The organism is Streptomyces plumbidurans (assembly GCF_019857225.1).
GTDB classification, from domain to species: domain Bacteria; phylum Actinomycetota; class Actinomycetes; order Streptomycetales; family Streptomycetaceae; genus Streptomyces; species Streptomyces plumbidurans.
In genome coordinates, this window is sequence record NZ_JAFJSY010000054.1 from 1 (window position 1) to 82,617 (window position 82,617).

Genomic DNA, 82,617 nt, shown 5'->3' on the forward strand with positions numbered 1-82,617 from the left:
ATCCGTACGAGGTGGTGCACGTTCGCTTGTACGCCGACAGCCCTCGTCGTCGCCGGCGACAAGGACGCCTCCCCTCACCTCACAGTTCGCGGCCCCGATTGGCACGCCGACCCTTACCACCTGGCCCCCTCGCCCAAGACGCTGCTCACTCTTTTCGATGCGGAGCACGGGCTGGGCGGGGTCTCTGGCTACGACGTCGCCGAAACAACAGACGAAAGCCCCGAACGAGTGGCTGCGGTCCAGCACCTCACCTGCGCCTACCTCCGCACGGCCCTCCATCCCGGCGACTCGGCGTGGGAGACGGCGCGGAACGCATTGGCGGCAAGTGGGAATCCACTTGGGCAGGTTGAGGACAAGTAGCTGTTGCCGCTCGCGGCGTCACTCCCGCCGCTGTCGGTGCCGACCTGAGTGCCGATCTGCGTGCCGGTTTGCGTGCTGATCTGCGTGGCGAACAGACCGAACGGGCCGGTGTCAGTGGCTTCTGCGATCGTGTGGGTCGTGGATGAACTCGTGGAACGCGTCGACGTTCAGGACCGTGTGCTGGGGGTGATCAGTCGAAGGGAAGCCGTCCGGGAGGGCTGGCTGCACCGAGTTGCCGTAGTGGTGTGCCGTGATGGGCAAGGCCGCTTTCTCGTCCATCGGCGTGCCGAGCAGCTGTCTCGTTTCCCAGGGCACTACGAACTCGGAATCGGGGGCGCCGCCGTAGTCGGCGAGAGCTACGAGGAGGCAGCTGCTCGCGAGCTCAGCGAGGAGCTGGGAACGCACGCGGCCGTTCGGTTTCGGTTCAAGTTCCTCAACCGGGGTGGGCTCAGCCCTCATTGGCTTGCGGTGTGTGATGCCGTACTCCCGGAGATCGTCGCCCCCGACTCGGATGAGGTGGCCTGGCACACGTGGTTGACCGAGTCCGAGTTGCGGCGAACTCTGCAGCAGTGGACTTTCACACCGGACAGCTACGAGATTGCCGATCGTACCTCGCCTGCCGTGGCTGAACCGGTGCCTTTGCAGAAGCAGTTGTCTGAGCTGAGTGAGAGGGACGTTCGGGGAAGAGGTGCTGGATGAGCGTGATGTGGGCGGCGACGTCACTGGAGTCGGGGCTGTTCCATCCGGTGGAGAGGCGTTCAGAGCTCAAGGATCTGTCGGACCGCTTCAATGACCTGCGTGCCGTTGGTCAGGGGTACGTTGAGGTTCGATCGCCGACCAGCGAGTTCCCTGTGCTGAGCCTGGCCTTCCGAGATGATCACGCGGTCGTCCATCTGATGAGCGACACCGAGCGGATGTCTCTGCTCGTAGGCGACGGCACCGTGTCCTCGAGTGCCGAGGTCGAAGTTCCGATCATGAACGACCTCGCCGCGTTCACGGGTGACTTTGTCCTGGATGTCGATCGGGCGTGGGGTCTGCTTCACGACTTCACCCGGGTTTGGGTGGCCAGTCCCCTGGGTGAGTGGCGTGCGTTGTAGCGGGAAGCGCTGCCAAGCCGGGTCGCTGTCGGTCCTGCCGGACCAGGGCGCCTCAGCAAGATCGTGTTACGAACCTCAGGGGCCGGCCCATAGGCCAAGACGTTGGAGCCTACGCTGACGGCTCCGCTCCAGGATGGCCGTGAGGCTGTAAGGCAACCGACCAGCCGGCCGGCCGCTTCCGAGTGCCTAGGGAGCAGACCCCTGGGTACATGCACCACGCCGGCGGGTGGCGGCGGCGTACCTGGGGAGGTCAGCGCCGCCACCCGCCGCCCTCCGTGACACGCGTGGCGTCTTAGCCGTGGGGAGCATTCGCACGTCGTCACTGATGGGTTCTCATCCCGGAGTGACGCGGCCGCGCCACGAGCCGGACTCGTCGCCGCACGATTCGATGAACTCCTTGAAGCGCCGCATGTCGCCCTTGACCCGGCGGTCCAGCATGCCGAGCATGTCGGCGGCCTTTTCCGCTGGTCCGCTCGACTCGACGTCCATGACGAGCTCCACGCGTGTGTGGAGGTCGTCCAGGCTCTGGAAGCGGACCATGCCCATTTGTTTGGTGTCGCCGCCGACCGTGCGCCAGGCGATCCTATCGTCCGCGAGCTGGTCCACGATCTCGGTGTCGAACTCGCGGCGCACGCCGCCGATCTTGGTGGTCCAGTGGTCATGGGTGTCGTCGAGCTGAGTCACCTCTTCGACGCCGTCCATGAAGTTGGGGAACTCCGCGAACTGCGTCCACTGGTTGTAGGCGGTACGGACGGGCACTGCCACCTCGACCGCTTCCTTCACTGTGCTCATGGAAACGCCTCCTTCGGATATCAACGGGCCCTGCCAGCGCTCGTCGTGCTGATCACGGGCAGGCGGGGCGGGTACCCCTCGATCGAGCCCGGTACCGCCGCCGGCCTGTGTCCCTCGTCATGGCAGGGGGGTGCCGCCGGTGGCGTTGAGGATCTCCGCCGTGATGAAGCTCGCCCGTGGCGAGGCGAGGAAGACGTAGGCGGGTGCCATCTCGGCGGGCTGAGCAGGCCGCCCGAGCGGGGACTGCTTTCCGAACTCGGCCGTGTCGGGCAACGTCGCCGGGATCAACGGCGTCCATACCGGCCCGGGCGCCACGGCGTTGACGCGCACGCCGTCACCGGCCACCATCTGCGCGAGCCCCTGTGTGAAGGTCACGATGGCGCCCTTGGTCATCGCGTAGTCCAGCAGGTGCGGGCTGGGCTTGTAGGCCTGCACGGACGTGGAGTTGATGATGGAGCCGCCTGCGGGAATGTGCGGCAAAGCCATCTTGCACAGCCAGAACATGCCGTACAGGTTCGTGCGTACGACACGGTCGAACTGCTCTGTGGAGATGGCCTGGATGCCGTCCGGCTGCGACATCTGATAGGCGGCGTTGTTGACGAGGACGTCGATGCGTCCGAACTCGTCGACGGCGCGTTCGACCAGTTGCCGGCACGCGTCCTCCGTGCGGATGTCGCAGGGCACGGCGACCGCCCTGCGCCCTGCGGCCTCGACGAGGGCGATCGTCTCCTCCGCGTCCTTGTCCTCGTCCGGCAGGTGGCTGAACAGCACGTCGGCGCCCTCGCGGGCGTAGGCGAGCGCGACGGCCCGGCCGATGCCGGAGTCACCGCCGGTCACCACCGTCTTGCGGTCCTTGAGGAGGCCACTGCCTTCGTAGGAGTCCTCGCCGTGATCCGGCGGAGGGTCCATGGGTCCGGTCCAGCCCGGGTGTTGCTGGTCCTGGGCGGGGAATTCGGGGCGGGGATGCTTGCGGGTGGGGTCCTCGGTCATGTGTGCTCGCCTCCTTCGTCCTTGCTGGCGCAATGGGACGCGCAGGGCACTGTGCTGCTGCCGTCAGGCGTCCAGGACGCGGGTGGCCAGCCGGCGTTCGACGAAACCGGTGGGGTGGGCGCCGAAGGCGAAGTCGGGCGCCGGGCGCGGCAGCACGTAGGGCGGGTTGCCGATCACCAGGGCGGTGCTCCCGCGCGTGCCGCGGCACGCGCCTCGCCGCGCTCAGCCGATGCGTACCCTCATGACTCGACCCGCTCCCTCATGCGGTGCGGATGCGCCGGGTACACGCCCAGGATCCGCACCTCGCTGGAGAAGAAGCGCAACTCCTGTAGGGCGAGGGCCACATGAGGCTGATCCGGATGCCCTTCGATCTCCACGTAGAAACAACTCGGGTTGAACCCGGCGCCCAACTGATAGCTCTCGATCTTCGTGAGGTTCACCGCACTGCTCGCGAAACCGCCCAGGGCCTTGTACAGAGCGCTGGGAATGTTGCGTACGGCGAAGAAGAGACTCGTCATCGTCGGTGCGTTCGTGACCGGCGCGAAATCGGCCTCGCGGGACAGCACCACGAAGCGTGTGGTGTTGTCGGGATCGTCCTCGACGCCCGAGCGCAGCACGGTCAGCCCGTATTGCCGGGCCGCGGCGGGTGGAGCGAGCGCCGCGTGCCGTACGTCGCCCAGCTCCGCCACCTCGCGGGCGGCACCGGCGGTGTCGTCGGAAACGAGCGTGCGCCAGCCGCCCTCCCGCAGGACCTTGCGGCACTGTCCCAGTGCGTGCACATGGCTGCGTACGCACTCGACATCGGCCTGCGACGCCCCCGGTACGGCCATGAGGTCGAAGTGGATGGCGAGGAAGTACTCGCCGATGACGAACAGGCCCGACTCCGGCAGCAGATGGTGTACGTCCGCCACCCGGCCGGCGGCGGTGTTGTCAACCGGAATCACCGCCAGATCGGCGGTGCCGAGCGTCACCGCGTCCAGTGCCTGCTCGAAACTCGTGCACGGCAGCTCCGTGCTGCCGGGAAACAGGTCCTGCGTGGCCGCCGCCGAATTCGAGCCGAACTCACCCTGATACGCGACGGTAACCATCGATCAACACCGTTCCCTGAGCAAGCCGGCCCCTCCGCCGGCGAGGAGGCTCCACTTTAGATCGCGGGCACGCGACGGCCGCGGGACTGTCCACGAACAGAGACGACCAAGACGTACCGGTATGGGCAGCGCGAGCTGTTCCTCTTGCGTGCTGTCGGGCGGCGCGCGCGGTTTCAGGGCGCTGTGAGGGAGTCGAGTTGTGCGGCGAGGTCGGGGTGGGTGGCGGTCAGGTGCGGGCGGGCTTCGTTGAGGGGGCCGATGAGCTCGGCCGGGTCGTCGCGGGCCAGGGCTGCGTGGAGCCGGGTGAGCGGGACACGGGCCGTGCTGGGCAGGTCGGTGAGGGCGGTGATCTGGCCGGCGATGCGGCGCAGGTCGGCTGCGTTGTGGCGGGCCCAGGTGGCGGTGGTGCGTTCGGCGGCGCGGCGATCGCGGGTGGCCCGGACGCGCTGTTCGCCGGTGGTTCCGGCCGGGCCGGGACGGCCGCGCAGATAGCGGCGTTCGGCGGCCTGGCGACTGGCGACGCCGAGCGGGCGGGCGAGGTCGGCCCAGCTGGCTCCCGCCTCGCGTGCGGTTTCGATCAGGCCGGTTTCCCATCCGGCGAGCTGCTCGCGGACCTGCCGCAGCAGCATCAGCGAGGCCAGCGCCTGCTCGGGCCCGGGACCGGGGGTGTCCGGCAGGTTCTTGGACTCCTGCCGGGCGTCGCGCAGGGCATCGTCAATGGCGTTCAGGGCCGCCGCAGCGGCAAGGAACGACGCCGGGGCGTGGGCATCGGTGCTTGTCGTGGACGGCTGGTCGGCTGCGGGCATGGGGTCCTCCCTCGTGTTGTCGTCGCATGGACGACATCATGTTTGTCATCCATTGGATGACATGTTACAACGGTGTCAGTGAGCGCATTGGCAGCAACTGCCCGAACCTTGTGGAGGTGTTTTCACGATGTTGATGCGCACTGACCCCTTCCGTGAGCTGGACCGGCTGGCACAGCAGCTGATGGGTCCGGGCACCTGGTCGAGGCCGTCGGCGATGCCGATGGATGCCTACCGCGAGGGCGACGCGTACGTGGTGGCCTTCGACCTTCCCGGCGTCACCGCGGACGCGATCGACATCGACGTCGAGCGGAACATGCTCACCGTCAAGGCCGAGCGGCGGCCGGTGGCGACGGCCGACGACGTGAAGATGGAGCTGTCCGAGCGGCCGCTGGGCGTCTTCTCCCGCCAGCTCGTGCTCGCCGACACCCTCGACACCGAGCGCATCCAGGCCGACTACGAAGCGGGCGTGCTCACCCTGCGCATCCCGATCGTCGAGCGCGCCAAGCCCCGCAAGATCGCCATCGGCACCGGTTCCGGCCGCAAGGAAATCTCCGGCTGATACGGCCGTACGTGCGCGGAGGGCGGACAACGGATCTCCTCCCTCGCCCCGCCCTCCGCACCCTCGTGTGCAGCCCGAAGAAGACGGGGCGGTCGTGGCGGTCGTGCGGTGGGTTGCGTTCATCGGTCACGCCGGCGAATGCGGTCGGGACCTGCCGTACCTGGATCCGGCCCAGCTCCCCGCAGCCCCGCAACCGGCTCTTCGGCTGCCCCAGCCCATCCGATCACTTCACTCCTCACCCGGTGCCCGGGCACCGGCTACAGCAAGAAAGGCAACCACTCCCGTGATCACCGACCCGCATGCACCGTCCCAGCAGTCGTACGGGCAGTCGTACGGGACGGCCTACGAGCAGATGCTGGAGAAAGTCCGTTACGAGGGCGCCTATCCCACCCGCGAGAGGGCCGAGGAAGCCGTCCGTCTGGTCCTTGCGGGACTGGGGCGCCAGGTGACCGGCGACGAACGCGTCGACCTGGCGCGCTGCCTGCCCGTGGAGGCCGCGCGCGTGCTGACCACGCAGATCCCCGACACGCAGCCGCTGACCGGCTGGGCCTTCGTCAAGGACCTCGCCACCCGCGCCGGCGCCTCCCTGGCCACCACCCGCTGGGACACCGGCTCCGTCTTCTGCGCCGTCGCCGCCTACGCCGGCCCCGACCTGATCACCCGTATCCTGCGCCAACTCCCTTCCGGCTACGCCCTGCTGTTCGGCCGCGCCGAACTCACCCCGGCAGCGTAAGCGGGTGGCGGCGCGTCGCTACGGGTGGCCGAGCGGGCGACGGCCCCGCACCAGGCGTGCGGGTCGGTGCGGCTCTGGCGATGCAGGTAGGGAAGGCCCGGCGCCTTTGCGGCGCCGGGCCTGTCGTGCATCGCAGCGGGTTCGCGGGGGAGGGCCTTCGTCCCTGGGCGGCTGCCCGGGGCGGCAGACTCCAGGCGGCAGACCCCACCCTGATCACGACCCCTGTATCCGACGCACGATCAGATGCGTGTCTGACGACTTGTGATGTGGCTGCTCGGTCCGGCCGGAGCGCTGTGGGTTTGTACGGCGCCGGCCAGGTGGGCGGCGAGGGGCTCGGGCAGGGGGGTGTGACCGTCGGCGCTGTGCAGCAGGGCTTCGGCTATCCGGTGCAGTTTGGTGTTGCTGTGCTGGGAGGTGGTCACCAGTACCTGCCAGGCCTGCTCGGGGGTGAGGTGGAAAGACGCCATGAGCATGCCTCTGGCCAGGTCGATGGGCGCGCGGGTCTGCATGGCGCGGTGCAGTTGTGCGTTCTCCCGGGTGAGGCTGGCGTGGGACGGCTCGGCGGGTTCGGTCGACGGATGAGATCGCGCCGAGTTCGCCGCGTGTGCTGCGCAGAGTGTGTGCCGTGTGGCCGGGGCGGGCAGCGCTGGTGTCCGGGCCGTGGCCGCCTGTGTGGGGACCGGGCGGTTGTCGGCTCCGGCGTGCTCCGGGGTGAAGAGGGGGAGGGTGCCGGTGAGGGTGAGCAGGCGTTGCACGGCGCGGCTGGTGGCGCGCAGGATGACCTGCTTGCCTGCCAGGCGGGCGCGGGAACGCACGTCCAGCAGGACGTTGAGGGCGGAGCAGTCGCAGAAGCCGACGTCGGCGAGGTCCAGTTCCAAGCCGCCGGCGGCGCGGTCGAGGGCCTTGTTGAGCGTCTGCTGCAGGAGCGGATCGCTGTCCAGGTCCAGTTCGCCGCGGACGGTCACCACGAACCGGTCCCCGGCGGCATCGACGTGCAGCGTCATCGATGTCGATGAGTGCTCGGCTGCGGTGGGGCAGGCAGGGCGGGCCCTGTCCCCCGGAGGGGTGGGCGGGTGAGGACACATCGTCGCTCCCGGCGCGGTCGGCTTTCGGCTACCCCAGCATCACTCCGTCGGCGTTTCACGTCAACAAACACATGAAAAATTGTTCGTCTTTTTGAATGCGTGAATCGGAAGCCCTATGCTGGGGCGATGGATCGAGTGCCGGAATCGCATGCAGGTTGGACCTTCCTGACCAACCACTCCCGGGTCCTGGCGGCCATCGCCGAGGACCACACCACCCGTGTCCGCGACATCGCCGCGCGCTGCCGACTCACCGAGCGGGCCGTGCAGAAGATCATCGCCGACCTGGAACAGGGCGGATACCTCACCCATAGCAGGGAAGGCCGCTCGAACGTGTACCGCATCGCCCAGGACAGAGTGCTGCGCCATCCCGCCGATGTGCCGGCCACCGTCTCGGAACTGCTCAAGGTGCTCATGCGGCACGAGGCCGGGCAGCCCACGGGCGACCTCGTGGAGCAGGAAGACCACTGACCCGCCAGGGAGGAGCGTCGGCCTGGGCCGACCGCGCGGCGATACGGGCGGCGGGCGGGACCGGGAGGAGGGGGTTCTTCGAAACAGGTCCGCCCCCGCAGCCGGCCCCCCGACGAGATGGCATGCTTGAGGCTGACGGATCCGGGTAACCGCTCTGGCAACTCGACCCGGACCAGGCCGAGTTGGGGCGGCGGTCGCCACCGGTCCAGTCGGCGGGTCCCGGCGGCGACCGCCGGCTCCTCCATCAACGACGCAGGAGGCCGTGGGGGAGGGGGAGGACGTGGGGGAGGGCTGGGACGTGGGGGAGGGCTGGGAGCCGTGCGGCCCCCAGCCCTCCCCGACGGACTACGACGCGGTCAGCAGGTCGCCGACGCCGGCAACCCGCCGTACTGGTCCCCCTTGAGGTAGACCGCGCTGACGTAACCCTCCGCCAGACGGACCCAGACGTCGTTGGTGTAGCCGTTGTCCTTGATCGTCTGCCCGTGCTTCCAGCAGGACGCCCCGCGCACCTCGTCGGCCGCCACGTGGCCGGTGATGGAGTACGCGGTGGACGGTCCCGAGCGTACGTTGACGTTCTCGTACGCGGTGACGGCGTACGGCAGCCCGGCGGCCGCCGCTTGGGCCCCCGCCGCCCCGCCCAGGAGCAGACCTGCGGTGATGGCACCCGCGCCGGCGGTGGCGAGCACCTTCGTCTTCAGTCCCATGCCGATGGTTCCTTCCCCGTTGTTGGATGGTGTCCGGTCAGTTCGGTCAGTCGTGATGGTGGCCGGTCGTGATGATGGCCTGTCGGCCGGTCGGAGCAGCGGCACGTCAGCAGGGTTGCGGGATGCCGTTGCCGATGTACTCGGTCAGCGGGTCCGTCTCGCTGTAGATGTCGGTGTCCTTCATGTATCCCCACTGCCCGTTGTCCGCCTCCGTGTACTCCCACCGGTACGGGTGCGGGCCGCCGACGTAGGCGCCGCTGTCGGTGCGGCATTCGAACCAGCTCGGGTTCGAGTACATCGTGCCGACTGGATGGCTCGTGTTGGGCTCGGCGTACACCGTGGCTCCGACGACGTTGTTGCAGTACATGTGCTGGCCGCCGTCGCCCCACCAGCAGGGATTGGCCGCTTGCGCGGTGCCGGTGGAGAGGGTGGCCAGCGCAGCCAGGGACAGTCCGGTGGTGACGAGTGCCGAGATCCTGCGCGCGGATGCCCGCATGGTGTTCCCCCTGTGACGTGTCGGTACGGTCACGCCGCGCGAATGCGAAGCATGCCGCATCCCGCGCACACGTATCGACTGGTCGGAGTGTGGTGGTCGCGACTCAGCCTGCACGACACGCTCAACTGGCGCACGCCGCTTCGGACTCAGCCGAAAGACCTGGGTGTCGCTCACCGAAGCCTTGACATTGGCAAGGTGCAGGCAGGGGATACGGGATTCAGGGTCGCGCAGGGCTGCTACGCCCGCTGAGCCCGGCCGCCGGCGCCACCCTCGAGAACGGTCCGGCCCAGCGGGGTCGGCATGTGCCACACCGTGTTGGCGGTCCGGTGGCTGGCGACGAAGCCGGCCCGTCGCAGTACGGAGGCGTGTTCGCTGACCGACGCGGGCGAAATCCGAAGACGGCGGACGAGATCTCGGCCGGTGACACCCTCGGCACTCCCAATCTCCTGCAGAACAGCGGCGCGTGTGGCGCCGAGCAGCTGAGCCAAGGAGCCACTGTCAGCCGTGTCCGACGCCGGCACCAGCCGCTGCAGGCCGCGGTTGGCGGGATAGACCAGCACGGGATCCAGACCCGAGTCGTGCAGCGCGATGGGGCGCGCCCAGCAGAAGTACGAAGGCACCAGCAGTAACCCACGCCCGCCGAGGCGCAATTCGCGGCGTACGGGATACGCCACCGACAGCACTGGCGGCTCCCAGCGGATCTGCGGATGCAGCCTGCTCAGCATCCGCTCCACACCACCGTCGATCAGGTCGGCCACCCGGGCTGCACGCTCGGCCGTGACCACGGTTTGGATGAGGTCCCAGACCGGCGACAGTGCACGCTGGTAGTAACGGAACATCGCGTTGCCCACGCGCCGCAGGGCCGTGGTGTCACCGTCGGCCAGAGGGCGCATCCAGCCCGCTGGGCCGCCTTGCGCGGCCAGGAGCCCGAGATCCGCGCGCAACCGGCCGCGAGCAGTGCCCTGCACGGTGTCCACGAGGGAATCGATGTCGTGGTCGGCCGCCGGAGTCAGGAAGTCTGGGGAATAGCCCCTCGGCGGGGCAAGACGCAGCAACAGCCCAGCCGAAGGGTCCAGCATGCGCCGTGTTCTGTCGCGCCACGGTCCGAAGACGCCGTGGTCGGCCCGCCCGCGCAGGGCGTGCAGACTCAGCAGCATCTCCCAGGCAGGCACCGGCGCAGCGGCGAAGCGGACGCGCCCGATGTCCTCGCTTGCGAAATGAATTCGCAGCATTCTTACTCCCCCGAAGAACGTGCGGTCTCGGAAAGTGACGCCGGGGGCGGGCGGGTTGGTTCATCGCTGGGTGGAGGTGGCTTGAACTCGTGGCTCGCAGGGCACGCACCGTCGCTCGCAACGACCCGACCTCCTCCAGCAGCCGACGTGCGAGTTGAGTAGCGTGACGGCATGAGATCACGCGGGGGGAAGCTCGCCGTCGTCGCGAGCATGGTGGCCGGCGCGGCCCTGGCACTGGTCGGTTGCGGCACGATCAAGGCAGGGGACACCGGCACGGACGGTGCGAGCGCGGCAGCGGTCGGGTTCAAGAGCTACGCGGGCGCCGTGGACTACCCAGCGGTGACCGGCCCGCACGACAAGGGGTACGTGGCGCCCCGTGAGGGTCTGCGCCAGCTGGTGCCGCTGGGCGACTGCGTCCTGGGAGAGGGGACGTTCGCCAACGGGTACCACTATGTGAACGTCAACTGGACTGGTTCCAAAGGCTGTACGAAGCTGTCGATCACTCCCAAGCCGGGCGCGGACGACGAGAGCGACGTGCCGTATTCCATGCGCACCGGCTGGCTCGGTGGCGGTCTGCCGGGCGACGTGGTGGTGCCGTGGGGCGACGGTTCGCTGATCGGTGTCGGAGTCGCGTTGACCCGCCGGACGCCGGACGGCGAACAGGTCCGGCTCGCCACGCTGCCGCTGACGTTCAACACCCACCCCGAGCAGGAGACCGCGGACGACGCCTCGGTGAACACCGCGGTGAAGGTCGGCTCGCGCCTGCTCATCGGTGGCGGCCAGACCGTGAACCAGGTGGAGACTCCGTACGTGTTCGCGTCCGACGACGCGGGCACCACCGTACGTAGCGTGCCGCTGCCGACGATCAACGGTGGCCAACCAGCAACACCCGTAGGCGACTTCGGTGTCCACGGCAAGGAGATCGTCGCCTTCGGCGCGGCAGCGACCAACGCCTACGACTTCCACTCCTCGGGCACGATACCGTTCTGGCGCAGCGCGGACGGCGGCGCGCACTGGACGTCCGGCGAAGTCACCCGGACACCTCCCGGCACACAGGTGAGCCGCGTCCTGTACGCGTCGGGCCACTGGTTCGCCGTGGGCGGCCGGGCCAAGGCCGGCGCCTTCTACGATTCCCTCCCGCTGGTTCTCACCAGCCGGGACGGCACCCATTGGACCCGGATGGACACATCGGCCATGGGCACCGGCGAGATCACGGCCGCGACCGTCGACTCCGCGGGCCGCCTGGTCCTGGTCGGCTCCGCCGCGCGCCCCAAGTCCAAGCCCGACTCCCGCACAGTGTGGTGCGCTTCCGTCTGGGTCGGCAATGGGACGCCGACGGGCTTCAAGCGTGGCAGCCTCGGCTGCAGCGAGGACCCCCCGACAACGGCGGTCACTCTCGCGGACGGGCGCGTGTTGATCGCCGGCAACCGGGACCTGTGGCTCTCGCGGGAACCGGGTTCGAGGTCGGGGCCGAGTGCGGGGCCGGGGCGCGGCGACAAGTCCTGATCTTGTCTCGCGGCGGGCGGACGACCGGCAGGCGAGCGCGGCAATGGTCAAGGCTGCGCCATGTGTTGCCTGTGGTTGAGAGGGCTGGAGCCACCGGACGTACCAAGGGAGCAAGTAGAGCGACGCTCCCGGCGAAGGGAAATCTGGTGATTCCGCAGCGCATTGTCCTCGCCTCGGTCGTGGGGCTTGCCTCCGCCTTTGTCTTGGGGGCGTGTGGCTCCTCGAACGACATGGCGTCGGGCACAGGCCCCAGCAGTACTGCCCCGGTCGACACGGCGACATCGAATGCCGCGGCCCCCGCCTCGCCGACCGGCGCCGGGACGTCCGGGAGCGGAGACCTGTCCACGGCCACCATGCTGGTGGCCAGGGCGGCGAACGGAACGGGCAGCGTGGTCACCGACGACAAGGGGATGACGCTCTACCGCTACGACAAGGACCAAGCCACGCCGTCCAAGTGGACATGCTCCGGTGCGTGTACGAAGACCTGGCTGCCCGTCATACTGCAGGATTCAACACAGTCGATACAGGCCAAGAGGATTGCGAAGGGCCTCATCGGCACGGTCCACCGCAACGGCATGAAGCAACTCACCCTCGCCGGCTGGCCGCTGTACCGGTACATCGGCGACACGGCGGCCGGACAGATGAACGGCCAGGGCAAGGACGATCAGTGGTACGCCGTCACCCCGTCCGGCCAGAAGGCCGCTGCGACGGGCTGACGGCGCCGCCTGATCACCGCCGGTAGGCGGTGGCGCGGCCTTCGACATGGCAACACCCGTCACGTACTGGGTACTTGCTGTGTCCGCCCTGCGCTGCCGATCCTCGCGGCGCAAGACGTCCCTGGCATCGTCGGCGTGCGCCGGGCTGCCGTTCGACGGTCAGTCGGCAGTTGCTCGCCGGCATCTCGGTCCGGCAGGAACGGTCCAATGAGATCAAGGACTTCCAGGACCGGTTCCGCTTGAACGGAAGTTCAAATACCTGAGCGAACACCCACGCCCCGAGGACCGAAACAGGCAGCGTCACCATGAGCGTGAACCAGAATGTAGGCAGCCCCGGCGAAACGAAGTGAGGGGCGATGCGCCGAATGACGATCATGACGATCGGCAGATGGATGAGGTAAAGGCTGTACGAAATATTGCCGAGGCCGTGAATGGAACGCGTGCTCAGCAGCCATATGAGAAGTCGCGGCCTTCCTGTCGCAACCGAGGCAAGCAGCATCGTCATGGCGGGAGCAACAGCAAGGTCCACCCAGAAGTAGTGGTTCACTGTCCATACAGACCCCTTAGCGGCGACGAGAACCAGGACGGGTAGCGCGGCCGCGGCGGCAAACCAATGCCAAGGCAGGCGCTGAATCCTGTCTGCCGCGACGACAATTCCCGCACCCGCCATACCGGCGACGAACACCGGGGCCAGATGCGGGGTAAGCCAAGTGTTGCCTTCTACGGGAGTCCCCTGCGCTGCCATCGATCCGCCTGCAACCACGACGATCGCCACGCCGGCAACCAGGACCGTTGCGCCGAGACGCCGTAGAGCAAACAGGAGCAGCGGGAACACGAGATAGAGCCCCGCTTCTACGCTGATCGACCAGAACGCACCGTTCGGAGTCGGCGCGGTGAACATGTCCTGGATGACGAGACCGTACACCAGGAGGGTTTTTTCGGTAGGCGGCCCGTAGCGTGATGCCTGCACCACAAACCGGGCAATGAGCAAACTCATCGCCAGTGCCGCCCAGTACGGGGGCAGGATGCGCCATGCGCGTCGACGCAGGAACTCCTTGATGCCACCGATTTGCCAGCCGTTACGTGCTGGGGACATCGCCAGGGAGAAGCCGGAAAGAACCAGGAAGAAGACGACGGCGATACGCCCGAACATCAGCTCTTTGAGCCATGGGGGAGCCGAGCTGTGCGGGTAACCAGGAAAGGCCAACAACCAGCAATGGAACAAAACCACGTACATTGCCGCCAGGCCCCGAAGACCATCAAGCCCTTTCACGTGCTGCCGAACGGGCACTTCGCGCTTCCTGCTCTCGTGCCTCGCTTGGATGGGTAAGTGGGGGGCGCTGTCGACGGAACGGCTCGCATTCGCTTTGATTGTTCGGCCCTTTCTCTCAGCGCCGTGCCTGTCGCACACCGCTGACACCCTCGGCGATCGCTTCCTTGGTGGTGCACCGGGCGACACAGTGCCACCCATGGTGACGATACGTAGCGCCGGACCAGGGTGTTCAACGGATGAGCGCCGAGCGACTGCCACCTACTCGCGCGGGACGAGGTCGGGGTGGCAGGGCACGATCACTGTCTCGGCGCCGGCTGCTCGTGCGTGTTCGACTGCCACGCTGATTACCGTCCGGGCGAGGGTGTGCTGTCTGTCGACTCGTACTAGTCCGAGGACGTTGGACCCGAAGGGGTCGGGCGGTCCTTGGCTGAGTGCGGTTTGGTCATTGGAAGAACCAGTGCCCGCTGCATGGACCAGTTGGAGGTGGGCGCCACCGTCGTCGACCGTACGCTCCGCGGCAGTTGTGGAGGTGGGGCCAAACACGTAACGCAGGCAGTGCAGGCCACTGGACTGGACCGTTCCGTCGGCTTGGGCGCCCAGGCGGCGTAGGACCGCGATCGAGGCTTCGTTGCCGGGCAGGACGAATGCGTAGACGGCGGGGAGTGACAGGCGACGAAACGCCAGGTCCTGGCATGCGCGGCCTGCTTCGCCGGCGATTCCACGGCCCTGGGCGCGTGGGTGCAGGGCGAAGCCGAGGTCGACGCCGAAACGGGGCCGATTTCGCAGTCCCACCTGGCTGAGAAACGCATGTGTTGAGGCATCCCTGACCGCGAAGTCGCCATACCCGTGTCTGGTCGAGTGGGCAACCTGATCGTCGCACATGGCCTCGGCCGCAGACCGGCTGTCCGCTCAGCCGGTCGCCAGCCATCGCATGACGCTTTCCTGACTCACCACAGCTTCGAAGAGGTCTTCGCTGTCGTCCCGGCGTATCGGCTCCATCAGCAGCCTCCGGGTACGCAGAACGGGTCCGCCTAACGGGGCCACTCAACAACTCCTCTCGACCAGCAGGCGTATGTCGGGGGCTACGGCTACGTGTGGGGTCAGGGGTGGAAGCGCCAGCGGCCTTCGGAGAGGACGTTCAGCGTGCCGTCCTTGATGTGGATGGCGGTGTCGTCGTCGATGAAGTAGATGGGGAAGTCGGCGCGGGCGGCGATGCGGTCGGCCCAGGCGTCGTCCCGTTCGGGGAAGTCCGGCGAGCCGAGGTGGGGTTTGAGGTACCAGTCGAAGAGGCCGAGCGGCGGCTCCAGGGTGGTCGCGCCGAGCACATGGAGGTCAGGGGTGTCTCCGATGACGTCGGCGGAGTGCGCGGTGAGATGACGGCTGAAGATCATTGATCCGGCGCTGACACCCACATAGACCCGCTCCTCCAGCGCTTCGAGGAGGCCGTCGGCCAGGTTGTTGCCCGTGATGCTGCGGGCGAGATGGTAGTGGTTGCCGCCCTCGACGTAGACGACGTCGGCGTTCAGTAGCCGGTCGAGCACCAACTGGCGCGGCAGGCCGTTGAGTTCCAGGATGTCGAACTGGCGCCAGCCGAGGCGGTGCAGCCTGTTCATGTGTTCCACGACCCATCCGTGGTCGCCGGGCTCGGCGAGTGATGCGGTGGGCACGTACACGACGTTCGCAGATCCGAACGGCTTTCCCAGCATGTCCCGCAGCGCATCGAGCAAGGTCTCGTTGCGCAGGCCGCTGGACGTCAGCAGAAGGTTCATCGGGCGAGCCAAGCATGGAGTGCGAGCGCGCGCAACGAAGATCAGGGCTTCGTCTGCCGGAGTGCAGGGCCGCTTGGGAGGGGCGGCCCCGGACGTGTCACCGCGGTACCCAGTGGCAGCGCGCCCGGCGCGGGCAGTGGGCCGGGTCAGCTGGACGCTTCCGCCCGTTCCCGGTGATCGCCCGCTGTGTCCGGGAGGGCGTTGTCGATCAGGACGGCGGCGATCGCGGCGGCGGTGGGGAAGGCGTCGGCGTTGAGGACCCGGGTGCGGGCGGCGGCGCCGTCGATGAGCAGTGCGAGCTGCTCGCCGAGCTGTTCGGGGTCGGTGGCGCCGGCCTCGCGGGCGGTGTCGGCGAGCCGGGCAGCGACGGCCTTCTTGTAGTCGTGGGCGTACTGGGATGCGGGGTGCTGGGGGTCGTGGAGTTCGACGCTGGCGGCGATGTAGGGGCACAGAGGGGTGGTGGGGGGAACGTCGAAGGCGGCGAGGAGCCGTTCGCGGGGGGCTAGATCGGTGCGGTCGAACACGTTGGACAGGACGGAAGGGTCGAACCGGCGCAGGTACTCGGCGACGAGCTCGTCCTTGTTGGTGAAGTGCTGGTAGGCGGTGCGCTTGGACACCTGTGCGGCCGCGCACAGCTGGTCCATGCCGGTGCGGTTGATGCCCTGCTCGCGAAACAGCTGCTGAGACGCGCTGAGGATGCGCTCGCGGGCGCCGCGGCCGCGGCGCCGACCCGTGGGGCCCTTCTCCAGATCCGTCATAGGTCGATCGTACCGCAGTCGGGTAACGGCCGGTGTACATAGTTTGCGCGTCGGCCGCCCAGCCCGTACCGTAAGCACACAGGGCGGTGTACTTAACGTCCTCGCCCCAGGTACGTACGGCATAACCGACTCAAGGAAATGACCATGGGAAAGCTCGAAGGCAAGGTCGCGGTCATCACGGGCGCCACCGACGGCATGGCGCTGGCCGGCGCGAAACTCTTCGTCGAGGAGGGGGCGCACGTCTTTATCACCGGCCGCCGCAAGGACGCCCTTGACCAGGCCGTACAGCAGATCGGCCGCAATGTCACCGGCGTCCAGGGCGACGCCGCCGACCTGGACGACCTGGACCGTCTGTTCGACACCGTCAAGCGGGAGAAGGGAAGCCTCGACGTGCTGTGGGCCAGCGCCGGCGGCGGCGAGCCCGCCCCGCTCGGCGAGATCACCGAGGCCCAGTTCGACACGTGGTTCGGGCTCAATGCCCGCGGCACCCTGTTCACCGTCCAGAAGGCCCTCCCGCTCTTCAATGACGGCGGCTCCATCCTCATGACCGGCTCCAACGCGTCCCTCGGCGCCTTTCCCGGCTGGAGCGTCTACGCCGGCAGCAAGGCCGTCCAGCAGGCATGGGCCCGGGTCTGGCTCAACGAGCTCAAGGACCGCCGCATCCGCGTCAACGTCCTGACGCCGGGTCAGGTCGCCACCGCCAAGCAGGAAGAACTCTTCGACGAGGACACCATGCGGCAGTTCGAGTCCCTCATCCCCCGCGGAAAGATGGGCCGCCCGGACGAGATCGCCACCGCCGCCCTCTTCCTCGCCTCCGACGACTCCAGCTACCTCAACGGCCAGGAACTCGTCGTCGACGGCGGCACCACCGCCATCTGAAACACCCAACTGGCAACCAAGGAGGGACACTTCATGAGCAGCATCAGCATCAGCATCATCGGCACCGGGAACATGGCCCGCACCATCGGCGCGCGGGCGATAGCGGGCGGCAACACCGTCGAGGTCATGGGCCGGGATGAGTCCAAGGCCACCGACCTGGCCAAGGCTCTCGGCGACGGCGCCACAACGGGGGAGTGGGGCACCGCCCCGGCCGGGGACATCGTCATCCTGGCCCTGTTGTACGACGGTGTCGTGCCGACCGTCACCCAGTACGGAGACGCTCTCGCGGGCAAGGCCATCGTCGACATCAGCAACCCCTTCAATGCCACGTTCGACGGGCTGGCCCACAGCGAGGAGACCTCTATCGCGCAGCGAGTCGCCAAGGTGGCCCCCGCCGGCGCCCACGTGGTGAAGGCGTTCAACACCATCTTCCGCCACGTCCTGGAGAAGGGACGGCCCGACGTCTTCATCGCCGGCGACAACGCGCAGGCCAAGGCCGACGTGAAGGCATTCATCAAGACCCTCGGCATGCGCCCACTGGACGTCGGCGCCCTGAACATGGCGCACTGGCTGGAGGGAGCGGGCGTGGTCACGGTTGGCCTCGCCAACCACGGAGTGGGGAACCTGGACTTCGCCCTCAGCATCACTGAACTGCCTGCCTGAGGGGTCGGTTGACGAGCCATCAAGAGCCTGGCTTCGGATCTGACGTTCGCCGCGGCACCAAGGCAATGGAAAGCCGGCAGCGTGAAGCTGCGAGACGGTCCGGCCCCCCGGGGATCGACAGCTCGACTTTCTCCACACCGAGCGCCAACTCCCTGCCGCAGGCGGCCATTTAGGGCGGCACCTGGCCGCATGGCGTGCACGAGGCCGGGCCGAGGACAAGCTGCACATGGGGCTGGACAAATTGCGATCGCAGAACCAGCTGGAGGTCATTTGAGCGAACGGGACATGGCGCGGCGTCTGTCTTGTCTGAATCTTCAGTGCTCCGCGTATGGCTGGGGCCGTGCCGGCACCGGCACGGCCCCAGCCATACGCATCAATGGCGCGTCAGCGCGGCCCCCCCCCCCGTACTGGCAGAGCTGGAGCTACGACGCCACGGGCGCCCGCCCCCAGCAGGTGGACCACGCCCCGTCGGGTGACACCTCCCACGACACGACCGCCACCTACACGCCGTACGACGCGGGCAAGGGACCGGCCCACGCCGTGGCCCAGGTGGACAAGGTGACACCGGGCGACCCCGCGTCCAACACCACCAACGCCTACACCTACGACGAGGACGGCAACGCCCTCACCCGCACTACCCGAGCCAGCACCGAGACCCTCCACTACGCCGACGAGAGCAACCTCTCCGAACTGTCCTCGGCAGGCTCCGCCGACGACACCAGTAGGAGATCACCCGCAAGAAGGACGCCACCAGCGCCGACGGAGTCCGTTGCATCTCCGTCGCCGGCGAGATCGTGGCCACGCACTCCTCCGACGGCAAGTTCACCTACCTGATTCCCGACCGCCAGGGCACCGGCACTCTGGCGATCGACTCCCAGACCCAGCAGGTGGTGCGCCGCCAGTACAAGCCCTTCGGCGAAGCGCGAGACCCGTCCGAAACCTGGACCGCGGTCCTCTGCTCGACACGGGTTCGCCGCAGTCCTGGAACGCCTACGACTACGCAGACGACACCCCGGTCACCACTCCCGACCCCTCCGGAAGCTGTGCGGAAGCCGACTGTGACACCCCCAACTGCCCCAACCGCACACCCACCGACACCAACCCGCACGCGCCGGCCCTGACCGACTACGCCGGCTCGGGCAGCACCGTCAACAACACCAAGGCGTACGGCAAGCAGTACAAGGCAGAGATCAGCACCAGCGCATCCGACACCCGGGTGCAGGAGCGCGCCCTCGAGCGGCAGAAGGCCACCGCCGATGCCGCCGTCGCCGCTGCCAAGAAGCAGGCATCAGGCTTCAAACACCGCCTACTCAGCCTCGTTGCAGACGTCATCGGCCTGACTGACGCCTACAACTGCTTCACCAAGGGCGACGTCATGGGCTGCATCAACACCGCCCTGACCGCCGTCCCTTGGGGCAAGATCTTCAAGGCCGTGAAGGTGGGCGTAGAAGCTTTCAAGGTCTGGCGCTCCCTGGACCGTGCCTACACCGCGGTCAAGGACGCGGAAGAGGCAGCGAAGGTAGCCGAGGACGCCGTCGCATCTGAACGCCTTTTTGCGGAGGCGGGCAAGGCGGAGAGCGCTGGGGCCGACGCGGCTGAAGACGCCGCTGGCTGCGTGGCCCACAGCTTCATACCCGGAACGGCGGTACGCCTGGCCAACGGTTCTTCCAGACCGATCAGCAAGGTCAAGGTCGGCGATACCGTCCTGGCCACGGACCCGCAGACGGGCGTCACCGCGCCGGAAAAAGTCCAGCGTGTCATCGTCACCAGGACGGACAAGGACTTCACGACTCTGGCATTGGACACGGTCCCCGTACGTGGGCCGCCGCACAAGACCCACAGCGACGAATCCACATCCCACACCCTCACCACCACTTGGCACCACCCCTTCTGGGACGCAACGCGCCACCGCTGGACCGACGCCCACGACCTCACCGCCGGTACAAAACTCCGCACCGAGACCGGCACAACGGTGACGGTGACGAAGGTTCACAACTTTCACCAGCACCAGACCACCTACGACCTCACGGTCGGGGACCTCCACACGTACTATGTGTTGGCGGGAGCCACTCCGGTCCTGGTTCACAATTGCGGAGAAGGAACGGCCACGGTCTACTTGGACCCGGTGGAAAAGCACGCGACCGTGAAGGTTGAGACAGCGGATGAGGCGCTGCATACCGAACAAGTAGGCGTCCCCGGTACGGATGCAGTGCCCGCGATTCGCACGGAGCCGCACGCGCCCACTACGATCAGGGTGCGGATTCCATTGCCAAACCCGGGAGGCGCTCTAGCCTTCCAGGAAGTGACTTTGGGGAGGAATCTTGGGCGCTACAACGTCGACAGTCGAAGTTGTGTTACGTACCGTGCTGAAGTTCTACGCGCAGGAGGGGTCACAGATCTCCCGGATATGTCGTCATCCATTGAGCTGACGAAGTACTTGATCCGGCGACACAATGCCGGGTGACAGGGGAAGATGATGTCAGTACCTGAAGAGTGGGCATGGCTGGAAGAGATGCCCGAGGGATGGCCAACCCCGGCGGAAATCACCGGTCCAACAGCAGTGCCAGCCACGAACCTGGTCCTTCTGATGTTGAGTAGCGAGATGCTCGGCAACGATCTGGTGGAACTAGTTGGTGAATTCATCGCCGAGGACGCCAGGTTCAACAGTTGGATTGGTGCGGAAGGAAAGCATGAGCTATCTATGCGTCAAGTAGCTGAATGTTCCGCACTGCTCCGGGAGTGTACAAAATCGATTTACGAGGCGTGGCACGACTTCTCTCTGGTGTATGAGAGGGCGCAGCGGGCAGCGGGTTCGTCTTTGCCTGAAAGGCGTGCACTGTTCGTCAATCTCAAATCTGCATCCGAGAAGTTGCGCAATGCGAGAATGAAGTGAGATTGCTCGCGTGGTGCATCAAATCCGGCAGGTTTGCATGGCGGCTGATTCGGCCTAGCTCTAGCGTCATCCATTGGCGCTCCAGCGGAATAGAGGGGCCTCGCGAGAGTCGATTCTGGCGAGGCCCCTCGGGCGTTTGACGGCAACGCTGACGGCAACGTCAGCGGACGACGGCTGCGGCGGGTGGGTCGCCAAGGTCGTCGTCGGTCGCATCGAGTGCGTTGCCGAGGGCGTTGATGGCTTGGCGTTGGAGGCGGAGGCGTACGTGGGCGTAGACGCCGGCGGTGACGCCGATGTGGGCGTGACCCAACAACTCCTTGATCACGACGAGGTCGACGCCCTGTTCCAGAAGCAGGGTGGCGGTCGAGTGCCGTAGGTCGTGGAACCGGATGCGGCGGAGCCCGGCCCGGTTGAGGAGTCTGCTGAAGCTGCGGGTGAGGTTGGCGGGTTCGAGAGGGCTGCCGGTGGGGGTGGTGAACACGAGGCCGTTGTCCGACCAGTCCATTCCCGCGGCCCGGCGTGCTTCCTCCTGTTGTTCCCGGTGAATCTTCAGCGAGTCGATGCATTCGGTGGGGAGGACTATGCGACGTTCGGATGCGCGGGTCTTGGTTTGCAGGACGGTCAGTCCGCCGGTGCGGGTGTGCTGGAGGGAACGGTGGATGGCGGCGGTTCCCGTGTTGAGGTCGAGGTCGTCCCAGTGCAGCCCGAGAAGTTCGCCCTTGCGGAGCCCCGTGCGCAGGGCGAGTTCGTACAGGGCGTGGAGCCGGTCGCTGCTGGCCGCGTGGAGGAACTGACGGGCCTCGCTCGCGGTGAACGGCTTGAAGCGCCGGGGGCGGGGTGCCGGGCTCTTGACATTTCGGGCGACGTTACGAGGAAGGTCGTCTTCGCGGACGGCGTGTTCCAGGGCGGACTTGAGGACCGAGTGGACGTAGGTCACGGTCAGCGGGGAGAGCCGCTTGTTGCAGCACTGGCCGATGGCGCAGCAGGAGCGCCGGTCGGTGTCGCGTCCCTGGGTGTAGCACTGGCAGGTGACGCGGAGGCGGTCGAGGAAGGTGCGGACGTCGCGGGCGGTGAGCCGGGCAAGCTTCTTTGCCCCGAGCCCGGGGGTGAGATGGAGGCGGACGCAGGCGGCGTAGCGGGTGTGGGTGTTCTCCCGCACCTGGTGGACGGCGACGCCGTTCAGCCAGTACGTCAGGTACGCGCTGACGGTGTTGTCGGCCGCCGCGACGGGCAGGCCAAGGTTGCTGGCGGCTATCTTCTCGGTGAGCTTGGCGAGGGCTTCCTTGCGGGTGGTGCCGTAGACGCGGATGCGCTTGCGGGTGTTGCCGGGGGCGAGGACGTACCCGGCGGCTTCCCAGCGGCCGTCCTTGCGCTGGTAGACAGTTCCGTCACCGTTGGCGCGGGTACGCCGGGAGGCGGGGGTGTCTCGGGGCGCGGTCATCAGGCGGCGGCTTCCTGTTCTGGCGGGTGCGGATGAAGTCGGTGAGGGCGTGGGCGGGGATGCGTCGGGAGCGGCCGAGGGTGATTGAGGCGAGCTGGCGGGTGCGGAGCAGGTCGTAGACGGCGGAGCGGCCGAGTTGGAGGCGGGCCATGCTGGGGAACCGTCAGCAGGTCCAGCGCTGGCTCTGTCTCCGGGTGGAGGACCGTGGGTGGGGGGCGAGGTCATCAGCAGCCCCCTTCGGCGATGAACCGGCGTTCCAGCTCTCTGCGGTGCCAGACGGCGGCGGCCAGGAGCACGGCGCCGGAGCTGTAGCCCGAGCCGAGGTAGGTCCAGTGGCCGACGACGAGGGTGGTGTCCGGGTCGTGCTCGTGTTCGTCGCCGAACACGGTCAGCAGGTCACCGCCGCCGCCAACCGCTCTGCCATCGGCAAACTCGTCACCTCGGTGACCGACGGGTCGCAGGTCGCCGGCGCGACCAGTCCGTTCGGTACGAACGCCGTCAGCAAGGACAAGTCGACTGCGTACGTCACCGTCACCTACAAGGTCGCGAGCGACGATCTCACGGACGCCAGCAAGACGGATCTGACCAAGGCGGTTGAGCAGGCCCGGGACGCGGGCCTGACCGTCGAGGTCGGCGGCTCAGCGCTGGAGACCGATTCGGGGGACGGCCTGGGAGAGGTACTGGGCGTTCTCGTCGCCGCCGTGGTGCTGCTGATCACCTTCGGTTCGCTCGCCGCCGCCGGACTGCCGCTGCTCACCGCCATCCTCGGCGTCTGCGTCAGCCTGGCCGGGATCACCGCCGTGAGTAGTGCCTTCGGATTCTCGTCCACGGTCGGTGAGTTGGCGATGATGCTCGGCCTCGCCGTCGGCATCGACTACTCCCTGTTCGTGGTCTCCCGTTACCGTGAAGAGCGGTCCAAGGGACACCAGCCGCAGGAGGCTGCCGCCCTGGCCGCGGGCACGGCCGGGAGTGCGGTCGTCTTCGCCGGGCTCACCGTTGTCATCGCTCTACTGGGCCTCTCCGTCATCGGCGTCCCGATGCTCACCAAGATGGGTATCGGCTCGGCAGGCGCCGTAGTGGTCGGAGTCCTTGTCGCCCTGACTGCGGTGCCGGCGCTCCTGGGCTTCTGGCCCAATGCGGTACTCGCGCGCCGTGACCGCAAGGGCGTACGCCCCGCCCGGTTCAAGCTGTTCAGCCGCATCGGCAGGACCAGGACGAGCGGCACAAGTGCCAAGGAACCCACGGGTGTTCGCTGGGCGCGGTTCGTGGGTGCGTCGGCCGGTGCCGGTCCTGCTCCTGTCGGTGATCGGCCTCGGCGCGCTCGCGGTGCCGTCGCTGGACCTGCGAATGGGCATGCCCGGTGACGAGGCCAAGTCGACGTCCACCACGGAGCGCCGCGCCTACGACGACCTCGCCCAAGGTTTCGGACCGAGCTTCAACGGCCCATTGACAGTGGTCGTGGACGCCAGGCACGCCGATGATCCGAAGGCGGCCGTGTCGGCGGTCTCCGCAAAACTGGCCGCTACAAAGGGAGTTGTCTCCGTCTCACCGGCACGGTTCAACGAGGCGAAAGACACGGCAGTGATCTCCGCCGTACCGTCGACCGCGCCCACCAGCCGGCAGACGCAGGACCTGGTGCACACCATCCGCAGCGAGCGCGGCGCGGTCGAATCGGCCACCGGCGCCGACTTCAAGGTCACCGGCACCACCGCCCTGAACATCGACGTGGGCCAGAAGATGCAGGACGCCCTCATCCCCTACCTCGCGGTCGTCGTCGGTCTCGCCTTCGTCCTCCTGATGCTGGTCTTCCGCTCGATCGTGGTACCGCTCAAGGCTGCGCTCGGCTTCCTGCTCTCGGTCGGCGCAGCGCTCGGCGCCATCGTCACGGTCTTCCAACAGGGCCACGGCGCCGGCTTCTTCGGCGTCGACGAAACCGGTCCGATCATGAGCACCATGCCCTTCTTCCTGGTGGGCATCGTCTTCGGACTCGCCATGGACTACCAGGTCTTCCTGGTCTCCCGGATCCGCGAGGCGCACATCCACGTGCAGAGGCCCGGCCAGGCCGTCGTCAACGGCTTCCGGCACAGTGCCCTGGTGGTGGCGGCCGCAGCGCTGATCATGATGGCGGTGTTCGGCGGGTTCATGACGGGCGGCGAATCCATGGTCAAGATGGTCGGCCTCGGGTTGGCCAGTGCCGTCTTCTTCGACGCCTTCGCCGTCCGTATGGCATTCGTGCCCGCGGTCCTTGCGCTGCTCGGCAAGCGGCCGCTCACCCTCGGCCTGGGAAGGAGTCTGTTCGCTCATGTCTGCCTCACTCACCGTCATCGATGCTCATGTCGTGCTGGGGTTTTCGAGGGGCCACCGCCCGGATACGTTTCACGGGGTGTCCGTCTCGCCTCCGGTGACCGCGAGGACCTCTCCCGTGATGAAGCTGGAGTCCGCGTCTGACGCCAGGAACACGTAGGCCGGGGCGATCTCCTCCGGTTGCGCCGGCCGGCTGATCGGGGTCTCGCTGCAGACCTGGGCCAGATCCTCGGGCGGCATGTGCCGGTCGGCGGCATTCAGAAGGGTCCACGTCGGGCCGGGCGCCACGACGTTGGCCCGCACTCCCCGCTCCGCCAGGTGCGGGGCGATGGACTTGGTGAAGGCGACCAGAGCGGCCTTGGAGGCCGCGTAGTCGATCATGGTGGTGCTGCCCTTGAGGGCTTCCTCCGTGGCCGTGGCGATGATCGCGTCGCCTCGTCCAGGTGGGGGAGGGCGGCCATGACCAGATGGAAGTAGGCATAGGCGTTCGTCTTGAACGTCCGGTCCCAGTCCTCGGCCGTCAACTGCTCCAGGCGCAGCTTGCTGTTGAGGTAGGTGGCGTTGCTGACCAGGATGTTCAACGCGCCGAGCTCCTCGACAGTGCGCTCTACGACCTCCCGGCAGAATTGCGCCTCGCACAGATCGCCGGGCGCAGGAGGCACCTGCGGCCCTGCTCCTCGACGACCTGCCGGGTCTCCTCGGACTCGGACTGCTCACCGGGGAGGTAGACGACTGCCACGTCGGCGCCTTCCCGCGCGTAGGGCAGGGCCACGGCCCTGCCGATGCCGGAGTCCCCTCCGGTGATGAGCGCCACCTTGCCGGTGAGCTTGTCCGGCGCCCGGTAGCGCTCCGCCCGGTACCGCGGCCTGGGATCCATGTAGGACTCCAGCCCCGGCGGGTCCTGCTTCTGCTCCGAGAGGGGCGGAGTGGGCTCCGAGGAGACCAGCGGAGGGGCGCCGGACTGGTCCTGTTCCTGGTCCTGCATTGTGGCTCCCTGAACGGGGCTTCGAGATACGACCATGACGGGCGCCGGGTGCCCTGGCTCGGCGAGGGAAAAACGGGAACGGGCGGCAGGGCAGGGTGTGAGCCGGCTCTGGTGACCCGCACATCAGGCGGCGTGGTCGACCGCCTCGGCCGCGGAACTCCGGCGTCGACGACGGGCCCGGGCCCGTCCGGTGGCGGTGTGCCAGCCCACCCCCACCAACCTGCGTGGCCAGGTCGCCCGGGGCGACAGGAGGCCAGTCCGGCGACGGAGCCAAGCGCTGCCGCGGCCGTTGCGTCGCCCGGCAGACCTTTGCCATCCCGCTGTATCGAATGTGATCTATCCTCAGCCCTTCACAGCCGGAAGAGGGGGATCAGACATGGAGTATCGGATCGGCGACGAGGTGATCGTCTCCTGTGAGCCGGTGAGCGCGCGGGTCGTTTCTGTGAATGTGACCCATATCCGTCTCCACTGGCCCTGTGGAGAGATCGACAACTCGACGCAATTTCGCTGGGACGGCACATTCCAGATCCCATGGGGCAGCTCAAGCAGCGAGTGGGTGCCGTATCGCATTGAGCCGCCACCTTCTGCCCTTTGTGGAGGAGACGTGTGCACCGTGTCGATCCCTCCCACTCGACTCTGCGTGGGGCATTACGAGGAGTACGACCCTCCCCGCAACCTCGGTTGGACTCCGGCCCCCACCGCCGGTATCTATGTCGTGCCTCCGGAGAGCTTCGACGTGGAGGAGGTGGACGAGACCACAGGGTGCATGCTTTACCTCGGCGGAGCCGAGCCCCATCGAGTGGAACCTGTCCAGGACTGAGCGGACGCGATGATGGCCGCTGACCAGCACGTCCGCGAGCTGTAACGGCGACTGGTCGCTGCCGTTGGCCGCGAAGACTGCCATGCAGAGGAAGGGCAGAAGAGATGAGCGTCGAAGAGCCCCGCAACTCGGTCGGTTCAGCCGAAGCGGAGGAGTTGCGTGCGCGGCTCGTCGAGCAGGCCGGCGCTCTGCGTCGGCGGCTCGACGAACGGGCGCTCAAGGAGGAGGAGTTGCGAGGCGACTGCCTCCTCGACGCGGCGGATGTCAGCTCGGCGACCGAGGCGCTGCGGCAGCACCAGGCGGACACGGAGAACGACCGCAGGCTCCTGGCGCGCGTCGAGAGCGCACTCGACCGGCTGGAGAACGGCGGGTTCGGGTACTGCGTGCGCTGCGGTACGGAGATCGACCCCGAACGTCTGCAGGCGCTTCCGCACATCGAGCACTGCCTGCGCTGCCAGACAGACCTGGAGAAGTCTCAGTCCGCCTCGCGTTGACCCACAGGCGTTCCGGCCGAGGGGAGTTCTACTCCTTGACGAACCAAATCGCCCCCTCGGCAGGTAGTTGGCCGCTCACCGCCGTCGAGCAGACGCGGCCCGAGGTCCAGGAGTGCTCCGTGTTCCAGGCGCCAGCCAGGTGTTGGGGGTGCTGCTGAAACCCAGCGCCTGGCGCGGCGGATGCTGCTGGCGCACTGCGCCTGCGCCTGCGCCCGCGGCCCGTGCCGGGCTCGGCGACCGGGTCCAACGCACCGCTGCCACGCGGAACGGCCCGCCCCCTGGAGAGAGGCGGGCCGTCTCGCGTCCGTCAGTGCGTGCAGACGAAGCTGGACGCACTGTCGGGGTTGCCGGTGCGGTACCTGGGCCACTCCGGGTATGCGCACAGCGGGCGGGTGCGGTGATGGGTGGTGTCGGTGACCGTGGGATGCGCGGGCGCCTGCCCCTTCTCCACCCAGTGCTCGAGTGCCGTCAGGGAGTCCCAGCCGGCGGCGAAGGCCGGGGTGCCGAAGTTCGCGTGGTTCGCGCCCGGCACGACGTAGTACCGCATGAAGGTACGGGTCTTCCCGGCGCCCAGCAGGTCACGCACCCGCCGGTAGTAGTCGCTCGTCGAGCGGGGGGAGACCAATTCGTCCGCGGCGCCGTGGAGCAGGATCAGCTTGCCGCCCGCGCGGGCGAACGGGCGCAGATCCGTGTTGTTGCGGTCCTCGATCGTCGACAGCCGGCTGATGCGGTCGAGCCAGGCGCCGGGATGGAGCGGGTCGATGTCGAGGGAGTTGTGGTGCGGGTCGCGGGTCAGGAAGTACTTGACCCATTGATCCCAGTACTGCATGCCGTAACCGCTCGTCAGGGGCATGGGGTTGGCCGGTGCCGTGTCACCGAATCCGAGGAACGGCGTCCTCATGTCGGAACCCGACAGGAACGGGAAGCCCGGGTACTCGGTCTCGCCGCTGGCGACCCGGTACGGCCACCTGAAGGGGGACGACATGGCGATCACGGAGCTGATCTGAGGGTCCGACAGACAGGTGGGACCGGTGTCGGCGCCGCGTGGGCAGCGCAGGACGTGAGGGTCGAAGTGGCAGCCGCTCGGGTTCGAGACGACGTTGTCCTTGACGCCGTCCAGAGGGTCGCACGCCTTGATGACGCTGTCGTACAGGAGTGTCTGTTTCTCGGGTCCGGGGAAGGCGCCGGGGCGGGACAGGATCTGGGTCAGGTGTCCCAGGTACAGGACCTCGCTGAGGTTGTTCCAGGCGGGATAGGCGGAGATCACTCCGTCGAACGCCTTCGGCCAGCGTTGTGCGACGACGAGGGCTTCGCGGCCGCCGGTCGAACCTCCCGCGAAGTAGGCCTCGTCGGGATGCGTGCCGTAGGCGTTCCGGATGAGGAACAGGCTTGCGTCGCGTGTCTTCTTGAGGGCGTCACCGGCGGCGAAGTTGTTCAGGGCCTCGTCGTTCATGCCGAACGATCCGTCGAGGCTGGGCAGGGAGATCGGGCTCTCCTGGTGGCCGGAGTCGCTGGCGAAGGTCGCGTAGTGCCGGGCCAGTGGGGCGGGTTGGGCCGCGGGACCGAACGGCACGTTCTCCGTGAGGTCGGGGATGGTGCCGTCGTAGCCGCCGCCACCGAACATCATCGCCTTGCGGTTCCAGCCGTAGGGCAGGTCGACGCGCATCTTGATGTCCGGCGCGGACGGGTCGACGGGCGTGATGTCGGCGTCGACCTGGCAGTACTGGACCGTCACGCCGCTGACCGCGCTCGTCATGAGCGCTGTCGACGTGACCCGGCCGCCGGTCGTGGGCAGGCTCATCGCCGAGGCCGGGATCCGCATGCCGTCCAGCGCGGCACATCGCGGCACGGTCGGCGAGGGGTCGGCCGACGCGGTGGCGGGCCCGGCGCCGAGCAGCCGGATCGCGCACGCCACCACGACCGCGACCGCCGGCACGGCACGCCGTCGAAGCCTCGTGCCTCTCGCTGTTGATCTCTTCACGTCGGCCACTCCTTAGCTGTAGAGGTGGGCGCCCGGGACGGCGTGCGGGTCGGCGCGTACTTCGGCGGAGTTCGTCTCCGGCAGGAACCATGCGCTCGCGAAGGTGATCAGTCCCATGAACATGATGTAGAGGGCGACCGGCCAGGTGCTCCCCGTGTGTGCGATGAGCGCGGTCATGAGGAAGGGCGTACCGCCGCTGACGACGATGGCGGACAGCTGGTAGGCGAGTGAGGCTCCCGAGTAGCGCACTGCGGGGGCGAAGAGTTCGCCGAGGAAGCTCGCGATCGGGCCGTAGGTGAGGCACTGGAAGACGAAGCCCACCACTACGGCGACGAAGATCAGTGGCAGCGAGGCGGTGTCGACGAGCCAGAAGTACGGGAAGGCCCATACGGCCACGCCCATGCCGCCGATCAGGATCAGCGGCCGACGCCCTATCCGGTCCGAGACGTGGCCGGACCAGGGGAGGGTCACGAGCATCGCCGCGGAACTGAGCAGCACCACCGCGAGCAACGGGTCGCGGTCCAGGTCCAGATGATCGGTTCCGTAGCTCAGCAGTCCGGAGATGCTGACGTAGAAGAGGCTGTTGGTGGCGGACAACAGGCCGCAGGCCAGCAGGACGGTGCCCCATTTGCTGCGGATGACCTGGGACAGCGGGGCTCGGGTGACCGTGCCCTGAGTGTGTGTCACCTCTCGTTGCAGGTCGCGGAATTCCGGGGTGTCCTCCACCTTGGCCTGGATGTAGACGACCACCAGGAACATCACGACGCTGACCAGGAAGGGGATGCGCCAGCCCCAGCTGAGGAAGGCGTCGTCCGGCATCAGGGCGCCGGCGGCCACGAAGATCAGGTTGGAGATGATCACGGCCACGGGGACGCTGGTCTGCCCGAAGGTCCCCGCGAAGCCTCGGCGTTTGGGGGCGGCGGACTCGGTGAGGAGCAGCACGATGCCGCCCCACTGGCCGCCGGTCGCGAGGCCCTGCACGAAGCGCAGTATGACCAGCAGGGTCGGGGCGAGCGCGCCGACCGTCGCCGCGCTGGGCAGGCAGCCGATCAGGAAGGTCGCTGCCCCCATGAGCGCCAGGCAGCCGACGACGACCGGTTTGCGCCCGTACCGGTCACCGAGGTGACCGGCGAGCACTCCGCCGATCGGACGCGCCACGAAGCCCGCCCAGAACGTGCTGAAGGCGAGCAGGGTTCCCGTCAGGGCCGAGGAGTGCGGGAAGAACACCCGGGGGAATACCAGGGCCGCGGCGGTGCCGTAGAGGAAGAAGTCGTACCACTCGATCGAGCCGGCGACGAGCCCTGCGGCCAGCAGCTTGCGGGGGGCTCGGCGGCCGGCGGGGGACACGCCGGTGCCGAGCTGGTTGGACTGTCCTTCGGGTTGGGCGAGCGGGGTAGCCATACATGCCGCCTTCGTCGGTACACAGCAAGGTGATGGCGGCGAGACTAGGACGCCGATACCCTGCGGTTGAGGTGTACATCACACACACCTGGTGTGGGTCGGGTGGGGCTTTCTCCCACCTTCTGCGGAAGGGAGGGCGCAGTGGTCCGCGACCCCGGTGGCGTGACGGAGCCGCGTTCGCTGGTACGGCGGCAGCGCGAGCTGGCCTCGTTGTACGCGACCGCCAAGTCACTGACCGCGCTGGGCGGACTCGACGAGGTGCTGCAGTCGATCGTGCACCACGCACACGACCTGATCAGCACGGACTTCACCTACCTCTCGCTGGTCGGGGCTGACGGCAAGCTGTCGGCCAGGGCGTCGGAGGGGACGATCTCCGCGTCGTTCCTCGCCGCCTGCATTCCGTCTCATGTGGGGCTCGGCGGAAAGGTGTTGGCATCCCGCAGCCCGTACTGGGTGCGCAACTACGTCTCCACGACCCGCATCGACCACGATCCGGACTTCGACCGCCTGGTCGCCACCGAGGGCCTGGTCGCGCTCCTCGGGGTGCCGTTGGTCATCCGGGGCGAGGCCGTGGGGGCGCTGTTCGCCGCGGACCGGTCCGAACGGGCCTTCAAGGCCGACGAGATCGCGCTGCTGAGCGCCTTCGCGGACCACGCCGCGGTCGCCCTGGACAACGCCCGCCTCTACGAGGCGAGCCGGACCGCCCTTGCCGAACTGCAGGGCGCGTACCGGAAGATCGAGGAACACGTGGCCGTCATGGAGCGGGCGCAGGAGATCCACGAAGCGCTGACCGGCGCGGTGCTCAAGGGCGGGACGCCCGGAGACGTGGTCCAGCTGCTCGCCGACCAACTGGGCGGAAACGTCACGCTGTTCGACCGAACCGGTGCCGTTCTCGTGCGCCGGGGCTCGGCGTCGGCTGCGGGCGGGGACCCGGCGCAGACGGTCCTGGCGGATGCCGTCGACCGGGCGCGCCGCTCGGGCCGGTGTGTGAGTGCGGTGGACACCGCCGCAATCGTCCACAGCGTGGCCTCGATCCAGGCGGGCGACAGTCATCTCGGCGCCCTCGCCTGGAGCCGCAAGGAGGCCGCCGACCGGGGCGCACGCGACGAGATGGATCTGCGCACCCTTGAACGGTCCACCCACATCCTGGGACTGCTCATCCTCAAGGAGCGGGCCGTCGCCGAGGCCAGCGAGCGGCTGAGCGGTGAGCTGCTGACCGAGCTCATGGTCGCAGGACCCGGCATCAGCCCCGCCCAGCGCGCCCGCACCCAGGCCCGCAACATCGACGCCGACCGGCTGGACCTGGTCCTGGTCGCGGATTCGCCCACCGTCTCGTCGACCGATCTCGCGCGTCACCTGCACGACATCGCGCAGAGCCGCTCGGGCCTGGCCGGCGAGCACCTGGGCCGGGCCACGATGATCCTGCCGAGCGTCGACGACGACCGGACCGTCGAGGAGGTCCATCAGCGGCTGCGCCAGACCGTGGGCGGCCCCGTCGTCGTCATCGCGGAACGAGTGGTCCACCACGACTGGGCACGCGCCTACTTGCTGGCCGGCCGCTGCGGCGCGGTGGCGCGAGCGATCGGCCACACCGACCTGGGGGCCACCACGGGTCGTTACGCCCTGTACGCCATGGTCTTCGACACCGAACGGGTCCATGAGCTCGACCGGTTCATCGCGGATTCGATAGGGCCGCTGCTGGACTACGACGCGCGACGCGGCACCAACCTCGTCGACACGCTCAGCGCCTACTACGACCACCAGGCCAACGTCGCGGCGACCGCCCGGGCGTTGTACGTCCACGTCAACACGCTGCTCAAGCGGCTGGACCGGGCGGGCAGCGTCCTCGACTTCGACTGGCGCCACGAGTACGACCTGGAACTGCAGCTCGGGCTGCGGCTGCACCAACTTCGGGCGGTCACAGGCGCCTCGCCGCAGACGTGAGAGGGGGCTTCGCCACGGGACGGAGGCGCGGCTGGGCTGGTCACGTCAGGCCTGGATGCGGCTCAGCCGATGGTCAACTGAAGTGCTGCGACTCCCGCAGACTGCTCTTGGACAGCTTCCCGGTGCCCGTCTTGGGCAGTGCGGTCATGAAGACGATCTCGTCGGGCAGCCACCACTTGGCGACCATCGGCCTGATGTGCCGCAGCAGGTCTTCGGCCGTGCCGGTGCTGCCCTCGCGCAGGACGACGTAGGCGACGGGACGTTCCGTCCACCGCGGGTCCGGGCGGGCGATCACGGCGACTTCCACGACGTCGGGATGCGAGGCGATCGCTGCCTCCAGCTCCACCGAGGAGATCCACTCGCCTCCGGACTTGATAAGGTCCTTGATCCGGTCGACGAGGCGCACATAGCCGTCGGAGTCGATGGTGGCCAGATCGCCGGTGCGCAGCCAGCCGTCGTCGGTGTAGCTGTCGTCCTCGCCCACCCGGAAGTAACCGCTCGCCACCCAGGGCCCCGACACCTGCAGTTCGCCGACGGCCTGGCCGTCGCGCGGCAGCTCCCGGCCGGTGGTGACGTCGACGACGCGCACGTTCACCAGGGGCAGCGGCTGGCCCTGGGCGGCGCGCACCGCCACCTGTTCCTCCTCGGTCGCCGCCTCGTGCTGGGTACGTGTGCCGCCGATGGTCCCGACGGGGCTGACCTCCGTCATGCCCCACGAGTGAGTGAGGGGTACGCCGACTGCCGTGCGGTACGTCTCGGACAGCGCCGCGGGAACGGCCGACCCGCCGCCGAGCAGGAATCGCGCGGCACTGAGGTCGTAGGCGCTCAACTCGTCGACCAGGCTGGTCCATACGGTGGGCACGGCACCGGCGACGGTGACCCGTTCGCTCTCCATCAGCCGCAGCAGGTGGGCGGGTTCGGCGGAGGGGCCGGGCAGAACCAGGGAGGCTCCCGCCATCATCGCGCCGTACGGCAGGCCCCAGGCGTTGGCGTGGAAGAACGGCACGATCGGCATCACGACGTCGCTCTCGGCCAGGCCGATGAAACCAGCCGTCAGAGTGCCGAGGCAGTGCAGCACGGTCGAACGGTGGCTGTAGAGCACGCCCTTGGGGCGGCCGGTCGTGCCGGAGGTGTAGCACAGCCCGGAGGCCAATTGCTCGTCCGCGAGCGTGAACGTGTCCTCGAACGACCCCGTGAACGGATCGGCGCCGGCGAGGAGTTCGTCGTAGTGCAGGATGCGCGGGTCCGCCGGGATCGCCGTGTCGCTGCCGTCGGGCAGCACCACCCAGTGCCGTACGCCCGGCATCCGGTCCGCGCTCGGCCAGATGCGGGGGAGCAGGTCGCGATCGACGAACACCACGTCGTCCTCGGCATGGTTGACGATGTACTCGAGGTGCTCCGGCGAGAGCCGGATGTTGATGGTGTGCAGGACCCGCTTGGTGACCGGCACCGCGAGATACAGCTCGAGGTGGCGCCGGTTGTTGCTCGCGAACGTCGCGACCCTGGCGCCGACCGGGACGTGGAGCCGGTCGAGGGCGGTGGCCAGGCGCCTGGTGTTGCGGGCCACGTCGGCATAGGTGAGCCGCTCCGTGCCGGCGACCACGACGGGCTTGTGCGCATAGAGCCGTTCGGCCCGCTCCAGAATGTGCGCGATGGTGAGCGGCCGCGGCTGCATCAGGCCGTCCATGACGGGTTCGTGGGCCTGATCGGCCATGGATCGTCCCCTTTCGGTCGGTGGGCCCGCCATGTCTCGGGCTTCGCCCCGCACCTCACACTAGGTACGGTTGTGGATCAGAGAGAGGTGGGAACCTTCCACTCGTCCGCCTGCCTCGGCGTTGATTACCCACACTGCGCGCGTTCGATCCGCCGCAGGTTTCGACGGAGTCGGGCATAGTGCCTGGATGCCCTTGCGGAGACGAGTACCAGGACTTCTGCTGACCTTGGCCGCGGTGCTGGCGACGGCCCAGGCGCCTGCCACGGCCGACGGCTCGGACCGTGTCGTGATGCGCTTCGAGACCGAGAAGACCTTCGTCATGTACAACGCGGACGAGGGGGCCTCCGCCTCGAACGACGACTTCCACGTGCCCGTCTTCGTCGAGCCGAGCAAGGGCGGCACTCCGGCCCGCGATGTGCGGGTGGTCGTGGACGCCTCGGGCCTCAAGGGCGTGGCCCGGCTCGGCAACAACGACATGTGCAAGGCCGAGGGCCCGGTCTACACCTGCGAGTACGGCGATCTCCAGAACGGCGACGGCGAGAGCTACGACCCGCTGGTCCTCCTCGGCGTGGACGGCGCCGAACCGGGGGACAGCGGCACGGTGACCTACACCGCGACCGCCGACAACGCGCCCACGATCACCGGCACCACTCGGATGACCGTCGGCGGCCCCACCCTGTCCGCGTCGGGCCGGGACAAGGACGTGAGTGGACTGGCACCGGGGAAGTCCGCGCAGGTGACCCCCTCGTTGTCCAACAACACCCGCTTTCCGGCGACGAAAGGCGTGGCCCTGCAGGTGAACGTCACGGAGGGCCTCACCCTGAACACCCGGTACAGCAACTGCTACTACGCCGACCAGTCGCCCACATCCGCCTGGTGCACGTTCCGGACGGCGGTGGCTCCGCGTGCCGCGTACCGCACGCGCGCACCGCTGACGTACACGGTCACCGCCCCGAAAACCCTGTCCGGCGAGGTGACGTACACCTGGTCGTCGGCCCCGCACCGGCCCGCCGGCCACACCAGGCGCGGCACGGGTGCCCCGCTCACTCTGGTCCGCACGGCCGCGCACCAGGGCTCCGACGCCGGCGGCGGCAGGGTCCGGGTCACGACCACCGTGCAGGCGGACTACGAGCCGGTCACCGGGACCGTCCGGGGCCGGGTCGGCGACACAGTGGGCGTCAAGCTCGGCGTACGGCGGCTCGGCCCCGGCAACCCGAACGGTGACATGGGCCGTTTCGAGGTGATACCTCCGGAGGGCACCACGGTGACCTCCGTCCCCTTCTCTTTCGAGGGCGACCCCGGCAAGTGGGCCTGCGAGCGCCCCGCGACCTCCGGCGGAGCGTTCGTCTGCGATCTCAACAGGGACATGTTCTGGCCCGGGTCCGACGGGACGACCACGGTCGAGTTCCGCTTCCGCATCGACCGGCGGGTGCCGGGTGCGAAGGGCACCATCCGCGTCCACAACCCCTTCGACCGCACCCCCGGAAACGACCTCGCGGTCATCCCCTTGAAGGCGTCCCCGGCACCGCTGTACCGCAGGCCCGCCGTCCTGGTTCCGGCGGCTCTCACGGTCGTGGCGGTATTGGGCGGGGTGGTGCTGTACCGCCGCCGCGGTCGGCGACGCGTTCGCTACGCCCCGGTCGCCAGATGAATGAGTCGTTGCAGATACAGCCCGCGTGCCGCGTCGAGACCAGTCGACTGGTGGGTGCGTACGGCGGTGGCGAAGGCGTGGCGCAAGATCGGCCAGCACTCCTCGTGGTCGATGTCGGCGGTGTCGTAGACCAACGGAGCGTCGCTGCCGAAGAGTTCGATGCGGGTGACGGCTCGGGGCACGGTGACGGATCCTGAGAGGGAGGCCTGGCTGACTGCTCCGTTGTCGTGTTCGCAGCTGAGCTCGATCCAGCGCCGGGAGTCGCCGGTGCTGCGGATGGATGTGATGGGGCCGGCGGCGGAGTCGAGCAGGTCGAGCAGATGCGGCCCGAGGTCCAGGAGTGCTCCGTGTTCCAGGCGCCAGCCGGTGGCGAAGTCGCCGCCGAGGAAGGCGCCGTGGAGGTAGCAGGAGCGGGCGCCGGTGATGTCGCGGGTGGCGGCGGCTTCGAGGAAGGCGTCGGTGATCGGGTGATAGCGCTTGGTGAGGACCAGTTGGGAGACCACGCCCGCGGATTGGACTGCGTCGGCGACGCGTTGGGCCGAGGCCAGGTCGGGTCCGAGGGGCTTTTCCAGGAGCAGCGCCTTGCCTCGTCGCGCTGCGAGGGGCGCCAGTCGGGCCTGTACCGAGGGCGGTACGGCGAAGGCGACTGCCTCGCATCGGTCGAGGAGTTCGTCGAAGGAGGCGGCCGCGTGCGTTGAGTGCAGTGAGGCGAGTTCGTCGGCTGCTTCGGGGCGTCGGGCCCACACGGCTGCGAGGCGGGTTTCGGGGCCGGCGGCGAGCATGCGGGCGTGCATGGCTCGGGCCCAGGGGCCGGCGCCCACGAGGCCTACGTCGACGGGTTGGTACGACCAGGGAGAGGCTGCGCTGTTCACGGTGTTCCTGTAGGGCTGGGGCGGTGTGCTCGGTGAACGAGCCTGCAGATGGGGGTTGTTCAGAGGGCGAGGCGCGCGAGGCGGGCGTCGGCCAGGGCCGGGGAGTAGAGGAACTCGACGACCATGGACCCCGCGCCGATGACTCCCGCGTGGTCGCCCAGGCGGGAGGTGACGACCTGCAGGTGTGCGGTGGCTCGGGGGAAGGCACGCTGGTAGAGCAGTTCCCGCACGCCGGTCATGAAGGGGGCGCCGGAGAGGTCGCCCGCGATCATGAGGACGCCCGGGTTGAGGAGGGTGATGACGGTCACCAGGACTTCGCCGATGCGGCGCCCCGCCTCACGTGCGAGACGGATGGCGTCGGGATGGCCGTCGCCGAGCAGGCGCTTGACGTCGGACGCGGAGTCGGCGGCGATGCCCAGGGCGGAGAGTTGTTTCGCCAGCGCGCCGCCGCTGGCGACGGCGGCCAGGCAGCCTTGGGAGCCGCACATGCACAGGGCGTCGGGCTGGTCGTGCAGCCGGATGTGGCCGATGTCGCCCGCGCCTCCGTCGATACCGCGGTAGACCGTGTCGCCCACCACGACACCGGCGCCGATGCCGGTGGAGACCTTCACCAGGACGAACGCGGTGCAGTCGCGGTGGTTGGCCTGGTGCTCGGCCAGCGCCATGAGATTGGCGTCGTTGTCCACGAAGACGGGGACGGGTCCGCCCTCCACGTCGGCGTGCACGTGGTCGGCGTACGCCCTCTGCATCCGTTCGCGGACGGGGTACCGGTCCCAGCCGGGCATGATCGGCGGTTCCACGACCTGGCCGGTGGTGTAGTCCACGGGCCCGGGCACGGACAGGCCGATGCCGCGGACGTGTCCGGCGTCGGTGCCCGCGGCCGTGATCAACTCGGGGAACCAGCCGGCCAGTTCGTCCAGCACCTGGTCAGGTCCCTCGCTGATCCGCAGCGGTCCGGTCTGTTCGGCGAGGATCGTGCCGGCCAGGTCCAGGACGGCCGCGCGGGCGTAGCGGGTCTCGAGGTCGACGGCGATGACCGAGGCGTGTGTGGGGTCGAAGAGGATCTGCTGGGAGGGCCGGCCGCCGGTGGACGAGCCGGTGGACTCCTTGAGCCAACCCGCCCGGTTGAGGAGGTTGAGCCGTTGACCGATGGTCGACCGGGACAGGCCCGTGGCCTGCTGGAGATCGGCGCGGGTGTTGGCGCGGCCGCTGCGGATGAGCTGCAGCAGCTCGCCCGCGCTCGACTGGTTCGGCGTCAGCATCACATTCCCCCGGTTGTCAGCTCTTGTCGGCACCGCTGGTCAGACCTTCGGTGAGCAGGCGTTCGGCCGCGAAGAACAGAAGTACCACGGGGATCGTCAGCACCACGGAGCCGGCCATCAGGACCGTCTTGGGTACCTCCACACCGTTGGACAACTGGGCGAGGCCGAGTGACACCGTCCACTTGTCCGGGTCCGCGGCAAGGAAGAGGAGCGCGAAGAGGAACTCGTTCCAGGCGATCATGAAGACGTAGAGGCCGGTGGCCATGAGGGAGGGCAGGGCGAGCGGCAGGATCACCTTGCGGACGGTCTGCAGGCGGCTGCAGCCGTCGAGCGCGGCCGCCTCCTCGATCGTGTAGGGGATGGTGACGAGGTAGTTCTTCAGCATGTAGATCGACACCGGCACGGTCTGGGCGACGTAGACGATGGCCAGTCCGACCAGGCTGGAGGACAGGTGCAGTTTGGCGAAGATGACGAACAGCGGGACGGCGAGCAGGGTCGCCGGGAAGAGGTAGACGGCGAGGAAGAGCGCGCTGACCTGCCGGTGGCCGAAGAACTTCAGCCGGCTGATGGCGTAGGCGCCGGGCACCGCGGCCAGCAGGGTCAGGGCGACCGTGCCGAGGGACACCAGCGCGGAGTTGAGCAGGAACTTCAGGAAACCCTGGCCGCCGGCGTCGGTGGAGCGCAGGACGTCGCGGTAGGTGGACAGGGTGAAGTCCTTGGTCGACACCCACAGTGAGCCGGGGTCGAGCAGCAGCGCGTCGATGGGCTTCAGCGACAGCAGCAGCATGTAGTAGAAGGGCAGCAGGGTGATCACCGCGAGGAAGGCGATGACGACCCAGCGCAGTACACCGAAGAGGCGGTCCTCGAACTGAGCGCGCGTCATCAGGACTCCTCCTGGACCTTGTTGGCGAAGAACTTGAAGTAGAAGCCCAGCAGGATCATCAGCGAGACGGCCAGGACCAGGGCCTGTGCGGCGGCCGCGCCCACGTCGTAGCGGGCGGTGAGGAAGTCGTAGACCCGTACGGCCGCGACGTCGGTACCGGCGCCGCCGCCGGTGAGCAGGTAGACGTCGTCGAACTTGTTGAAGGTCATGATGAACCGCAGCACGCACAACAGGGCCAAGACGGGCATCAGTTGGGGCAGCAGGATGTGTCGGAAGCGCTGGGTGGGGGTGGCGCCGTCGACGAGGGCGGCCTCCTCGAGGCCGTCGGGAACGGCCTGCAGCCGGGCGAGGATGAACAGGAAGGCGAAGGGGAAGTAGCGCCAGCACTCGAAGGCGATGACGGTCAGCAGGGCGAGCGGGATCTCGAAGTGCACGCCGAGCAGGCCGACTTCGTACTCCCGCGTGGACAGGAAGGCGATGGGGTCGTCCCAGCCGAACAGGCGGCGGCCCCAGTCGTTGACCACGCCGTACTGAGGGCTGAGGGCGACCTCCCAGACGAAGGCGACGGCGACGACGGGAGCGACGTAGGGCAGCAGCATCGCGGCGCGCAGCAGACCGCGGCCCTTGAAGGGCTTGCGCAGGGCCAGTGCGGCGATCAGGCCGAGGATGACGGAGCCGAAGGTGCCGCCCGCGGTGTAGAGGAGCGTGGTGGTCAGGCTCTGCCAGAAGCCGGCCGAGCCGAAGACCTGGGTGAAGTTGTCCAGGGTCCAGTTGCCGAACAGGCCCATGCCCTGGATGTCGACCAGTTTGGCGTGCTGGAAGGCGAGCAGGACGGTCCAGGCGATGGGCAGGATCACCACCACGAGGACCACGACGAACGTGGGGGAGACGAACGCCAGGCCCGCGCGGTTGGCGCGGCGGCCCGCGGTCATCGGTCGGCGCCCGCGGCGGGCGGGCCGGTTTGCGGACCCGGTGCTGGTGTCCCGGCGCTCGGGCGCGCCGGTCGGTGCTGTTGTCATGAGTGGGCCTTTGTGACGTGCATGCGGGCGGCTACTGGAGGGACTTCTGCAGGGCGGCGACATCGTCGTCAGCCTGGCGGGCCGCGTCGGACGGGGAGGTCTGCCCGCTGGTCATGGCGCCGATGGCCTTGGGCACGGGCAGTTCGCCGTTGGTGGCGCCGACGAGCGCTCCCTCGCCCTGCGTGATGCCCCAGCGCCGCATGTGGCTGACGCCGGCCGCGAGCTGGTTGAGCAGACTCGGCGGGTACACCTGGTCGAAGGGCTTCTTGGTGTCGACGCCGATCGTGCTGTGGCGCCAGGCGTCCAGGTAGCGCCGGGGTTGTGCGGCGGTGCCGTTGCGGACGGGGATCTTGCCCTCGGGGGCCATGCCGAACCAGGACTCGTAGCCCGTGCCCATCATGTACTCGATGAACTTGCGGGAGGCCGCGGTCTCGGCCGTCTTCGTGGTCACCCAGGAGGTGATCTCGCCGAACTGGGCCGGTTCCGCGGCGTCGGGGCCCTTCATCGCGGTGACGATGCCGCTGTGGTCCGACAGGTAGCGCGGGTCCTTCTTGCACTGCGGGCAGCTGGGCAGCGCGTCCTTGCGCAGTCCGGCGAGCTCGTCCAGCAGGAACGAGGACCAGATGATCATTGAGGACTGCCCGGCGAAGTAGGTGGCGCGGGTGGAGTCCACGGTCTGGGTACCGGCGGCTCCGTAGGTGCGGGCGAGCTTGTCGTAGGTGGAGAACGCCGTCCGGCACTGGGGCGAGTCCAGGGCGACCTGGTGCCGGTCGTCGACGAGTTGGCAGTTGTTCGCGAGGGCGAGGCTCTCGAAGCTCTGCGAGGTGAAGACGTCACTGGGGTCGGTGGCCGCCGACATGCCGTACCGGCCCTGGGCGGTGAGTGCCTTGGCCGCGGCGGTCGCCCTGGCGTAGGTGTCGGGAACCGGCAGATGCTTCTGGTCGAGCTGGTCCTTGCGGTACACCAGCAGCTGCAGCCAGGCGTCGGACGGCACGCCGAGGCTGGTGCCGCCGTCCGAGGTGAGCTGCAGAGCGTTGGCGTTGAAGGTCCTGCGGCCCAGCTCGCCGATGATCTGCCGCGGGATCGTGGTGTTGAGCAGGCCGTTGCTGTACATCTGCCAGACCTGGCCCATGGGGGCGGCGCCGATGACGTCGGGGAGTGTGCCCGACGCGGCGGCCGACATGATCAGTTGGGGCATCTGGCCCTCGTCGACCCCGACGAGGTGGACCTTGATGCCGGTCTTCTTCTCGAACCCCTTGATGATCTTCTGAGTGACCGCGACGCGGTCCGGAAGGTTCTCCTGGGACCAGACGGTGATCTCCTTGTCCGGTTTTCCCGGTCCCGTGCTGCTGGAGCAGCCCGAGAGCAGCCCCGCTGTCAGGGCTGCGGTGATGCCCACCGCGATCGCGCTTGATCGCCGGCTCCTGGTGCGCATTGCATGTCCTCGTTCCGACTTACGTCTACTGCGCACGCATCTCAGCATCACTTTTGCTTGTTGACAAGACATAAGTTGCAGATATTGTCGACGCAACCGCACTCGCAACCCTTCCGGAGTCATCCGTGGAACGCGTCGTCCAATTCACCGGCCCCCGCCAGGTGGAGGTAACCGAGCAGGTCGGAGCGGAACTGCCCGCCGGACACCTGAGGGTCCGCACCCGCTACTCGGGCATCTCGGCCGGTACCGAACTCACCGCCTACCGCGGCACCAACCCCTACCTGACCCGCACCTGGGACCCCGAGGCGCGGCTGTTCCGCGACGGCGCCGCCGGCATCCAGTACCCCGTCGCGGGCTGGGGCTACTCGGAGGTCGGCGAGGTCGTCGACATCGCGCCCGACCTGGCCGGCACCCCCGGCCTTCCGGACGTGGGCGACCTGGTGTGGGGCATCTGGGGCCACCGCAGCGAGGGCATCGTCCCGGCCGAGCGGATGATCGGCCACACCCTGCCCGCCGGTCTCGAGCCGCTGGCGGGCGCCTTCGCCCGCGTCGGCGCCATCGCCTACAACGCCGTCCTGGCCGGTGACATCCACCTCGGCGAGGACGTCGCCGTCTTCGGGCAGGGCGTCATCGGACTGCTCACCACTCGCCTCGCCCAGCTCAACGGCGCCCGGGTCACCGCCGTCGACGCCCTCGACGGCCGACTGGAGACCGCCAAGCACTACGGCGCGCAGCACACGCTCAACGCCCGCACCGATGCCGTCGCCGAACGCATCCGCGAGGCCACCGGCGGTCTCGGCGCGGACCTGGCCATCGAGATCAGCGGCGCCTACCCCGCCCTGCACGAGGCGCTGCGCTCGGTCGCCGCCGGCGGCCGCGTCGTGGCCTCCGGCTTCTACCAGGGCGACGGCATCGGCCTGCGCCTCGGCGACGAGTTCCATCACAACCGCGTCCAGCTCGTGTGCTCACAGATCGGCGGCGTGCCCCCGCAGCTGTCCCACCGCTGGAGCGTGGAACGCCTCCAGCAGACCTTCCTGCGCCTGGTCGCCGAGGGACAGGTGGACGTCACCGGTCTCGTCAGCCATGTCGTCCCGGTCGCCGAAGCCGCCGACGCCTACGTGCTGCTCGACGAGCGCCCGGCCGACGCGCTGCAGGTCGTGCTGGAATTCTGAACCTCGAAAGGCACCCTCACATGCTCAAGACCGCGGCGCAGGAACAACTCCTGCCCGGAGACACCCTGCAGGCCAAGTGGGAGTTCGCCCAGGAAGCCGGCTACGACGCCATCGAACTGCGCGGCAAGGGCGACCAGCACTTCGCCTCCCGCCTCGACGAGCTGCGCCAGGCACACAAGGACGGCGTCGTCATGCCCACCGTCTGCGTCGACATGCTGCACTTCTTCGGCGCCTTCGACACCGACCTGCGACGCGACGCCATCGACCAGATGAAGTCCCAGCTCACCGTGATCGCCGAGATCGGCGGCCGCGGCGCGCAGACCCCGGCCTCGTACGGCATGTTCTCCCGCCGCCTGCCACCCTTCGAACCCCCGCGCAGCGAGGCCGAGGACCGCGACGTACTGCTGACCGGTCTCGCCGAACTGGGCGAACACGCCCGCAAGGAAGGCGTCACCCTCTTCCTGGAGCCCCTCAACCGGTACGAGGACCACATGGTCAACCGCCTGGAGCAGGCCGCCGACCTGATCCGCGCGACCGGCCTCGACTCGATCCGCATCGGCATCGACAGCTACCACATGAACATCGAGGAGGCCGACCCCGCGGCCGCGATCCTCGCGCACGCCGACCTCATCGGACACGCCCAGGTCTCCGACTCCAACCGCTTCCAGCCCGGCGCGGGCCACCTCGACTGGCCCGCCTGGCTCGGCGCCCTGCACACCATCGGCTACGACGGCCACCTCGCCCTCGAATGCCGGCTGACGGGCGACCCCGTCGAGGCCGTCCGTTCCGTCCCCGCGTTCCTCAAGAGGTCCGGCGCGTGAAGTCCCTCCTGGACCGGCCCGCGCCCACCGACGCCGCGGCCCTGACACTGCGGCGCGGTGCGGCGCGGGTCCTGATCGACAACTGGACCGGCACCTCCACCGTTCCCTCCCGCACCCTCTACCCGCACCAGTGGAGCTGGGACTCCGCGTTCATCGCCATCGGCCTGCGCCACCTCTCCGCACGCCGCGCCCAGCGCGAACTGGAGTCCCTGCTGGCCGGACAGTGGGCCGACGGCCGCATCCCGCACATCGTCTTCAACCCGGCCCTGCCCTACGACGCCTACTTCCCGAGCCCCGACTTCTGGCGCTCCTCCGCCGCGGGCCGGTCCGCGGGCGCACCGGCGGCCGCCGAGACCTCCGGCATCGTCCAGCCCCCGGTGCATGCGCTGGCCGCCTGGCTCGTACACCGCGCGGACCCGGCCGAGTCCCGCAGGCGGAGCTTCCTCCACCGGGTCGTGCCACGCCTGTCGGCCTGGCACAACTACCTCCTGGCCCGCCGCGACCTCGGCGGCGCCGGTCTGGCCGCGGTGGTCCACCCCTGGGAGCCCGGCATGGACAACAGCCCCTGCTGGGACGAGGCACTGCGCCGGATCGAGCCGGCCCCGCGAGACGCCTTCCAGCGGGCGGACCTCGACCACGGCCACCCCGCCGACCGGCCCACCGATCTCGACTACGGCCGCTACGTCCGCCTCGCCGCCGACTACCGTGACGCGGGCTACGACGACGGGGCGGCCCGGTTCGACTTCGCCGTGGAGGACCCCTGCTTCAACGCCCTGCTCATCGTCAGCGAACGAGCCCTGGCCGCCATGGCACGCGAGACGGGTGCCGACGCCACCGTGCACACCGCACGCGCCGAAGCGCTCACCCGGCGCCTGGTCGCCCGACTGTGGGACGAGCGGGCCGGCATCTTCCGCGCCCGTGACGTCACGACGGACGCCCTGGTCGAGGAGCGCAGCGTCAGCGGACTCGTCCCGCTGCTCGTCCCGGACCTGCCACCCCACATCGTCGACCGCCTGCTCGACACCCTCACCGGCCCGAGCTTCACCGCACCGGCCACCGGCCTGGCCCCCAGCTACGACCTGCGCGGCCACGCCTTCGACGCGCACCGCTACTGGCGCGGACCCGCCTGGTTCAACACCGCCTGGCTGATCCACCAAGGCCTGCGCACCCACGCCCTGGACGCACAGGCCGCAGCCCTGCGGTCGGCCTTCGTCACCGAGGCAGGCGCCACCGGGTTCGCCGAGTACGTCGACCCCGCGACCGGCCGTCCGCGCGGCGCCCGGCACTTCTCGTGGACCGCCGCGCTCACGCTCGACCTTCTGTGCGCCGAGTTCGAGGAGCCCACCCCATGAGCCCGGCCGATGCCCACGTCCAGTTGGTGCGGGACGCCACCTTCGCCCGCCTCGACGTCGGGGGCGGCATCAGTGGTACGCGGGGCACGGCACCCGACGGACTGTTCCTGCGCGACGCCCGCCACCTCAGCCGCTGGCAGCTGACCGTCGACGGCGCAGAACCGGCCGCCCTGGTGCCCGCAACGGCCGACACCGACGACACGGCCACCTGTGTCCTCACCCCGCAGGGCACACGCGACAACCCGCCCGCCTACACCGTCTTCCGCGAACAGACCGTGACGGCCGGGACGTTGACGGAACGCCTGCGGCTGGTCAGCAACCGGCCCGATCCCGTCACCGCCCGCGTCGACCTCACCGTCGACGCCGACTTCGCCGACCTCTTCGAACTGCGCGCCGACGACCGCCACTACGCCAAACCCGGCGCCCACCACGAGATCCGCAGGACCGCCGAGGGCTTGCACTTCGACTACCGGCGTGAGGACTGGCACTCCCACACCACCGTCACGGCCGAGCCGACCCCGACCGCCGTCAAGGACGCACCCGGCAGCGCCCAGGTCCTGAGCTGGGAGCTGGCACTGGCCGCACACGCAGAGGCCGAACTCCACCTCACCGTCCGCGCCCACCCGCACGGCATGCCGGACGCGGCCCCCACCTCACCTCGACCGGTGCACCAGGCCACCCCGGCCACCGACGACCTGACGCGAGCCTGTGAACGGGGTCTGCACGACCTGGAGTTGCTCACCATCGCCGTCACCGGCGTCGACGGCGAGCAGGTCCACGTACCCGCGGCCGGCATCCCCTGGTTCCTGACCCTCTTCGGCCGCGACTCACTGCTGACGTCGTACTTCCTGTTGCCGTACCGCCCCGAGACGGCCGCCGCGACCTTGAGCGCACTCGCCGCCACTCAGGGCCGCTCCCACCATGCGGAAAGCGGTGAACAGCCAGGCCGCATCGTCCACGAGACCCGCCACGGCGAACTCGCCCACTTCCGCCAAGTGCCCTACGGCCGCTACTACGGCGCCGTCGACGCGACACCGCTCTTTCTGGTCCTCCTCCACGCCCACTACGAGACGACCGGCGAACCGGCCCTCGCGCTACGGCTGGAGCAGCACGCCCGACTGGCCGTCGAGTGGATGCTCACCGACGGCGGCCTCGACCGACACGGCTACCTCGTCTACGAACCCGACCCCAACGGCCTGATCAACCAGAACTGGAAGGACTCCGCAGGAGCGATCTGCTTCACCGACGGCACACAGGCCGAAGGCCCCATCGCCGTCTCGGAAGCACAGGGTTACGCCTACGACGCCCTGGAGCGCACGGCCCAACTGGCCGCCGACGTCTGGCACGACGAGGTCTACGCGCACCGCCTGCGGCACATCGCCGCGGAGCTGCGCAGCCGCTTCCTGAGCGACTTCTGGATGCCGGCCGCCGACTTCCCGGCCCTGGCCCTGGACGGCCACGGCCACAAGGTCGACGCCCTGGCCTCGGACGCGGGGCACCTGCTGTGGTCGGGCATCCTCGACGACGAGCATGCCCGCCGGGTCGGACAGCGCCTCCTGCAGGGGGACTTCTTCTCCGGCTGGGCGATCCGCACCCTGGCCGCCGGACAGAAGCCGTACCATCCGCTGTCCTACCATCGCGGCAGCGCCTGGCCGCACGACAACGCCCTGATCGTGCTCGGCCTGGCACGCCACGGACTCGACGACGAGGCACACACGGTCGCCCAGGGCCTCGTTGCGGTGGCCGCCCAGAACGACTACCGCCTGCCGGAGGTCCTGGCCGGCTACGACAGGGCCGCCACCCGCCGACCCGTGCCCTACCCCCACTCCTGCTCGCCTCAGGCCTGGGCAGCGGCGACCCCTTGGGCCTTGCGAACGGCACTGGGGGCGAGTGGCCGACGGCCGAGCGGCGCGGTTCAGGTCCGGGATACACACACCTCCTGATGGGCGGACAGCCCGGCCGGCGCAGTTGTGGGTGTCGGGGTCGCCGACCGCACGGAGGCGAGCGAACCTACGCCGTCCCGGCGCCGGCCGGCGGCGAGGTGGTCGGCGGCGGACCGAGGATCTCGATGCCGTGGCGGGCTGCGGCGTGCCCGAGGGCCGCGGGGTCGATGGGACCCGGGTCGGGGAGGCGGCGCTCGAGGGCGGGGGCGCCGACGTCGGCGGCGAAATCCTCGAAGCCGGACGGGGTCGTCAACTGGAGGCAGCGCAACGGCTCCACGGAGCCGACGACGAACGTGTGCGGCAGACCGGCCGGCAGAAGCACGAAGTCCCCTGGGCCCGCGGTGAGTTCCTCACCGTCGCACTGGAAGCGGGCGGTGCCCGAAAGGACGTAGAACATCTCGTCCTCCTCCAGGTGCCGGTGCAGGGGTGGCGCGAAGCCGGCGGGGTTGAGGAATTCCGCCACGGTGAGCCGGTCATGGGTCTGCGCTCCGGTGGCCTTGACGGTGACGAGGCTGCCGAGGAACCACAGAGCCCGGCCCTCCGCACGCCCGAGGAGATAGGGGCGGTTGACGACTGACATGGTCGCCTCCCACATTGGAAAGACATCGTCTAGTGAATATGACGTTAGTATGGTCTGCCATGGGCGTCAACAGCAGTTCGGCCGGCCCCGGGCGGCGCCGATATGACTCACGGCTGCGCGACCAGCAGGCCCGGCGGACCCGGCAGGCGATCGTCGCGGCAGCGAACCGGCTCTTCGTCGACCGTGGCTATACGGCCACTTCCCTCGCCGACATCGCCACGGACGCCGAGGTGGCACGGCCGACCGTCTTCGCCGCCTTCGGCTCCAAGGCCGCTCTGCTGCGCGAGGTGGTGGACCAGGCACTGGCGGGCGACGACGAGCCCGTGCCGGTGGCGGAGCGCCCCTGGTTCCGGCCCGTGTGGGAGGCCGACAGCCCTCGGGCCGTCCTGGACGCCTACGCCGAGGTCTGCCGGATCATCGGCGCCCGGGCCGCGGAGATCTTCGAGGTGGTGCGCCAGGCCGCTGACGCAGATCCCGAGCCGGCCGACCTGTGGGAGACGATGCAGCGCAACCGACGTGCCGGAGCCGCCATGGTGATCGATCGCGTCGAGGCGCTCGTCTCCGGCCCGCCGTGCCTCGACCACGATCGCGCTGTGGACGTCGTCTGGATGTTCAACGATCCCTCCCACTACAGGTCCCTGGTCCGGGTGTGCGGCTGGAGCGAGCGCGAGTACACCGCCTGGATCGCCGACCACATGCACCACGGCCTCGGCGGGATCTGAGAGGCTTCGGCGTCGACTACCGGGCTCTGCTCGGCTCGACTCGGATCAGGATGGACTTCGTCGTCGGGGTGTTGCTCGTCTCGGCCGTGGCGTCCAGGGCGACCAGTACGTTCGTTTCCGGGAAGTAGGCGGCGGCGCAGCCGCGGGGTGTGGGGTAGCGGACGGCGCGGAAGCCGGGGGCGCGGCGCTCACCGTCGGGGTTGACGCTGATCAGGTCGACCAGGTCACCGTCGCCCAGGTGGAGGTCGCGCAGGTCGTCCCGGTTGAGGAAGACGACGCGTCGCCCGCCCTTGATGCCGCGGTAGCGGTCGTCGAGGCCGTAGACGGTGGTGTTGAACTGGTCGTGCGACCGTACCGTCGTCAACAGCAGGTGCCCTGGCGGGACTTCGTGTGCCGTCGGAGGGTTGACGGTGAAGCGGGCCTTCCCGGTCGAGGTGGGGAAGGTGCGGGAGTCGCGTGGTGGGCGAGGCAGCATGAAGCCGCCGGGTTGCCGGACCCGCTGCTCGAAGGCATGGAATCCCGGGACGACGTGCTCGATGTGACGGCGGATCAGGGCGTAGTCGTCGCGCATGGCGTGCCAGCCGAGGTCCTCGCCGAACAGCGTGTGCCCGAGGTCGGCGATGATCGCGACCTCGCTGCGCAGGTGCGGAGATCCGGGAAGGAGGCGTCCGCGTGAGGCGTGGACCATGGCCATGGTGTCCTCCACGGTGACGAACTGCTCGCCGGTGGCCTGCCGATCGCGTTCCGTGCGGCCGAGACAGGGCAGGAGCAGGGCCTCGGTGCCGTGGCACACATGGGTCCGGTTCAGTTTCGTCGCGACATGGACGGTGAGGGCGCAGCCGCGCAGGGCGGCCTCCGTGACGTCCGTGTCCGGGGTGGCCGAGGCGAAGTTGCCACCGAGCCCGATGAACACATCGATGGTGCCGTCGCGCATCGCCTTGATCGAATCGACGGTGTCCAGGCCGTGGGCGCGGGGCGGTTCGAAGTCGAACTCGTCGCGGAGCCTGTCCAGGAACGCGTCCGGCATCTTCTCCCAGACGCCCATGGTGCGATCGCCCTGGACATTGCTGTGACCGCGGATCGGGGCGGGGCCGGCGCCGGGACGGCCGATATTGCCCCGCAGCAGAAGGAAGTTGACGACCTCGCGGATGGTGGCCACCGCGTTGCGGTGCTGGGTGAGTCCCATCGCCCAGCAGACGATCACGCTGTCGGCCCTGAGCACATCAGCGGCACAGTCCTCGATCGTGCCGCGGGACAGACCGCTCAGCGTCTCGATCTCCGACCAGTCCAGCGCGCGCCACGCGGCCGCGGCTGCCTCGAAGCCGTCGCAGTAACGGTCGATGAAGTCGCGGTCGAGGGTGGAGCCGGGCCGGGCGTCCTCCCGCTCGATCAGTGCGCGGTTCAGTCCTGCGAAGAGAGCCAGATCGCCGTTGATGCGCACGGGGAGGTGACGATCGGCGAGCTGCGTACCAGGGCCTGCCAGGCCACGGCCGGTCTGCGGGTTGTGGAAGCGGCCGAAGCCCGCCTCGGGGAGGGGGTTGGCCGCGATGATGCGCGCACCGCGTCGTTTGGCCTGCTCCAGTGCGGTGAGCATGCGGGGATGGCAGGTGCCGGGATTCTGGCCCACGATGATGATCAGGTCGGCGTGGTCGGTGATGTCCGCATAGGTGATCAGGCCTTTGCCGATGCCGAGCGTCTCGGCCAGGGCCGCGCCGCTCGATTCGTGGCACATGTTCGAGCAGTCGGGCAGGTTGTTGGTGCCGAATCGGCGTGCCAGCAGCTGGTAGAGGAAGGCGGCCTCGTTGCTCGTCCGACCGCTGGTGTAGAACACGGCGCGATCGGGATCGGCCAGCCCGCGCAGGCGCTCAGCCGTCAGCATCAGCGCATCGTCCCAGCTGATGGGCGCATAGTGAGTGGCGCCTGGCGCGAGATGCATCGGCTGGGCGAGGCGGCCCTGTGCCTCCAGCCAGTGACCGTCCCGTTCACGCAGGTCGGAGATGGGATGCTGGGCGAAGAAGGACGCGTCGACGCGTTTGCGGGTGGCTTCCCAGGCGACGGCCTTCGCGCCGTTCTCGCAGAACTCCGCGCTCTTACGGTGCTCGGGATCAGGGTCGCCCCATGCGCAGCTGGGGCAGTCGAAGCCGTCCACGTGGTTCACCGACAAGAGCGTTTGCAGACTCCGCCTCGGACCCATTTCCTCCAGGGAGTAGTGCGCGGATTCGACGATGCCGTGAATTCCGACGCTGGACTTCTTGGGACCTGACGACATCGGTTCCGACTCCGGCGGAGCGTTCCCCGCCGCAGGGCTCGTGCCGGTCGGACGAGTCGGTTGCTCAGCCATGACCGATGACCGCCTCTTTGTTCATACGGACCAGTGATATCCGAGGGTGAAGTTGACCGTGGCGGCGTACGCGAGATACATGAGCCAACCGCCGGTCGCGATGTGGAAGAGTCCCAACGCGCGTTCTCCGATCGCGAGTCCGACCGAGGCGAAGAGGTCGAAGAAGTAGATCGCGAACAGTCCCAGGAAGAGCAGGCCGACCGGCCAGTCGGCAACCTTGAAGAAAACTGTCGCGCCCATCGCGGAGATCACCATGAAGGCGACGCACATGCCTGCGTTGGTGCGTGGATCATTGCCGCGATACCGGTTCCAGCCGATCGCGAACCAGTGAATGCCGTAGGCCGAGAACGCCAGCGCTGCCATGTACAGCGGCGGTTCCTTCGCGAATACCTGGAGCCAGGTGAGCCCGACGAACAGGATCATTCCCGTGATGAGCTGGCACAGGCCGGGCATCCAGATGCCCCAGACCCCGAGCCCCCGGTTCACCGCATCGCTCTTCGGTGGATAGCCGAACAATTCGTGCGGACCGTAGATCAGATAGCCGGTGCCGAGGCCGAAGAAGCCGAGCGCCAGCGGCGGAAATACCGAGGGGGCGAATGTCACGTCCATCGTTCTCCTCCTCTGAAGAAGAACCGACGATGATGTCCTCATGACCGGCGGTCGAGCTGCCCACCCCGTCCAGGACCCCGGCGCCACCCGGAACCGTGATCACTGGGAACACGCTCCGCCGCGCACAATCTCTTTACGAGTCTCCGCCTGCTCCGGCCCCTTTCGTATGATGCAGCTCACAAATCGACGGACTTTTGCAGTGCCGCCTGCTTCTGCCCGTCGCGAGGTCATGTCGGGCGGGCCCCGGGGTCACCCGTTTGGCGGTACGGGGTGAGCGGGGGTGGCTGGTGGGGGTGATGGTGGGACTGTCTGCAGATCTCCCTTCGGAGGAGTTTGATCATGGTCATTCAGAAGCTGCACGAGGCGGGTTTGCGCAGTGATCACGCCTACACGGCTGCGGTTGTCTCGATCGGGCTGTCGTTCTTGTCGTGGACGGCGTCGGTCAAGGGAGAGGCAGCGGGGACGGATCGCGCCGACCGGTGGGGGATCTTCGTGGGTGAGTGGGCGCCTACGTTCTTCGGTCTCGGGCTAGCGCTGGCCCAGTACGAGCAGGACTGACGAGGCGGCGTCTGGTTCCTGTGGGGTCGGCCAGGGGGCCGACCCCACTTGTGTGTCTGGACGGCGGTCGTGGCGCTGGGAGGGGTGTGTCAATGGGAGGGGCGCATGGTGGGCTGTTGTCGAGTGATCATCCAGTGGCTGAAGGCGACGTAATGCCGCGCGAACTCCTGCGGTGTGGGCGCGTGTTCGACGGCCGCGGACAGGCGCGCGACGTGGGCGTAGTGCGGGATCTGTACGGTCTCGTAGGCGGCCAGTGCAGCGGGTACGTCGCGGCCGGCGCCGAGCAGGTGCCCGAGCAGGGCGGCGTCCTCGATGCCCAGGGTCGCTCCGGCGGTGATGTGCGGAGACATCGCGTGCGCCGCGTCCCCGGCCAGAACGACCCGCCTGGAGGCCCAGTGGGGGAGCGGCGGCACCAGCATGACCTGGTGGTGCAGGACCCGCTCCTCGGGCGTGGCCGCGATCAGCCGGGCCATGGTCCCGTCCCGCCCACCGTCCTCAAGGTGCACGATCCTTTCCAACGCCTCCTGCTTCGAACTGCCCATGGGTGAAGGCGAGTTGAACTGGTTCACCAGCCAGTAGACGCTGCCGTCGTGGGTGCGTACGTAGCCGCCGCGGCAGCCGTTGGTGCCCAGGATCAACCGGTCCTCGGTCACCGTTCCGGCGGCGTCCGGGATGACGGCCCGCCAGGAGTAGTGACCTGCGTGCTTCTGTGCCGCAGCGCCCGGTACCAATTGGGCGCGCACCGCCGAGTGCGCCCCGTCCGCCCCGACGAGCACATCGGCGTCCAGGCTGACGGCGTCGGACAGGTGGACCGTGACGTGGTCCGCGTGCTCCTCGTACGCCGTGAAGCCGCTGGACAAGCGGATGTTGTCCCGCCCGACGGCGTCGGCGAGCAGATCGTTGAGCTTGGCCCGGTGGACCAGCAGGTACTGATGGTCCTCGGGACCGTAGCCAGGGGTGTCGAGCAGGCTTCCGGCCGGATCGTGGAAGTGCATCTCGGTGGGTGCGCCGATATTGCGCACCTGCTCTCCTACGCCGAGATCGTCGAAGACCGCCAGCGCGTTCGCCCACAGCCCCAGCGAGGCACCGGCCGCGCGGATCTCCGGCGCGCGCTCACAGATCACTACCTCGAACCCGGCCCGGCGCAGCGCGAGCCCGGTCGTCAGGCCCACGATCCCGGCACCGATCACGACCGCGCGCATCACAGCGCTCCCGTGATCGCGCCGGCGTTGCGACGGCTGGAGTCATGGTGCTCGCAGTGGCGAGATGAGGGTGGGCAGGTGTGGGTGTCCATGGCGTCCTCCTGGGGTCGTCGAATGCCTCCGACGCTACGAACCAGAGCCGATTGACACCAGTGCAATCTTGATAGGGACTCTTTTCGCAGCTGATAATCCAGGGATGGACCATGCCGATCTGAGCCTGATCGAGGCCCTGGACGCGCTTCTTGCCGAAAACAGCGTGACGAGGGCCGCGGAACGCCTGCACACGTCACCGCCCGCGATGAGCCGAGCCCTGGCCCGGCTGCGTCGCGCCTTCGACGACCCGCTCCTCGTACGCGCCGGACGCGACCTCGTGCCCACGCCTCGCGCGCTGGAACTACGGGGGGAGGTGCACGCGGTGGCGGCCAGGGCGCGGGCGCTGTTCGCGCCGTCCGGCACCGCCGATCCCAGCACCGCCGTGCGCACCTTCGACCTCCAGGTGAACGACATGCTGTCCACCACCTTCATCCCGCCCCTCCTCGACGACCTACGGGCCCGGGCGCCCGGCATCTCGCTGCGCCTGCGGCCGGAGACCATCGAGGAAACCCCGGCCCTGCGCGAGGGGTTGGTCGATCTGGAGATCGGTCTCGTGCGGCCCTGGGACCCGGAGATCCACTCGGAAACCCTGCTGACCGAGACGCTGATCGGTGTCGTACGCCCGGAACATCCGCTGGCGAGGGCGAAGACCGTCACACCGCGACGGTTCGCCGGGACCGATCACATCGTCGTGTCCCGGCGCGGTCGGGCGCACGGACCGATCGACGAACGGCTCGCCGAACTGGGCCTGAGCCGGCGCGTGGTCGCCGTGGTCCCCACTGTCGCGACCGCCCTGTTCCTGGCCCGCCAGACCGACGTCGTCAGCGTGGCGCCGCTGGGACTCGGCCGGCCAATGCTGGAGACACTCGGCCTGCGCACCTTCCCCATCCCTCTGCCCCTGCCGCACCTGACCATCGGCATGGCATGGCACCCCCGCAACCACCATGACCGCACACACCAGTTGCTACGCGAACGCACCCGCCACATCATGACTGGCGCTGCCGACAGTGGGGGGCTGGGGTGATGCCCAGGCAGGGGTGATGCCGAGTCAGGGGTGACGCGGTGTGTGCTCGTCGGCGCGCTCTGGGCGTCAGCCGAAGCGTGGCAAGGTGTTCCGCTTCGCCGAGCCGGAGACCTGGGGTCGGCTGGACGCGGCAGCCGTGCAGGTCACCGACCGGTACGGCACCGCCCGTGCCATGGTCTGGGACGGCATCCACCCCGCCTGACCACCCGCTCCGCGTGGAACGACCACACCAGCGAACTCCCCATCATGCGAAAGCATGTTGATCAGCCTCCAGGTCGACCGCCTGCCCCTCGGTGGCGACCCGCTCTCGTTCTGGCTCTGGTCATCGGCCACCGGCTTGAACAGCGAGGAAGCCGCCATGCGCTGGCAGGCGTGGGTCCCGGAACCCCCGCCCGCACGTGCGCTGACCGACCCGTGCATCAACCCAACACCCGGCGTTGGTGTACCACTTGGATCGAAAACCCTGCGGCCTGGAGGATCACCGCGTCAGGCGTTCGATCAGCGTTTGCCAGGCGTCGGCCAGGAGGTCGTAGATCTCCGCCGTTTCGTTCGCGTCGGTGTCGGGGCGCGAGAGGTAGAGCAGCAGGGGGCCCTCGAGGGCGGCGGTGAGCTGGATCGCGACGCCGGCGATGTTCGGCATCGGTGCTCCTTGCTGGAGCAGTACGCGGATGTGGAGTTGGGTCACCGAAGGGTCGCCGACCGGGGCGGGCTGATTGCGGTCGAGTGCGGCCCGCGCGATGACGTGGTGGTCCAGGAGGAAGGCGATGCGGGCGCGGCCGTAGGCGATGAGACGGTCGATGGGCTCGGCGCCCGGCCCCAGGGGCGGTGGCCCGGACATCACCTGTTCTTGGAACCGCCGCTCGTCCGCGTCGAGCAGCGCCCGGAAGATGCCGGCTCGGGTGCCGAAGTGGCGGAAGACGGTGCCCTTGCCGAGGCAGGCGCGTTCGGCGAGGCCGTCCATGGTGACCTTGTCCGCGCCGCACTCCGCGAGCATCTCGCGGGCGGTTTTGAGCAGGTGTTCGCGGTTGCGCACCGCGTCGGCGCGTTCGGCGCGCGGTTTTCCGAAGGGCACTACGGGGCGATCCACAGGATCAACTTACAGGCACGACTATGAAGCGGGGTAAAGTCCGTTTATGCTGAGGCTGCGGCACGCCGGGCCCTTGGCCTGTCGCATTGCCACATCCATGGCACGTCCCGCACGACTCGCACGACCCATCCGTGGATTACTGCTTCTACCGAGGGATCACGACCATGAATCTGTTCCGCCTGGATGCCAGCATCCTGCCGAGCGCCTCCACCACCGCCGAGATCGCCGACATCATCGAGACCGAGTGGACCGCGGCGCACCCTGGAGCCACGGTGACCCGGCGCCACCTCGGTACCGACACGCTGCCCGCTGACGCCTGGACACTCGCCACGACCGCGGGCTTCACCCCTGAAGGGGAGCGGACCCCGGCCCAACGCGAGGCGCTCGCCCTGGGTGCGGCGCTCGCCGAGGAGGTGCAGAACGCGGACGCTGCGGTCGTGGCCGTCCCGCTGTACAACTACGGCGTTTCCCAGCACTTCAAGGCCTGGGTGGACCTCGTCATCGCGGGCGCCGGCCCCACCACCCCGCTGCTCAAGGACACACCGACCGTGCTGGTCACCTCGTTGGGAGGCGGCTATGGGCCCGGCACCCCCCGTGAGGGCTGGGACCACTCCACCCCCTACCTGCAGCGGATCCTCGCCGACGTCTGGGAGGCCGATCTGGCCGTCATCAAGCGAGAGTTGACCCTGGCCGCCACCGCGCCCGGCATGGAGAGCCTGCGAGACCTCGCTGCACAGCTGCACACCGACGCACTCGCCGCAGCCCGCGAGACAGGCAAGACGCTCGCCCGACGCTGACTGCGTCCGCCTGGTGGGGGGGGCGACCGCGCGCCACGTCCCCCGCCGGGGCAGGCGCCGTGGTGGTGTGCCCCGGTGAGGCCGGCCGCGTGCCGGCGGATCGGTCAACAAGCCGTTCCCCAGCCGCTCGCCTCTATCCCCGCGAGAACCCGGCGGACCGTGCGCGAAGCAGGGCTGCCGACCCACTTCCTACGTGTTGACGTCTCTGGGCACCTTGCTCGCGCGGCGGTGGCCGGCCGCTCACTTCTTGGGCGGCGAGTTCTGCGCGGGATGCGACGGTCCGTGATCCGTGACGGATCCGCCAGGCCGCCCGGCGAGAGGGGTGGAGTCGAGATAGCGGATCTCGTAGGCGCGTTCAGTGAAGCGCCAGCCCTCCGGGGTGCGCTCGTAACGGTCGTGGTAGATCCCGTAGTTGAGGTGTGAGGTGCCGTCACGCATCCAGATGATTTCGGAGAGATGGGCGCGGCCGGTCGCGGTGTCTCCTGAGAGCAAGGTGACCCCTGAGTGGGTCGTCTGGACGAAGACCTCGAAGTGGGACTCGCGTTGCTGCCCGAGCGTCCGAATGCTGTCGCGGCCGGCGGCCTCGATGCCGGCGGCCGGAATCCGGACGACGCCGTCGGGTGTGAAGAGTGAGGCAAGTCGGTCGTGGTCGTTCATCATGGCGGCGTCTGTGAAGTGAGCGCGTAGCGCGTCGATCTCGATGCGGTCTTGCAGCTCGTCCCGTTCGCTTGTCGCCGCCTCGCTCACCAGTCGCCCGCCGACGGCGGTGCGTTCGTCGCGCGTGGTCACCAGGTCGACGACGATCGCGTCGCGATGTTGCTCGCCGAGCGCCGTGGCGACCGCGTCTGTCACTGCTGCGACGAGCCGGGCCGCGATGTCCGGGCCGTCGGGCCCGGCCAGCGCCTTGTCCCGGATGGCGAGCGTCACGGTCGGCCCCACTTCGTGGCGGGCAACCCCTCCGACGGCCCAGCGGCCGACGGCGAGGCCGACGAGTCGTACGACCACGAGGCTGCGAGCCCACTCGCCGTAGACGGAGGTGACCGCATCCGTGAGGCGGGCGCTGAGGTCGTTCTCGTGGCCGGTGAGCTGAGGCTCGAGAGCGTGGACGGTGAGATGAGGCATGGCTGGTCGTCTCTCTTCTGGTTTGCATCGGTTGTCCCGCAGGTGCGGCAGCTCAGGCGACGGGCGCCGGGTGGGCGCTACGCACAGGTTCGAGTGCCTCGGTCCAGGCGACGACACGGTCCAGCAGGTCCTCCAGCGAGCGAGCCCTGGAGTCGTTCGGAGCGAACACCGAGTAGTTCTCGAAGTCCGCGGCCAGGTGGAGGGAGACCTGGGCCGGCACGTCGGCGAGTCCGAGCAGACCGCAGATCTGCCGCAGTTGGGCCGCGGACCCGGTGCCGCCGGCGACGCCGTAGGAGACGATTCCGGCGGCCTTGTTGGCCCAGCCGGTGTAGACGAAGTCGATGGCGTTCTTGAGGGCCGCGGGGAGCTGGTTGTTGTACTCCGGCGTGACGAACACGAATCCGTCGTACGCGTCGATCGTGCGCACCCAGGCCTGCGCCTCGGGGCCTCCGGTTCCGCCCATGGCGGGTGGAAGGGTCTGATCGAAGAGCGGAAGGCGGAACTCGGCGAGATCGACGAGCTCGAACTCGGCGTCCGACCTTGACGTCGAGACGTCGTGGACCCACGCGGCGACCTGCGCGCCGAGCCGTCCCGGACGGGTGCTGCCGATGATGATGCCGATCTTGGTCATGTCGCATTCTCCTGTTGCGAATCGGGGCGAACCACAGACATGCGGTCGCCGTTGTGGTCGGCCGATGCAGTAGGCGGGTGTGCCCACACCGACACAGGCACGGACACCCACACCCACACCGACGCGGCAGCGGCCTCGATCGTCAGGAGCTCAGCTGAGCCGAGCCGAGTCGAGTCGAGTCGAGCCGCCGTCGTCCTCGCCCCCTGACATCGGCGGCGCCTGATTCGTCGTATCTCGCGGGACGATGCGTACGTGGCGAGCGAAGGGCACTGACCGGATGGACAGCACAGGCGGAAATGAGGGTGCTTTGGCGCGTGGTGATGAGGACGAGCCGCTCATGTCGGAGCGGCGCAACCTCGCCAATCTCGCCTACCGGCTGCTCGGCTCGCTGACCGAGGCGGAGGATGCCGTCCAGGAGGCGTACGCGCGCTGGTTCGCACAGCCTGCCGAGCGCCGGACCGCTGTCGCGAATCCCGCAGCCTGGCTGAACACTGTCGTGAGTCGGATCTGCATGGACCAGCTCCGTTCGGCGCGTATGCGCCGGGAGCGCTACGTCGGTGAGTGGATTCCGGAGCCACTGCCTGCGCGCGCCGAGTGGAGCGCGCTCTCCCACGGATCCACGGCGACGGACCCCGCCGACCACATCACGTTGGACGAGTCCGTCGAGATGGCGTTCCTGGTCGTGCTCGACTCGATGACGCCGGCCGAGCGGGTCGCGTTCATGCTGCACGATGTGTTCCGGGTGCCGTTCAACGAGGTCGCCGAGATCGTCGGCCGCACGCCGGGTGCCTGTCGTGAACTGGCTTCGTCGGGGCGTCGGCGCGTGGCCGCTGCCCGCACCCGCGAAGCCGGGGCGCCGGGGCGTTCGGCCATCGTCGGTGAGTTCCGGCAGGCGTGGCAGGCCAAGGACGTGGATGCTTTGGTACGGCTCCTCGACCCGTCGGTCGTCGCCATCGCCGACGGCGGCGGTCGCGCGATGGCCTCGCCGGTGCCTGTCCAGGGCCACCTCCGAGTCGCGGAGTTCCTGGTACACCTGGCGGAGCTGGCGGGTCGGCTCGATCTCCTTGAGCGGACCGTCAATGGCCAGCCGGGCCTCGTAGCTGTGAACGGGGGTCAGGTGCTGACCGTGTACGCGTTCGACATCGGCGAGGACCGCATCCGGCGTATCTGGGCGATCCGCAACCCGGACAAGCTGCGTTCATGGGGCAGTTGAGGTGCGCGTCGACCCGTCGAGCCTGACAACTCCCGCTGCAAGGACGTCGAGCGGTGGACCGGATCACTCGGATCTCGGAGAGGAAGCACCGATGTCGCTCAACGCCCATACCCTCCACCTGACCGCCCGCGGCACGGACGAGGCGTCCGCCTGGTATCAACAAGCCTTCGGAGCCACCGAACTCACCAGGCTGGTGGTTCCCGGCGGCCGGCTGATCCACGTCCAGCTCCGCATCGGGACGCTCACCCTGATGCTGGCCGACGAGTTCCCTGAACTGGAGTCCTTCGGGCCGCAGCACTTCGGCGGAACCTACGGTGCGATCTACTTGCATGTCGACGATGTCGACGCCGCCTGGCAGCGGGCCGTGGGTGCCGGGGCCGCGGTGATCCGCCCGTTGAGCGATACGTTCTGGGGCGAGCGAGAAGGCCAGCTGCTCGACCCGTTCGGCCATCGGTGGGGGCTCACACAGCATCTGCGTGACGTCCCGCCCGCCGAGCTGCAGAAGCTCACGACCGAAGCGTTCTCCGGGCTTGCCGGGGGGTGAGTGCTGTGGTGCCGGTGACGGGTTTTCTGAGGGGTTTCCCACGGGCGGAACGCAATCTCGCCAGTGTGGGAATTTCTGGCTGTGGCAGTGGGCTGCGCAGGGTGTGACAAGCTGTGCTTCTCATCCCGGGATCCAGGAGGCCGTCATGACCGAAGAGTCTGCATCGCCAGAAGGCACAGAGCCGGCCGACACCGAGACGGGCGCTCTCACGCCCGACGAAGACGGTAACTACGACCTCAAGCGCAAGTTCCGGGAAGCCCTCGCCCGCAAGCGTGGCCTCCAGGCTGATGGCGCCGAGTCAGCTGCACACGCCGATGGGTCAAAGATCCGTGCCGCGCACGGCCCGGTCGCCGGCCAGCGGTCGTTCCGCCGCAAGAGCGGCGGCTGATCGATCAGGTGCTGCGCGGAGACCTGCGCCGCATCCTGATCGACTCGGGTCGACCGTGGCGACCGGCCTCCTCGTCGGCGCGGACGGGCGCCTGGTCGAGGGTCCGGCCGCTGCTCTCCGATGCGAAGCCCCGAAGCCCGAGTACGTCGGCACGTCGTTCATCGAGACCTACCTGTACGACGCCGACCGGCGCCACCCCGCAGCGGCCAAGGCCACCGGCGACGGTTCCCTTTTCGCCGTCACCACCGGCAAGGGGATCCTCGGCCATCGCGAGGCCGACGCCGTACTGCACACCTACGTCGCGCTGAACAAGCCGCAGGAGTGGATCGCCGCCCCGAATGGGCGCCTGACCTCACTACGCTCATCACCGATGGGGAAACCACCCTGGTCCCGTTGCGCACAACCCGCGTAGGTCTGCTGGCGTGGGTCTCGCCGCGCCTTCACGGCCGTACGGCACTGAGGTTGCGCCGTGCCGGCTACGACGTTGCCGGCGCCCTCGCCAGCGCGGTTCGCGCCAGCCCGCGGAGCCAGGCGTGGGCGCGGTCGGTGTCGTAGCGCTGATGCCATGACAGGTATACGGGTGCGGGCGGGAGTTCGAGCGGGAGGGGGAGTACGACCAGGCCCAGGTCGGCGACCAGTGAGTGGGTGGTGGCTTGGGGGACGCTGACCAGAAGGTCGGAGCCGCGCGCGAACTCCAGCGCGGCCGGTTCCGTGGGCGCGGTCGCCACCACGCGGCGGGTGAGGCCGAGCCGGGCGAGGGCGGCGTCGACAACATTGCTGAGGTTCCCGCGTCGCGAGACGGTGACGTGCTCGGCGTCGGCGTACCGCTGTGCGGTGACGGTCCTGACGCGGGTGAGGGGGTGCGCCTGCCTCATGACGACGACGAGACGGGACTCGCCCACGGTCTCGCAACGGACGTCCGGTGCGCTCGGGCGGTTGGCGTTCGCCTCCAGGTCCACCTCGCCGCGCCGCAACTCGGGGGTGTCGATGCTCGATTCCGCCACGAAGCGCAATCGCACGCCCGGCGCCGCTTCACGCACGGCCGACAGCAGTGCAGGGCCACTCAAGGCGACCAGCGAGTCGTGCCAGCGGAGGGTGAAGGTGCGCTCCAACGTTGACAGATCGAGTTCACGGCTCGGTGCCAGCACCCCCTGGACCTGCTGCAGCAGCTCGTGCACCTGTTCCCGGACGCCGAGCGCGTATGGCGTCGGCGTCATCGTGCGCCCGGTGCGCACCAGGATCTGATCCCCGGTCGTGCGCCGAATGCGACCCAGGCTCCGGCTCATCGCGGGGGCGGTGACATGCATGCGTTCGGCGGCCCCGGCCACACTGCCCTCTTCCAGCAGCGCGTCGAGCGCTGCCAGCAGATTCAGATCCAATTGCATGTGAGTAATCCTAGCCGTTCTTTACATGCATTTGATGTTAATCAAGGGGGTGGATACCGTCGATTCCAGAGCGCTGAACGCGACGCGCACACCCCGGCCGATTGGTCCCAACACCTGCTGTTCGCAAGGGAGTTCACCATGTCCGAAATAGCTCGGACCGCCGACGTCGCCGCCTCCGACGCCGACCTGCTCGACCAGACCGCGAGCGCCGTGCGCGCGGCCGGTTCGGCGCTGCGCGAGCGCTTCGGCGAGGTGGTCCGCTACCAGTCCCGCGAAGAACTGACGCGCGCGCTCGCCGTCAACGACGACGCGGCTCTCGACATCCTGCGCCCCCGCCTCACGCGCCTGCGCCCGGACGCCCGCTGGGTGGAGGAGGAGCTGGACGGCGGGGCGTTGCCGCCCGGCGAATGGTGGGTCGTGGATCCGGCCGAAGGCAACATCAACCACCTGCACGCCCTGCCGGACTGGGCGGTGACCGCCACCCTGGTGCGCGAGAACCAGCCGGTGCTCACCGCGGTCCACCTGCCGTTGACCGGCGAGACCTACACCGCGCTCACCGGCGCGGGCGCCCACCTCGACGGCCGGCCGCTGCACGTCTCCCGGACCGCGGAACTCGGCCTGAGCATCGTGGCCACCAGCCAGGCCCGGCCGGAGGAGGACGAGAAGGTCGTACGGCGCGTCGGCTCCTCGATCACCGCGATGCTCTTCGACGCGCTCGTCGTCCGCACCTCCGTGCCCGCGACCCTGCACCTGGTGAACGTGGCCGCCGGCCGGATCGACGCCTTCTGGCAGTTCGCCGGCGCCCGCGCGGATCTGCTGCCCGGGGCGCTGCTCGTCACCGAGGCCGGCGGACGGATCTCGGAGGCCGAGGGCCGCCGCTGGACCCCGCAGAGCGAGAGCTTGCTGGCCGCCGCGCCCGGCGTCCACGCCGAGGCCGTCGCCACGCTCTCACGCTGACCGGCCCGCCACGCTCTCACGCTGACCGGCCCCCACAACCTGCTTGTCCAGAAGGAGCAGATCATCATGACCACGATCGCAGTTCTCGGAAACGGCCGCGTCGGCGGCAGTCTGGCCACCGCCCTCACCCGGGCAGGGCATGAGGTGAACGTGGCGGACCGCACGCCGGGCGCAGCCGCCGACGCCGTCCGTGCGGCCCGGATCGTCATCAACGCCACCCCGGGAGCCGGCTCGCTGGATCGGCTCGTCGCTCTGCGCGAGGAACTGCGCGACAAGATTCTCGTCGATGTCTCCAACGCCACCGTCGACGGACCGGACGGACTGCCCGCCCACCTGATCTACCCCGGCTCGAGCCTCGCCGAGCAACTCCAGGAAGCGCTCCCGGAAACACGCGTCGTCAAGACCCTCAACACCATGCTCTTCCCGGTGATGACCGCACCCGCCACCCTCACCCGGGCGCCCGACGCCTTCCTCTCCGGCGACGACCCACAGGCCAAGCAGACCGTCCTCGACCTGCTCACCGACCTCGGCTGGCACAAGGACTGGATCACCGATCTCGGCGGGATCAGGACCGCCCGTGCCACGGAGGCCGCCGTACTCTTCGTACCGCACGTGATCCGGACCACCGGATTCGCGCCCTTCGCGATCTCGATCGCCCGCTGATCCGCACACAGTGCACCGCAGTCGGGCGGGACCGACAGGAGTCGGTCCTTGGTGGCAACAACGACGTGCCGCAACCCGACCGCCGACACGTGCAGTTCGAGAGGGGTGGTGTCGCGGTGTGGCGATGATCAGGCAACGGCTGAGTGAGCTACGACGTCGAGCCTTCGCGGGGCGCACCGGTGAGATCGAGCTGTTCCGGTCGATGCTGGGCGAGGGAGGCGTGCTCTTTCTCCACGGCCCCGGCGGCATCGGCAAGAGCGCACTGCTCGACGTTCTGGCCGAGGTCGCCGCGTCTGTCGGCGCCGATCCGATCACCATCGACGGCCGCCACGTGCCGCCGGTCCCCAGTTCCCTCGAAGCGCATTCCATCGGCAGCCGGGCGGTACTGCTCCTCGACACCTACGAGTTGCTCGCCCCGATCGACGACTGGGTACGGGACGTGTTCCTGCCCGCGCTGCCCGCCGACACGGTCGTGGTCATCGCGGCACGACAACCGCCCTCCTCGCCGTGGCTGGCCGACCCCGCCTGGCGCGAGCTGATCCGGGTCGTCGCGCTGCGCAATCTCGCACCCCGCGACGGCCGCGCCTACCTGGCCGGACAGCACGTCCCCACAGAGTTCCACGAGCATCTGCTCGACATCAGCCACGGCCACCCGCTCACCCTGTCCATGCTGGTGGACGCGGTGCGGCGGGGCGGTGGTGCACTGCCGCGCACACTCGGGGACCTGCCCGACGTGGTGCGCGGTCTGCTGACCCGCACCCTGGACGAGGTACCGGGGCCGCGCCATCGGCTGGCGCTGGAAGTCTGCGCGCACGCCAACGTCATCACCGAGACCGTCCTGCGATCCGTGCTCGGTGACGAGGCCGGGGAGCTGTTCACCTGGCTGCGCACGTTGTCGTTCGTCGAGGAGGGCCCGTACGGCCTGTTCCTGCACGACATGGTCCGCGACGCCCTTGACGCCGACCTGCGATGGCGCGACCCGGGCGCTACGCCGAGGTGCATCACCAGGTACGCGCCGACCTGGTCGCGCGGATCCGCTCGGCGCCGGACGCACGGGAGCAGCAACGGCTCCTGGCCGACGCCATCGTCGTGACCTGCCCGCGCACCCGGCTCGCGGCATACGTCGCGGCCGCACGGCCCGTCGGTCACCACATCGATGAGCTGCGGCCTCAGGACACGGCCCCGATCGCCGAGATGACGACCCGGGCTCAGGGGACGCAGCAGGCCGCGCTGGTGGCGTACTGGATGCGGCGCCAACCGGACGCCTTCCGGGTCTTCCGTGGACGGGACGGGCAAACGCAGGGGTACGGCGCCTGCCTCGACCTGTGCGCCGAGGACTTGGGGGTGGATCCGGGTGTCGACAGCATGTGGCAGTACATCCGACGTCACGGCGCGGCACGCCCCGGCGAGCACGTGCGGGCCTGGCGGTTCTTCCTCGACCGTGACCACGGGCAGGCTTCCTCGCCGTCGCTGACGCTGTTCGCCGTGTGCCAGGTCCTCGACATCCTCACCCGTGATCGCTCGGCCTGGACCATGGTGGGGGCGTACGCGGATGCCGGGTTGTGGGAGCCGACGCTCGGCTATCTGGACTTCTGGCCCGCAGCCGAGGCGGCGTACGCCATCGGGGACACCACCTACCCGGTCTTCGTCCACGACTGGCGGCGTACCGGCGTCGACGAGTGGCTGGAGCTCATCGCGGCCCACGAGGTGGGCGCACCGGCCCGACCGGCCAAGGAGCAGTCGGCCGAACTCGTCCTCTCCCAGGCCGAGTTCGCCGAGTCGATCCGCGCGGCGCTGCGCGACCTGCCCCTGCCGCAGGCGCTGGGGCGCAATCCGCTGGTGCGATCGCGGGTCGTGCGCTCATCCGCCGCAGGGCTCGACGAACTCCTCGCGATGGCCGCCGAGTCGCTGCGGGCCGACCGCCGCGGCCTGTTCGAGCTGGTCGACCGCACCTTTCTGCACCCGGCCGGACCGCAGGAGCGCGTGGCCCAGTCGCTCCACCTGTCCTTCAGCACCTACCGCCGGCACCGGGACCTGGCCGTGACCCGGATCGTGGACTGGATGTGGCAACGCGAGGTTCATGGACACCCGATGGACACCGATTGACCTGTTTACGGGCATGGGGGAGCGCCAAGCATGACGTCTCATGCCGAACGAAAACGCAGTCGTCCTCGGTGCCGGCTTCGCCGGTCTCCTCACCGCCGGAGTGCTCACCAAGTTCTACCGTCAGGTCACGGTTGTCGACCGGGACCCGGCCACCAACGAATACCGCCGGGGCGTCCCTCAGGGCCGACATGCCCACAATCTGCTTCCGGCCGGGGCACGAGCCGTCGACGAGATCTTCCCCGGTCTGGTCGACGAGATGAGAGCCGAGGGCGCGGTTCTGGCGGACGTGCTGTCGGACTACCGCTTCTACCTCGGTGGTAAGGAACTGCCGCGAGTCCCGGTCGGCGCGCACTCCGTCCACGCCACCAGGCCGTTCTACGAGCGCCACTTGCGCCGGCGGCTGGTCGCCCAGGACGGCTTGCGGATGGAGCTCGGCGCCGACGTGGTCGGCCTGATCAGCGATGACCGGCGGATCACCGGCGTACGCATCCTGCCGCGGGAGCCCAGCAGCAGCGAGGAGACATTGCCTGCCGACCTGGTGGTCGACGCGACGGGCCGGGGCAGCCGTACGCCGGTGTGGCTCGAGCAACTCGGCTACGGGCGTCCCCCCGAGCAACGCGTCGATGTCGACGTCGCCTACGCCAGCCGCCTGGTCCGGCTCCCGCCCCAGCACGACCGGGCGCTGCTCATCGGCGGAGATGTCAAGGCCAACGGGCGCGGACTGCTGTTGCTGGCGGTCGAGGAGGGCCGGCACGTACTGACCGTCACCGGAACCGGCTCTGCCCTGCGTCCACCGACCGACGAGGCCGGATTCGAGGAGTTCGTCGCCGCGGCGGCCCCGGACGACGTGGCCTCAGAGCTGAAGACCGCCGAGGTGCTCAGCGACATCGCCGCGTACCGCTGTCCCGCGTGCCGGTGGCGACGGTACGACAAGCTCGCCGGTTTCCCGGACGGGCTGGTCGTCGTCGGGGACGCGCTGTGCTCGTTGAGCCCGGTCAACGCGCAGGGCCTGACAGTGGCGGCGCTGGAGGCCCGCGCGCTGGCCGACACGCTCTCAACCGGCCGGTACGACATCGCCGCGGGCTTCTTCGTCCGTGCGACGCGCATTCTGAACGCGCCGTGGGGGATGGCCGGCGAGCCGGATCGACCCGCGAATCCGTTGCAGAGGATGCAGGGCGCCATGATGAGCCGCCTGATGGCCGCGGCGGCCACCGACGGCACGGTCGCCGCCCAACTCATCCGCGTTCTGGCCCTACTCGATCCGCCGTCGAAACTGATACCGCCGACTGTGCTCGGGCGGGCGTTGCGCCGGGGGCGTGAGACCGGGAGGGCCGATGAGGATTGACGGCAAAGCCGCACGGCCCCGGGGCGCACGTGTGTGGCGAGGAGCACTCAGGGGCCTGTGCGGGACATGCGAGGATACGGGGCATGGGACGCCCGAGGATCAAGCCGACGCCGGAGGCGCCGACCACCGCGCGGGGCCGGCGTACACGTGACGCACTGATCCGTGCGGGCCGGGAGATCCTCGAAAGCCAGGGCTGGCCCGGCTTCACTCCGGAGATGGTTGCTCAGACCGCAGGGGTCTCGTACGGGACGTTCTATACGTACTTCGAGTCCAAGGAAGACCTGCTGGGGCATGTCGTGCGGGTCGTCACCGGTGAGATGTTCACGGCGAGTCTGCTGCCGCCGGATACGCCGGACGATCCGTATGCGCGGATCGTGGAGTCGAATCGTCGCTATCTGCGGGCCTGGGATCAGGCGTCGAAGGTGGTGCGGTTCGGGGAGCAGAACGCTTACACCGACGAGCGGCTGCGTCAGCTGGTGGTGGAGATCCGCGAGCTCTATGTGAGCCGCAGCACGGAGGGCATCAAGCGCCTCCAGGAGGCAGGGCTGGCGAACCCCGCCCTGGACCCCCGGCTCACAGCCATCGCCCTCGGCACGATGGTCGAACAGGTCTCGCATGTCATCGACACCCTGGACGAGGCTTTCGACGAGGACATGATCGTCGATCACCTGTCGCGGCTGTGGGCCTCGGCCCTGGGCCTGCGGGGCGCTCCGGACGAGGGCTGGAACGCGGGCGGGCACGGCAGAGGCGCGCAGGCTGATTGAGTCGTTCCGAGATGCGCCGTCGCTCTGGGGCGGTCGGTGCACCGGGGCCGGCCGACGTACCGGGGTGGGCCGACCGCGCCCGGCGCGCCGGACTTTCAGCGACCGATGAAGCGCGGCTTCTGCTTGGCCAGGAATGCCTGGAGGCTGCGGCGATGGTCCTGCGAATCTCCGGTGAACGCGATGAGGTCCGCTTCGTTCTCGAGGGCTACGTCGATCGTTGAGAGGGAGCCGACGTTCACGGCCTTCTTGATGGACGCCAGGGCCAGGGTGGGCCCCTGAGCGAGGGCCACCGCGGTACGGCGCACCAGGGCTTCGAACTCGTCGTCGGCGACGGTCTGATGCACTAGGCCCAGGTCGAACGCCTCGCCCCCACCGACGACGCGAGGGCGCAGCAGCAGGTCGAGCGCGATGCCGCGTCCGACGATGCGGGGCAGGGTCCAGGAGATCCCGGTGTCGCAGGACAGCGCGATGTGCGCGAATGCCGTGGTGAACGTCGCGGAGGCGCACGCGATGCGGAGATCGCAGGCCAGCGCCAGGGCCATGCCACCGCCTGCCGCAACACCATTGACGGCGGCGATGACCGGCTTGGGCATGGCGAGGAGTTCCTTCACGAGCGGGCTGTAGCGCTCACGCACCGCCTTGGCCATCGAGCCCCCATCGGGGGCATTCCGCGCTTCCTGCAGATCCTGTCCAGCGCAGAACGCGCGACCGGCACCGGTGAGGACGACCGCGCGGACATCCGCATCGCGGGCCGCCGTACGCAAGGCACTCAGTAGCTCGGTCTGCGCAGCCAGGTTCAGGCTGTTCAGCTGGTCGGGGCGGTTGAGCCGGATCGTGCACACGTGGTGGTCGGTGTCGACCACCACGACGGGCTGAGCGGGCATGGGGTCCCTTTCGGATGCCTGCGGAGGGGCGGGGCAGAGGGGCGGGGCAGGAGGCGGTCACCACGTGTCGGCGGTGTCCGAAGCCCGATCCTGCAACTGCGTGCAGAATCCAGGAATCCGCCTTGACTGACAATATTGTCGAGTCGAATGTGAGGCGCTTCACGGCAGAAAGGCGCTGTGCAGCGGCATGTTGCGAGGCTCGTGGTCGGCCGAGCCTAGGTGTCCTCCACGAGTACTTGACTATTTTGTCGTCTACGGTGAGGCTGACCGCGCCACAGTAGGGCCGACCATCGGGTGTCGATCGTCGGCGGAGCGCCAGGAGACATTGCGCATGGACGTCCAGTTCGACTTCACCGGCAAGAACGCCGTCGTCTTCGGCGGCACGACGGGTATCAACCTCGCCGTCGCCGACGCGTTCGCCGCCGCAGGAGCGTCGGTGGCGGTGGCCAGCCGCAAGCAGGCCAACGTCGACGCGGCCGTTGAACGGCTCCGCGCCCACGGGGGCAAGGTGAGTGGGTTCGTGTGTGACGTGCGGGACATGGACTCGGTCAGCGAGGCCTTCGAGACCGTCGCCACGCAGTGGGGGCCGGTCGATGTCCTGGTCTCCGGTGCGGCGGGCAACTTCCTCGCCGAGGCGGCCGCGCTGTCCTCGAACGGCTTCAAGGTGGTCGTGGACATCGACCTCAACGGCACCTTCCATGTGATGCGAGCCGGCTTCGAGCACCTCTCCCCGGGGGCTTCGGTCATCAACATCACCGCGCCGCAGGCGTGGATCCCGGTGCGGTACCAGGCGCACGTGTGCGCGGCGAAAGCCGGCGTCGATCAGCTGACGCGGGTGCTGGCCCTGGAGTGGGGCAGCAAAGGGATCCGGGTCAACGCCATCGCGCCAGGGCCGATCGCCGGAACCGAGGGCATGGCCCGCCTGTCGCCGAACGACCCGAACGGCGAGGGGATCAAGACGATTCCGCTGGGCCGGTTCGGCAGCAAGAAGGAGATCGCCGACCTGGCTCTGTTCCTGTCGTCCTCGGCCGCCTCCTACATCTCCGGAGCGGTCATCCCCTGCGACGGAGGCGGCTCACACGAAAGCATCCGCGCCGTCGAAGAGGCCGGCCGCGTTTCGCCGCGCGGTGACCCAACCTCGCTCGCCGCGCAGTGAACGAGCCCCGCTCGTTCTGGTGCCGGGCGGTGGAAGGGTTCCTGGTCGTATGAGGCGGTGCTTCCGCTGCTGGAGCGTGCAGGTCATGCCGTGCACGCCCTGACCCTGACCGGTCTGGGGCCGGACGACGAGGCGACGGCCGTCGCGAGCGCCAACCTCGACACACACGCCGACGACATGTTGCGGCATCTGGATCGTCGCCGGCTCGCCGACGTGACGCTGGTCGGCCACAGCTATGCCGGCATGGTCATTTCAGCCGTCGCGGATCTCGTGGCCGGCCGGATCTCGCGGCTGGTGCATCTTGACGCTTTCGTGCCGCGCGACGGTGAGTCCTGGTGGTCGTCGACGAACGAGTATTTTCGCAACCCGGCTGCTGCCGGCGCTGCGCACACCGGCTACTCAATCCGACCGCCCGACGGGAGCGATCCCCGCCGCCGTCCGCATCCCCTCGCCTCGTTCTTGCAGACGATCCGGCTCACGGACAAGGCCACCCAGGTTCCCTGCCGGGAGTTCGTCTATTGCTCGGGGTGGGAGGACAGGACGCCGCTCGCCGGACTGCGCGCCCGGCTTCTGGCCGATCCCGGTTGGCTGGTCCACGAATTGCCGACAGGCCACGACGCCATGCATGAGGCCCCGCAGGCGGTTGCCGCGCTCCTGCTCGGCGAGGGAGCGGTGGGCATCAGTCGGCCGGTGTTGCCAGTCGGTCGGTGATCTCGTCGGCGGTAAGCACGAGGGCGAAACCTTTGCGGAGGACGGCGAGTTCGGGTTCTTGCCGCGACTCGTCGTCGGTGGCTGTGACGTCGGAGCCGAAGACGACCTTGTAGCCGCGTTCGTAGGCCTGCCGGGCGGTCGTGCCGCAGCAGTAGTTGGTGAGCGTTCCCGTGACGATGACCGTGTCGCGGCCGAGGTTGCGCAGCATCGTGTCGAGCGGGGTGTCGTAGAACGCGCCGTAGGAGGGTTTGCGGATGACGGCCTCGTCGGGGCGGCGGCCCATCGGGGCCCACACCTCGGCAGGGCCCGGCCGGCGCCAGTCGGTGTCGGCGTGCGGGAGGAACCGCAGGGCGCGCGGCCGGTCCAGTCCGAGATGGGTGTCGTCGAAAATGGTCCACAGCACCGGGACGGAGGCTGCCCGGCATGCCTCGACCAGTCGGTGCAACCTGGGCGCCATCCGGGTGGCGGCGGGCACCCAGTAGGGGCTCCAGCCGGGCCGGACGAATTCGTCCTGCATGTCGATCACCAGCAGTGCCGTGCGTTCGGGTCGTACGTCGAACGATGCCCGGCCGCGCTCGTACGCGTTGCGCGCCCGTGTGCTCACCCATTCCTCGGTGTATGCCATGACTCCTGCCTCGATTCGAGGTACCTCGTTTCGAGGTGCGAGAATAGCAGCATGCTTGAACTAGCGATCCTGGGATTTCTGGCCGAGAGCCCGCTGCACGGCTATCAACTGCGCCACCGGATAGAGCACTTGTCGGGCCACACCCGGCCGGTCAGCGATGGCAGCCTCTACCCGGCGATCAATCGGCTGGTCAGCGCCGGGCTGCTGGAGCGGCGCACTGAACCGGGCACCTCGGCCGCTCAGCGACACACCCTGAGTCTGACCAAGGCCGGCCACCGTGAGCTGCTGCGCCGACTGCTGAATGCCAAGGGCCTGGACATCAGCGACGGCACGCGATTCTTCACGGTCCTGGCGTTCCTGTCCCACCTGCCCGACATCGCTGACCAGCACGCGGTACTGCGACGGCGACTTGAGTTCCTGGAACAACCCGCGAGCTTCTTCTACGACGGTGAGCGCGGCCTGGGCGCAGACGACACCGACGACCCCTACCGGCGCGGCATGCTCACCATCGCCCGAGCGACCAGCCGCGCCGAAAAGGCCTGGCTGCGGGAGGTGTTGGCCTGACATCCCTGCCCGCGCGGAAAAAGACCGGGAAGTTCGCCAAGTCCTTTCGCTGAAGGCGCAGTTGGCTCAGGCCGCGGCATCCGTCGAGGAGCGTGAAGGACCGGGAGGCCCTGATCCAGGAAGTCCCCCAGGAAGTCGGCCTGAGGGTCTCGCCCGTGGCCAAGGTCTGGGAATCACAGAGCGAGGACGGCACGTCTGGCCTGCACTGGTGGACGGCGGAGGCAGAGCAGGGCGACGTCGTGATGCATCCGGGGGAGGTGAGCGACACACGCTGGGTCACATCGCAGGAGTTCTCGCAGCTGCAGCCCGTCTTCGAGGGCGACCGCGTGTTCTTCGACCACGTACGGTGCCGCCAGCGTGGCGGTTCCCGCCCATGCCACCGCGCACGCCGGTCATGACCGCGCCGCGCTGGCCGGCCTGTTGCTCGCGGTGTGGGGCTTGGCATCAGCCGTAGGCGGTCTCTGGTACGGAGCCTGGCCGCCACGAGCGCCCCTGCACCGCCAACTCGCCTGGCTGCTTGGCGGCGTGGCCCTGAGCCTTGCGGCACTCGCTGTCCTGCCCGGCCCGACGGGACTCGGCGCAGCGCTCGCCCTCGGCGGTGGTGTCATCGCCGCCTGCTTGACGGTCTACATCTCCCTCGTGGGCCGCGTCGTGCCTACAGACATGCTCACCGAGGCGTACACGTGAATCGCCACCGTTCCCGTCGCCGCCAACGCGGCCGGAGGAGCGGCGGAGGGCACCCTCGTCGACCAACCGGGCGGAATTCCCTGGGCCTTCGTCCTGGCAGGCGTGATCGTGGCTGCCGCCGCGGTGACGGCCGCATGGCCGTCCGGACCGGCCGTTGTGTGCGGCACGAAGGGATTGCGGGTGTGTCTGATCAGTGAGGGTTTTCAGCGTTGCTTCTCCAGGGCGAGGGCGGCCCGCAGGTCTGGAAGATCTTGTGAGTGCGGGCGGCCGTCAGGTCGTAGGCCCGGCCCGGTAGTGCCGGCGACAGCCACAGGACTTACCGGCCAGGCCCGTGATGGCCGGTGACAAAGGCGTGGGCGGTGCCGACGGACATCCCGAAGGCTCTGGCGATACGGGCGAGGGTGTCGTAGCGGCGCAGGTACACAAGTGCGACCAGCGCACGACGGTCAGCGGGAACACGGCACTCGTCGCTCGGATGCCGACTCGCCGCATGCCTGGTGGTACGTCTTCGCTCAGCGGTCGATGGCGGCCATGTTGTCCGCGTCGTAGCGCTCGCCGGAGGCCGGGGGCAGGTCGTTGAGGCGGGCGATGTGGCCGGCGGAGAGCTCGATGCGGTCGGCAGCGGCGTTCTCCTCCAGCCGGACTACTCGCTTGGTGCCGGGGATGGGTGCGATGTGATCACCCTGGGCGAGCAGCCAGGCCAGGGCGACCTGTGCGGGCGTGGCGTCGATCTCGGCGGCCACGGCCCGGACCTCGTCGACGATCCGCAGGTTGCGTTCCAGGTTGCCGTCGGCGAAGCGGTGGTTGGTGCGGCGCCAGTCGTCGACGTCGAGGTCGTTCAGGGAGCGGATGTTGCCGGTCAGGAAGCCGCGGCCGAGCGGGGAGTACGGCACGAAGCCGATACCCAGTTCACGCAGGACGGGCAGGATCTCGGTCTCCGGGTCGCGGGTCCACAGCGAGTATTCGGACTGGACCGCGGTGACCGGATGCACGGCGTGAGCGCGGCGGATCGTGGCGGGGGCGGCCTCTGACAGGCCGACGTGGCGGATCTTGCCTTCGGCCACCAGTTCGGCCAGTGCGCCAACGGTGTCTTCGATGGGCGTGCCGGGGTCCACCCGGTGCTGGTAGTAGAGGTCGATGTAGTCGGTGCCCAGGCGCTTCAGTGATCCCTCCACGGCCAGGCGGATGTTGGCCGGGGTGCTGTCCGGAGCCGAGCCACCGGTGTGGGAGATCAATCCGAACTTGGTCGCCAGCACCACCTCGTCCCGGCGCCCCTGCACGGCCCGGCCGACCAACTCCTCGTTGATGAAGGGGCCGTACCCCTCCGCGGTGTCGATATGGGTGACCCCGAGGTCCAGAGCACGGTGGATCGTGCGGATCGACTCGTCGTCGAACTGGCCGGAGCCGGTGTAGAACGCCGACATTCCCATGGCTCCGAGACCGATGCGTGAGACCTCGAGGCTGCCGAGCGAAACGGTTCTCATGGCGCGGACTTCCCTTCCCATTCGTTAAGTACCGATCGGTTCAGAACTGTAGCACATCAAGACCGGTCGGTACTGAACTGTGCTTGGGTCGCTCGGCTGGGATGAAACTGCCGGTCACTGCAGATCTGTACCGAGGGGTACGCTTGTGACATGGGTGATTCACGCAGGGCCGTCATGGGTCGGCCGCGAGGATTCGACACCGACCAGGCACTGGAACGCGCGATGCGGGTGTTCTGGGCGCGAGGCTACGAAGGTGCGAGCCTCGCTGAACTGACCAGCGCCATGGGGATCACCAAGACGAGCATGTACGCGGCCTTCGGCAACAAGGAGCAGTTGTTCCGCAAGGCCCTCCAGCGCTACGGCGCGGGACCGGCCGCCTACGCCACCCGCGCCCTGGAGGAGCCCACCGCGCGGGCTGTGGCCACGGCGTTCCTCCGCGGAGCGGTCTGTACCACGACCCCTGCCGACGGCCCCTCCGGGTGCCTGACCGTGCAGGGTGCGCTGGCGTCGAGCGACGAGAACCGGGCCGCCCACGACCTGCTTGTCGACTGGCGCAACGACGCGGGGGTCCGCCTCGAGGAGCGATTCCGGCGCGCCGTCGACGAGGGCGATCTTCCGCGCGACGCCGACCCTCGGCGTCTTGCCCGGTTCATCATGACGATGGGTTTCGGCATCGCAGTGCAGGCCGCCAACGGCCTCGGTCCTGCAGAGCTCGATGAGATCGTCGACACGGCGTTGCTCGGCTGGCCTGCCTAGCGGCTGCACCCCTGCGCTTGCCGCGGTGAAAGCCGTCGCGGAACACGGAGACCCCTGCCGCGGGAGTGGCGTGCGGCGTACCTGCGTACGCGTCGGTCGAGCAGCTCGCGTCAGCGAACGCTCAGACAGTTGATCAAACAGTTGCGGGCTGACAGAGGAGGCCCGTGCCGCACCAGTTCTGTTGGTTGAGATGGTCGAGCATGGCCGCCTCCGCCGCACCCGGATTGCGCCGCACGCCGACGACGACGGGCTCGGCCAGCGAAGGGGCAAGTGGGCAGGCCAGTTCTTCGAAGCCTTCGGGGATGGCCGAGGCCGGAACCACGGTGACGCCCAGGCCCTGCGCCACGAGCCGTACCGCGGTGGAGATCTGTGACGCTCGGGCCACCGTGTGCGGACGTAGACCCGCGTCGGAGAGCAGGCGGGCGAGGTAGTCGTCGAGCAGGCTGGCGCGCCGGAACCGGATCCACCCCTCGGACGCCAGGTCCTCCAGGCGCACGGCGGCGCCGTCGGCAAGGCGCGGGTGCCCCTTCGGGAGGACGGCGACGTAGGCCTCCTCGCCCAGCGGGTGAGTGTCCAAGGTGCACCCGGCGGGGATGCTGTGCACGAGGATCATGTCGAGGGTGTTCTGGCGGAACAGTCGTTCCATCTCCGCGAGATCGGGCTCCTCATGAAGAGTCACCTGCAGCTTCGGGTGCCGCTTCCGCAACTGCCCCAGTACGTGCGGCAGTTGGCGTGCCCCCAGGCCCATGTGGACGGCCATGATGAGCTCGCCCGACAGTTCCCCGTCGGCGGCGCGGGCGGCCGTGACGGCACGCCGTGACGCGGTCGTCGCGATCTCTGCTTCGGCGAGGAAAGCCCGGCCTGCCACGGTCACCGTCACGCCGCTCGGGACGCGGGTGAACAGCCGCACTCCGAGGTGCTTCTCCAGGGCGGCGATCTGCTGCGACAAAGAGGGTTGCGTGACCTGGAGACGTTCGGCCGCCGCAGTCATGGAGCCCTCTTCGGCGACGGCCAGGGCGTACTCGTACTGGCGCAGATTCATGAGCGTCCCACCTTCGACATGACATAAGAGATGTCAATGCAGAGTATACGTTGCCACTATTTGCTTCTATGTCAGCCCGTTCCTACCGTGGTGCTCACCCGGCGCAGCCATCAGAGCCGGAGGGCTGCTGCAGCCTGATTTCGGCGCGCCGTGAAACATCTTTTTCCGAGGAGCACAGGCATGGATTTCGAGGGCAAGAGCGTCCTGATCACGGGTGCGGGGTCGCGAGGAGGTATCGGCGCCGCGACGGCGCACGCGTTCGCCCGCGACGGAGCGTCGGTAGTGATCACCGGACGCAACGCCGAACGCGGGGCGGAGGTGGTGGACGACATCACCGCCGGCGGAGGGAAGGCCCGGTTCATCCTGGCCGACCTGAGCGAACTCGCCGACGTCGAGCGGCTGGCCAAGGAGGCGGGTGACATCGATGTGCTGGTCAACAACGCGGCAAGCTACCGCGCCAGCATCAAGCCGACCCTTGACCAGGACATCGAAGCGAACGCGGAGTCATGGGACACCAACGTGCGCGCCACCTTCGTCCTCAGCGCACGACTCGCTCAGGGGATGATCGAGCGGGGCGGCGGCAACATCATCAACATCAGCAGTATCGCCGCCGCCGTCGCCATGCCCCACATGGCGACCTACGGCGCTCAGAAGGCGGCCGTCGAGTCCTTCACCCGCAGCTGGGCGGCGGAGTGGGGCCCGCACGGCATCCGCGTCAACGCGGTGGCCCCCGGGAACGTGAACAGCGACAACGTGGTGGACTTCATCGGCGCCGACCAGTTCACGACCTGGTCCGAGGTCAACCCGCTCAAGCGCAACGCCACCCCCGAGGAACTCGCCGAGGTCATCGCGTTCGTGGCGAGCGAGCGCGCGAGCTTCGTCACCGGCCAGGTGATCGTGGCCGACGGCGGTCGCCTCGCCGTCTGAACGGGCGAGCGGGCAGCGCTGCCGCGTAGGTTTGCGGCCGCTCTTCCACACGCGGGCCGCATCCTGAGTGCCTGTCAGAGGCGGCTTCAACTGAGCGCCCCACGCGGGGGTGTAGCGGTTTACCCGTCGCTACGCCGCTCCATCCTCGCGTCCGGCCCGGCGCGCGCCTGACCCGTACCAGATGGTGTGAGAGAAGGACAGCAATGATCGCGCTGACGCTGGAAGAGGCGGAAGCGCACGTGTTTGGCGTCGCCCGCTGTATCGGTCCCGAACTCGTCGCCGTCTTCGCCAACTCCCCGATCTTCCACGCGATCCGTCGAGCACCGTGCGGCCGTCCAGCCGCTCCCTGCCCTGCCACGAATTGAGCAGCGGCGACTTGACGAACTCGCCCTCAGCATCCGGCAGTTCACGGGGAGTACCACTCGGCCGTGATCCACCACTGAGCCAGTTTTGGAAGTCACCGCTCGGCGGGCGAGAGCTGCTCGCCCGGCGGCAACTCGAAGGGGTCGAGAGATCCGTTCAGCCGCTGGTGAAGCGCTGGTTCTGGGGTGGGTGTGGGGGCGAGGGGGGAGAGCGAGGCCGGCTGCGGCGATGAAGGCGGCGCACGCTTTTCGGGTCGGGCGGCGCACATGCTACGGCGTCGTCGATCGGCCCGTGTCGGAGTCGATCAGCCAGGCGACGAGGGTGCGCCAGCGGTCGGGCTGGTCGGTGTCGCGTGGGCCGACGAGGTAGATCTCCTCGACGAGGTTCGAAGAGTGGAGGGCGTTGTGCGCCACGTAGGAGCCGATGGCGGCATAGGTGAGGTCGAGGTCGTCGTGCGCGCCGTGGTGGGTGGCAACTGCGGCGGCACGCTGGGGGAGTTGGACCGGCTTCACGGTGGCCGGTGCTGACCGTGACATCGGTGCCTCGGCCGGGAGGTAGACGGTGGCGCGGCCGTGCCCGTCGGTGAACAGGGCGTGCTCGTAGCGACCGCCCGGAGGAAGTACGGGGCGGCTGCCGGCTGCCATGTCCAGGTCGTTCATGGCCGCGTCGTACCAGCCCAGGTCGGCGCCGGGTGGGACGTCGAGGGACACCGCGAGGACGCGTTGGGGCGGAAGGACCTCAAGGCTCACGGCCCGTTGAGCCTCTGGGTCGAGGAGTTCCCGTAGGGCCTGGATCGCTCGCTGAGTTCGGCCCAGTCGGTCTTCGAGCCGACGCAGGTGGGCGGCGACGATCTGTCGCGCCGCTGGGCAGCCCGCCTCGCCCGCCCCCCTTGTGCCGTCGAACTCCGCTTGGAGAAAGCTCCGGAGGTCTGCCAGCGGGAGGTCGAGTTCGCGCAGCCGTCTGATGGTCAGTGCCGGCCGGACCTGCGCGGGGGAGTAGTAGCGGTACCCCGTGACCGGGTCGACCTGTGCGGGGACGAGGAGGTCCTGCTCGTGGTAGCGGCGGAGGGTACGGATGCTCAGGTGTGTGATCCGGGAGAACTCGCCGATCGTCCACCGCTCCGACATGCTGTCCTCCTCGTCGTACACATCCGGGTCGGCCCGTGCCCGGATTGGCCAGGGTCCGGGTCGCCTCGGGCCCGAGTCGGTCAAGCCCCGGATTTCAGGGTGTGATGTCCAGCATTGTGATCTTCCCTCGTGCGTCACGTTCGAAGGTGAACCGGAGGGTGACCGGACTGCCGGGGAAGTCCCCGGAGACCTCTGCGACGGCCTGACACGCGGTGGCCGTCCCCGTGACGTCGCGGAGGTCGTAGTGCACGGGCGGGACTGCGGTGCGCCATTGGCGCACTGCCGTCATCCCTTCGTAGCTGCGTCCGTCGTCGTGTACGACGATGTCGTCGTCGAAGAGCGCGAAGTAGCGCTCGCGATCGGGATCTGTCGCCGCGGTGAAGTACTCCTTGGCGAATTCCTGGATGTCTTGCATGGTCTTCTCCGGCTTCAGAGGGTGCGGAGGGTGCCGCCGTCGACGACGTGCTCGGCGCCGGTGATCGCACTCGCCCGGTCCGAGACCAGGAAGGTGATCAGCTCGGCGACCTCCTCCGGCTCGGCGGGCCGACCCAGCGGGATACCGCCGAGGACTTGCATCAGATCGTCGAGAGCGGCTTCCCGGGTGATGGCGCCCTCTCTCATCCGGCGTGCGAGGAGTTGCTCGGCACCATCGGTGCGGATGAATCCGGGGGCGACCGAGTTACCCGAACACCATGCGGCGCCACCTCGTTCGCGAGCCCCTTGCTGTAGGTGGCCAGGGCGCTCTTCGCCGCGGCGTACGCCAGTGTCGAATCGTGCAGCGGCATACGGCGCTGGATCGAGGTCACGTGCACCACGGCACCCGACCCGCGAGAGGTCATCCCGGGCACCAGCGCGCGATCCAGCCGGACCGCCGAGAACAAGTTGACGGCAAGCTCCTCCGCCCACACCCCGTCGCCCGAAGCCGCATACCCGCCGGCCGGGGCGCGCGAGCCACCGACCACATGCACCAGGATGTCCGGGACGCCCACGAGCTCGGTCACTGCCGCGGCCGCCGAGGCGACTCCCTCGGGGGTGCTCAGGTCGGCCTGGACGAAGAGGGGGTCGGCGGTCTCCGGCGGCGTACGGGCAATGGTGACCACCTCCGCCCCGGCCTCGCGTAGCCGCCGTGCTGTCGCCAGCCCGGTCCCCTTGCTCGCGCCCGCCACCACAGCGCGCCGTTCGTCGAGACGTTCATCGAGATCATTGCTGCTCATGGCAGCGACCTTGAACCCTCCCGCGGGGAGAGGGTCAAGACGCCTTCATTCGTCGCGGCAAGAGGGGAGCCCCGGGGGGGTACATGGCCAGGCGGTCGCCCAGGTCGGCGTACAGGGCGATGTCACGCAGAACCGCCGAGCGGCGGGTGCTCGAGCACCGTGGGCTTGTACTCCACCAGCTGGATGCGACCGTCGAACGTGCGGTGCTCGATCATCTCGAGGGCGATGTCCGGATAGCCGTCGTAGATGCGTTCCTGGCCCGTGGCCCCGGTGATCACCGGGAACATCACGACCCGGAAGCGGTCGACGAGTCCGGCTCGTAGCAGGGACCGGCACAGGCTGAGGCTGCCGATGGTGCTGAGGAGCCCGGAGCCGCTCGCCTTCATGGCGCGGACCGTCTCGACGGCGTCGTCGCGGACGAGCGTGGAGTTGGCCCACGTCAGCGGCTTCTGCAGTGAGGACGAGAACACCACCTTGGACGCTTGCGTGAGCTCGTCGACGGACGCCTCTTCTTCGGGCCTGAACTCGTCTTGGCCACCTGGGACCTCGCCTGCTGCGAAGCCCGACATCAGGCGGTAGGTGTTCGCTCCCATCAGGTAGGTGACCTCGGGTTGCTCACCGAGCCATGCGAGGTACTCCGGGCCTTCGAGACCCCAGAAACCGGGCCATCCCTCTCCCGACGCGCAGCCGTCGAGGGAGGTGATGAAGTCGACGAGAAGCTCCGACATGGCGATGTCCTTTCCTGGGTCCTGGGTCCTGGGTCCTGGGTCTTGGGTCTTGGGTCCTGGGTTGTCACCAGCTTGGACCGGCCGGGGCTCGTAAACTCATCGCCGGGCTGTGAAGCGTTCTTCGGAGCCAGCCCACAGGCACCGCTGGAGTTCGGCATCGTGGGATTGCGGGCTGGAGCGTACGGCTTTGGGGTGCCTCTTGCTCTGTCGGAATCCGGCAGGGCGCCCATCGCGGGGGACTGCAGGTGCAGCGGGTGGATGGCTGCGAATGCGGCGCGCGTAAGCATCGAGGAGTGGGCCATCGCGGACTTGGATCCGGTGGTGTCGGCTCCGCCGGGGTGCGCCGCGACGGCGAGGGGGCCGCTGTCCGGGAGTTTGCGCTGGAGTGCGTGGGTGAGCGGCAGGTTTGGCCAGTTTGGAGTGTCCGTAGGCAGCTGGTCCCACAGCAGTGCCGTGTTAGTGAAATGCCCGAGGTGGTTGGTGCCGCACTGCCGACAAGCAGTGCCTGTTCAGCGGGCCGACTGACCGAACGGGCCGTCGCCGATCAGCCCCGAACGGTCGGGCAGACCGGCGGCGACCCTGAGCTTGGCGAACTCTACGGCGAGAGCGGCCGGCGGGTAGTGCGCGTTGAGGCCGCTGGGGTTCGGCAGGACCCACACGCGGGCGTCGCCGATGCTCGCCGACTGCGCGCCCACGCGCGCTTCGACGGCCCCGAACGCGGCGCGGTACCCGGTGACGCCCAGGAACGCTAGCCACGTCGGACGCAGGGCTGCCGTACGTCGTACCAGGTCCTCGCCCCCCCGGAGGTACTCGTCGGGCGTGAGTTCCGCGGCTCGGGCCGTGGGCCTTCGGACGATGCTCGTGATGCCCAGCCCAAGGCCGAGCAGGTCACGTTCCTGCTCGGGCCGGAACCGGCGCGGCGTGAAGCCTGAGCGGTGCAGGGCCGGCCACATCCTGTTGCCCGGGGTCGAGAAGCTGTGGCCCCGATGAGCCGAAGCCAGCCCCGGGTTGATCCCGACGAAGACGACGTCGAGGTCCTCGGCGACGACATCCGCCAGGGTCGGGTACCTGTCGTTGCTGATGGTTGCTCCGCGGTGCGTAGGAACGGGGTGTCGGAAGGGTGCGTCGGAAGAGTGCACCGGAAGGGTGCTTCGGAACGGTACGGCGCTCCGGCAGCGCCCGGATGTGCCACGCCGGCAGCGGTCACGGCGGCGGCGCATCCGGACACACGGGAGCCTCGCACACCTGCCGATGTCAGCGGAGCAGGGTCACCGGGAGGCAGGAGCGGTGCGGTAGAACGCGTCCGCGGTGAAGGTGGCGGGGACGCCGAGTTCGGCGGAGACCGCGGTGATGGCGGCGTCGGCGACGGCCAGGTCTACCTGGCCGTCGAGCGTGAAGTGCGGTGCGATGAAGGTGGCGTAGTGCGCCCGAACCTCTTCCTCGGTGTGGCCGCCGAGGAAGGTCAGCATGTGCCGCACGGTGGTGTCGGGGTCGTCGCGGATCACCTTCAGCGCGCGCCGGTGTGCGCGCAGGACGGCCTGCACCGCGGGATCGTCCGGGTCGGTGTACGTGGTGTCGACGGCCAGACCCACGGTGGGGATCTGGAAGTGGTCGCCCATCCAGGCCAGGACCCGCCAGCCGTACTCGGCCGCCACCGCTTCCGGGGCGATCGTGCTGCCGACGACGGCGGCGTCCAGCTCACCGTCGCGCAGCCGGCGCAGGTCCATGCCGTAGTCACCCGGGTGCCGGACGACGGTCTGCACGTCACGGTCCGGATCCAGGCCGTTCCTGCGCAGCACGATCCGGGTGAAACAGCCCGGTGCCGTGTGCGGAGCGTGTACCGCCAGGCGCCGTCCGGCGAGGTCGGCCAAGGAATCCAGGCCGGGGCGGGCGAGGAACCAGAACAGCGGACGATGGGTGTTGACGTTGAGCCCGACCCAGGGAGTGCCGTCGGTCAGCCGGGACAGCAGGGCGCGGCCGAGCCCGATGGTGGCGCCGCGGCGCAGCCGCTCCTCGTCCCAGGTGCAGCCGTCGCGCAAAGCGACGTGGACGCCTTCGTCGGCGTAGTAGTTCTCCTGGTCGGCTATGTAGGCGGCCAGTTCCTCGTGCAGGCCGCGGCCGACGTAGGCGAGATCGATCGTGTCCATGGATGCGTGGTCCTTCCGGCGGCGGTGTGCCGGTCGCGGTCCGGCCGTGGGCCGAACTGGGGGAGGGGGGGGAGGGGAGTTCGGGGTGCGGACGTGGTTCGCGCTCAGTACATGGCCATGCCGCCGTTGACGGCGGCGGTGGTCCCGGTCATGAAGGCGTTGTCGCCGTCCGCGTAGAAGGCGACGGCATGCGCGACGTCCTCCGCGTGTGCCAGCCGGCCCAGCGGAGTCGCCCCCACCTGCCGCTGCCTGGTCGCGTCGTCCAAAACGTCGTCGGCGATACGGGACTCCACGGGACCGGGCGCTACGACATTGACCGTGACACCCTGCGGTCCGAGTTCCTGGGCGAGGTAGCGAGCGAACTGCTCCAGGGCGGCCTTGGACGTCCCCAGCGCGATCATGCCCGCGCGCGGCCGACGGCTCAGTCCCGTACCGAGGTAGACGATGCGCCCCCAGCCCCGTTCCGTCATGCCGGGCAGCACCGCCTTGGTGACGGCGTACGCCGCACGCATCTCGGCGTCGAGCTTGCCGCCCAGCTCCTCCCACGACATGTCCCGGAAGGACTTGACCGCGTAGGGGATGAGCGCGTTGTGCACGAGCACGTCGACGCCTCCCCAGGCCGTCCCCACCCGCTCAACCATCCGCTCGACGGCCGCCGCATCCCGCACGTCGGCCTGCACGGCCATGGCACTGCCACCGGCGGCCTCAATGTCGGTCACGACCTCCTCGGCGGCCTTGGTGCTGGTCAGGTAGTTGACCACCACCCGCATACCGCGTGCGGCGAGAAGACGCGCGGTGGCCGCGCCGATGCCGCTGCTCGCGCCCGTCACCAGTGCCACCCTGCCGGTCGTCCCTGTCATGGGTTACCTCTTCCGTTCGTCGTCGCGGGCTGCCGGAATGACGGCCCGGAGTCGTTCGTCGGCGATGCGCCCGGTACGTCCGCCGATCCCGCGGCGCGATGGCGCGACGGTGCGTCGCCGCTGTGCGCAACCTCTGGGACTCGCTCAAGTGGTCTCATATGGGATCTAGTTGGCACGGCAGATCACCGTTCGAGGATGAGGGCGAGGCCCTGTCCGACGCCGATGCAGAGTGTGGCGACGCCGGTACCGGAGCCGCGGCGGGCGAGCTGGTGGGCAACCGTTCCCGCGAGGCGGGCACCGGACGCGCCTAGGGGATGTCCCAGTGCGATGGCACCGCCCTGCGGGTTGAGGACGGCCGGGTCGAGGTCGGGCCATTCGGCGAGGCATCCGAGCACCTGCGCTGCGAACGCCTCGTTGAGCTCCAGGACGTCGAGGTCCGCGAACGTCCGGCCGGCCTTGTGCAGCGCCCTGCTGACCGCTTCGACGGGGGCCAGGCCGAAGTAGTGCGGATCGATCGCGGAGACTGCCGTGGCTCCTACGCGGGCCAGCGGTTCACGTCCTGTGGCTTCGAGTCCTGCCTCGTCGGTCAGGAGCAGCGCGGCGGCACCGTCACTGAGCGGTGAGGCGTTGCCCGCGGTGACCGTGCCACGATCGGGTCGGAAGGACGGCTTCAGGCCGGCCATGGCGGACAGTGAGGCGTCCGCGCGAATGCCTTCGTCGGAGGTGAGAACCACCGGATCGCCCTTGCGCTGCGGGACGGCGACGGGCGCCAACTCGGCGTCGAACAGGCCCTGTTCGCGGGCCGCGGCGGCCTTCTGGTGGGAGGCGAGGGCGAACTCGTCCTGCTGCT

At 68.9% G+C, this 82,617-nt stretch carries 78 protein-coding genes and 9 pseudogenes; 43 read left to right on the forward strand and 44 right to left on the reverse strand.

What is annotated here, in order from left to right; all coding sequences use genetic code 11:
* The 3 genes and pseudogenes from JYK17_RS28525 to JYK17_RS28535 all read left to right on the forward strand — a co-directional run.
* Positions 1 to 360, forward strand: a pseudogene (locus JYK17_RS28525) (chlorophyllase); the annotation flags it as partial.
* A 138-nt stretch (positions 361 to 498) separates the two neighbouring features.
* Positions 499 to 1,059: an NUDIX domain-containing protein gene (locus JYK17_RS28530; protein WP_234547270.1), complete on the forward strand. Its 561-nt coding sequence runs from the start codon at positions 499 to 501 to the stop codon at positions 1,057 to 1,059.
* Complete coding sequence (locus JYK17_RS28535; protein ID WP_108012563.1) at positions 1,056 to 1,457, forward strand: hypothetical protein; 402 nt, start codon at positions 1,056 to 1,058, stop codon at positions 1,455 to 1,457. The genes JYK17_RS28530 and JYK17_RS28535 overlap by 4 nt, the downstream gene beginning before the upstream one ends.
* A gap of 333 nt (positions 1,458 to 1,790) precedes the next feature.
* Here JYK17_RS28535 and JYK17_RS28540 read toward each other — a convergent pair whose 3' ends face one another.
* The 4 genes from JYK17_RS28540 to JYK17_RS28555 form a co-directional block, all read right to left on the reverse strand.
* Positions 1,791 to 2,249: an SRPBCC family protein gene (locus JYK17_RS28540; RefSeq protein ID WP_108012564.1), complete on the reverse strand. Its 459-nt coding sequence runs from the start codon at positions 2,247 to 2,249 to the stop codon at positions 1,791 to 1,793.
* A gap of 117 nt (positions 2,250 to 2,366) precedes the next feature.
* The gene (locus JYK17_RS28545) at positions 2,367 to 3,239 is read right to left on the reverse strand and encodes an SDR family oxidoreductase (protein WP_108012565.1); all 873 of its coding nucleotides are present in this window, start codon (positions 3,237 to 3,239) and stop codon (positions 2,367 to 2,369) included.
* 239 nt (positions 3,240 to 3,478) lie between these two features.
* Positions 3,479 to 4,327, reverse strand: a complete 849-nt coding sequence (locus JYK17_RS28550; protein WP_108012566.1) for a prephenate dehydratase — start codon at positions 4,325 to 4,327, stop codon at positions 3,479 to 3,481.
* Between the two features lie 173 nt (positions 4,328 to 4,500).
* Positions 4,501 to 5,133, reverse strand: a complete 633-nt coding sequence (locus JYK17_RS28555; RefSeq protein ID WP_108012567.1) for a type III effector protein — start codon at positions 5,131 to 5,133, stop codon at positions 4,501 to 4,503.
* Between the two features lie 127 nt (positions 5,134 to 5,260).
* Here JYK17_RS28555 and JYK17_RS28560 point away from each other — a divergent pair, with 127 nt between their 5' ends.
* Positions 5,261 to 5,692: an Hsp20/alpha crystallin family protein gene (locus JYK17_RS28560; RefSeq protein WP_108012568.1), complete on the forward strand. Its 432-nt coding sequence runs from the start codon at positions 5,261 to 5,263 to the stop codon at positions 5,690 to 5,692.
* 283 nt (positions 5,693 to 5,975) lie between these two features.
* Positions 5,976 to 6,425, forward strand: a complete 450-nt coding sequence (locus tag JYK17_RS28565; RefSeq protein ID WP_108012569.1) for a DUF2267 domain-containing protein — start codon at positions 5,976 to 5,978, stop codon at positions 6,423 to 6,425.
* Between the two features lie 239 nt (positions 6,426 to 6,664).
* Here JYK17_RS28565 and JYK17_RS28570 read toward each other — a convergent pair whose 3' ends face one another.
* Positions 6,665 to 7,429 carry an anti-sigma factor antagonist gene (locus JYK17_RS28570; protein ID WP_108012570.1) on the reverse strand — a complete coding sequence of 255 codons (765 nt, stop codon included), beginning with the start codon at positions 7,427 to 7,429 and terminating at the stop codon, positions 6,665 to 6,667.
* A gap of 207 nt (positions 7,430 to 7,636) precedes the next feature.
* On the opposite strand from JYK17_RS28570, the gene JYK17_RS28575 reads away from it, so the two are divergent.
* Entirely contained in the window at positions 7,637 to 7,978 is a 342-nt protein-coding gene (locus JYK17_RS28575; RefSeq protein ID WP_108012571.1) for a MarR family transcriptional regulator, read from the forward strand.
* A 356-nt stretch (positions 7,979 to 8,334) separates the two neighbouring features.
* Here the strand turns inward: JYK17_RS28575 and JYK17_RS28580 are convergent, their stop codons facing one another.
* The 3 genes from JYK17_RS28580 to JYK17_RS28590 form a co-directional block, all read right to left on the reverse strand.
* Positions 8,335 to 8,682, reverse strand: coding sequence for an SH3 domain-containing protein (locus JYK17_RS28580; RefSeq protein WP_234547269.1), 348 nt, complete (start codon positions 8,680 to 8,682; stop codon positions 8,335 to 8,337).
* Between the two features lie 106 nt (positions 8,683 to 8,788).
* Complete coding sequence (locus tag JYK17_RS28585) at positions 8,789 to 9,178, reverse strand: hypothetical protein (RefSeq protein WP_108012572.1); 390 nt, start codon at positions 9,176 to 9,178, stop codon at positions 8,789 to 8,791.
* Positions 9,179 to 9,414: 236 nt separating this feature from the next.
* Positions 9,415 to 10,410: a winged helix-turn-helix domain-containing protein gene (locus JYK17_RS28590; protein ID WP_108012573.1), complete on the reverse strand. Its 996-nt coding sequence runs from the start codon at positions 10,408 to 10,410 to the stop codon at positions 9,415 to 9,417.
* A 171-nt stretch (positions 10,411 to 10,581) separates the two neighbouring features.
* On the opposite strand from JYK17_RS28590, the gene JYK17_RS28595 reads away from it, so the two are divergent.
* Together JYK17_RS28595 and JYK17_RS28600 are read left to right on the forward strand one after the other, a co-directional pair.
* Positions 10,582 to 11,916, forward strand: a complete 1,335-nt coding sequence (locus JYK17_RS28595) for a beta propeller repeat protein (RefSeq protein ID WP_222811491.1) — start codon at positions 10,582 to 10,584, stop codon at positions 11,914 to 11,916.
* 230 nt (positions 11,917 to 12,146) lie between these two features.
* A complete protein-coding gene (locus JYK17_RS28600; RefSeq protein WP_222811492.1) occupies positions 12,147 to 12,632 on the forward strand; it encodes a hypothetical protein in 486 nt (161 codons plus the stop codon).
* A 13-nt stretch (positions 12,633 to 12,645) separates the two neighbouring features.
* Here the strand turns inward: JYK17_RS28600 and JYK17_RS28605 are convergent, their stop codons facing one another.
* From JYK17_RS28605 to JYK17_RS28620, 4 genes and pseudogenes are all read right to left on the reverse strand, one after another.
* A complete protein-coding gene (locus JYK17_RS28605; protein WP_234547268.1) occupies positions 12,646 to 13,923 on the reverse strand; it encodes an acyltransferase family protein in 1,278 nt (425 codons plus the stop codon).
* Between the two features lie 240 nt (positions 13,924 to 14,163).
* Positions 14,164 to 14,793 (reverse strand): annotated as a pseudogene (locus tag JYK17_RS41275) (GNAT family N-acetyltransferase); the annotation flags it as partial.
* A 212-nt stretch (positions 14,794 to 15,005) separates the two neighbouring features.
* A complete protein-coding gene (locus tag JYK17_RS28615) occupies positions 15,006 to 15,674 on the reverse strand; it encodes a Type 1 glutamine amidotransferase-like domain-containing protein (protein ID WP_108012578.1) in 669 nt (222 codons plus the stop codon).
* 146 nt (positions 15,675 to 15,820) lie between these two features.
* Positions 15,821 to 16,432, reverse strand: coding sequence for a TetR/AcrR family transcriptional regulator (locus JYK17_RS28620; RefSeq protein ID WP_222811494.1), 612 nt, complete (start codon positions 16,430 to 16,432; stop codon positions 15,821 to 15,823).
* 144 nt (positions 16,433 to 16,576) lie between these two features.
* Between JYK17_RS28620 and JYK17_RS28625 the strand changes: the two genes are divergently transcribed.
* The 4 genes from JYK17_RS28625 to JYK17_RS28640 all read left to right on the forward strand — a co-directional run bounded on the left by JYK17_RS28625 (position 16,577) and on the right by JYK17_RS28640 (position 20,867).
* Positions 16,577 to 17,311 (forward strand): SDR family NAD(P)-dependent oxidoreductase, encoded by a 735-nt coding sequence (locus JYK17_RS28625; protein WP_108012580.1) that lies wholly within the window; start codon positions 16,577 to 16,579, stop codon positions 17,309 to 17,311.
* 9 nt (positions 17,312 to 17,320) lie between these two features.
* Positions 17,321 to 17,974: an NADPH-dependent F420 reductase gene (locus tag JYK17_RS28630; protein WP_261996259.1), complete on the forward strand. Its 654-nt coding sequence runs from the start codon at positions 17,321 to 17,323 to the stop codon at positions 17,972 to 17,974.
* A 1,216-nt stretch (positions 17,975 to 19,190) separates the two neighbouring features.
* Positions 19,191 to 20,438, forward strand: a complete 1,248-nt coding sequence (locus JYK17_RS40745) for a polymorphic toxin-type HINT domain-containing protein (RefSeq protein ID WP_234547267.1) — start codon at positions 19,191 to 19,193, stop codon at positions 20,436 to 20,438.
* Positions 20,439 to 20,447: 9 nt separating this feature from the next.
* The gene (locus JYK17_RS28640; protein ID WP_128804271.1) at positions 20,448 to 20,867 is read left to right on the forward strand and encodes a hypothetical protein; all 420 of its coding nucleotides are present in this window, start codon (positions 20,448 to 20,450) and stop codon (positions 20,865 to 20,867) included.
* Between the two features lie 160 nt (positions 20,868 to 21,027).
* Here JYK17_RS28640 and JYK17_RS28645 read toward each other — a convergent pair whose 3' ends face one another.
* Both JYK17_RS28645 and JYK17_RS28650 read right to left on the reverse strand, forming a co-directional pair.
* A complete protein-coding gene (locus JYK17_RS28645; protein WP_108012582.1) occupies positions 21,028 to 22,308 on the reverse strand; it encodes a tyrosine-type recombinase/integrase in 1,281 nt (426 codons plus the stop codon).
* Positions 22,308 to 22,484: pseudogene (locus JYK17_RS28650) on the reverse strand (helix-turn-helix domain-containing protein). Before JYK17_RS28650 ends, JYK17_RS28645 begins: the two are co-directional and overlap by 1 nt.
* A 93-nt stretch (positions 22,485 to 22,577) precedes the next feature.
* On the opposite strand from JYK17_RS28650, the pseudogene JYK17_RS28660 reads away from it, so the two are divergent.
* Positions 22,578 to 24,756, forward strand: a pseudogene (locus JYK17_RS28660) (MMPL family transporter).
* On the opposite strand, the pseudogene JYK17_RS41280 reads toward JYK17_RS28660, so the two are convergent.
* Positions 24,685 to 25,633: pseudogene (locus JYK17_RS41280) on the reverse strand (SDR family oxidoreductase). The pseudogenes JYK17_RS28660 and JYK17_RS41280 sit on opposite strands and share 72 nt — an antisense overlap.
* 340 nt (positions 25,634 to 25,973) lie before the next feature.
* On the opposite strand from JYK17_RS41280, the gene JYK17_RS28680 reads away from it, so the two are divergent.
* Both JYK17_RS28680 and JYK17_RS28685 read left to right on the forward strand, forming a co-directional pair.
* Positions 25,974 to 26,417, forward strand: coding sequence for a hypothetical protein (locus JYK17_RS28680; RefSeq protein ID WP_128804274.1), 444 nt, complete (start codon positions 25,974 to 25,976; stop codon positions 26,415 to 26,417).
* 104 nt (positions 26,418 to 26,521) lie between these two features.
* The gene (locus JYK17_RS28685; RefSeq protein ID WP_108012584.1) at positions 26,522 to 26,911 is read left to right on the forward strand and encodes a TraR/DksA family transcriptional regulator; all 390 of its coding nucleotides are present in this window, start codon (positions 26,522 to 26,524) and stop codon (positions 26,909 to 26,911) included.
* Between the two features lie 307 nt (positions 26,912 to 27,218).
* Here JYK17_RS28685 and JYK17_RS28690 read toward each other — a convergent pair whose 3' ends face one another.
* Together JYK17_RS28690 and JYK17_RS28695 are read right to left on the reverse strand one after the other, a co-directional pair.
* Positions 27,219 to 28,892, reverse strand: a complete 1,674-nt coding sequence (locus JYK17_RS28690; protein WP_234547264.1) for a tannase/feruloyl esterase family alpha/beta hydrolase — start codon at positions 28,890 to 28,892, stop codon at positions 27,219 to 27,221.
* 12 nt (positions 28,893 to 28,904) lie between these two features.
* The gene (locus JYK17_RS28695; protein ID WP_108012586.1) at positions 28,905 to 30,293 is read right to left on the reverse strand and encodes an MFS transporter; all 1,389 of its coding nucleotides are present in this window, start codon (positions 30,291 to 30,293) and stop codon (positions 28,905 to 28,907) included.
* Positions 30,294 to 30,455: 162 nt separating this feature from the next.
* Between JYK17_RS28695 and JYK17_RS28700 the strand changes: the two genes are divergently transcribed.
* Complete coding sequence (locus tag JYK17_RS28700; protein WP_234547261.1) at positions 30,456 to 32,237, forward strand: helix-turn-helix domain-containing protein; 1,782 nt, start codon at positions 30,456 to 30,458, stop codon at positions 32,235 to 32,237.
* Positions 32,238 to 32,310: 73 nt separating this feature from the next.
* Here JYK17_RS28700 and JYK17_RS28705 read toward each other — a convergent pair whose 3' ends face one another.
* Complete coding sequence (locus JYK17_RS28705; protein WP_222811497.1) at positions 32,311 to 33,951, reverse strand: long-chain fatty acid--CoA ligase; 1,641 nt, start codon at positions 33,949 to 33,951, stop codon at positions 32,311 to 32,313.
* Between the two features lie 187 nt (positions 33,952 to 34,138).
* Here JYK17_RS28705 and JYK17_RS28710 point away from each other — a divergent pair, with 187 nt between their 5' ends.
* Positions 34,139 to 35,602: a hypothetical protein gene (locus JYK17_RS28710; RefSeq protein ID WP_234547259.1), complete on the forward strand. Its 1,464-nt coding sequence runs from the start codon at positions 34,139 to 34,141 to the stop codon at positions 35,600 to 35,602.
* On the opposite strand, the gene JYK17_RS28715 is transcribed toward JYK17_RS28710, so the two are convergent.
* From JYK17_RS28715 to JYK17_RS28735, 5 genes are read right to left on the reverse strand one after another with little or no spacing between them, the layout of a single operon-like run.
* A complete protein-coding gene (locus JYK17_RS28715; RefSeq protein WP_222811498.1) occupies positions 35,581 to 36,474 on the reverse strand; it encodes a Gfo/Idh/MocA family protein in 894 nt (297 codons plus the stop codon). The two genes, JYK17_RS28710 and JYK17_RS28715, sit on opposite strands and share 22 nt — an antisense overlap.
* Positions 36,475 to 36,533: 59 nt before the next feature.
* A complete protein-coding gene (locus tag JYK17_RS28720) occupies positions 36,534 to 37,736 on the reverse strand; it encodes an ROK family transcriptional regulator (RefSeq protein ID WP_222811499.1) in 1,203 nt (400 codons plus the stop codon).
* Between the two features lie 16 nt (positions 37,737 to 37,752).
* Positions 37,753 to 38,619: a carbohydrate ABC transporter permease gene (locus JYK17_RS28725; protein WP_016432751.1), complete on the reverse strand. Its 867-nt coding sequence runs from the start codon at positions 38,617 to 38,619 to the stop codon at positions 37,753 to 37,755.
* Positions 38,619 to 39,638, reverse strand: a complete 1,020-nt coding sequence (locus JYK17_RS28730) for a carbohydrate ABC transporter permease (protein ID WP_108012589.1) — start codon at positions 39,636 to 39,638, stop codon at positions 38,619 to 38,621. Before JYK17_RS28730 ends, JYK17_RS28725 begins: the two co-directional genes overlap by 1 nt.
* 31 nt (positions 39,639 to 39,669) lie before the next feature.
* The gene (locus JYK17_RS28735; RefSeq protein ID WP_222811500.1) at positions 39,670 to 41,073 is read right to left on the reverse strand and encodes an ABC transporter substrate-binding protein; all 1,404 of its coding nucleotides are present in this window, start codon (positions 41,071 to 41,073) and stop codon (positions 39,670 to 39,672) included.
* A gap of 125 nt (positions 41,074 to 41,198) precedes the next feature.
* Here JYK17_RS28735 and JYK17_RS28740 point away from each other — a divergent pair, with 125 nt between their 5' ends.
* From JYK17_RS28740 to JYK17_RS28755, 4 genes are read left to right on the forward strand one after another with little or no spacing between them, the layout of a single operon-like run.
* A complete protein-coding gene (locus JYK17_RS28740) occupies positions 41,199 to 42,245 on the forward strand; it encodes a zinc-dependent alcohol dehydrogenase (protein ID WP_108012591.1) in 1,047 nt (348 codons plus the stop codon).
* Between the two features lie 20 nt (positions 42,246 to 42,265).
* Complete coding sequence (locus JYK17_RS28745; RefSeq protein WP_108012592.1) at positions 42,266 to 43,066, forward strand: sugar phosphate isomerase/epimerase family protein; 801 nt, start codon at positions 42,266 to 42,268, stop codon at positions 43,064 to 43,066.
* On the forward strand, positions 43,063 to 44,418 hold the full coding sequence (locus tag JYK17_RS28750; protein ID WP_222811501.1) for an MGH1-like glycoside hydrolase domain-containing protein: 1,356 nt from the start codon (positions 43,063 to 43,065) through the stop codon (positions 44,416 to 44,418). Before JYK17_RS28745 ends, JYK17_RS28750 begins: the two co-directional genes overlap by 4 nt.
* A complete protein-coding gene (locus JYK17_RS28755; protein WP_128804279.1) occupies positions 44,415 to 46,361 on the forward strand; it encodes an amylo-alpha-1,6-glucosidase in 1,947 nt (648 codons plus the stop codon). Before JYK17_RS28750 ends, JYK17_RS28755 begins: the two co-directional genes overlap by 4 nt.
* A 67-nt stretch (positions 46,362 to 46,428) precedes the next feature.
* Here JYK17_RS28755 and JYK17_RS28760 read toward each other — a convergent pair whose 3' ends face one another.
* Entirely contained in the window at positions 46,429 to 46,941 is a 513-nt protein-coding gene (locus tag JYK17_RS28760) for a quercetin 2,3-dioxygenase (RefSeq protein WP_108012920.1), read from the reverse strand.
* Between the two features lie 59 nt (positions 46,942 to 47,000).
* Here JYK17_RS28760 and JYK17_RS28765 point away from each other — a divergent pair, with 59 nt between their 5' ends.
* Positions 47,001 to 47,663, forward strand: a complete 663-nt coding sequence (locus tag JYK17_RS28765) for a TetR/AcrR family transcriptional regulator (RefSeq protein ID WP_222811502.1) — start codon at positions 47,001 to 47,003, stop codon at positions 47,661 to 47,663.
* A 16-nt stretch (positions 47,664 to 47,679) separates the two neighbouring features.
* Here the strand turns inward: JYK17_RS28765 and JYK17_RS28770 are convergent, their stop codons facing one another.
* Positions 47,680 to 50,004 (reverse strand): FdhF/YdeP family oxidoreductase, encoded by a 2,325-nt coding sequence (locus JYK17_RS28770; RefSeq protein WP_372465321.1) that lies wholly within the window; start codon positions 50,002 to 50,004, stop codon positions 47,680 to 47,682.
* Between the two features lie 21 nt (positions 50,005 to 50,025).
* Positions 50,026 to 50,613 (reverse strand): hypothetical protein, encoded by a 588-nt coding sequence (locus JYK17_RS28775; RefSeq protein WP_128804282.1) that lies wholly within the window; start codon positions 50,611 to 50,613, stop codon positions 50,026 to 50,028.
* A gap of 339 nt (positions 50,614 to 50,952) precedes the next feature.
* On the opposite strand from JYK17_RS28775, the gene JYK17_RS28780 reads away from it, so the two are divergent.
* Positions 50,953 to 51,171 (forward strand): hypothetical protein, encoded by a 219-nt coding sequence (locus tag JYK17_RS28780; RefSeq protein ID WP_108012598.1) that lies wholly within the window; start codon positions 50,953 to 50,955, stop codon positions 51,169 to 51,171.
* Between the two features lie 89 nt (positions 51,172 to 51,260).
* Here the strand turns inward: JYK17_RS28780 and JYK17_RS28785 are convergent, their stop codons facing one another.
* Positions 51,261 to 52,373, reverse strand: coding sequence for an FAD-dependent oxidoreductase (locus JYK17_RS28785; RefSeq protein WP_222811504.1), 1,113 nt, complete (start codon positions 52,371 to 52,373; stop codon positions 51,261 to 51,263).
* A 196-nt stretch (positions 52,374 to 52,569) separates the two neighbouring features.
* Between JYK17_RS28785 and JYK17_RS28790 the strand changes: the two genes are divergently transcribed.
* Both JYK17_RS28790 and JYK17_RS41075 read left to right on the forward strand, forming a co-directional pair.
* Entirely contained in the window at positions 52,570 to 53,490 is a 921-nt protein-coding gene (locus tag JYK17_RS28790; RefSeq protein ID WP_108012600.1) for a LysR family transcriptional regulator, read from the forward strand.
* Positions 53,491 to 53,545: 55 nt separating this feature from the next.
* Positions 53,546 to 53,869: pseudogene (locus JYK17_RS41075) on the forward strand (NF041680 family putative transposase); the annotation flags it as partial.
* 99 nt (positions 53,870 to 53,968) lie between these two features.
* Here JYK17_RS41075 and JYK17_RS28800 read toward each other — a convergent pair.
* Positions 53,969 to 54,577 (reverse strand): TetR/AcrR family transcriptional regulator, encoded by a 609-nt coding sequence (locus tag JYK17_RS28800; RefSeq protein ID WP_234547257.1) that lies wholly within the window; start codon positions 54,575 to 54,577, stop codon positions 53,969 to 53,971.
* A 164-nt stretch (positions 54,578 to 54,741) separates the two neighbouring features.
* Between JYK17_RS28800 and JYK17_RS28805 the strand changes: the two genes are divergently transcribed.
* Entirely contained in the window at positions 54,742 to 55,374 is a 633-nt protein-coding gene (locus JYK17_RS28805; RefSeq protein WP_108012602.1) for an FMN-dependent NADH-azoreductase, read from the forward strand.
* 240 nt (positions 55,375 to 55,614) lie between these two features.
* On the opposite strand, the gene JYK17_RS40760 is transcribed toward JYK17_RS28805, so the two are convergent.
* Together JYK17_RS40760 and JYK17_RS28815 are read right to left on the reverse strand one after the other, a co-directional pair.
* Positions 55,615 to 56,496: a nuclear transport factor 2 family protein gene (locus JYK17_RS40760; RefSeq protein WP_234547255.1), complete on the reverse strand. Its 882-nt coding sequence runs from the start codon at positions 56,494 to 56,496 to the stop codon at positions 55,615 to 55,617.
* 52 nt (positions 56,497 to 56,548) lie between these two features.
* Positions 56,549 to 57,127 carry an NADPH-dependent FMN reductase gene (locus JYK17_RS28815; protein ID WP_108012603.1) on the reverse strand — a complete coding sequence of 193 codons (579 nt, stop codon included), beginning with the start codon at positions 57,125 to 57,127 and terminating at the stop codon, positions 56,549 to 56,551.
* Between the two features lie 337 nt (positions 57,128 to 57,464).
* On the opposite strand from JYK17_RS28815, the gene sigJ reads away from it, so the two are divergent.
* The 4 genes and pseudogenes from sigJ to JYK17_RS28835 form a co-directional block, all read left to right on the forward strand.
* Positions 57,465 to 58,340 carry an RNA polymerase sigma factor SigJ gene (sigJ, locus tag JYK17_RS28820; protein WP_234547253.1) on the forward strand — a complete coding sequence of 292 codons (876 nt, stop codon included), beginning with the start codon at positions 57,465 to 57,467 and terminating at the stop codon, positions 58,338 to 58,340.
* Positions 58,341 to 58,431: 91 nt separating this feature from the next.
* Positions 58,432 to 58,884, forward strand: a complete 453-nt coding sequence (locus JYK17_RS28825; protein ID WP_222811505.1) for a VOC family protein — start codon at positions 58,432 to 58,434, stop codon at positions 58,882 to 58,884.
* Positions 58,885 to 59,029: 145 nt separating this feature from the next.
* Positions 59,030 to 59,272: a DUF5302 domain-containing protein gene (locus JYK17_RS28830; RefSeq protein WP_108012606.1), complete on the forward strand. Its 243-nt coding sequence runs from the start codon at positions 59,030 to 59,032 to the stop codon at positions 59,270 to 59,272.
* Positions 59,273 to 59,318: 46 nt separating this feature from the next.
* A pseudogene (locus JYK17_RS28835) lies at positions 59,319 to 59,662 on the forward strand (FAD-dependent monooxygenase); the annotation flags it as partial.
* A gap of 86 nt (positions 59,663 to 59,748) precedes the next feature.
* Here JYK17_RS28835 and JYK17_RS28840 read toward each other — a convergent pair.
* Entirely contained in the window at positions 59,749 to 60,657 is a 909-nt protein-coding gene (locus JYK17_RS28840) for a LysR family transcriptional regulator (protein ID WP_222811506.1), read from the reverse strand.
* A 138-nt stretch (positions 60,658 to 60,795) separates the two neighbouring features.
* Between JYK17_RS28840 and JYK17_RS28845 the strand changes: the two genes are divergently transcribed.
* The 5 genes from JYK17_RS28845 to JYK17_RS28865 all read left to right on the forward strand — a co-directional run bounded on the left by JYK17_RS28845 (position 60,796) and on the right by JYK17_RS28865 (position 66,492).
* Positions 60,796 to 61,614 (forward strand): inositol monophosphatase family protein, encoded by an 819-nt coding sequence (locus JYK17_RS28845; RefSeq protein ID WP_222811507.1) that lies wholly within the window; start codon positions 60,796 to 60,798, stop codon positions 61,612 to 61,614.
* 66 nt (positions 61,615 to 61,680) lie between these two features.
* Positions 61,681 to 62,277 (forward strand): NADPH-dependent F420 reductase, encoded by a 597-nt coding sequence (locus JYK17_RS28850; RefSeq protein ID WP_222811508.1) that lies wholly within the window; start codon positions 61,681 to 61,683, stop codon positions 62,275 to 62,277.
* 969 nt (positions 62,278 to 63,246) lie between these two features.
* Positions 63,247 to 64,383 (forward strand): hypothetical protein, encoded by a 1,137-nt coding sequence (locus tag JYK17_RS28855; RefSeq protein WP_222811509.1) that lies wholly within the window; start codon positions 63,247 to 63,249, stop codon positions 64,381 to 64,383.
* A gap of 40 nt (positions 64,384 to 64,423) precedes the next feature.
* Positions 64,424 to 65,728: an FAD-dependent oxidoreductase gene (locus tag JYK17_RS28860; RefSeq protein ID WP_108012611.1), complete on the forward strand. Its 1,305-nt coding sequence runs from the start codon at positions 64,424 to 64,426 to the stop codon at positions 65,726 to 65,728.
* Between the two features lie 83 nt (positions 65,729 to 65,811).
* Complete coding sequence (locus JYK17_RS28865) at positions 65,812 to 66,492, forward strand: TetR/AcrR family transcriptional regulator (protein WP_108012612.1); 681 nt, start codon at positions 65,812 to 65,814, stop codon at positions 66,490 to 66,492.
* 95 nt (positions 66,493 to 66,587) lie between these two features.
* Here JYK17_RS28865 and JYK17_RS28870 read toward each other — a convergent pair whose 3' ends face one another.
* Complete coding sequence (locus JYK17_RS28870; RefSeq protein WP_128804286.1) at positions 66,588 to 67,376, reverse strand: enoyl-CoA hydratase-related protein; 789 nt, start codon at positions 67,374 to 67,376, stop codon at positions 66,588 to 66,590.
* A 331-nt stretch (positions 67,377 to 67,707) separates the two neighbouring features.
* Here JYK17_RS28870 and JYK17_RS28875 point away from each other — a divergent pair, with 331 nt between their 5' ends.
* Complete coding sequence (locus tag JYK17_RS28875) at positions 67,708 to 68,532, forward strand: SDR family oxidoreductase (RefSeq protein WP_222811510.1); 825 nt, start codon at positions 67,708 to 67,710, stop codon at positions 68,530 to 68,532.
* Between the two features lie 90 nt (positions 68,533 to 68,622).
* Positions 68,623 to 69,243 carry an alpha/beta fold hydrolase gene (locus JYK17_RS28880; protein ID WP_308011718.1) on the forward strand — a complete coding sequence of 207 codons (621 nt, stop codon included), beginning with the start codon at positions 68,623 to 68,625 and terminating at the stop codon, positions 69,241 to 69,243.
* On the opposite strand, the gene JYK17_RS28885 is transcribed toward JYK17_RS28880, so the two are convergent.
* Complete coding sequence (locus JYK17_RS28885; protein ID WP_222811511.1) at positions 69,212 to 69,868, reverse strand: cysteine hydrolase family protein; 657 nt, start codon at positions 69,866 to 69,868, stop codon at positions 69,212 to 69,214. The two genes, JYK17_RS28880 and JYK17_RS28885, sit on opposite strands and share 32 nt — an antisense overlap.
* 51 nt (positions 69,869 to 69,919) lie before the next feature.
* Here JYK17_RS28885 and JYK17_RS28890 point away from each other — a divergent pair, with 51 nt between their 5' ends.
* The 3 genes from JYK17_RS28890 to JYK17_RS28900 all read left to right on the forward strand — a co-directional run bounded on the left by JYK17_RS28890 (position 69,920) and on the right by JYK17_RS28900 (position 71,119).
* On the forward strand, positions 69,920 to 70,432 hold the full coding sequence (locus JYK17_RS28890) for a PadR family transcriptional regulator (RefSeq protein WP_222811512.1): 513 nt from the start codon (positions 69,920 to 69,922) through the stop codon (positions 70,430 to 70,432).
* A gap of 92 nt (positions 70,433 to 70,524) precedes the next feature.
* Complete coding sequence (locus tag JYK17_RS28895; RefSeq protein ID WP_222811513.1) at positions 70,525 to 70,830, forward strand: NUDIX hydrolase; 306 nt, start codon at positions 70,525 to 70,527, stop codon at positions 70,828 to 70,830.
* Positions 70,790 to 71,119, forward strand: a complete 330-nt coding sequence (locus tag JYK17_RS28900; RefSeq protein WP_222811514.1) for a hypothetical protein — start codon at positions 70,790 to 70,792, stop codon at positions 71,117 to 71,119. The genes JYK17_RS28895 and JYK17_RS28900 overlap by 41 nt, the downstream gene beginning before the upstream one ends.
* Positions 71,120 to 71,354: 235 nt before the next feature.
* Here the strand turns inward: JYK17_RS28900 and JYK17_RS28905 are convergent.
* Positions 71,355 to 71,603 (reverse strand): annotated as a pseudogene (locus tag JYK17_RS28905) (transposase family protein); the annotation flags it as partial.
* 28 nt (positions 71,604 to 71,631) lie between these two features.
* Positions 71,632 to 72,603 (reverse strand): aldo/keto reductase, encoded by a 972-nt coding sequence (locus JYK17_RS28910; RefSeq protein WP_222811515.1) that lies wholly within the window; start codon positions 72,601 to 72,603, stop codon positions 71,632 to 71,634.
* A gap of 150 nt (positions 72,604 to 72,753) precedes the next feature.
* Between JYK17_RS28910 and JYK17_RS28915 the strand changes: the two genes are divergently transcribed.
* Positions 72,754 to 73,359, forward strand: a complete 606-nt coding sequence (locus JYK17_RS28915; protein WP_108016140.1) for a TetR/AcrR family transcriptional regulator — start codon at positions 72,754 to 72,756, stop codon at positions 73,357 to 73,359.
* Positions 73,360 to 73,492: 133 nt separating this feature from the next.
* On the opposite strand, the gene JYK17_RS28920 is transcribed toward JYK17_RS28915, so the two are convergent.
* Positions 73,493 to 74,401, reverse strand: a complete 909-nt coding sequence (locus tag JYK17_RS28920) for a LysR family transcriptional regulator (RefSeq protein WP_108016139.1) — start codon at positions 74,399 to 74,401, stop codon at positions 73,493 to 73,495.
* 180 nt (positions 74,402 to 74,581) lie between these two features.
* Here JYK17_RS28920 and JYK17_RS28925 point away from each other — a divergent pair, with 180 nt between their 5' ends.
* Both JYK17_RS28925 and JYK17_RS28930 read left to right on the forward strand, forming a co-directional pair.
* A complete protein-coding gene (locus tag JYK17_RS28925; RefSeq protein WP_222811516.1) occupies positions 74,582 to 75,328 on the forward strand; it encodes an SDR family NAD(P)-dependent oxidoreductase in 747 nt (248 codons plus the stop codon).
* 203 nt (positions 75,329 to 75,531) lie between these two features.
* The gene (locus JYK17_RS28930) at positions 75,532 to 75,693 is read left to right on the forward strand and encodes a hypothetical protein (protein ID WP_181362682.1); all 162 of its coding nucleotides are present in this window, start codon (positions 75,532 to 75,534) and stop codon (positions 75,691 to 75,693) included.
* Between the two features lie 267 nt (positions 75,694 to 75,960).
* On the opposite strand, the gene JYK17_RS28935 is transcribed toward JYK17_RS28930, so the two are convergent.
* From JYK17_RS28935 to JYK17_RS28970, 8 genes and pseudogenes are all read right to left on the reverse strand, one after another.
* Positions 75,961 to 76,818 (reverse strand): MerR family transcriptional regulator, encoded by an 858-nt coding sequence (locus JYK17_RS28935; RefSeq protein WP_222811517.1) that lies wholly within the window; start codon positions 76,816 to 76,818, stop codon positions 75,961 to 75,963.
* A 94-nt stretch (positions 76,819 to 76,912) separates the two neighbouring features.
* A complete protein-coding gene (locus JYK17_RS28940; RefSeq protein WP_108016137.1) occupies positions 76,913 to 77,233 on the reverse strand; it encodes a nuclear transport factor 2 family protein in 321 nt (106 codons plus the stop codon).
* Positions 77,234 to 77,247: 14 nt separating this feature from the next.
* A pseudogene (locus tag JYK17_RS28945) lies at positions 77,248 to 78,032 on the reverse strand (SDR family oxidoreductase).
* A gap of 122 nt (positions 78,033 to 78,154) precedes the next feature.
* A complete protein-coding gene (locus tag JYK17_RS28950; protein ID WP_222811518.1) occupies positions 78,155 to 78,760 on the reverse strand; it encodes a dihydrofolate reductase family protein in 606 nt (201 codons plus the stop codon).
* Positions 78,761 to 79,269: 509 nt separating this feature from the next.
* A complete protein-coding gene (mug, locus tag JYK17_RS28955) occupies positions 79,270 to 79,818 on the reverse strand; it encodes a G/U mismatch-specific DNA glycosylase (protein ID WP_234548416.1) in 549 nt (182 codons plus the stop codon).
* Between the two features lie 210 nt (positions 79,819 to 80,028).
* Entirely contained in the window at positions 80,029 to 80,907 is an 879-nt protein-coding gene (locus JYK17_RS28960; protein ID WP_108016134.1) for an ABC transporter substrate-binding protein, read from the reverse strand.
* A 104-nt stretch (positions 80,908 to 81,011) separates the two neighbouring features.
* A complete protein-coding gene (locus JYK17_RS28965) occupies positions 81,012 to 81,767 on the reverse strand; it encodes an SDR family NAD(P)-dependent oxidoreductase (RefSeq protein ID WP_222811520.1) in 756 nt (251 codons plus the stop codon).
* A 182-nt stretch (positions 81,768 to 81,949) separates the two neighbouring features.
* A partial coding sequence (locus tag JYK17_RS28970) for a thiolase family protein (RefSeq protein WP_222811521.1) occupies positions 81,950 to 82,617 on the reverse strand: 668 nt, incomplete at its 5' end.

Excerpts from the sequence above, each read along its gene's own strand:
- JYK17_RS28725 (WP_016432751.1), bottom strand. The coding sequence starts at position 38,619 with ATGACGCGCGCTCAGTTCGAGGACCGCCTCTTCGGTGTACTGCGCTGG.
- JYK17_RS28560 (WP_108012568.1), top strand. The coding sequence starts at position 5,261 with ATGTTGATGCGCACTGACCCCTTCCGTGAGCTGGACCGGCTGGCACAG.
- JYK17_RS28950 (WP_222811518.1), bottom strand. The coding sequence starts at position 78,760 with ATGTCGGAGCTTCTCGTCGACTTCATCACCTCCCTCGACGGCTGCGCG.
- sigJ (WP_234547253.1), top strand. The coding sequence starts at position 57,465 with ATGTCGGAGCGGCGCAACCTCGCCAATCTCGCCTACCGGCTGCTCGGC.
- JYK17_RS28760 (WP_108012920.1), bottom strand. The coding sequence starts at position 46,941 with ATGTCAGTCGTCAACCGCCCCTATCTCCTCGGGCGTGCGGAGGGCCGG.
- JYK17_RS28870 (WP_128804286.1), bottom strand. The coding sequence starts at position 67,376 with ATGCCCGCTCAGCCCGTCGTGGTGGTCGACACCGACCACCACGTGTGC.
- JYK17_RS28540 (WP_108012564.1), bottom strand. The coding sequence starts at position 2,249 with ATGAGCACAGTGAAGGAAGCGGTCGAGGTGGCAGTGCCCGTCCGTACC.
- JYK17_RS28695 (WP_108012586.1), bottom strand. The coding sequence starts at position 30,293 with ATGGCTACCCCGCTCGCCCAACCCGAAGGACAGTCCAACCAGCTCGGC.
- JYK17_RS28720 (WP_222811499.1), bottom strand. The coding sequence starts at position 37,736 with ATGCTGACGCCGAACCAGTCGAGCGCGGGCGAGCTGCTGCAGCTCATC.
- JYK17_RS28845 (WP_222811507.1), top strand. The coding sequence starts at position 60,796 with ATGTCCGAAATAGCTCGGACCGCCGACGTCGCCGCCTCCGACGCCGAC.
- JYK17_RS28910 (WP_222811515.1), bottom strand. The coding sequence starts at position 72,603 with ATGAGAACCGTTTCGCTCGGCAGCCTCGAGGTCTCACGCATCGGTCTC.
- JYK17_RS28780 (WP_108012598.1), top strand. The coding sequence starts at position 50,953 with ATGGTCATTCAGAAGCTGCACGAGGCGGGTTTGCGCAGTGATCACGCC.
- JYK17_RS28850 (WP_222811508.1), top strand. The coding sequence starts at position 61,681 with ATGACCACGATCGCAGTTCTCGGAAACGGCCGCGTCGGCGGCAGTCTG.
- JYK17_RS28590 (WP_108012573.1), bottom strand. The coding sequence starts at position 10,410 with ATGCTGCGAATTCATTTCGCAAGCGAGGACATCGGGCGCGTCCGCTTC.
- JYK17_RS28925 (WP_222811516.1), top strand. The coding sequence starts at position 74,582 with ATGGATTTCGAGGGCAAGAGCGTCCTGATCACGGGTGCGGGGTCGCGA.
- JYK17_RS28890 (WP_222811512.1), top strand. The coding sequence starts at position 69,920 with ATGCTTGAACTAGCGATCCTGGGATTTCTGGCCGAGAGCCCGCTGCAC.
- JYK17_RS28965 (WP_222811520.1), bottom strand. The coding sequence starts at position 81,767 with ATGACAGGGACGACCGGCAGGGTGGCACTGGTGACGGGCGCGAGCAGC.
- JYK17_RS28735 (WP_222811500.1), bottom strand. The coding sequence starts at position 41,073 with ATGCGCACCAGGAGCCGGCGATCAAGCGCGATCGCGGTGGGCATCACC.
- JYK17_RS28685 (WP_108012584.1), top strand. The coding sequence starts at position 26,522 with ATGAGCGTCGAAGAGCCCCGCAACTCGGTCGGTTCAGCCGAAGCGGAG.
- JYK17_RS28755 (WP_128804279.1), top strand. The coding sequence starts at position 44,415 with ATGAGCCCGGCCGATGCCCACGTCCAGTTGGTGCGGGACGCCACCTTC.
- JYK17_RS28960 (WP_108016134.1), bottom strand. The coding sequence starts at position 80,907 with ATGGACACGATCGATCTCGCCTACGTCGGCCGCGGCCTGCACGAGGAA.
- JYK17_RS28915 (WP_108016140.1), top strand. The coding sequence starts at position 72,754 with ATGGGTGATTCACGCAGGGCCGTCATGGGTCGGCCGCGAGGATTCGAC.
- JYK17_RS28840 (WP_222811506.1), bottom strand. The coding sequence starts at position 60,657 with ATGCAATTGGATCTGAATCTGCTGGCAGCGCTCGACGCGCTGCTGGAA.
- JYK17_RS28785 (WP_222811504.1), bottom strand. The coding sequence starts at position 52,373 with ATGCGCGCGGTCGTGATCGGTGCCGGGATCGTGGGCCTGACGACCGGG.
- JYK17_RS28815 (WP_108012603.1), bottom strand. The coding sequence starts at position 57,127 with ATGACCAAGATCGGCATCATCATCGGCAGCACCCGTCCGGGACGGCTC.
- JYK17_RS28620 (WP_222811494.1), bottom strand. The coding sequence starts at position 16,432 with ATGACGGATCTGGAGAAGGGCCCCACGGGTCGGCGCCGCGGCCGCGGC.
- JYK17_RS28860 (WP_108012611.1), top strand. The coding sequence starts at position 64,424 with ATGCCGAACGAAAACGCAGTCGTCCTCGGTGCCGGCTTCGCCGGTCTC.
- JYK17_RS28640 (WP_128804271.1), top strand. The coding sequence starts at position 20,448 with ATGATGTCAGTACCTGAAGAGTGGGCATGGCTGGAAGAGATGCCCGAG.
- JYK17_RS28595 (WP_222811491.1), top strand. The coding sequence starts at position 10,582 with ATGAGATCACGCGGGGGGAAGCTCGCCGTCGTCGCGAGCATGGTGGCC.
- JYK17_RS28550 (WP_108012566.1), bottom strand. The coding sequence starts at position 4,327 with ATGGTTACCGTCGCGTATCAGGGTGAGTTCGGCTCGAATTCGGCGGCG.
- JYK17_RS28680 (WP_128804274.1), top strand. The coding sequence starts at position 25,974 with ATGGAGTATCGGATCGGCGACGAGGTGATCGTCTCCTGTGAGCCGGTG.
- JYK17_RS28935 (WP_222811517.1), bottom strand. The coding sequence starts at position 76,818 with ATGTCGGAGCGGTGGACGATCGGCGAGTTCTCCCGGATCACACACCTG.
- JYK17_RS28705 (WP_222811497.1), bottom strand. The coding sequence starts at position 33,951 with ATGGCCGATCAGGCCCACGAACCCGTCATGGACGGCCTGATGCAGCCG.
- JYK17_RS28555 (WP_108012567.1), bottom strand. The coding sequence starts at position 5,133 with ATGCCCGCAGCCGACCAGCCGTCCACGACAAGCACCGATGCCCACGCC.
- JYK17_RS28625 (WP_108012580.1), top strand. The coding sequence starts at position 16,577 with ATGGGAAAGCTCGAAGGCAAGGTCGCGGTCATCACGGGCGCCACCGAC.
- JYK17_RS28865 (WP_108012612.1), top strand. The coding sequence starts at position 65,812 with ATGGGACGCCCGAGGATCAAGCCGACGCCGGAGGCGCCGACCACCGCG.
- JYK17_RS28600 (WP_222811492.1), top strand. The coding sequence starts at position 12,147 with ATGGCGTCGGGCACAGGCCCCAGCAGTACTGCCCCGGTCGACACGGCG.
- JYK17_RS28535 (WP_108012563.1), top strand. The coding sequence starts at position 1,056 with ATGAGCGTGATGTGGGCGGCGACGTCACTGGAGTCGGGGCTGTTCCAT.
- JYK17_RS28765 (WP_222811502.1), top strand. The coding sequence starts at position 47,001 with ATGGGCGTCAACAGCAGTTCGGCCGGCCCCGGGCGGCGCCGATATGAC.
- JYK17_RS28830 (WP_108012606.1), top strand. The coding sequence starts at position 59,030 with ATGACCGAAGAGTCTGCATCGCCAGAAGGCACAGAGCCGGCCGACACC.
- JYK17_RS28940 (WP_108016137.1), bottom strand. The coding sequence starts at position 77,233 with ATGCAAGACATCCAGGAATTCGCCAAGGAGTACTTCACCGCGGCGACA.
- JYK17_RS28855 (WP_222811509.1), top strand. The coding sequence starts at position 63,247 with ATGGCGCGACCCGGGCGCTACGCCGAGGTGCATCACCAGGTACGCGCC.
- JYK17_RS28825 (WP_222811505.1), top strand. The coding sequence starts at position 58,432 with ATGTCGCTCAACGCCCATACCCTCCACCTGACCGCCCGCGGCACGGAC.
- JYK17_RS28570 (WP_108012570.1), bottom strand. The coding sequence starts at position 7,429 with ATGACGCTGCACGTCGATGCCGCCGGGGACCGGTTCGTGGTGACCGTC.
- JYK17_RS28920 (WP_108016139.1), bottom strand. The coding sequence starts at position 74,401 with ATGAATCTGCGCCAGTACGAGTACGCCCTGGCCGTCGCCGAAGAGGGC.
- JYK17_RS28645 (WP_108012582.1), bottom strand. The coding sequence starts at position 22,308 with ATGACCGCGCCCCGAGACACCCCCGCCTCCCGGCGTACCCGCGCCAAC.
- JYK17_RS28575 (WP_108012571.1), top strand. The coding sequence starts at position 7,637 with ATGGATCGAGTGCCGGAATCGCATGCAGGTTGGACCTTCCTGACCAAC.
- JYK17_RS28730 (WP_108012589.1), bottom strand. The coding sequence starts at position 39,638 with ATGACAACAGCACCGACCGGCGCGCCCGAGCGCCGGGACACCAGCACC.
- JYK17_RS28790 (WP_108012600.1), top strand. The coding sequence starts at position 52,570 with ATGGACCATGCCGATCTGAGCCTGATCGAGGCCCTGGACGCGCTTCTT.
- JYK17_RS28580 (WP_234547269.1), bottom strand. The coding sequence starts at position 8,682 with ATGGGACTGAAGACGAAGGTGCTCGCCACCGCCGGCGCGGGTGCCATC.
- JYK17_RS28710 (WP_234547259.1), top strand. The coding sequence starts at position 34,139 with ATGCCCTTGCGGAGACGAGTACCAGGACTTCTGCTGACCTTGGCCGCG.
- JYK17_RS28805 (WP_108012602.1), top strand. The coding sequence starts at position 54,742 with ATGAATCTGTTCCGCCTGGATGCCAGCATCCTGCCGAGCGCCTCCACC.
- JYK17_RS28615 (WP_108012578.1), bottom strand. The coding sequence starts at position 15,674 with ATGAACCTTCTGCTGACGTCCAGCGGCCTGCGCAACGAGACCTTGCTC.
- JYK17_RS28885 (WP_222811511.1), bottom strand. The coding sequence starts at position 69,868 with ATGGCATACACCGAGGAATGGGTGAGCACACGGGCGCGCAACGCGTAC.
- JYK17_RS28545 (WP_108012565.1), bottom strand. The coding sequence starts at position 3,239 with ATGACCGAGGACCCCACCCGCAAGCATCCCCGCCCCGAATTCCCCGCC.
- JYK17_RS28775 (WP_128804282.1), bottom strand. The coding sequence starts at position 50,613 with ATGGACGTGACATTCGCCCCCTCGGTATTTCCGCCGCTGGCGCTCGGC.
- JYK17_RS28745 (WP_108012592.1), top strand. The coding sequence starts at position 42,266 with ATGCTCAAGACCGCGGCGCAGGAACAACTCCTGCCCGGAGACACCCTG.
- JYK17_RS40760 (WP_234547255.1), bottom strand. The coding sequence starts at position 56,496 with ATGCCTCATCTCACCGTCCACGCTCTCGAGCCTCAGCTCACCGGCCAC.
- JYK17_RS28585 (WP_108012572.1), bottom strand. The coding sequence starts at position 9,178 with ATGCGGGCATCCGCGCGCAGGATCTCGGCACTCGTCACCACCGGACTG.
- JYK17_RS28875 (WP_222811510.1), top strand. The coding sequence starts at position 67,708 with ATGGACGTCCAGTTCGACTTCACCGGCAAGAACGCCGTCGTCTTCGGC.
- JYK17_RS28770 (WP_372465321.1), bottom strand. The coding sequence starts at position 50,004 with ATGGCTGAGCAACCGACTCGTCCGACCGGCACGAGCCCTGCGGCGGGG.
- JYK17_RS28930 (WP_181362682.1), top strand. The coding sequence starts at position 75,532 with ATGATCGCGCTGACGCTGGAAGAGGCGGAAGCGCACGTGTTTGGCGTC.